We start from the raw sequence: 106998 nt of genomic DNA on the forward strand, positions 1-106998 counted from the left end.
TCGGACTAAGTATCTGTTGTAAAGAACATATAGTAGTAACAGATCCCAACTGTAAAGACTTTTTAGGACAAGACATAATCAACAAAACGCTGAGCTACTTTGCTGTTTATCCAGCTTATTACTTATGCGCTAGGCGGCATAACTCTAGATTGACACTGGATATATTATAAACTAACGTCGTTAGGTAGAAAGTCTTTTGGAGAAAGCCCAAAATGATCAGCCAGTTTTGCGATATGCACAAGGTTATACTTAGCGCGGTTTTTTGCGCTTTCTACGTTGGTCACAAATGTGCGCTTCACATTTAGAATTGTCGCAATATCTTCCTGTTTAAGCTGCTTTTCTTTCCTTAGCTTGATTACATAATCAATCACATATTGTTCTATTGGGGATATGTTTATCGGCTCATTCATCGTATTGTAAAGGGATAGAAAAATAATAAAAGAAAAGACACACATGTATGACATTTTTATTCTATATTTACTATACAATCAATTTATCAAAATATGAGATAAACTACAATAGTTCAATCATTTAACCCAACGAGCCTCGCGACCGAAAAACTGGTAATTTATCGTGCGAGTGTAAGTATGGCGCCAAATCCCTACATTCGTAGTCCTGTGCCGCTTAGGTGGGGCTGGCGCTTGCTTATATTTTTGTACGATAACCATTTTGAAAGAAATGGTAAAGCTGATGTTTCAATTTATTTTGAAGTTAAGGCGGGCTTACCAGTGCCTCGGTTGCAAATGTAGAATGCAGGTGTCCAGCCCCCTCTAGGGGGATATAGCTTCTACAAGGCTCATTAATTTCAAAATTATGAGTAATAGAAACAAACTCCGGTACAATCAGCTTACAGATAAGCAGATCCTAAACCCACACGTATTCATTTCAGATTTTTGCAGATATGAAATAGACATTGAAGCCTTTCGCGCTGAAATTCTACTACTGATCAAATCAGCATGTACCAACAAACAGTATGGAAAAAGTGAAGAATACTTCTACAATTACAGGTGCTTACTGAAATTACTGGAAGCGGGGCACATCTTCTTTTGCAGAGACGCGAAGTTCTCTTTGCATTGTGATCCATGCACCCTCACACCTTGCGAAATAGACCTTAACAGGTATTACAGCACGCTTATTACCACCCACTTTAAAACCCTTTCGGATAAGGAAATCAAAAACACCCAGTGCTTTTTTAAGGACTTTTTCAGCTTCATGAGCTTAAATGAATGGCGGTTGATATTTAGCCGGATTGTGGAATATGCTTACAGGCAGCCCACTATTGATGAGGTTTTAGAAGATGGAAGTGCAATGGTGGTTGTCAAGGAGTACATAGAAAAACTAATTGAAGTAATCTATCTGATTGACAGTAGCCAGACTGTTTTCTGCATCAATAATACCACCACAACTGTAAACTAAATCAAAAAATGATAACTGCACTTAACACATGACATCATGGAAAAGCAAATTAGAAAATACAAGATCGATGAGTATTTATTCAACCTCAATGTATGGCAATATCGTAAAGCGATGCAGATTCTGCCAGACCTGTTAAGCATTTCACTAAATACCTTCCATAATTATAGGCGGATACCCATCGAAAGCTCACAGGATATTCCTTACGAAAAAGTCATCCTGATGGAAAAGCTATTTGACTTTCAGCAGGGCACACTAGCAAACGAACATCCGGAAATGGAAAGTTTAAAAAGTATGCTGATCGATGATTGAACAATTGCCATTTATTGAAAACTATAGCCTTTTCCGTAAATAACCCCAAAAAACTGGGCGGTGGCCATGGTTAAGGTGTTTTTGCAAGCCGCGAATGCGGTGGGATACTCTTCTGCAAAAACACCTTTATATATTCCTGTTCTAAAAAAACATACCCACTCATAAGACAGGTCGGAACCCTATCCATTTTCGATGGTCTTCTATAGATCAAAAAGAGGGATTCTTATAGTGAATTTGCAGCATATATCCGGCTAGAATAGGAATACTCCCAAAATCCTATTTGCCACAGCAACCCATGTTATAAATTTCCTAATCTACAGTTACATAAGGAGTATAAACTAGATGAGTATAAGAGCAAAAAACCATAATCTTCATATACAAGCTATTTTCCAACGTCCCTCTCTCATAAGCATTAAGCATTTCAAGTACGTATTTTTAATAAAAAAAACAGAAAATAAGACAAATTTTATAAAACAAAAACATCTCAAAATGTGATATACTTTAGCAAAAAAAACTACCTTTAGCCATATAATTCTATTCATGAAATGAACCGTATCAAAGAGGTGCTAGAACAAAAAGGTATTAAGCAAATTTGGTTATCTGGAAAACTTTCTAAAAGTTATAATATGGTGAACTCATACGTTCAAAACCGAAGGCAGCCAAGCCTTGAATTGCTAAACGATATCGCTAACATACTGAATGTTGACATAAAAGATTTAATTGTATCCAATAAGAAAAATAAGTAACACATGTTAACCAATGAAATAAAAAGTAAAGTTCAAAGTCTTTGGGACAGATTATGGGCAGGCGGTTTATCCAATCCTATAACGGCAATTGAGCAAATTTCATATCTGCTTTTTATGAACCGACTAGAGAATTTTCATCCAAATACACCTAAAAATTTTAAATGGAGTAACTATCATGAATTTAAGGGCGAAAAATTAGTGTCGCACATAAAGGAAAATGTATTTGAATATATTAAAAATGATTTATCAAGAAAAGGCGAACCATTTGCAGATTCGATGGAAGATGCATCCTTCAGGATAAATAGCCCATCACTGTTAGAGAATGCCATTGAAATCATTGATAGTATATATTTAGATATACAAAAACAAGAAAAAGAGGATAATCAATATTTCCAAGATATTCAAGGTGATGTTTACGAACACCTTTTGAAACAAACTAGTGAGGCTGGAAAAAATGGCCAATTTAGAACACCAAGACATATCATTCAAATGATGACAGAATTGCTTGATCCTAACATTGATGGGAAAATATGCGATTTAGCTTGTGGTTCAGGCGGCTTCTTAGTAGGTGCTTACCAGCATATTATAACCAAATATTCTCAAAAAACAATCATTGATGACAATGGATTGTCTAAGGGAATAGATGGTAATAATCTAACTCCATCCCAAAAGGAGCTAATAAAAGAAAGTATCTTCTATGGCTTTGATATAGATCAAACTATGGTTCGTATTGGTATCATGAATTTAATGATGCATGGCATTACAAAGCCTAAAATAACACATTTAGATACTTTATCTTCAGATTATGAAAGTTATGAAGGCAAGCAATCCTCACAGAAATATAAATACATTTTAGCAAATCCGCCTTTTACTGGAAAAATCAATAGCGTTACTGTAAGTGAAAACTTGGATAGAGTCTATCCGCCTAAAAAAGATAAAGAAGGAAATAGAGAAGAACAAACTGTTCAATCTGAGTTATTATTTTTAGAGCGTATAATCTATATGCTTGAAGTAAATGGTAAGGCGGCAGTGATTATTCCTGAAGGAGTGTTATTTGGCAGCTCCAATGCTCAAAAACAAACAAGAGAAATTTTATTAAAAGATAATCGATTAGAAGCTGTTATTTCTTTACCTAGCGGAGTTTTCAAACCTTATACCGGTGTTAAAACAGCTATCTTATTTTTTACGAAAATAAAAGAAAAAAGTAAAACTTGGCATACTGAAAAGGTTTGGTTTTATGAATTGAAGAGTGATGGTTATTCCTTGGACGACAACCGCAGACGATTAAAAGATTTCCCACTACAGGAGCTTAAAGATTTATTCATTAAGAAAAACATAATTAAAGACCGTAAAACACATTTCTTCGTTCCGATTGCAGAAATACAAGAAAATGATTTGGACTTAAGCTATAATCGTTACAAAGAATATGAATATGTGGAACAAACTTACGATCCACCAAAACAGCTTTTAGCTAAGCTTATGAAATTAGAGCAAGAAATTTTAAAAGATATGGAAGAGCTAAATAGTTTGATCGGATGAGGACTGAAAAATTTAAATCATTATTCTATTTTGCGCCAAATTCAAAAATAAAGGCAGGTGATGGCTTGGATAATGGTAATTATCCATTGTACACCTCCAGTTTTGTCTTAAAAAAACGTTTTGATAGAGCACAGTATTATGATGATGCTTTAATATTTGGTACAGGAGGTAGTGCAAGCATTCATTTTACGAATGAACCATTTTCGACGTCAACGGATTGTCTTGTAGCCATAGCAAAACAAAAAGAACTGAATACAAAATTTGTATATTATTATTTATTTGGAAATTTGCATTTTCTTGAAAGAGGCTTTAAAGGTGCTGGATTAAAGCATATTTCTAAAAAATATATCGAAAATTTAGATATACCTATTTTATCAATAGAAATGCAAAACAAAATCGTTGCTGTCTTAGATAAGGCAGGTGTTTTGGTAATTAAGCGGAAAGAAATAGCACAATTAATGAATGATTTCTTGAGAGCTACTTTCTTAGATATGTTTGGTGATCCAGTATTAAATCCTAATAAATGGCCCACCGATTCATTAGATAAAATAGGAGAATTCAGAAGTGGAGGAACCCCAAGCAAGGAAAATTTCAATTACTGGATTGGAAAATTTCCCTGGATAAGTCCTAAAGACATGAAAAATAATTACATAACTGACTCAATTGATCAAATATCAGAACTTGTCTTCAAAGAAACATCGTTAAAGAAAATAGAACCTCGGAATATCTTGATAGTTGTAAGAGGGATGATTTTAGCTCATAGTTTTCCTGTTGCAATGAATACTATACCGGTGGCAATCAATCAAGATATGAAAGCTATCAAATTATATAACAAATATGAACCAGAATATGTATTACACTGCTTATTAATACTTAAAAATTGGATACTTCAGTATGTTTCAAGTGCTGCACATGGAACTAAAAAACTGACTACAGATAGTTTTCAAAAGATTATTATACCTTGCCCCCCTTTAAACATTCAGCAAAGATTTGTCGAAATATCCAATAAAATAGATAAAATAAAAAATGATATCTCAAATGAATCAGCGAACGAGATTGTGCTGTTCAAATCAATTTTACAAAAAGCATTTAACGGACAATTAAACTTCAACATAGATATTGAGCTGGATGCTCTAGTTAGAGAAATAGATTTGCAAAAAAAAGAGAATGACATTTCAAAGATTAGTGGCGACATTGCGTATCTCCAAAAATTGATTGATAAACTGAATACTCAAGAGTTTAAAGAAAAAGATTTATACGACAAGGCTAAACACGTTGCTTTTCAATTGATGGCAGTTAAAGAAGAGAAGAGAAAGGTGACACAAGAATATAATGATAGAACCCAAAGCTTAGAACTGGTTTTAAAATGAAATTACTTAAATTAGAAATAGGCGAAATCCCGAAGGAAAAACAATTCCGAAGCCTGCATTCAGGTTTTAAGATTGAGTTTCACACCTTAGATAATAGAGGCATGAAGGCTTTAGAAGTATTTAGTCCTTTTTGTTTTGCCGGCCTAAATGGTAGCGGGAAGTCCAATGTCCTTGAAGCTATATCTTCTATTTTTTTCCATATGGAATGCTGTGTGGCTAAGTTTAAGCCCAAAACATTCGAAAAACATTTCCGTCCTGATGAATGTAACCCAGATGCTTTCACTTTGGAATATATTATTGGTCAACATAACAATAGACCTTATTCATTAGCCTATTTCGATAAAGTGATCATCACAAAAAAAGTAGGTGAAGTGCCAATTATGACTAGGCAAGCATTTCCATTTTCGAAAGAAGAACAAATACTTCCTGTTTCCTTGGAACCAAGGTTTGACACTGCTTTTCCACAAGCGGCAGAGGGTAAGGATTATCTACCTCAAATTATTATAGGATATTCTTCAGGTGAAAATGAAATTTTAAGTTTACCATTTCGTAAAAGCAGACTAATCAATTTTGATAAATATCGAGAAGACTATTTGAAAAAATATCGTTTTGAGGAACCTGAAAATAGCCTAATTTATATAGATAACGAAATGAGTCAGGCGGTGCTATTAGCATGTATGCTTTACGAAGATGAAGAAACGCTTAAGCCATTAAAGAAAGAACTTGGTATTGTTGGATTAAGGAGTTTTAGGATGAACCTAAATGTTCAAAACTTAAACAATATAGATAACGAGCCATACCCTATACTAGGTCACATTTTTGAAATTATTGAGCAATTAAAGAAAATTGCTTCTTGTTGGCAAGAGTATAAGCAAGAAGTAAGTACTATTAAACCTGCATTATGGTCCCACATTACATTGGACTTTTTTGTTGACGATAAAATTAAAGTTGCTTTTAAATCGCTTTTTTCCACTTCTTTCGAGCTGTTTCGATTTTTTCAGGTGCTGTATGAATTAAATGCAAATATTATTTCAGAATCAGTCAAAGAAGAAGTGTACAAATCCAAAGGTTTTTATACCGATGGCAAATTACCTGAAGGTAGCCCTGAAGAAAATGTGTTTTTCTTTCTTGACTTTTTAATTCTAAAGGGAATTGAAGGGGAATCGGAACCAAGGGCCCTATTATTAAGAGAATTTTCAGATGGCGAACATCAGTTTTTGCATACGATGGGCATTTGTCTGATGCTGAAAGATCGTAAAAGCATACTCTTATTAGACGAACCTGAAACCCATTTTAATCCTAGTTGGCGCGCTAAATTTATTAAAATATTGGACGACAGTATTTTAGCGGGAAGCAGAGAGAAGTCTGTAAATGGCAATTTTAATGTTCACTATTTAAAAGATATATTGTTGACGTCCCATTCACCATTCATTATTTCAGACTGTATGCCTGATAATGTAATTTTCTTTAAAAAAGATGAGAAAACGAAAATATTAGAAACGAAGAAAGCTTCTCAAATGGATTTAAAAACATACGGATCAAGCGTTGATTATATTCTGAAAAACTTCTTTAAAACTGATTTAATTTCCAACAAATCTTTTGGAGAACTACAAAAAATTATTAATCACGGATCTATAGATGAATTGAGAAAAGCTGTTGAAGATTTTGGAGAGTCGAGTGAGAAACAGTTTCTCTTTAAGAAGATCTATGAAAAAATGAAAAATACCGATGATAATTAAGCTTCAAAAATTAACAACAGGCATAAGTATTATTCATGAAATCCCTGTAATGTTCTTTAAAGAGATTGAAAATTCTGCCACTTTCGGGCATCATCTTTTCCCTGCATGGGTAAATGGGGTTTTTGGTGCAACCTCTCTATTTAATAAATTTGAAGCAGTTTATAATAAATATAAGAGAATCAAAAAAAAATCTAAAAGGGATCAAATAATTGAAGCATTTAAACATAGTAATCAAATTGAAAACCTCTGCAAAAATCTAGCAGGATCATTAATTATCGAATTAAACGATTTGCCATCAAGTGTTAAATTAGAACTTGATGAATTATTCCTTTATTTATATAATTCTGCAATAAATTATCATCAATTTGAATCTCATGTTAATGATAATCTTAAAGAATCAATAAATAGATTCATTATAAATAACAACCTTGAAGTCTGTCCTTTTTGCGGCCTTGAAGGCTTTTTAAATATTGAAGGACAATCCCGAATAGCTCTTGATCACTGGCTTTGTAAGGATTTGTTTCCCATGGCTGCTGTCAATTTCGATAATTTATTTCCAATTGGCTCTAAATGTAATGAAAGGCCTGCTAAGGGTTCAAAAAACATATTAATTGATAACCCGGTTACAAAAAATCGCGTCCATGCTTTTTATCCTTATTTGACACATGAAGGAGTCGTTACCAAATTTAATTATATAAATGAACCATCTATCTCAGGAATTTTAGATTCTGATTGGAATTTTACAATATATCCGACAAATCCCATCGATAAAGACATATTTGACAGTTGGAACAACACTTTAAATATTTCAATTCGCTACATAGATTATTTCAGGAAAAATATACTGCCAATGTGGGAAGCAGACTATAAAAGGTTTATTGAAGAAGACCACGGTGTAGATCATGGGCAAAATATTGATGAATTAAAAGAAAATCTTAAACTTTGGAAAGCATCTTTCCCCATTAAAGGAAGACCCGGTTCAATTTTATACCGTTGTTTTATTGACTATTTAATAAAACATGCATCTGATGCTTATTTATATGGTCTTTGCGAAAATTTTAAACATAGCCAACGTAATGCATTAAGAAATTAACAATTGTGTCCATATTCAGCTATAAATTAAATTTCAATCATCTCATTAATCAGAATATATAATATGAGGAACACTTCCATAAATATATGAATCCGATGAATCATCGCATCTATAAACCTAATGAAAATCCAACACTCTCATTCTTGAAATATGTTTCTGTCATCTAAAATAGGCAATCCTAAAAATCCAATGTAATTAAGTAATTAAATTTCATGTAAAAAACAGGTTAAAATCAATATATTTAAACAGTATTTGCAGCTAAAACGTACAAATAAAAGGTGAGTGATTCGGTTAGTCCCAATTCCAAAACCTCCCAGATAACGAATAAACGTTGATTTTCACACTAGGTGTGAATCCCAGCGGGATCACGAAAGGCGCAAGAAATTGCGCCTTTTCTGTTTAAATACATGGTAAATTTGGGCAACAGTCAAAAAGATTCATTCGACTCCAGATTATTAAAGAGGAAGTTGTTGCCAACAAATGAAAATCACTTAAGCTCGGGTAATCTATAAAAGTTTATACTATTATTTTTATAGGATACTATCGCGAATTTCTGATCCTCTGAAAAAGTTGCACTGGTATATTCAACGGTATTAATTTCACCAAAAGTTCTTACCAGATGTCCATTTAATCGCCACAATTTTGCGGTACCATCTTCACTTCCTGTAAGGATATATTTACCATTTTTAGAAAATTGTGCTTGATTAATTTCATCGTTATGGGCTGTAAAAGATTTAAGTAATTTACCTTTTACACTCCATAATGCAACCCGCTTATCAAAACTGGCCGTCAATATCTGCCGTCCGTCTGGTGAAAAACTTGCTGAAGTAACACCGCTTGAATGGTGTTTTAAGGTCTTCAACTTTTTCCCTTTTAAATCCCAAATAGAAGCGAAGTTATCGCAACTTGCAATCACGATTTTTTTGTCATCAGGCGAAAAGCTTGCTTGATATATCGTACAAGCATGTCCTTTAAACGTTTTAATAAGTCTGCCGTCCGAAGTCCATAGTTTAGCTGTATTGTCTCCTCCTCCACTCAATATGTATCTGCCATTATTTGAATAGGTCACTGTCTTTACATAAATTTTATCGGCTTTAACTACCTTAATTTTTTCGCCATTAATACTCCATATCACATAAGTTTCATCGCTACCTGCAGTAATAAACCTTTTGTTATCTGGTGAAAATGCAACGTCATTCACACTTCTTAGGTGGCCAGTAATTTGTTTAACTATATCTCCATTTTCGTTCCACAATATGGCTGTGTCGTCAGAACTACCAGAAAGCAACCATTTTCCATCTGATGATTGCGCTGTACCATATATAGCCTCTTTATGCCCCTTGTAATTTTTTACTGGTAAGGGAGTTTGCGAAAATGTAAAAAGACTTAAGAACACTAAAAACGTAAATAAAAGCGATTTTATCATAATAGTAGGTTTCAGGTTTATGAAGATAAAGCATTTGAATTAGCGAAAATACGATGATACCTTTCCGGGTGGGTAATTTGGGTTGTAAATAAAAATGTAAACTTTGTAAATAAAAACTTTACATCTTGCTTTATGGCAAAATCGTCTGTCAGGGAAAGAGAAGTACCTTCTTGAAACCAAAGCGATGGTCTAACCAGTTTGGGAATAGCCCAATACTGAAGCTAAATTTCAGAGCAGAGAAACAATTGATACACCATAGCAATTTTCTGGAAGTGATTAGTGGCGGAGAGCTGCAGGCAGGAACAGGAATAAACGCTGCCGAATCAGCAAATCAATTTGAACACTATAAAAATAACAGCGCTTGTTGCAATTAAAAGATAAACCATTCCGATATAGAATTTTTTATCTTTCCTAAAAACGGCTTGCAAAATATTTATAATAAAAATGACAATAAATAACAATGAAGCAAGAATAAATCCATATCCCTGGCCATTTATACAACCATAGTCCTCTTGATGATTTTCCGACCAAATACGTAAATAATAAAACATTAAAATAACCTGATACCAACAAACAATCAGGAAAAAGTAGCTCAATATGGAAATTGGATGGTGGAGTGCTATTTGCCAAAAGCTATTCAATAATTTTCTCATTTTGATGTTAATACTAAAATTGCTTATTAGTAACCTACATACAGGGCTAATATGGAAATTAAACAACAGGCACAATACAAAACCAAGTCTGTAATCTCCCTACTCTACGTACCTGTTAAAGTTTTAATCAGTACCTGAGAAACAAGATCCTTTTAAACAATGGCAATTAACTTCCTATACATGTGCTTTAATATGATCTCGGATTATTTACAAAACTATTTTAGCAGACGTTGGTTATAAATTCAGTTTCGGCGCCATGGATTATGAAAAAGCTTTTGCATTTATTATTCCTTCTCTGGTTCAGTGCTGTCAACTCTTCCTTTGCACAGCAAGAAATTCCCAGGCATTTGGTACAGGCTTATTGGGATGATGATTATATAAGTTTTTATGGGCACGGTACAGACAGGGCATACACCAATGGTAACAAATTCAACCTGTTTTACATCAAAAACAAGTCTTCTAACTTTCTAATAGACCGTTTTATGCCAAAAGCCGGCGACAGTAGTTTGAACGTACTTGGTTTTGGACTGACACAATTGATTTTTACCCCAAATATTATTGCCAACCCTAACTTTCAGCCAGGCGATTACCCCTGGTCTGGATCCTTATACCTCACACATAGTCTCTATTCATATAATGAGCAGCAGAAATATAGTTTCCAATCAGAATTGGATCTCGGTGTCAACGGGCCCGCTTCCTTGGCTAGGGAGGCCCAAGAAATGGTGCATAGTCTTGTCAGTTATCAGGAACCAAAGGGATGGTCTAATCAGTTTGGGAATAGTCCAATACTGAACCTAAATTTCAGAGCAGAGAAACAATTGCTACACCATAGCAATTTCCTGGAAGTGATTGGTGGCGGAGAGCTGCAGATAGGAACAGGTATAAACGCTGCTGCAGCTTATTCTCTAATCCGGATAGGAAAAATGAATCCATATTTTCAGGGTTTAATATCACAATACAGTCGCTCAGGAGCAAGAAATAAAATACAGATTTATTTCATTTTCAAACCCAAAGTGCAATGGGTACTGAGTAATATACTGCTACAAGGAGGAATAAATACTTCACGACCAGCCCCAACCCTCGTTCCGGCGAAAACTGGGACTACCACCAGCCTGGAATATTATCACCCGATCAAAAATTTCATCGCCAGTTATTCTTATGGACCTGTTATAGTGATCAACCGGTTTAGCATATCCTCAACTATGACGAGCACAACCCCTTTGATGAGGGATTTGTATAATCTCACCTGGGGAAACTTCACCTTCAATTACGCTTTTTAAACCACACTACATACTATTTAACCGTTGATTTCATGACTAGGTTCCGATGCCAACGGGATCAAAAAAACGCCTTTAATCACAAGATTAAATGCGTTTTTTCTTTTACAGGTGTTACCATTACTTGCGCAAACACTATTGTATATGAGTGATCGGAGAGTAAATTAAGATGGCCTTTCAAATATTCAAATGCCCACAAGATCATTAAGATAAGTGACCTTCGTCACTAGCAAACATCCCGCTAATTCCTAGCTTTATTCAAACTTAGCGACATATTGTATATGAATAATTTTCAACAACGTACGCTCACGGGGATAATCCTGATCATAGTGGTGCTATTATTCACCAACTTGAGTCTTTACAGTTTTGCAGTTATGGTAGCGTTTCTGAACCTAGGAGGATTGGTAGAATTTTACCGTTTAGTCGCATTGAACAAGACAAGTCGGACAATGGGATTAATCTTAGGCAGTTTCTTAATAATAGCCACCACTTCGGTCCTTAGTGGCTTGTTCGTTTGGAAGATTCTATTTATCATTATACCAATAGCTTTTATGATCATTGCTAATGAATTGTACGCACACCATCCACGACCGTTTGAACATCTTGCTTATTCCTTCATGGGATTAATCTATATTACACTGCCAAGTTGCTTTTTTATCGCCTTAGCATTTCTACCCTTTGGAGGAGGTTATAATGCGCAACTGGTAACCAGTTACTTTTTTATTCTTTGGGCGAGTGACATCGGCGCCTATCTCGTTGGTAAATATTTGGGTAAGAAATTATTATTTAAACGGATATCTCCCCATAAAACGTGGGAAGGGTGCATTGGCGGCATTTTAAGTGCAATATTAGTCGCTGTTATTCTTTCAAATTGCTATTTAATATTTAATACACAAACCTGGCTCATATTTTCAATAATAATCACTGTGACTGGTATATATGGAGATTTATCTAAATCAATGCTAAAGAGAAGTCTGGGTGTCAAAGATACCGGAACGCTATTGCCTGGCCACGGGGGAATACTAGACCGGTTTGATTCCCTGCTGGGCTCAGCACCTTTCGCATTTAGTTACCTGCTGTTGTATGGACCATTTAAAAATTAGTACACTTGCTGTAAACACAATAACCTGTTACCGAATTCTTGCTGCGCCAATTCTTCTTCTATTAATATGGAAAAATGAATATGATGTATTCAAATGGTTATTTGTTGTTAGCTTTTTTACAGATGCTCTGGACGGCTACCTTGCCCGGAGTTATAAAGTGGTTAGCAAACTGGGGGCTCGCCTGGATTCAGCGGGTGACGATCTTACCGTCATTGTTGCAGTCATTGGTATTATTAAATGGAATCATGCTTTCCTTTACGATAAAAGGGCCATCATCATAATGCTCCTTGTTTTGCTAGTTATTGAGGTTTCATTGGCATTGATACGATATGGAAAAATGACTGCTTATCATACATACATTTCAAAAACTGCGGCAATCTTACAAGCGATATTTTTATGCACTTGTTTTTTTATTGATAAACCCTCATCAATGTTATTTTACATCACAGTAATCGTAACCGGTATCGGCCTGTTTGAAGAAATCCTAATGACCATTTTATTGAAAACTTACCGGGTAGACACCAAAGGTTTATACTGGCTGTTTAATAAGGAAAAATCATAAACGGAATGATCAATCATTTGGATACCAAAGCCTGCACAAATTTACCTATGTATTTCGGATCTCCTTACGCATAAATAGATAATAGGAAAGCGCGAAAAAAAGTGAAGTAGCTCCAATCAAGCCGCTTACCTGAGGCCATACGATCATCAAGCTCTCTTTGAAGGGCAAAGGAGCTGGTATTGCTCCGGCCATCTTTTCCATTGTCAACGGGCCAAGGCTCCGAACCGAAGGCATGAGCATTGTAGTACTTGCATCTGTATAAAGCTGATTGGGTGCGATACGTAACAGATCCAGGATGAATTCGTTATAGCGTTGGATTTGATCCTGACTCAGAAAACTTGGATCAGGTAATACGGACCGGATTACAAGGTTGAGAATAATCTGGTAAAATACGGTGAAAAATAGCCAGATGCCGATTGCGGTTAATGCTGAAGTAGCCGCTTGCCTGAATTTGATCGACAGTACAATAGACAAACTCAACCAGAAACCTACATAAATGATACTAATGAGAATGAAGCCCAGTATCCTCCACAGCTCCAATGGTTCCATCCTTACCCCTGTCAGCACCAACCCTCCTCCAATCATCAACAAAATTAGTGTGAGAAATAAGGTGCTTACCATGATCATGGCACTTAAAAACTTAGCCAGCAGCAGATTGTCCCTATAGATGGGTTGTGCCAGAACTCTTGTAAGCGTTCCATTGTTCTGCTCGGCATTGATGGCGTCAAATCCAAGACTAATGCCCAATAAAGGTCCAAGAAAGCTTAGAAAAACATGAAATGGAGGTATAGAATTATCCGTGGCAGTCAATAGTTTAAGGTATAGAAAATTATGATCAGGATCATTAGTGTTGCTGATCGTGGAGCGGATATTGCCCAAAGAAACATACATGGAGCCAATAAACGTTAGTGCGATCAAGACAATCAATACAATAAAGCGCCAGCTTCGGATATGATCCGCCATTTCCTTGTGAAGGACTATCCGAAAAGGATTGGATCCCCTGATTCTTTTCGAGACCTTACTTGTGTCTATTTTATTCTGAATAAAGTGGTTTAATGAAAGTGGTTGACTCTTCATGATGTTCAGTTAATGTCTTCAAAATATTTATGATAAATCTCATCCAGACCATAATCTTTTTGATGTACTCCCAGTATATCATGTCCTTTTTCTACGAGAAAACGAACCAGTGCCGGTGTGATGTTCTGCTTGCATTCAAAAACGATTGTTTTTTGATCTATTGTGATCTGCTTAAGGCTATCCCAATGCTCCAGTTCCTGTTGCAAGAGCCAGGGCTGAGGAATAACCGCTGTCAGTTCCATAGTAACAACATGCCCCATATTGCCAAACAAATTGGCAGATAAGGCTTCGATATTGCCCTGAGCTAACAATTTCCCCTTCACAAAGATTCCCACCCGATCGCATACTTGCTGAACGTGATGTAAATGATGTGAGGAAAGCAGTACAGTCAATCCCTGCTCTTTGCTTAAACGCTTTATTAACGTCAAAAATTCCTGAACACCACTTGGATCAATTCCCAGCGTTGGTTCATCAAGAATGATCAGGTCAGGCCGCTTAATTAATACTTCAGCCAAGCCAAGGCGTTGTTTCATGCCCCGGGAAAAAGTAGATGTTTTCTTGTTCATTGATGCGGAAATCCCAACAATCTCCATCAGCTCTGCTGTAAGTATCCTGATTTCATTCTCAGCAATCCCATTTAATCTGGCAATGTACATCAGGTTTTCCATTGCAGTCATCTGGTCATAAAAGCCTAAACTATCAGGCATATACCCTACTTTTCTCTTCACAGCAATGGGGTTATTTGTCGCGTTATGCCCGCAAACAAATGCAGTACCAGCTGTAGGCTCAGTAAGCCCCAGCATCATGAGTATAGTGGTCGTTTTACCTGCTCCATTTGGGCCCAGCAGTCCAAATATCTCCCCCTGATGAATATCAAGGTTTAGGTTATCTACGGCAGTTTGAAGGCCATAACATTTGGTCAGGCCCTGTAGTTGTATGATAGGATCCTTCATTTTTTCTATCTTCTACCATACTTACGAATAAGATAATATACCAGTGAAATGGCCAATAAGATGACCAGAATACCGATCCATCCAGAGAGCAATGAGGTGCCAACAACCATCCTGAATGTTGCAGGAGCATTGCCATTGCTATTTGTCGCAGTAAATGTAGCCGCGTAGTCCCCGGCGATGGTCTTATCCGGGACTTTAAGCTTTGCAGTTACAGTTGCGGTTTTTCCAGGTTCCAATTGTTTGATCCTGGCGGGTTCGAAAGTAGCTTCCCAATTAACAGGCAGTTGCGAGCTGAGTTCGATATCCTTCAACGGCAGCGAACCCGAGTTCTTTACTTCTAGTAAGATTTCCTTATGACTGCCAGAGGTAAGTTCTTCGCTCAGTTTCCCTGTTGGACTTGTTAAGATGATTCCATACGAGCCTCTTACCACTGCCTCCAGATTTAGGGAAAGCGTATCAGCGTTTGCTATTGCCTTTACAGGTATTTTGTACTTGCCAGGTTTAGTACTGGCTGTGGCATTGATCTCAATCGCGACCTCACGGGAGATTCCAGGATCAATATTTAAAGAAGCAACCTGATTACCCTCTACTTTGTAGCTGACCATCCAGCCTAAAGGCAGATCCGCTTTAAATTCGTACAGCGCTTGTTTAGCCGATCCATTATGGATGGTCGTATTATAACGAAATGCTTCGTTTGTTGCAGCCTCAATATTAATCAGTTTTGCTGTAAAGGCAGATGGGCCAGCACCAGCTGCAACCTGGCCCTGGGCAGACAATCCCAACTGTGATGCAACGAAAAGTAAGAAAAATAATGAAAATTTGGACCTTAGAGTAAGGTACTGGAGTGTAGGTTTTACTAACATGATCTAAACACTAAAATGTATAACAATAGCCTAAAAAAAATGCCGGTTTAATATTTATTTGTCCTAAGCACAAATCAAAAAAACAAAATAAAATTTTCAAACTGATTTAACATTTTTTAACAAAAAAAGATGAATTGTTCCGTTTCATTACAACTGGTAAACAGACTTTACGAACTGAGCATCAGCGCCAGAAGCGGCCAGCTTTGAGTTCCTGGCCAAAGTTTATTGATCGATCCAGTAAGCTACAACTCATTGTAAATCAAGACAATTGCAGTCACTCATTGACATGACAGCAGTCCCCTTCATTCTTGAAATTTCTAAGAACTTTACGAAGTATTTACCTAATTCAGAATCTGCAAAATATGGGACCAAAAAAAAATGCGGTAATTGTTGCTCATCCAGATGACGAAACACTTTGGGCAGTTGGAACATTGCTCGACCAGCCGGAATGGGAATTACTGATCTTATGTTTGTGTAGAAAATACGATCCTGACCGCGTAGCAGAATTTGTCCAAGATCACTCAAAATAATGATTGCCAACACCCCAATGTATAGTTGGTTGTGCTAATTTAGAGGTTGTAAATCATTGACAATTAGAGTTTAACTGCACTAAATAAATCATGAAAACTAAACTTAAAGAAAAAATGATGGATCAAAATTGCGCTATCTACGGATTAGCATTTATTGGAGCATTAGTGTATTATACTCAACAGGCCACTAGTTTTTGGATGGGTGTTCTTGGAGTCTTAAAGGCATTTGTATGGCCAGCACTATTAATCTATAAATTGTTCGAGTTTCTTAAAATCTAATTTCCATTTTTCTGTTCTATTATCTATTTATCGGCATTATGACCTGGGAAATGACCTCTTCGAAGCCATGCTGGGTAAACGAATGATCTACTCCTTTGCCTGCCTGACATCCGAAATAAATAATACTGACAATCAGTAAGCTCCACTATAGCTAACTAGGCTATGCGACTATCAATAAGCCCATTAAATGAGTTAAGAAGAATATAATCCTTAAAATCGAAAACAAGATCGATAAAACAAAATCCCTATAATAGTCCAAAAAATTTAGTCATAAAAATCCCATTAGCTTTAAATAAAACTAGTTTTTAAACCCAGACTCCGTCCGGAACTCAGGAAGATTTTTGCCGCAAGTGTGCCATTTTATTGATTAGTGCGAAGTACTCTGTCTCCAAATGCCTGAAAGCTTTACTCTCGGGGACACCCTCAGGAAAATCCAGTCTTTTTTTATGATAATCTATAGAAACCTGATCAAAACGAACTTTTGTCGTATGGTACAGCGTTTCTTTTGTTTTTTCTTCTTTAGATGCTGGAACACCATTCAAGTTGCCTACATAAGCACTATCGGAAATCAATTGGCCATTGGCCGATTTAAAACACACATAAATTTCCATCTGCTCCTCCAACATCCAATTCTTGGAAAGTGGCAGAAAACAGCCCCCTTCTCCCCTTCTGGCCGCATTCAAATAACCGCTCGCCCGTTTTCTACCCGGATGACTGACCATCACCATCAGTTGGTCATCAGCAGCCCCGTTTTCATTAATGCCAGAATTCCAGCTCAAATGAAGGCCATTTTCTCCTTTACTGATTTTTAATTCATTTGCCGATTCCAGCTGCCCCTTACTGAGGATCACTTTGGTATAATCAACGCAAATATTAGGATATTCACCCGTTAAAGCGTGTTTCTTATTATAGGAGGTGGCTAGGTTATGCGGGTTTTTCAAGCTGCCTTCGGCCTCCGATTTAAAACTGACATTGATAAAATCAGTCATCGGTTTCAAAAAATCCATCGTCGCTGACATGGCCTGACGATTGGCCAGTTGTTTTAAGCTCGGTTTCCCTGGCTTTCCAATCCCGCGCCCCACTAATTGTCCGTTTAATATATAAAAGACTACGTTTCCTATTTTCCCGGAAGGTCGCCCAAAAGGGCCTACTGTAAATATTGCCATGATACAAGGGTTTATTGGTTAGAATTATAAAACGCCAATATACTAATAAAAATAGAACAAATAAGATGCTATTGTATTTAAAGCTAAGTATATTAGTATTCAAAAGAAGTTTTAAATAGGCTCTTTAACACCGTTGGAAGGCGATTTTGACTGACGGGGCCCTACCAAGCCCCTGCTATGGTTTTGTGAGAAATTAAAAAACAGAAATGACTATCACTACACAGCCTAAAAAAAACAAAATTACTGCTGATGGGTTATAGGCAATAATTAATTAGGATGGTACCGCTGTTTAATATTTCAAAGTATTTTATATGAACCGAACCTCTAAAAAACACAGTTATTTTCACAGGAATGGCCTCAGCATTGTTTTCTTAAGCTTATTTATCGTTACCCTTGCTGCACAAGCCCTCACTGGCTGGAAACAGCATAACCAGGAACTTCAGGAAGACCAGCTTTCCCAAATCAGCCTCAGCACTTACCTGCGCAGCGGACACTTTATTTCGGCAACCTTCGAAAATTTCGAAAGCGAGTTTCTGCAAATGGCTTTATACGTGATGCTCACTATTTCCTTACGTCAGGTGGGCTCAGCGGAATCAAAAAAACTAGAAGGTCCTGAAGAAGTAGATCGGGAACCTCGTCCTGCTAAGGATGCACCCTGGGCGGTCCGGAAAGGCGGATGGATTTTGAAATTATACAGCAACTCCCTCTCCATTTGTTTCGCTCTCCTCTTCTTTTTTAGCTGGGCGATGCACCTCTATGGCAGCTGGCAAAACTTTAATGTCTCAAAAGCAGGAAAATATTTGAGTAAAATTTCGGTCATGACCTATCTTGAGCAGCCAGAATTCTGGTTTGAAACCTTTCAAAACTGGCAGAGCGAATTTCTTTCTGTTGCATCTATTGTGGTTTTAACAATATACCTGCGGCAAAAAGGATCTCCTGAATCCAAACCTGTTGATGCTGCACATTGGGAAACGGGAAAATAATCTATTCCTGCTGCTGCAATGGTATCACCGGATAATTCTGCCCGTTTGACCGTAAAAAATCATGAAAAAATGGTTCTTAAGAAAAGGCAATAGGAAGACTAATATGGCTTGATGAAACATAAAAGCGGTTCAGCTTGTTTTTTAAGTAATCTCTAATTCTCATTAAACCCTCAAATTATGGCAAAGCAAGAAAACATCGAAAGAAAAGATAACGCGCCTAAAAAAACTGTTTACAAAGAAACAGAAGAACGTATCAATGAAAATAAACCCGATAATGGAGAGACCTCTTCCGTAGCGGATTTGGGAAGAACAGACTTGATTTCCAGACCGGAACGCAAACATAAACCACTGGGGTCGAGTCATGAGCCCGGGACAGTACCAGGCAGCGACATCTAAGTCGGCAGCAGAGAGAAAGTGTAAATCATTAAAATAATAGACAGATGAAAAACAATAAAACATCAACACCTGGTTCCGCTGCATACAATGTCGAAAAAACCGAAGACTTAACCAGTCCTAAATACCATAGCAGTACCGATCGTAGAAATAGCGAAGAGTTACCGGCGACAGAAAATCTAAATGACCAGCCTCAAAACAATGCTGAAGAGAAAACAGAAGACAAAGATCTTCCAAAAACTAATCTAGGCAACAAAGAGAAAGGGAATGAAAAGCAACGCGAAAAAATCATTACACCCTGATAAAAGGCTTTTTATCTTTCCTAATCAATCTTTTGAGAAACCTTCAAAAGCGCCAAAAATATTACGTTGACGCTTTTGAAGGTTAAAGAAATTACTGGTTAAAGGATTTATTTAAGGACACATGCCGGATTAGGACTTTCTGATTCAAAAACCAGCCCTGTATCTGCGGTTTTATCTCTCCTTTCTAAATAACTCCGCCAGCCAATCATAAGAAAAGCAATAAGCCCAAATACCACAGTTGACCATGGGGTATCACTGACTCCGCTTGTGGCAATGATCCAGCCGCCAACGGTGGTTCCTAAGGTCACTCCCAAATTACCAAATGAGGTAGCCAGGCTATTGGCAAATTCCAAAGATTTTGGTGCGGAAGAAATCATATAGGTCGACGCATTCAGGAAACTTGGCGCATATAAAAATCCCCAGAGCAGGATCACTATAATGGTTGCAATCGTATTTCCTCCTGAAAAATGGAGCAGCACAGGAATGATAATAGTTCCAGAAAGGAAAAATGCCGTCGTTTTTGTGACGTTCTTATTGAGCATTTTTCCTGCTATCCAATTGGCAAAAACACCGATAAGGCCAAATAAAAATAACATATAGCTCACCATTACATTGTCCATATCTTTCGCTTTATTTAGATAATCTGCGAAATAACTATAGGTGGAAAACCAGGCAGAAATCATAAAGAAATTCATTGCCGTACTGATTAAAAATATAGGCTGCTTTAAGATTTTCAGCTGACTGCCATAAGTTTTTTTCTCCCTGACCGGCATAGAGGGCAACAAGAAATAGATTCCGGCCATCGCTATTGCACTCACCAGCGCCTGCACCATAAACGAGTATTCCCAGGAAAACTGACTGGCTAAATAAGTAGCAAACGGAACTGTGGTGACCATCGCAATCGCTACACCACTGAAAACAATACTCATCAGTTCATTTTTGTTCTTTTGATCGCCCTGTGCAACGGCAACAGATAAAGCCGTGGCAATATAAACAGGCTGTAGAAAAGCAGGCAACACCCGAACTAACATGAGCAGCCAAAAAGGCGGCGAAAATGAAGAGACAATTCCAGTAATTAGAAAAATTGAAATGGCGGCAAGCATGACTTTCTTACGGTCAAATCCTGAGGTAAGTAAGGTCATGAAAGGACCTGTTAAAGCAATAATTAGGGCGAAAGCACTCAATAAAACCCCGGCTCTATCAATGGTAATTTCATAATGTGAAGCGATCTGAGGCAGAATTCCGATGACGCCAAATTCTGTGGTAATCACCCCCACAAAACCAAGGCAACCGATGTAGGCAAACTTTTTAGTATTCATTATTTATTGAAATTTTGAGTTAATATTATGCCGCAAAGTTATTTTCTAGCTTTACTTTTGCACTGCATACAACGATTTGTATGGTACTAACAATTTTGTAAGTAATGGCCACAAGAAAAGAAGGTTCAACCAATATGTTGAACGAAAAATGTATCACAGAAGGCTGTGATTTAACTTATGCGGTGTGTAAAGTTGGCGGACGCTGGAAGTTGTTAATCTTATGCAAGCTGGAAGAAGGAAAGTTAAGGTTTGGGGAAATAAGAAAACTGATTCCAAGTGTGACGGAGCGTATGCTGACCCTGCAGCTGCGGGAATTGGAAAAGGATGGGTTGGTCAAGCGTACGGTTTATGCGGAGGTTCCGCCAAGGGTAGATTATGAACTGACTATTGTAGCACAGGAACTCATCCCAATTTGGTCGCAATTGAGCAAATGGGGCACAAAACATAGAGAAATGATGAAATAATAGCGGAAATAAACAATAGAAAAAGCCCCGGATGCGCTTATTTTTACAGCACATCCGGGGCTTTACATTTGATGATTATTGATCAATGCTGGCATTCCTTAAATAACTCCAGTATTCCTCAATAAAACCCTGGATATATTAATATAATCCCGATATCTTAATAAAATTTTGGTATTGGATTTAGGCTTAAATTCTGACGCTGGTGCCAGTAAGGATAAATGGTAGGTAATTCACTTGCCTGATCTAATTTTTTAATTTGTTCAGTGGTTAAATTCCAGCCTACAGCATCCAGATTCTGGATCAGCTGTGCTTCATTTCTTGCGCCTACAATGATGCTAGACACTGTTGGACGCTGTAAGAGCCAGTTTAAAGAAACCTGCGCAACAGATTTACCGGTTTCTTCTGCTACTTCATCCAACGCATCTAATGTGTTATAAAACACTTCCTCATTGACTACCGCTTCTGGTACCGGACTACCTCCTTCTGCGATGCGCCCGGTTTTAGGCAAGGGCTTATTTCTGCCATACTTACCCCCTAATCGGCCTGCAGCCAGTGGCGACCAGACCATTGCACCAACATTCTGATCCAACCCTAAAGGCATCAGCTCCCATTCGTACTCCCTATTGGCCAGCGAATAATAAACCTGATGTGCGATATAACGATTCCAGTGTGCCCTATCGGAAATTCCAAGGGATTTCATCAGGTGCCATCCAGAGAAATTAGAAGCAGCAATATAACGGATCTTACCACTCTGAATCAGGTCGTCCAGCGTACGTAAAGTTTCTTCTACCGGCGTATTCCCGTCAAAACCGTGCATGTGGTAAATATCGATATAGTCAGTTTTTAATCTTTTCAAACTTCCTTCAACTTGTTTCAACAAATGAAAACGAGAAGAACCCTGGTTATTGGGCGCTTCACCGAAAGGGAATGTCGCTTTAGTAGAGATCATCAACCGATCTCTTTTCCCCGCAATTGCCTCACCTAATACTTCTTCCGAAAGTCCATCAGAATAAATGTCCGCGGTATCAAATAAATTGACCCCTGCATCCAGACAAATGTCTACCAATCTGCTCGCTTCTGCACCTTGAGTACTGCCCCAGGCTTTAAAAAATTCACCACTCCCGCCAAAAGTGGCAGTACCAAAACTGAGCACAGGAACTTGTAATCCTGATGCGCCTAATTTTCTATATTCCATTTCTTTTCTGCTTAATATGATTAATGTGTATTGCACCTGCCAAAGGAAAACACTGTTTTCAGAATTTTGTTCATAAATTGGAATAAACGACATAAAATACTGTTCCGGCGATATAACAGTGTCATGGTTTTACTTGATTGATGGTGATGGTATTTACAAGACTGTTCAGGTATACTTCAATGTTATCATAGCCAGTGCTCAGATTTCTTCCGCTGGCATTTGCTACGAGCGGATCCAGGCCCTGAGCAATTTCCCAGCTATCGGGCATTCCATCGCCATCTGTATCCAGCAAAGGACTCAACGTCATTAAAGTTGGCCATCCACCTACATCATTGGCATTGTCAATGATCCCATTTTTACTTTGAGCGGCGCCGCTGGAGCCATTTGCAGTAAAGGTTCCATTTTTTACATTGTCTAAAACCCGCAGGTCTACCGCATCTCTTTTTAAAGAAGCCCCGCCATAATCCAATACTTTCAGATAAGCAGCTTCTGCGGTATGAGTGGTCACATTCTGAGCAATTGGCAAGGCTGCAGAAAGTTTCATTGCTGCTTTATCTGCTGCGGATACTGTGCCATAACCACTGCTGTACTGATTGTAGACTCCATAAGTCCAGTTGTCATTGGTTGGATTGCTGCGGCCAAAAACATAATTGCCTTCAATAAAAAATTTACCCCAGATGTCATATACCTCGGTCCCGGCAATCTTATTCTTATCAATTGAAAATATGCGGTCGCTGTTTTTTGTAGCTGGTCCGGGTTTGTAATAATTGTTGATGAGGTTGATGTTCATTGCTTCGCCACCATAAGCACTGTTGCTGCCCCAATTGTAGATCACATTATTTCTAAAATCTACGAGGTCTGTCAGCGCATAAGCACTCCCTGCACGTTCTCCAAATCTGGGATTTCTACTGTCATGATGCGCAAGTAAATTATGGTGGAAAGACGCATTTTTACCGCCCCATACTCCTCCATAGCCATGCGGACCTTTATCATGCGCAGATTCCCGCAGACTTTCAGAAATGATAGACCATTGTAAAGTTAAATTGTCATTGTTATAAAAGGAAACACATTCATCCGTAGACCAGCTCATCGAACAATGGTCTACAATGATATTCTTCCATTCGTAACCACCAATCGCATCCGCCTCCATTTTCGCCTCATCACCCATTCTAAAACGCATATAGCGGATAATGACATTGTTACTTTTTACATTTAAAGGGTATTTCCTAATGGTGATGCCATCGCCCGGTGCAGTCTGACCAGCGATGTACACATCGCCATTACTTAGGTTTAATGCCGAGTTCAAAGTAATTGTACCGGAAATTTCAAACACAATAATCCGGGCACCTTTAGTGTCTATCGCAGCTCGTAAACTACCCGCACCTGCATCGTTCAGATTGGTCACTTTAATGACCTTCCCGCCTCTGCCACCTGTAGTAATTTTTCCGAAACCTTCTGCCCCGGGAAAGGCAATTGCAATTTCTTCTTTCGGAAGGTTTAAGATCGGAATTGGAGCCGTTTCAATTGGCTGACCAGGAAGCTGCGACTTTTTACAGGCCGTCATGCCCATAAAAATGCTGGTCGCTGCTAATGTAGCATAGAGCGTCATTTTCATCGTGAATAGGTTTAGTTCATGCCAGGTTTTGTTTGCTTCAAGCGAAGCAATCGATTGCCTAATTAGGCTGTAAAAACTCCAGCGTTATACATTTGGTTAAAACAATGGTACATAGTTTTTTAACTAAAAAAAAGATGGTCTGCATAAAAAACTATGCAATCGTTGCCGGTCTCATTTCTTCTAGCACATTCAGGAATATGGGCTAAATTATTCGTTATCGATCCCAGAAATCCGCTACATTTATTTAATCTTTTAAATCAACAAGATGAAACACCTACTTTCCTTTATCCTGGTTGCAGCTCAGCTGATGAGCTATACCCCTGCGCAATCACAGCAATACCTGGGTTCAAAAACGCTTTACAAGCCGCTTCAGGAGAAATACACCAAGGTGCCGGTGGATTATCAACCTGTATTTTTGAATTATCTTGGCCGCCATGGCGCAAGGAATCTCACTAAGGATGTGGCAAAATCAACCGCCTGGATGATAATATTTAAAGCGGATAGTGCTAAAGCTTTAAATCAACGCGGACAGCAGTTAAAAGCTGCATTAGTGCATCTGCAGAAAGTAGAGCTCAAAAATCTGGAGTCTATTTCCGAAATCGGAAAGCAGGAACTCAGGGGGATTGCAGCCCGTGCCTATCGTATAGAGCCCGGTTTTTTTGCACCAAACCAGCACTTATTAGTCAATACCACAAGCAAAGAGCGCACAAAACAAAGTGCTATGGCCTTTTTAGAAGGAGCCTCAGCTGCGGCAAAAGGGAAAATAGCCAGCATCAAATGGAATGAACATGATGATGTGAACCTGAGGTTTTTTGATTTATCCAAGCCCTATTTATCCTTTAAAGCTTCAGGGCCATGGCATTCCAGTTATGATCAACTCGCAAAATTGCTGAAACAGGAAGCCTTATCTGCGCGGATTTTCAACACTTTCTTCCAGGCAGACTATGCAAAACGCATCAGTACAAAGGAAAAAATCCGTTTTGCAGATGACCTGTATGGTTTTTACAGCATCTTACCGGCCATCCATCAGGAGATCATCAAAGACGGCCTCAGCGCCAAAGACCTCAGTTTAAGCCAGTTTTTTACAGCAGCAGAACTCGCCGTTTTGTGTCAGCTGAATGATGCAGATAACTTTTTGAAAAAAGGTCCTGGTACTGATAATAACGGAATTCAGGTGCGCATTGCAGCCCCTTTACTGGCCGATTTTATCCGTACTACAGATGCTTTCATCCAATCAAAACCGCACAGTGCAGTGCTTCGTTTTGCCCATGCAGAAACCATTGCTCCTTTTGCAGCCATTCTGAATTTAGAGGGTGCTTCCACTGCCACAAAAAACATCCAGACTTTTGACCAGCTCTGGAAAGCAAAAAATATCATTCCTTTTAGTGCAAACATCCAAATGCTCCTCTACAAAAATCCCTGGAACAACAGCTACCTGGTCAAATTTTTACTCAATGAAAAGGAAACAAAGATTAAAGGCCTGGGTACAAAGATCGCTCCCTATTATCTCTACAAAGACGTTCGTGCATTTTATTTAAAAAAACTAAAGGATCTTGGCCTGGGCTTAAATAGCAATATGGAAGAATACCTCAACAATGCTAAATAAAACACAAACAGATTTCTATATTTGATTCCATATAACTAACAGTTTTAACAAAAAACATTATGAAAAGATACTTTTTTATACTCTTTTTATTTTTCTCCTTTTCAGGATATGCGCAGCAAAGCCTGAACAATTACAAATATGTAGTGGTTCCAGAAAAATTCAGCTTCTTAAAAACCAATAATCTTTATGGCTTAAATGACCTGGCTAAATTCCTTGTCGAGCAAAAGGGCTTTACGGCTTATCTGGATAATTCAGAGCTACCTTCAGAGATTGCAAACAACAAATGTACTGCACTAAACCTAGACATAATAGAGCGTAAAACGATGTTCACCACTAACTTAACCATCGTATTGAAAGATTGCCAGGGCAATATCCTCTTTAAAAGTAAGGAAGGAAAAAGCAGGGAGAAAGAATATAAAACCTCTTATAATTTTGCGCTTAGAGATGCTTTTAACTCCATGGACAGCTTAAACTATGTGGCTTCAGCTACGCCGATGACACCAATGCCAGTGGCAGCAGTTCCTCAGCAAAGCACTGTAGTCACCTATGCTCCAGCTACGGCCTCCGAAGTTGTTCCTGCTGCCGGTACTTTATACGCACAGCCAATTGCGAACGGTTTTCAACTGATCAACACTGCTCCAAAAGTGGTACTGACACTACTTATCACTACTGTACCTGATTACTTTATCGCTAATAATGCGAGTGCTCAAGGCATCGCCTTCAAAAGAAATGGCGAATGGTTCTTTGAATATTATCAGAACAATAAACTGGTAACTGAAAAATTATTGATCAAGTTTTAAAACATTCACACACCTGGATCCTTCCCGGGAATTCACCAGGTGTGCTGCTATTCCACTCCATTTAGCTGCAAATTATAGAATAAATACGCTATAATGACCCAATATAGAACGTTTACTCTATAATTTGCTTTTATAGAATAAACGCTCTATATTTATAGGTATTTTAAGCCTAAATCATGAAAAGTCAAGCGGTCATCACAGGAGACATCATCAATTTCACCAAGCTGTCTGCAGCAAACAGAAAGAAACTTATTGAGGATACAGGAAAACTTTTGAAAACCTGGATTCAAGCCAAAGAAAACGCAGAGATATTCAGAGGGGATAGTTATCAGGTCTTATTCGAAGATATTCAGGAGGCAATTACCAGAAGTATCCAGCTGATCTGCTGGTTCAAGAAACATTCTGATGAAGCCGCTAAAATCTTTTTGAGCACGCGCATTTCCATAGGGATCGGTAAAGTGGCCTATCTGGGTAAAAATGTGCTCAATTCCGACGGAGAAGCATTTCATCTTTCCGGCAGAAATTTTGACACCATGAAACCGGAAGAATACCTAAGCATTCATACCAACAATGAATTTAAGAACGATGGGATTAAAATTATACTTAACTTCATTAATAAATATATAGAAAAATGGACAAAGGGACAGTCTGAGGTAATATTTTTGCTTCTGGAAGGAAAAACCCAGCAAGAGATTGCGGTGCTCCTCTCCTTGTCTCAACCTTCAGTTAACAGCAGGTTAAAATCTGCAGGCTGGAAAGAATTTGAACCCAGCATCAAATATATTGCAGACTTAGTACAACAGGAATAATGGAGATGAATTTACTACTCAGATTGATTATCGCACATTTACTAACCGATTTTGTGTTTCAGCCTAAAAGCTGGGTAACCGATCGGGAGCAGAAACAGGGAAAGTCCACAAAACTCTACCTCCATGTACTGGTCACTACAATAGTAGCCTACCTGCTCTCTGGATTGTATACCAATTGGATCATTCCAGTAGTCATTTTTTCCTCACATCTGCTCATTGATTACTTTAAATCAAAGGTTGATAAAGATAGATTCCGTTATTTTATCATAGACCAGCTGGCGCACCTCCTGGTTATTGTCCTGCTGAGTTTATCTATTGAACACAAATGGGCCAGCAGTATCACCACTTTTGAACTGCTCACAGGGAGTTCAAAATTCTGGATCATTGCCGCAGGATACCTGTTTGTAACCTTCCCATTGGGCATTATCATCGGAAAAGCCACTCAGAAATGGAGAGATCAGATCAACCTGGAAAAAGAAAGGTCTTTAGCCGCAGAGGAAGCGGAAAACCTCGCCAATGAGGCAAAAATCATTGTAGTCAGCCAACCGATTCGCAGCAATGAAGAACAGGAATTAGGACTGGCAAGTGCAGGTAAATGGATCGGAATCTGTGAAAGGTTATTGATCCTTACTTTTGTGATCATGGGGCAATACACAGCCATTGGGTTCCTGATCACTGCAAAATCCATTTTAAGGTTCAGTGAAAAAGAAAACAATACGCAGCTGAAAACAGAATATGTACTGGTAGGAACACTGGTTAGTTTCGCTGCTTCCGTCATCATTGGCTTACTGATTCATTTTGCGATCAGCTAGGTTTTTCATGATTTCCTTTAGTCATCATTTCCTTTCAATTTTCGCTGCTTGTCGATTGAGGGAATTTAAACCATAGCGAACAGCGATTTTTGCTTACTTTTACACAAAAAATTGAGTAATTATGCCTTTTACAGCCTTAGGTTTGTCACCTGCTTTATTGAAAGCACTGGCAGACCAGAATTTCACAGTGCCCACTCCCATTCAACAAACCGCTATCCCAGCTATATTAAATAAAAAAGACGTTTTAGGTATTGCCAAAACCGGTTCCGGAAAAACAGCCAGTTACGTTTTACCCCTTTTAATGAATTTGCAGCAGACCATTGGTGTAAAAAATCGCCATGCAAATGTATTGGTGCTAGTGCCTACACGTGAATTGGCAGAACAAGTAAAAGAAGTATTCAAGACCTTTAGTCCGGCACTGGCTAAGCCCCTGAAAACATTAGCCGTATATGGCGGTGTTTCTATTAACCCACAAATGATGGGTATGCAAGGAGTAAATGTGTTGGTGGCTACACCCGGCAGGTTATTAGAATTGGTAGACAATAATGCGGTACACTTATCTGATATTGAAACTCTGGTATTGGATGAAGCTGATAAAATGCTCAACTTAGGTTTTAAAGAAGAACTGAACAAAATCCTTGCTTTATTACCTAAGAAGCGTCAGAATTTATTGTTTTCTGCTACGCTGAGTCCTGATATTGAAAACATCAACCAAATTGTGCTGCAGGATGCAGTGGTCATTAAACTGGAAGCAGAAGAAGATACACTGGACACGATCAATCAGCTGGCTTATATTGTTTCAGAAGAAAAGAAAGGACCGTTTTTACGCTACCTGATCCAGCACCACGACATGCAACAGGTATTGGTATTTACTTCCTCCACGCACCAGGCAGATGCTGTGGTCAACAAGCTTAAAAAGAATAATATTGATGCCAGAGCCATCCATAGCAAGAAAAGTCAGGGCTCCAGAACGGAATCTTTACTGCTCTTTAAATCCGGTAAGCTCAGGGTGTTAGTGGCCACAGATTTAATGGCCAGAGGGATTGATATTAACTTTCTTCCTTATGTGATCAATTATGAATTGCCAAGATCACCTAAAGATTATGTACACCGGATCGGTAGAACCGGCCGTGCAGCAGCTGCAGGAGATGCCATTTCCTTAGTCAGCAAGAATGATTTACATCATTTTGAAGTGATTCAGAAAAAGATGGGTAAGAAAGTAAACCTAATTGATGGCGAAAACATCATCTAGTTAAAAGCGAGAAAGCGCTGCCCTAAAAAATCAGACATAATTTTGGGCAGCGCTTTCTCGTTACCTTATTTTTTTAGCCAGGAAACCTGCTGCTTGCTCTCATGATCCGCACCGATAATATTTTTATAAAGCTCCGGTCTTCTGGCTTCCAGATAACGAAATCCTCCGGCCAGATGTAGGGGCTCAGGGCTCAGCTCCGCTACCACAAATTCATTATCCAATGACCTGCATTCGGTCATGACTTCTCCAAAAGGATCAATAATCATGGAACATCCATTTTTAAGCTGATCGTCATCCATACCAATTGGATTAGCAAACACCAGGTATATCGCATTGTCGTAAGCACGCGCAGGCAGCCATTTCATCAGCCATTGACGCCCTTTTAAACCGTCAAATTCTGCACGTAATATTTCCTGATTGGCAGTCTTGTCTGTCCAGAGTGCAGCATCCACAAACCCTGCACCGGGCCTGGTAGATGGGGTACACATGGTCACATGAGGCATAAATATGACCTGAGCACCTAATAAGGTGGTGGCCCTCACATTTTCAATGATGTTATTATCGTAACAAATCAGGATGCCACATTTCCAGCCATAAAGGTCAAAAACAGTATATTCATTTCCTGGCGTCAGATGAGGGTTGATAAATGGGTGCAATTTACGGTGCTTAGCCACCAGACCGTTTTGATCTACACAAACATAAGCCTTGAATAGGTTGTTCTCTTTGTCCTTTTCAAAAAGGCCTGCCAGGATTGCAATTTTATACTTTTTAGCCAGTTCTGTTAACTTAAGGATACTGGGCCCATCTGGGATGAACTCCGCGAGGTCCAGCATTTCTGCCTTAGAAAGCGGCCTCGCGAAGGTATAACCAGTGATGGAGCATTCATGGAAGGCAATTGCATCTGCACCTTCTGCTGCAGCATTTTTGGCCATTTCCGCGATCACAGCGAGGTTATAATCTTTATCACCACTTCTGTTTTCAAATTGTGCGGAAGCTATTTTAATGTTTTTCATATCTCAGTATTTAATTAAGGAAGAAGCCCAAAACTAAGTACACTTGCGGATGAAAATTTGTATAAAACCGACAAATTAGTATTTATACCGCCATGAGGTTGATGGCCAGGAGCTGCTGGCTATGCTTATACTGTATGGGGCTGAGGCCGGTCATTCTTTTGAAATTATGATTCAGGTGCGCCTGATCGTAATATCCGGAGGCATATATCAGTTCTGCAATTTTGCCTTTGTCGGGTTGCTTTTGCAGAAGTTTCAGGAAATGCTGAAACTTAATCGTATCTGCAAATCTTTTAGGGCTGATCCCAATATGCTCCCTGAATTTACGCTCCAATTGCTTTTCCGTTATTGGCAGGTTTTGCAAAAGCTGCGCAATGCTGATGATGCCCTGTTGCTGAGAAATGAGATTCATTGCTATTGCGATCTCTTTGCTTAATGCGCTGGACTCTATCGTTTTTTTCGATAAAAACTTTTCAATGCAATCAATCGCCCTGTGTACTGAAACAGCAGAAATGACCTGATCTTCCAGATCCCGTGCCTCGGAACCAAATAAATCTACCAGCGGTACCGTATAGTCTTTTAGCTCATCAGCCGGAATATGAAAATGCGTAAACAAAGCATGGGGCTGTAAAACCACGACAATCATACTCAGATCTCCCTTGGAAGCCATGGTGCTGTATTGACTGAGCTGCCCATAAACAAAGCTCCGGGGCTGTAATTGAGGGATCAGATTGCCTTCCTCCCATTGCAGCAGCTGATCTTTCAAATGAAAAACAATGCCAGGATTCCCGTCAGAAAACATCCGGTATAACTGCTGCGTAGAAGTCTGCCGACTTAATACCAGGTAGTGTTTTACCAAACCCTGAACAGAAATATGAGGAGGCAATTGCATATCGGGTGTAAAGATAAATAAAAACGGCCCGGAATGAATAAGCATTCCGGACCGTTCTTTTTAGGGGGTCAATTGCGATGACATTAATTCATCACTATTTCCAGCCTCCGCCTAAATCCCTGTAAAAGTGGACTACTGCATTCAGTTGTTCCTTTTTAGTTTCTATCAGTTCTAATTTAGATTCCAGGGCATCTCTTTGTGTCATTAAGACTTCAAAGTAGTTCACTCTGGCCGACTTAAACAGGTCATTTGAAACCAGGATCGACTTGTTCAAAGCACCTACCTGCTGTGATTTCAGCTCATAGCTTTTTTCCAGGTTGCCGATCTTGGAAAGCTGGTTAGAAACCTCCAGATAGGCATTTAAAATACTGCGTTCATAGTTATACATCGCCTGAAGCTGGCGCGCATTAGCCGTGTTGAACTCCGCTTTGATCGCATTTCTATTGATCAGCGGGCCAGCAACATCACCAGCAAGTGAATACAAAACCGACTCCGGGAATTTCAAGAAATAACTCGGCTTAAAGGCCTGTAATCCTACCGCTGCGGAAATGTCCAGGGAAGGATAAAATGCAGCCCTTGCTACTTTAACATCTAGTTTTGCAGCCGCAAGTTCCAGCTCTGCCTGCTTAATATCCGGGCGATTGGCCAGTAATTGCGAAGGCACACCAGCCTGAACAGCTGCAGGAAGTAAACCTAAAAAGTTACCGCGTTCTCTTTTGATCTCCTGAGGATATTGACCCAGCAGAAAATTAATCCTGTTCTCCGTTTCTTTAGTCCTTTGCAAGAGGTCAAATTCTAAATTTCTGGAAGCCAGTACTTCCGCCTCAAATTTTTGAACGCCCAATTCTGTGGCTCTCGCTGCTTCTTTCTGAACTTTTACAATCGATAATGCATTCTTTTGCAATTCGATGTTTTGTTTTACAATTTCCAGCTGACTGTCTAAGGCCAGCAACTCATAATAAGCGTCGGCTACTTCGGCAATCAGATTGGTTAAGGCAAAATTCTTACCTTCTACAGAAGACAAATACCTGCTCACAGCGGCTTTCTTAGCGCTTCTTAATTTCTTCCAGATGTCTACTTCCCAATGCGCATAAGCGGATAAATTGTAATCCATCAAAGCATCTGGAACGGCTTTACCCGGAGTGATTTCCGTGCCGGCATCACCTGCCCCCTGACTGGTATAACGGCCTACTTTTTCTACGCCAATGCCTCCTCCTAAACCCACTGTTGGCAGCAGCTCTCCTTTTTTGATCTTGATTTCGTTTCTGGCGATTTCAATTTCCTGCATGGTGATTTTCAGCTCCTGGTTGTTCTTCAAGGCCGTATCAATCAAATTGATCAGGTTTTGATCCTTAAAAAAACTACGCCATGGCATCGCTGCGATATTGGTGCTGTCCTTACTGGTACTGTATATTTCAGGAACAGCAGTATTTGGAGTTTGTACAGCAACCGAAGGCACTTTACATCCTGCTACTGCTATGGCAGCGCTCAGTGCCAGCATGGAGCCTTGTAACTTAAATTTATACATTGTGATCGATTTCTTCGGTTAATGGATTTTCTTCTTCGTTTTTAACTAGTTTATGTTTTTCAGCAATTCTGCCGAATACATAATACAAACCTGGGATAATCAATACCCCGCAAATGGTACCTACAAGCATCCCGCCAGCGGCTGCAGAACCAATCGTCCGGTTTCCGATTTTACCTGGCCCATTCGCCAATACCAATGGAATCAAACCTGCAATGAAGGCGAATGAAGTCATTAAGATCGGACGGAAACGGACTGCTGCCCCTTCCATTGCTGCCTGTAATACGGTGGCTCCTGCCCTGTGCTTCTGCACGGCAAACTCCACAATAAGTACCGCATTCTTACCCAGTAATCCAATTAGCATCACAAAGGCCACCTGTGCATAAATATTATTTTCTAATCCACAGATTTTCAATAGCAGGAATGCCCCGAAAATCCCGCATGGTAGAGAAAGAATCACCGTTAATGGCAAAATGAAACTTTCATATTGTGCGGCAAGAATCAGGTATACAAAGCCTAAACAGATCAGGAAAATGTAAATCGCCTCGTTTCCACGAGATACCTCATCTTTGGAAATACCCGCCCAATCAATGCTAAAACCTCTCGGTAAGGTCTTTTCAGCCACTTCATTGATGGCATTAATCGCCGCACCGCTACTGTAACCCGGTGCAGAAGCACCGCTGATCTCAGCAGCATTGTACATATTGTGTCGGGTAATTTCAGACAGACCATATACCTTTTCCATTCTCATAAAGGCCGAAAACGGCACCATTTCATCCCGGCTATTTTTAACGTATAACTTAAGGATATCCTCTGGCAATGCCCTATACTGTGGTAAAGCCTGCACCATCACCTTATACTGACGGTCGTATTTGATGAAATTGGTTTCATAATTACTACCCACCAAGGTGGAAAGTGTGTTCATGGCATTTTCAATCGTTACGCCTTTCTGCTGCGCAATGTCGTTGTCCACACGCAGCATATATTGAGGGAATGCCGCACTGTAAAAGGTAAATACCGACGATAATTCCGGACGTTTACTCAATTCCTTCACAAAATCCTTACTCACAGTTTCCATCTTTTTAAAGTCGCCAGACCCCGCCTTGTCTAATAAACGCAGTTCGAAACCACCAGCAGCACCATATCCTGGCACGGCAGGCGGTTGAAAGAATTCGATAGTAGCCCCGGAAATCCCTTTGGATTTTTCTTCCAGTTCCTTCATAATCTCTTCCACGCCGTTTTTCCGATCTTCCCAGCTTTTCAAATTCACCAAACAGGTACCTGAGTTGGCACTCGTTCCTTCTGTCAGGATTTCATAACCGGCCAAGGCAGAAACAGATTGAACTCCCTCTACACCTTCCGCGATTTTCTGCAGTCTTTCCGCAATTTCATTGGTTCTTTCTAAAGAAGAGCCCGGAGGAGTTTGAATAATCGCATAAAACATCCCCTGATCCTCATTCGGAATAAAACCTGAAGGCAGACTGTTGTTCAGGAAGAATGTTCCGGCACAAAATGCCAGCAGCAGGCCAAAAGTGATCACCTTACGGTTTACAATCAGCCCAAGCAACTTTTGATATTTACCGGAAAGTTTATCAAAACCTGTGTTAAAACCATCTAAAAACTTATCTAAAGCATTCTTTTTCTTTACTTTACCATGGTGATTTTTTAGTAAAATAGCACAAAGTGCCGGGGTTAGTGTAAGGGCAACGATACCAGAAAGGATAATCGCTGTAGCCATCGTAATAGAGAATTGCCTGTAGAAAATCCCCACTGGGCCAGACATAAAAGCAACCGGGATAAATACAGCGGCCATCAAAAAGGTAATCGCGATAATGGCTCCACTGATCTCATGCATCACTTTTTTTGTCGCTTTTCTTGCAGAGATATGGTGTTCCTGCATCTTGGCATGGACCGCTTCAATGACCACAATGGCATCATCCACGACGACCCCAATCGCCAGTACCAGGGCAAATAAGGTCACGAGGTTGATCGTAATCCCGAAAAACTGCATGAACATAAACGTTCCAATCAGCGATACAGGAACGGCAATTGCCGGAATCAAAGTAGAACGCCAGTCGCCCAGAAATAGGAATACCACCAATCCAACCAGGATAAATGCTTCTACGAGTGTGTGGATCACTTTTTCAATCGAAGCATCCAGGAATTTTGAAACGTCGTAACTGATCTCATAATCCACACCCTTAGGGAATGAAGATTTCTTGATCTCCTCCATTTTAGCCTTGATGTCTTTAATGACCTGACTCGCATTACTGCCATAAGATTGTTTCACCGTGATTGCTGCTGAAGGCCTTCCGTTCAGGTTCGAATAAATGTCATACATCGAACTTCCAAACTCAATATTGGCCACATCTTTCAATCTCAGAATCTCGCCTTGCGGTGTAGACCTTAAAATGATATCTCCGTAAGCTTCCTGAGTAGTGAAACGCCCTGGATATTTTAACACATATTCAAAGGATTGAGATCTTTTTCCTGAACTTTCACCAGTTTTTCCTGGCGATGCTTCTAAACTCTGCTGGTTCAACGCTTCCAAAACCTCGTCTGCAGAGATTTTATAGGCCAGCATACGGTCTGGTTTCAGCCAGATGCGCATCGCATATTCCCGGTTACCCAGGATATCTGCCACACCAACACCGTCTACCCGTTTCAGTTCTGAGAGCACGTTAATGTCCGCAAAGTTGAACAGGAACTTCTGATCCATCTTTGGATCCTTGCTGTACAAGTTGATGTACATCAGCATATTTGATTCTTCACGAGTGATCTTTACCCCTTCACGCACCACTAATGGCGGTAATTTGTTGATCACGGAAGCAACACGGTTTTGAATGTTAACGGAAGCCTGATTGGGATCCGTTCCCAGGTTAAACACCACCTGAATGGATGCTTCACCATCATTACCAGCATCAGAAGCCATATATTTCATTCCTGGAACACCATTAATGGCTCTTTCTAAAGGAATGATAACCGATTTAATCATCAGCTCGCCGTTAGCTCCAGGGTATTCGGCGGTGATATTCACCTTTGGCGGTGAGATTGAAGGGAATTGCGTAACCGGTAAGTGGCTCAATGCCAAAGCACCCAGAAACACAATAATGAGGGATATTACTATAGAAAGGACTGGCCTTTGTATAAACTTATTAAACATTTACTTAGTTTTAAATGATAGGATCAAACTGAAAAGACTCGTAATTATTCCGCTTTTAATCTCAAATGAGAGATGACTTCCTTAGGATCCTGGAATTTATACCTGATCTTTTCATCATCTTTAACTTTCTGAACACCTTCCAAAAGGATCTTATCGGTTTCAGAAAGACCGCTTCCTACCACGTATAGGTCAGGCATTTCACTGGAAATGGTGATGTTTCTGGAATGGATCACATCGTCCTTTCCTACCACAAACACATACATTTTATCCTGAATCTCGTAAGTTGCTTTCTGCGGAATAATCAGTGCCCCGCGTAATGGAACCACCATTTGTATTTTACCGGTTTCGCCATTTTTTAACAGCTTATTGGCATTCGGAAAACGAGCCCGGAAAGCAATGTTGCCCGTTTCTCCGTTAAACTCACTTTCAATCACCTCAACATTTCCCTTTTCTGATAAAACCTGGTTATTGGCCAATAGCAGACTCACTTTTTTGTCGCCACGGTCTTTTACATTCATCTGGTAAGACAAATATTCAGGTTCAGAAACATTGAAATAAGCGAATACCTGACTGTTGTCAGAAAGACTGGTCAGCAATGCGCCTTCATCAATCAGACTTCCTAATTTCATTGGAATCCGGTCAATAGTGCCATCAAAAGGCGCCTTGATCTCGGTAAATGACAAGTGGAGTTTCGCCAGGGAGACTTCTGCTTTGGCGGCATCCAGTTTAGCCTGGGCTACTGCCTGTTCATTTCTGGAAACTACATTTTTATCAGCCAGCAGTTTCACGTTCTGCAGCTCTATTTGCGCTTCTTTTACTTCAGCCTGAGCCTTTAACAGCTCTGCTTCATAAAGTTTCGGCATGATGCGAAACAACAGTTGTCCAGCCTTAACAGACTGTCCTTCATCAACGTAAATATTTTGTAAGTAGCCCTTTTCCTGGGCGCGGATCTCAATATTCCGGACTGAACGAATTTGAGATACGTATTCTTTAGTAAACGAAGTATCAGTTTTTAAAGGATTGGTAATGGAAAACTGACTTTCTTCTTTTTTCTCTTCTTTTTTTGTGGTACAGCTTGTAAGGTTGAAAAAGGCAACAGCGCCTGTCAACATGAGTATTTTCTTCATGAGTAATTAATGGAAATTAAGCGAATAAATTCTTGGAATTCATAGAATTCCAGCGTAAGGGTTCTAAACGAAGGTTACGTAATGCTCAAATCCTCAGTACTCTTTGTCTGATATAGATGGGTGAAGAATTGCCGGAAAAAGGCAGAAAAGGCTGATAATGCTGATGATCAGCATCAGCGATTATAAGGGAATAAAATGTAAGGTACCACCTATTCAGGAGATAATATTCCTGATGTAAGTTTTTAACTGGGAGCTCATCGCTGCTCAGGTGTTCCTCATCCAGGTCTAAATCAGCCTCTTCGATGACATTAAGATCCTGACCTGCGCCCCTTAATTTTGGCCCTTCACTTTTTGCAAGTCTCTGATTGGAAGGACAATGTTTGGCATGATGAGGTGTATCTGCATGAAGATAATGCCCTCCGCAAAGCAGGAAGGTAAACAAAGCCACGAAAAATACGACTACTCTCATTTTGGTCGCAAAAGTAATCAAAGAATTGAAAGAAAAAAATGAATATCCAGAAATTGAAAATTGCGTGATATTTAATCAAAACTGCTAAAATGAATACGAATTCATTTTAGCAGTCTTTCATCACACCATTTCTGGACTAATGTGATGAGGGGATAATCCCTGGCGCTGATAGGTTGATTTCCTGAAGCACATGAACTTGATCCAGAAAGTATTTGTCGTGTGAAATTACCAGCAGCGTCCCTTTGTATTCCTGAATCGCTTCAGTTAAAATCTCTATATTTTGAATATCCAGGTTATTGGTAGGTTCGTCCAACACAATTAAATCCGGACTTTGGTTGCCGATAGTTAAACCGCAAAGGATCAACCTCATTTGCTCCCCACCGCTTAGAACTGAACAAGGCTTATCCCAATGTTCCTTCGCGAACAAAAACCGGTTTAAGCGGAGCTTGATTTCGTGTTCCTGCAGTGCTCCTGAATTAAACTGCTGTGCTTGTTCATACACACTGAGTTTAGTATCAATGATGGAATATTCCTGATCTACGTATACAGAGGTAAAGTCGGTCTGTGTTATACTGCCCGATTGTGGTTTTAATCCACCTAAAATTAGCTGAACCAAGGTACTCTTTCCAGATCCGTTCTCGCCCTGGATTGCTAAACGATCCCCTGACCTGAGCTGAAAGTTCAAACTTTCCTTCCAAAGTAATTGCCCCTTATAACCAAAATTGAGGTCTTTTGCAGTCATCAATATTTTCCCGGTATGCAGCTCAGAAGAATCGAGATTCATTTTCATCCGATCTGCATGTGGCAAATCCTTTCGCAATAAACTCAGCTCCTGCGAGATGGCATCTAGCTTTTCGGCATGCACACCTTTCAAACGTGAAGTACTTTTCTCCGCATTATTTCTTAGTGTATTCATCATAATTGTTGGAATGCCTGCATTTTCCTGCTTCCGCTTCCCTCTGGAATCCAGCTTCTGCTGTCGTTCTAATGCGCTGCGTTCTACTTCTTTCGCTTTTCGGAAAGCCTTTTCTTTACTTCTTAATGTCTGATCAAAAGCTTCCATTTCTATGGCACGCTGTGCGGTATAAAACTCATAATTGCCCCCATATCTACTGATTCCATCAGGCTGCAGCAAAACCACCACCTGCAAAAGGTTCAGCAATTCGCGGTCATGGCTAACGACGACTAAAGTTTTTCTACTCAGCCTGATCTCTTCATAAAGCAGCATTCTGCTTTGCCTGTCCAGGTGGTTACTGGGTTCATCCATCAAAATGATCTCCGGCTGATGGATTCGAATTCCTGCAAGGAACACCTTTGACTTTTGTCCGCCGCTTAAAGTGTTCATTTTCTGATGGAGATCGAGGCCGTCCAGCTTCCAGTAGGCAAAGCTCTGCTGACAGCGCGATTCAAAATCCCAGTCGTCATTTAATACGCTGAGGTTTTCTTCCGTCATCTGCCCGGCTAAAATTTCCTGCATCGCTTTTAGCTTGCCCTCCAATTGCAGGACTTCCGCAATGCTCCAGTCATTATATTCCTCCAAAAGCTGGGGGACATAGTAAGGCTTGGATTCGGCTTTAACCGATCCACTAACTGGCAGTAATTTTCCGGCCATGATTTTTAACAAGGTGGACTTTCCAAGGCCATTATTGCCGATTAAAGCAATTTTTTCCTGTGGATTCACACTGAAATTTAAAGATGAAAACAGGCGATCCCGATTGGGATGCTGGTAAGTAATACTATGAAGATGAAGCATAAAATCCTTTCTTTTTATTAAAAAAATGAGGTAACCAGATTTCTGGCTGCCCTTTATTTTCGGAAAAGAAATGGATCCTACATGCTGTTTTTATCAATTAGTTTAGAACTGCAAATATAATAATTTTAATTTACTCCTTCAGGTTTCATAGGTTTGCAGGATCAATCGCCGTAATTATGGAAAACAAAATATCAGCAGCAGACTTAATTATCAATGAAGATGGCAGTATTTACCATCTGAATCTATTACCTGAAGACCTCGCCCAAACGGTGATCACCGTAGGAGATCCGGATCGCGTTTCAGAAATCTCTAAGCATTTTGACCGCATCGAACTTAAAAAGGGAAAGCGGGAGTTTATCACCCATACCGGTTATTTAGGTCAACGCAGGATTACCGTGATTTCAACTGGAATCGGAACAGACAACATTGACATTGTATTTAATGAATTAGATGCCCTGGTTAATATTGATTTCGAAAGCAGAATGGTCAAAAAAGAACTGACCTCACTCGATATTATCCGTATTGGTACTTCGGGAGCTATTCAACCAGATCTACCGATGGGAACCATTCTTGCTTCTTCTTTTGGCTTAGGCTTAGATGCCTTGATGCAATACTATATCCATGAACTTTCTGTAGATGAACGTCCGATTTTAGAAGCATTCCATACCCATTGTGCACATATTAAAGGGATTCATCCTTATTTAACCGCTGCCGATAATACCTTGCTGGCAACAATCGGGGCTGATATGGAGCAAGGGATCACGATTACCGCACCTGGTTTTTATGCCCCTCAAGGCCGACAAGTTCGCGCAAAAAATTCCATACCTAATTTCATTGCTTTACTGAATACCTTTCAGCATGGCAAATACCGGATTACAAATCTGGAAATGGAAACCGCAGGAATCTATGCTCTGGCTAGGGTACTAGGTCATAAAGCGCTTTCTGTAAATGCGATACTCGCCAGCAGAGTGAATTTTGAGTTTAGTAAAACCCCAAATAAAGTAGTAGATCAGGCGATCAGAATGGTATTGGATAAGCTAGGCTAACGCTGTTCATTTATCCTGATTTATGGCAAAAGGTTTTTAAAGATTTCCAAACAAAACAGGCGCTACTGTGTTCCATTGATAGATATAGAACGAATTATTATGTTTGAATTAATAAAAAATAAAGTCCGAATTATAGCTGCAACATCATTGTTAAGTGCCTACGATACAGAAGAATTAGATGCAGGGAAAAGATTTGTTGCCATCCTTGCTGGTGCATATATCTTTCAAAAAGGAATCAGAGCCATTTCGAAACATCCTATCATAGGGATTCAGGAAGCGGTGCTTGGTGGTATATTGTTATATAATGGTACGGTAGGTATCCATAAAAAGATCGTTAAAAAACCTAGAGAACTTTCTGACATCAGAAAAAACCAGATTCAGGGAAATGACCCAAGATCGGCAGTACCTGCCTTTGTTTAATTTATTTGATAGGCCGGAGACCCCGGCCGTATCACCTAAATTGTAGACGACATCAGCTTTCCAACCTGAACCGACGTAGGCTTATTGTCTTAGTCTAGTGTGAAGTTCAATATAATATTTTATATAAAAAAACAGATCTGCTAAATATTTTTAAATATTTAGCAGATCTATCAATATAATAACCTAGCACTCTGACAATCAACCATTAGAGGTAAATTACAACTAATTACACTGTTATATTTTTGATGTTTTTAATGGTTTTGAGCTCATATAGAAAGTTAATTTTCCACCTTTCAAAATATCTGAATGTTTGATCAAATTATTGCCAACAACAACACCGTTTAGCAAAACTTTTTGCACATAAACATTCTTATCACTCTGGTTGATCGCTTCTACAGTAAATGTATTTCCACCTTCCAAATTTAGCGTCGCAGATTTGACTGCCGGACTACCTAAAGAATATTCATCTGAGCCTGGTGCTACGGGATAAAATCCTAATGAGGAGAACATATACCAGGCACTCATCTGACCACAATCGTCATTACCGCCCAAACCATCCGGAGTTGGTTTATACTGCATTTTTAGGATGTTCCTCACCCTTGCCTGAGTTTTCCACGGCTGGCCTGCCCAGTTATACAAATAAGCAACATGATGCGCTGGTTCATTTCCATGTACATATCCGCCAATGATCCCTTCACGGGTGATGTCTTCTGTATCTGCAAAAAACTGATCAGGAAGGTGCATATTGAACAAACTGTCGATTCTTGCTCCAAATTTCTGCTTCCCTCCCATGATGTTCATTAAGGATTCCGGATCCTGAGGAACAAAAAAGCTATAATTCCAGGTATTGCCTTCAATAAAACCTTGTCCGTGGGTACTCAACACATCAAATTCCTTTTTGAAAGAACCATCAGCTAACTTTGGACGCATAAAACCAATGCTTTTGTCATATACATTTTTCCAGTTTCCAGAACGTTTCATAAATTCTTCATACACTGGCTGGTTATTTAGTTTCTTAGCGATTTGCGCGATGCACCAATCGTCATAAGCATATTCCAATGTGTTAGATACAGAGGTCCCACTATCTTCAGCCGGGATGTAACCCATATCAATATATTTTCCTATACCTTCATAACTGCGGTGATTAGCAGTCGTGATACAGGCCTCTAATGCCTTTTTAGCATCTCCATCGTAAACACCTTTGATGATTGCATCAGCCACTACAGAAACGCTGTGGTAACCACTCATACACCAGTTATCATTGGCGTAATGTGACCATACTGGCAGCATTTTTAAGGCACTCTGATCATAATGAGCCATCATAGATTTCACCATATCGTTGTTACGCGATGGTTGGATCAGGTTAAAAAACGGATGTAAAGCACGATAAGTATCCCACAAAGAGAAGGTGGTATAATTGGTGAAACCGTTTGCCTGATGGACGTTCTGGTCTAAACCTTTATATTGACCGTTTACATCACCATAAGTAGTAGGGTTGATAAAAGCATGATACATGGCGGTATAGAAATTCACCTTATCATCTTCAGAAGCGGCAATATTAATCTTGTTCAGCTCCTTATTCCAATCGGCTTGTGCTGCTGCTTTTACACGGTCAAAATCCCATCCTGGAACCTCAGCAATCATATTTTCCAGGGCATTAGCCTGACTCACCGGCGATAATGCAAACTTCACTTTTACCTGCTCCTGAGCGTCAGTATCGAAGTCGAAATGCATCCGGATTCTCTTTCCAGCAATCTCCGGGAAGTTATGATTCTGGTCGAACTTCCTCCAGAAACCCTGATAGACCTGTTTTTTATCAAAATTCTTCTGTCCGTAACTTTTGAAAGGTTTCGAGAAGGTCATGGCAAAATATACCGTTCTTGTTCTCGCCCATCCGTTGGTTTGGCGGTAACCGGTAACTAAGGTATCGTTCACAACACGAACATAAGTCCATACCGTTTTATCGTCATAATTATAAATACCCGACATTAAATCCAGAATTATGTGCGACTGGTCAGATTTCGGGAAGGTATAACGGTGCATACCTACTCTCTTGCTCGCAGTCAACTCTGCCTGAATCTGATGGTCATCCAGTTTCACTTTGTAGTATCCTGCTTCAGCAGTTTCATTGGCATGGGAATATCCGGAACGAAATCCACTGCCTGGCACATCGGCAGTACCAGGATTCATTTTTAAAACGCCTTGACTGGGCATTACCAGAAAATCACCTAAATCCGAATGGCCAGTACCGCTAAAGTGCGTATGACTAAACCCAACGATCGATTTGTCCTCATATTTATATCCTGCACAGTACTTATACACGTCGCCGTTGTACTTGCCATTGAGCTCATAAGAAAGGGTATCGGTATCCGGACTCAGCTGTACTGAACCAAAAGGAACAGTGGCTCCTGGATAGGTATGGCCCATTTTCTGGGTCCCAATAATCGGTTTTACATACTTTACCAATTCCTTTTGTGCCTGTGCAGAAAGGGCTGGAAGCAGTATACAAAACAATAATGCTTTTTTCATTTGTTTAAGTTGAGGTTTTTTTACAATACTCTAAGGTATAAATAATTGGCAAAAATCTACTTTAATTAAGTTGCTATAACGTTTAATCTAATGTTTACACATTTGTCCTTTTTACAAGGAACTGACGCCTTATATGAGAATGTATGGGTAAAAACCGCTATTTTTGCCCTCAGAATAAATTATAATGAGTAAACTCGGTAGAATATTGGTAGCCATGAGTGGCGGAGTAGATAGTTCAGTAGCAGCAGTGATGCTGCACGAACAAGGATATGAAGTAATCGGATTAACCATGAAGACATGGGATTATGCGACCTCAGGTACCAGCAGTAAGGAAACCGGATGTTGCAGTCTGGACAGCATCAACGATGCACGTACATTGGCGGTAAATTACGGATTCCCACACTATATATTAGACATCAGGGATGAGTTCGGTGATTATGTAATTGATAACTTCGTTGATGAATATCTTGCAGGCCGTACCCCTAACCCTTGTGTTTTATGTAACACCCACATCAAATGGGAAGCGCTATTGAAACGTGCAAACAAACTGGATTGCGAATTTATTGCAACTGGTCACTATGCTAACGTTAGACAGCACGACAATGGTCGTCATGTGATCTCTAAAGGTCTGGATGAAAATAAAGATCAATCTTATGTACTTTGGGGTGTTTCTCAGGAAAACCTGGCACGTACTAAATTCCCATTAGGATCCTTCGCAAAGGCGGACATCAGACAAATGGCTTTAGATATGGGACAGGAAGAACTGGCTAAAAAAAGCGAAAGCTATGAAATCTGCTTTGTACCGGATAATGATTACCGTGCTTTCTTAAGACATAAAGTGGGCGATTTAGAAGACCGCGTATCTGGTGGAAATTTCATTACCAGTGATGGTATGGTGGTTGGACAGCATAAAGGTTATCCTTTCTACACCATCGGACAGCGTAAAGGTTTAGGGATCGCTTTTGGTGAGCCGATGTTTGTGACGCAAATCCTTCCGGAAAGTAATACCGTAATGTTAGGCAGAGCCGATGAGCTGGAACGTCATGAAGCCCTGGTTAGAAATGTGAACCTGATTAAATATGAAAACATTTTAGCACCAATGACTGACGTGGTGACTAAAATCAGATATAAAGATGCAGGAACCCTAAGTACTATTGTACAGGAGAATGATAAAATGAAAGTTGTATTTGATCATGCTGTATCTGCAATAGCACCGGGCCAGTCCGCAGTATTTTATGAAGGAAACGACCTTCTTGGTGGCGGTTTCCTTTGTTAAGCTTAGCTATCTAATCGATCTGAAATGGTATAAGGTGCAGCAGTTTTAATACGCTTGCCCTTATATCTTTCAAAATAATAATCCAATCTTCCCAGATTAATCCCAGCAAATCCTACCTGATTAATGGTGGTGATTTTTCCATCCAGATTCAATACATCTTCCGGCTGGTCCATGAAAGTATGGGTATGCCCGCCGATAATTAAATCTATATTTCGGGTGTTTTTAGCCAATTTCTGATCTGAATCTCTATCACTGTCGTATTTATACCCTAAATGTGATAAACAGATCACCAGGTCACATTTCAAATCATTTTTCAGCAGACTGGCGGTTTGATTAGCCGTTTTAACCGGATCTAAAAACACCGTATCTCCGTAGTTGATGTCTCCTACCAAGCCTGCCAGTTTAATCCCGATTCCGAACACGCCAATCTTTATTCCCTGTTTTTTGAAAACCTGGTAAGGTAAAGTTGATTTGTTCAGTAAGGTATTAGAGAAATCGTAATTGCTGCATAAAATCGGAAAATTGGCATGCGGCAATTGCTTGTAGAAACCGGCTAAGCCATTGTCGAAATCGTGGTTCCCCATCGTTGCGGCATCATAATTCATTTCCGACATCAGTTTAATCTCCAGCTCTCCACCATATTTATTGAAATAAGGAGTACCCTGAAAAATATCACCTGCATCAAAAAGCAATACGTTATTTTCTTTTGCACGAATAGATTTGATCAGTGCCGAACGTCTGGCAGTTCCGCCTAATCCTTCATACTTTGACCCATCCATTGGGAAAGGTTCTATTCGGCTGTGTACATCATTGGTATGTAAAATGGTCAGTTTTACTATGTCTCCGGCAGCTATGGCATCAAAAGCATTTAAGTTTAATGCAGCAGCAGCCAGCAGCCCTCCTGTTTTCAGGAAGTTTCTGCGGTTAATTTTTTGTAATTCTTCCATCTAATTTTGGATTTATTGTTTTTCCAGCAGCCTGGTTTTCTTTAATATAAGTGATCAGTGCATCGCGCATCCGGACCCCTAAAATCTTTTTCTCAATTGGGTTTTTGAAGCTTTGAACGTTGTCGCCGCCATCCGCTACATAGTCGGAAGTTAAGACCCTGTAGTTTTTATTTGGATCCAGCGGTTTTCCATTGATCATGACCTCCGTTGGTTTGTCATTTACAATTTTCATTCTTAAGCCGGCAACGGGCTGTCCGCCTTTCTCTGCAATGTAATTCAGCAGGTTTTGGACAGCTGCTGGACTCAAGGTGAAAACCATCATTTCATTCTCAAAAGGCATGACTTCAAAAACGTTTGACAACTTGATGTCTCCTTTAGGAAGTGCCACCCGGATTCCTCCATTGGTAGAAGGCATAGCGAAATCTATAGTCGGGTCGTATTTGAGTGCTTCATGGAGCAAGGCATCTGAGAAGAAGTTTCTCAATAAATTTTCAGCAACAGGTTTATCGTCTTTTCTATCCAGCTTTTCCATCAGGACCTCGGAGTGCCCAATTACGGTATTCATCTCCTGATCCATCTTGATTTTATAAGGCAGATAGGTTTTGATCACCGCACTGTCTACTGGCTGATTGCTATTCATATGGTACCCGCTCCGGTTACTTTTAACCACCATATAATGTGAACTACAGGAAAGCAGCAATGGTATAGCACCTAAAAGCAGGTATTTTTTGATTGGATGAATGTGTTTCATATCGATTTGAAAGCACAAAGGTAAAAAAACCTTAGCCTGATATCGTTTTTTTTTGCTTCTTTGCCAAATATGAAACCGCTACTCAAATCAGTCAATATCCCGGCATTCTTTACCTTATTTCTTGTCATTTTTATTACTTCAGCTGCTTTCAGTCAGAAAAACCAAATTGACCGGATCAAATTAAACTGGAGCATGTACAAAAAGCTGAACAATTCTAACCTTCCATATATTGCTTATACTGCACACCGGACCTTACATCAATACCGTGCTACTCAGAAAGGAAGTCAGTTTTCATTAGTATTTAATGTAGCGGTCTCCTTAGATGGACAGCAATCTACTGTTGATCTGCGCAGATTGGCCACCCTGGGTGAAGAAGGTAAAAAGAATCTATTAAACCATGAACAAGGTCATTCAGACCTGGCGGTCATCTATGGTAGAATCCTGTATAAGTCTTTATCTAAAAAAACATATACCATAAAGAATTATCAGAATGAGGTGAAAAAAATTTATGATGATACCTTAAAAGAACTGGCGGAAATCAATGCCCGTTATGATATGGAAACTATGCATGGTGAAGAACAAGAGCCACAGGATAAATGGGATCTGTATTTTAAAAAAGAGCTAAAAGCTAGCTGATCCAGCTGCTGAGCACCATTAGTCGTCTCCAGCGCCCATGCTCCTTCCTATATATTGCTGTTTTTCCAATACCACATTTAAATCCGCAATATTGAGCATAATTAAAGAGACAAATTGTATTATTTCTCAGAAAAATAGGCCTTGAAAACATAAAATACTTGTAAATCTTGTTCTTATTTAAATTACTCCAGGCATCTAAATTCCCTTCAGCATATAATTTAAGGGAATCTGAAGTTAATAATTTTCCACCCTCAAAAAGCTGGTCTGGCAAGTTTTGGAATTTTAAGGCGATAATTTTTTTCTGAATCAACATGCGCTCTGATTTGGAAAAAACTAGTTTATCTTGTCCGAAGTGCTTGAAATCCTCCTCATCAGACAATCCCGAATAAAGTGTGTCTGGCTTCAAAGTAGACCTTAAGTATTTGATGCTCTCATCATCTAAAGTCCCCAGGTAAAACACCTTTCCATTCAATTTCTGATGCGCTCGAAAAAACCAGTTTAGAAATTCTTTTTCCTGGTTTTCATTTTTCGCGTGTACAGGTTTGAATAGGAAAAATATCAGGGATGAAAAAAGGAGAAGTTTAATTTTCATGGGGCAGGGCTTGAGGCATAATTCAGTTCAAGATATAAATTTTTATTGTCTGTAAGAAATCCAGCTTTATCTTTTCTGTTTCTTCTACACCTCTCGTTTATGCGCTTCAATAGAGTTGATATTTTAATAAAAAAAGAGGGAATTGCCTGTCCCTGTACTTCAAAACTTGATATCATCGCAATTAATCAGTAATCTTGATCCTACACAACAACACAAAGAAACCAAATCATTAATTCTAAAAGAACCAAAATTTGATGAACGCTAAAACGTTAAGTCCAGACATTTTAAAATCCAAAGAACATTTTCACATCCTCGATGGGTTACGCGGAGTAGCCGCAGTAGCCATTGTCATTTTCCATTTCATGGAGGTAGTCTTCATTCCTTCAAAAAATTTCATCGGTCATGGCTTTCTTGCCGTAGACTTTTTCTTTTGCCTGTCTGGATTTGTCATCGGTTATGCTTATGACGACAGGATCGGCAAAATGGGAATCTTCGCCTTTTTAAAAACAAGACTGATCAGATTACACCCTTTAGTCATCATGGGATCAGTATTGGGTATGCTCGCTTTTCTATTTGACCCCTTTAATCTGCATAATGAAGTATATAGTGCTGGTAGAATGGCACTCCTCTTTTTAAGTTCTGTTTTATTGATTCCTTTTCCTGTGGTATCAGAAAGGTATTTCAATTTATTCAGTCTTAATGCTCCTGCCTGGTCCCTGTTCTGGGAATATGTAGCTAATGTGGTTTATGCCATAGCTTTGTACAAAGCGACGCGTAATCTCTTGTTGATATTAGCAATTCTGGCTGCAGGTGCCCTTTGCTATATCGGCTATACCAGCGGAAACCTGCTTGGTGGCTGGAGTGGAGAAACCTTCTGGCATGGTGCTGCGCGTATCTCCTATTCGTTTTTGGCAGGATTACTGATCTTCCGTTCTAAATGGATCATCAAATCAAACCTGGGCTTTGTAGGACTAAGCATATTGCTTTTACTTGCTTTTCTTATGCCGGATAGTCAATGGAACTGGATCACAGAACCATTTGTAGTACTGATCTATTTTCCCCTATTGATCTCATTGGGTGCTGGAGCTAAACTACAGGAAGGGGTAAAAAAACTGTGTATTTTCTCGGGAAACATCTCCTATCCGCTATACATGACACACTATATGGTGCTTTGGCTTTTTGCTGACTATTATTCTACTTACAAACCAGATACTACCCAATTGTTTTTTATCATTTCAGGTGGAACCATTTTACTGGTTGGTTTCGCCTATCTGGTGATGGTCATTTATGATATCCCTGTTAGAAGATACTTAATAAATAAACTTAAAAAAGGACAAGCTCAGTTACCGATCAATAAGTAGTATAACTCCTCTATAAGCAAGATATGAAAAACGTCCTTTAGTCCTAATTCGGCGAAAGGACGTTTTTTTTATCGACCAGATTTATATCTTAGCATGAAATTCATCCTATGCCTGAACCTACTGAATCCATTTACTGGCAATCTTTTAAAGCTGGTAATGCAGACGCTTTCGAATATTTATACCGAAATTATGCTTCAGGGCTATATAATTATGGATCGAAGTTCAGTACTGATAAAGACCTGATCAAAGAGTGTATTCAGGATCTTTTTGTGGGCATCTGGACAAGAAGGGCTTCCCTAGGAAATCCGGAGCACCTTAAAAACTACCTTTATAAATCATTCCGTCGCTTAATTTTCAAAAAGGCCTTCCGGTTACAGAACTTTGAGACTTATGATGAGACCAACGACAACTATGCTTTCCAGGTCAGCCTAAATGTAGAAGAAGCGATGATTGACGGAGAACATAGAGTCAACGTATCCGCACAATTAAATCTGGCCATGGCCAAGCTGACTGCCAGACAAAGGGAGGCGGTATTTCTTAGATTTTATGAGCAGCTGAGTTATGAGGAAATTGCAGAAGTAATGGACATTTCAGTGAAAGCCAGCTATAAAATAATGGCCAGGGCCTTGGGTTTTATGAAAGAGAACTTGTCAAAAGAGGATTTAATGCTGCTTTATCTATTGTTACATCTAAAATTATTAAACTGATAATCAGCTTAATATCTATTATTTCTATTTTTTATTCCTTTTCATGGGGTAATCTGCTGCACAACCAGCTAATAGGATCAAAAGCAGCAATATGAAGAAACCAATTAGCGCGTATGCCTCCTATCACCTGGAAGAACTGATCAATGATGAAGACTTTTTATTATGGGTGCTCCACCCTGATGAAATGTCCAATCTCCATTGGCAAAATATCCAGGATACTTTTCCTCAACTGAGAGAGACTATCGCCCAGGCCAAGACTATCGTTCAATCTATGCGTTTCGAAAGAGCGCATTTCAACGACAATGAACAATCGGAATTGTGGCAGGCCATTCAGGCTAAAACTACCCTGTATAAAAAATCCGGCAAAATAGTGCCACTGTGGTATCGTTACGCAGCTGCCGCTATGCTGACAGGAATCTTATTGAGTGTGGGTATTTTTTACCAGATGACTCAGCCGATCTCCGTCAATACCCCTTACGGTCAGTTGAAAACCATCACCTTACCAGATGGCTCATTAGTGACCCTAAATGCCAATTCTACAATAAAATATGGTAGAAACTGGACTAAGAATGAGATCAGGGAAGTCTGGATTGAAGGGGAAGCTTTTTTAAAGGTTAAGCATTTAAATGCTTCGGGAAAGATAGTAAACCATGAACGTTTTGTAGTCCATACCGGCGAAGTGAATGTAGAAGTGCTGGGGACCTCTTTTAATGTTAATGACAGACGTGGCCGCACTGAAGTGGCACTATTGGAAGGGAAAATCAGTTTAGGCTTAAATGGAACTGCGGGTAAACCGCTGGTTCTGGCCCCCGGAGATATTGCAGAGTTTGAAAAAGGTAAGCTGATTAAAAAGCCGATCAATGTAGCGGAATACGCCTCCTGGAAAGATGGGAAGTTATATTTCAAAGATGTACCTGTAGCTAAAATCTTCAATTACTTCGAAGATATTTATGGGTATAAAGTAGTGGTCTCCGATCCGGAGATCCTGAAGAAAAGAGTGTCAGGGTCCTTAAATACGCAAAATGAACAGGTATTGTTTAAAGCGTTTGGGATGACGTTAAACCTCAATATCACACCGAATCAAAAGACCAGGGAATTAATAATCACTACTAAATAAGGCATGAAAATGAAAAATTTAAAAACATGCCTGATGAGTTTAACCTACATCCTGATCCTTCATCAGTTCGCATTCGCAAGACAAATCAAACCCATAGAAAAGCAAGCACTAAATAAAGTATTGACTGAATTAGCCGCTCAACACCACATCAACTTCCTGTATGAAGAGGTCAGTATTCAGCAAAAGGTGGTCGCCTATCATGCGGCTGCCCACAAAGGGAAATCTATTGATGAAGTGTTAAATGGGCTGCTATTGCCTTTAAACCTATCCTGGTTCAAAGTAGACGCTAAAAACTACTCTATATTTATCACCCCGAAAAAACAGAGCAGCCCTGGTACAGGCCTGGAGACGAAAGCCGGAATTCGTGATTCTGCGAAAGTAGAAAAGGTAAGCGGATCAGTTTTGGATGAAAACGGAAAACCTTTGGAGTATACCACCGTTACCCTATTGCAGGCCGTAGATTCCTCATTTGTGGTCCATTCATTAACGAATTTAGAGGGTATTTTCTCTTTTCCAGCTGTCAGAACTGGCACTTATATGCTCAAAATTTCTTCATTGGGTCATCAGGCTTATATAAGTAAGGCGTTTAAAGTGGCTGCGGGAACGACAACAATGGACATCCCTCCAATTGCCATGAAAGCTGCCAATAAAACCTTAAAAGAAGTGCAGGTGGTGGCCAGTAAACCACTCGTAGAAACTAAAAGCGACCGGTTTATTTTCAATGTGGAGAACAGTGCGATGGCAGTAGGTAATTCCCTGCAGCTCCTGAGGTCCGCACCATTTGTCAGGGTGTCTGCTGAAAACTCACTGAGTCTTCAAGGTAAAAAAACACTGGTACTCATCGATAACAAACCCGTACCGGAGGTCGCATTGGAAAATATCCTGCTGACCATGCCCGCTGGAAACATCGAAAAGATTGAACTGATTACACAGCCTTCTGCCAAATATGACGCTTCTTATGGGGCGGTGATCAATATCATCACCAAAAAAAGCCAGATTGAAGGCCTAACCGGTAATTTAAGAGCCGATGGCTCTGCGGGTAATTATGCAAACGGCAGTGTCAATGCCGGTGCCACCTATAAACATAAAAACTTCACCATTTATGCCAATGGTGGCTTAAATAAAGGTGATAATTATTTCAGCATTGAATCTGAAAGGTTTCAGGATCCTACAGATCCATCGTATTACTTAACGAACAACTGGACGAGGTTATCCCACAATAAAATCTATACTTTCCAGACCAATATGGAATTGCAATTGGGAAAAAACCAAACCCTCGGACTATTTGTGGACCTGAGTGATGTGAAGTTTAAAGGTCCCTGGACAACCACCAATGGTTTTGGCCGCAAAAATGGAAAGCTGGATTCTGTGTTGTACACTGATGCTTCTTTTAACCAAACGGGCAATTCTCAAACCTATAATATCAATTACCACCTCTTATCCGATTCAGGTAAAAATGAGCTGACTGTTCTCGGAACCTTCACGCCATGGCAGAGAGACCTACGACAATCCTTTCCATCTACCCTTTACGATGGCAATGGACAAGTGATCAAAACTCCGCCACTATACCAGATGCAAAATAAAGGAGATATTGATGTCTTTATTGCACAGGCTGATTATGCGCATCAGTTTAAAAAACAATGGGCATTTGAATCCGGTTTAAAATACCAGCATACCAATTCCAGGACCATCGTAAACTATGAGGACTATAAAACTGGTCAGTTGCAGCTGGATCCCACATTTTCAAATGACAACAGTTTAAAAGAATCCATAACAGGAGTCTATGGAACTTTAACTAAGGATTGGAAAAATGACAAACTCCAGCTGGGGTTTAGAGCAGAAGTATCAAATGTAGATTTTGAAGGAAATTTCAAACAGCGCAAATACAATTTTTTTCCAACATTACTGTATCAGCACACCCTAAATAAAGACTTAAACTTATCGACGTCTTATAAAAAAACCATCAGAAGACCCGCCTATACGGATCTGGTTCCTTACAGCGTGTTCTTAAATCAATATAGCATTGAGCAGGGAAATCCTGAAATGGCACCACAATTTGACCATACCTATACCTTAACCGCAAACATCCAGAAATTAAATGTCTCACTGAGCTATACAGCTATTGAAGGAATGATAGGTTTGTTTCCATCCCAGCAGGATTACCTCACAAAAGTGACCTACTACAAACGTCAGAATCTGAAAAAAGCATCCACCGTTGCCTTGTATTTGTTCTACCCATATCGAATCAACGACTGGTGGGAAACGATGAATAGTGGAACACCGATTGGCCGTAACAGCGCCGAAGGATTAGTTTTAGGCACAAACCATAAGCTTGCCGCTTTCTATTCTGATTTTAGGACGGCACAGATTTTCAAGATCACAAAGGATATAAAGCTGCAGATTGACGCTTATTTCTGGACAAAGTATACACAGGATCTTGGCAGTTATCAAGGGAATAAAAACATTGATGCCTCTTTTTTACTAAACCTATGGAATGGAAATGGGCAACTTAGAGTGGCGGGAAACGAATTGGTTTTCAGAAGAAATGATTATTTACTGAAACGTGATTACGGAACTTTCCGCTCCGCAGAGCGCATACACACAGATAGCAGACGCGTATTTGTTGGCTTTACTTATAAGTTCGGAAAATCCCGTATTGCCAAACCAGATTCGAAACTTGGGAATGAAGATGCGATGAAACGAATATAAGAAAATCAAAACCATCCGACCTGTATTTAAAGCCATCAGATCATTTCTGATGGCTTTTTGTTGCCGGTAAGCTTATACGGTTACCGATAGAGGGATCGTCGATCCTGAAGCTCCGTTTCACTGAGGTTTGCAAGCTCATCTACAAAAGTTTGTTCTGTTTATCTAAAATCTGTAGTGTTCATAGTAAGTTTTACATTGTTTATCTATCTCTGTGATCATTTACTGCATGATGATGGTTTAATATTCCAGCTTCGCTATTTAGGGAAAAGCAAGGAGTTGACAATAATTCCTTAATTTTCTCAGTAAGATAACCTAACCGTATATTTGCGGATATAAAAATATATTTAACAAATGAAACACATTTGCCTCATCCTATGAAATTCACACAAACGTTTGCGCAGAAAATTATTTCCCTAAAAATTTCACTTGATTTAGCACGTATTCACCTAGATCAGCCGAAGCTCTGTCGTAATTAGAGAGGATAATGACCATGTAACGGGTTTCTGGAAAGAGATACGCTACCGCACTTACTCCAGGAGCTCCTCCAGAATGTCCTACCACTTGTTCTTGTGAAGTATCCCATATTTGAAAACCATATCCGTAATGCATTCCCAGCTCGTCTTTAAACATTTTTTGCCTTGATGAATTGGTCAGCAGTTTGCCTGATAACAATGCAGTTCCAAATTTATGTAGGTCGGCGGTAGTAGAATATCCACCTCCTGCAGGTGATGGCCTCGTAAAAGCAGAATTCAAATTAGAATCATATCCGCCATCTGTTTTAGGAATATATCCCAATGCCTGATTTCCGCTCAATCCTTTTTCCAACTTAGGATTAGAATTGGTCATACCTGCCAGCGCATAGATGTTTTTATCTACATAATCGAAGTAATTCTGTCCGGATATTTTTTCAATGATGACACCCAGCAGCAGCATTCCGGTATTGCTGTAGGACCAGGAAGTTCCAGGTTCAAAATTAAGCTGAGGCTGCTTGAGGTATTTCTTATAGCTTTCTAGGGTCTGGAAATTGGCTGCTGTATCTTCCTTGAAGGCCTTGCTGAAGAAGTCGCCAAGGCCTGAACTGTGGTTTAATAAATGTCGGACTTGTATTTTATTGGCCAGGTCCATTGGCAGCCAGCTGCTATCTAAAAACTTGCCAATTGGATCATTTAAGCTAAGCTTGCCTGTCTCGATCAGCTGCATCACCCCTACTGCGGTAAACATCTTGTTCATAGAACCAATATTGAACCTTGTGGCCTTTGTATTCTTAAGATCAGGATCCTTTATTGCTGATCCACAGGTATATTGATATAGAACCTCATCTCCCTTAGCCAAAAGCACCGTACCGGAAAAAATATCTTTTTGAGCCAATCGCTTTAAAGTCTGGTCCAGGTCGGCAATGAACGCCTGTTCACTCTTGGGTTTTCGGATCAGTTCCGGATTGAAAAACATCCTGCCATTGTAAAGCTTTACTTTCTGCTGGTTATCTAGCTTGATACTAAACTCATACACATTATTCAAGTCTTCGCTGAGGTATTGGTACTCTCCAAAAAACGCGTCTGCATTAAAATAAAGGCTTTTGAGATATTTAAGCCCTCCAGTTGAACGATATATCCCCTGCATTCGTGCAGGCATTTCATTATTTGCGCTGGATTGGAGTGCCGATGAAAAGTTATCTTCCAGGTATTTTGTCCTGGCTGCAGGGGAATTAGTGTTGATGGCCCTGACGAATTTTTCAGCCTGCTCATCCAGAATTGCCCTGGCATGCTGCGACTGGAGACCCTTGATTTTCTCTGGCACATAAGCGGGTATTTTTTTCCATACCTCCTGTCCTATGGTCACTGCATCAACCACATTGTTATCATTTTTTGAAAAACTCAGCTTATAATTCCCTTCCGAATCAGAGAAATCGGACGCTGTCTGCTGATTTAACCATAATTCCCTACCATCCCATTCCCGTATCTGATGCAATTTGTGGCCAGATACCAGCATTTTAAGGTATAATTCCTTAATCTGCGGGTGCTGGTAATAGCCATCTGCGGATTTCAAGACCGGAATGGATGGCTGCGTTTGCGCATTTAACCTTGTGGAAAGGCAAAATATTGGAAAAAGAAACAGAGAAACAGAAAAGAGCGCTTTTTGAGGAATCATATCTTTAAGGGGGAGTCAAATAGATAACTCTCTTATTTAGATATGAATATACTAAATATTACTCGTTCAAATACCGATGTTTTTTCATGAGCTCCCTGCTTTCTGCCCTCCCAAAATTCATTGTCTTGTAAGCAGCAAGTAAATAGACTATATATAATACTAGAAATAAAGAAAGAATGGCGATAGTTAGGTATAGTCCAGAGAACGAATCAACAAATTCTATATACGGTTTAGATAATAACACGACAAATAAGAAAGCACCTTGTAAGGCAAAATAGCCGCCTGACAGCCTAAAAGATAAATATTGGCCCAACTTTTCACTGGAAAACTTTCTTATAAAAGTGATTACAATCTCCAGCAGCATGGTGACCGTGAATACTACTAACCACCATCCGTTGTCTATCAAAAGCAATTGGGCTTGATAAGCGAGTAATCCTCCCAGAACTAGTAAAAAGGCATACTTATAGCTGAAAAATGATCGGAAAGTTCTCCAGAAAAATCTATTATACTTTTTTTGGAGCCCGTTTGTTACCGCATCAGCTATCGTCGAAAAGCCCAATATGCCAAAATTACTATACGTTTCTTGTAGCGCCCTGCTGAAATCAAGCTTCGAATCAGCCTCCATTCGCTCTTCTATTGCAGAGGCAACATGGTCGATGATTTCCATTTGAACATCCAGATAGACAAAGCCTTTACGCAATACAAATTGCTTGATTTCTTCTAATTGTTGCTGACTTAGCTGCATATTTTAAACGTTATAAGTGATGAGGAAATATTCTTGATGAGGTACGGGATTTCATGAAGACTAATATTGATGAGGGAATAGTGGTAAAAAAAGGAGTTTAATATTTTTTTGGTGAGTATAAATCAGGATGAAAGCTTAAGATTGAGCAGCAGCTGTAAGTTCAGCATGAAATCTTTCGCTTCCTGCAATTTATTAACCACCGCTATTTCGCCATCCATTGATAAAGAATAGTACTTTCGAACCCTATTTTCTACTACCTCTGTAGTGGTTTCCAGCAAACCTTCCGCCTCTAGCTTGTGTAATGCAGGATATAAAGCGCCCTCTTTCAGCAATAGCTCGCCCTGCGTAATTGACTTTACTTTCTGCGTGATTTCATATCCATACATTCGTTGATTCTCCGCTAAAAGGTTGAGAATAATGGTTTGTAAGGTTCCTTTGAATAATTCATTATTGATTGCCATATTTCAAATATAATAGATTAATTATATACATAAAGATCTTATGTATATAATTTTTAATGCTTTCTAACAAATATGCTTCAAACTTAAGATCAATCGGACTTCTTGTTCAGCCCCACCCAATTCTAAGGCGTTAAATTTAAGATCATTAAAAACTATTATTAGCAATGATCGTTTACTATAAAAAGAAATAAATAATGATCACACGACCACAGATTGCCATATTAGATGATTATCAAAATGTAGCCTTAACCTACGGAGATTGGTCAGCTATAAATAAACTTGCCGAAATCACCGTCTTTAACGACCATTTGTCTTCAAAAGAAGAGATCATCCAGCGGCTAAAACCCTTCCAGGTCATCGCAGTGATGCGGGAACGCACACCTTTAACACGTGAAATTCTTTCGCAATTACCCAACCTAAAGCTCATTATTTCTACAGGTGAGCGAAATGCCTCCATAGATATAAAGGCTGCGGAAGAATTCGGAATTGCCATTTCTCCAACCAGATACCTATCCAATGGCGCACCAGAACTGACTTGGGCCTTAATGCTTGCGTTAGCAAAACATTTGATTCCAGAAAGCAGTCAGGTACGTAAAAGTGGCTGGCAAACAGAAGTTGGGGTAGATTTGAAGGGGAAAACTATAGGGATTGTTGGCCTTGGCCGCATTGGAAGCACCATTGCCCACTATGCAAAAGCATTTGAAATGGAGGTGATCGCCTGGAGTCAAAATCTTACCGAAGAAAGAGCGGCGGCTCAAGGGGCAAAACTCGTTAGCAAGGAAGAATTATTTATAAAAGCAGATTTTGTGACGGTACACCTGGTTTTAAGTTCAAGAAGCAGAGGGATTATCACTGAAAAAGAACTGAATCTCATGAAGCCAAGCGCTTTCTTTATCAATACTTCCAGAGGGCCATTGGTAGATGAAGCTGCTTTAATTAGCGTATTAACACAAAAAAAGATCGCTGCTGCGGCATTGGATGTATATGAAATTGAACCATTACCGCTTCAGCATCCATTTCGAACTTTAACAAATGTATTAGCAACGCCGCACATTGGCTATGTAACTGAAAATACCTACCGGATATTTTATGAGGATATTCAAAACAGGATTGCCGAATGGCTGAAAGAATAAGTCTTATCGACGTCTCTTCACTGGGATACAGATGGCGATTAAGGAAAGAATGAGCACAAAACTAAACTCCATTCCGTTTCTTCCAGGGCCTACTACAAACCAGCCATCAGGATAATGAACCAGTACAATTCCGGTAATTAAGATCAACAGAAAGCCAGGTACCACATATTTCAATAATTTTCCAAACAGAATTAATAGAGAACCGATGATTTCAAAAACTATTAAAGCCCAAGCCACATAAACCCCGAAAGGTGCAAATCCAACCTTATTCAAGTACAATTCACCAAAATCGTTTACCGTGTGGTTTAGTACGCCATGTAAACTATGAGATAAAAAAATAGTGGCAAGAGCTATACGAATTAGCAATAGTGGATTAATGCGGTTAATAGTTTTCATAAATAAATATATATGTTTACCAGCACAGTAACAAATTTACTGAAATAGCCACAGCTATAATTGCGTTTCCATATAAAGCACAAAGAGATTCGGACTGGCATAATAAGCATTTCGACGCACATGTTTAATGGCTAATTGCAATTCTTGCGGCGAATAAAGCTTTCGCATGATCACCATTAGCTGATTGAGAACGGGCGTTAGCTGCTTACCTGCCATTTGATCTTCAGGATGATCTCTTTTATGAATTAAGCGGGTAAAGAAAACAGTATGGTACTTCAATGACATTTTTTCTGCGAATCTGATGATCACTTCATAAGTCACAGTGCTATCCAGATAGTCCAGCATTTTTTCATAGCGACCTTCCTCATCTAGGAGCTGAAACCAAAACAACCTCGCTCCAGGTTGGTCAGCAGCCAATCTACGAGCTCTGCTCAACAGATTATTTCGCCATTTCTTCTTTTCTTCGCTTTCTACAATATGTTTACTCACAAATGAATAAGCATCAAAATCAAATGACCAGGCAAAAGTCTCTTTTAATACCATAGCTAATTTCTGATTATCTTCCAATCTGCTATAGATTTCAGCGAGGAATTTAAGATACGACTTGTTGTAATCTGAAACGCAATTATTGGCAATCTGCTCCAGGCAATACTTTTCGGCAAGCAGTAAATGTCCCTCTTTAATTAGCAAGCCAATCAGCAAATAATTATAATCATTTTTATAATGCATCGGCTTGAATAGCAGATAATGTAATTCAAACAACCCACAATCCACAACCATATTAAACACTACCGCTACATAATCTTCCTTATGCTGGAACTTCTGACCGCTTAGTCCAATGTATTGTGTCAACAGATTTAAAGCAAGTTTATGTTTCCGTTCCTCCTCACTCAAATTATATAATTGAACCAGGAAAGACAAATAGTAATTTCTGATATGAAGAAGGTCTACGTGAATTCGCGCTATGAAAAAATTAACCACTTTATCCCAATAGGCTTCCTCAGTAATTTGGTGAACCAAGGGAATAACCTTCGACAAAATACCTTTGTGGTAGGTTTCAATCCTATTGCTGTTAGTCTTCAAATTATATTTGATTTCATTCACCACATCCAGAATGGCATCAAATCTCAGGAAAGCATCTTCATCTCCCATCCTCTGGAGATAATCATCAATAATAGATTCATGCAGCGTTTCCCATAATCCAATGATCCTTTTTACCTCTGCAATTTCTACGACTTTACGATTGCTTACAACTGCTTTCACTGCATCAAAACTTAAATTCCTCAACTCTTCAACAGAATAAGCTTCGTGTTTAACTGAAAATTTCTGAGTAAAAGCAAGTGCGAGGTCTTTATTTTTGCTGAATAATTCTAGCAGCCAAACTTTTAGCTGATCAGGGTCGGCTTGCTGAACAAGGCTTTCCAGAGGATTTATTTTGGTGATTCTTATAGCAGAGGACTTTCTTTTCCCATTGATCAAGTACAGCAGTAACGCTGCTTTATGATTGCAAAATAAAGTTGCAGCTGGACAATCACAGCTATTACTAACCATATCCCCTGTGGTATCAAATACAATTTCGGTATCAAAAGTCTGGTCCCTTTCATCTACATAGGCCTGAAAACGATCTTTCCCTATTTCATCGCATTCCCTCACTACAGTTTTTGCTACTTTTGAGGTTAGTTCCTTGGAAAATAATTCCTGGTATTTCTTTAAAACAAATTTCATGGTCTAACCTATTATTTAAATACCCTCGCCACCAGCTCAGCAGCAATGAATTTTAAGATGAATGGTAAATGTAACATAACACCTAGTATAATTCTTATATACTTTTTCAATTATCCAATTATTTTTATTGGAACAGTAATTGCGCCTTATTTAACAAATCAAACATTAGCTTTGCTAATTCCTGGTAAGGAAGCCAGGAATACCTCAACAATTATATTTTAAATCAATTGAAAATTAAGCAATTCTCCAAAATAAGCATAGTTCTATTGGCCCTGGTCGTATCTGGAGAAGGATATAGCTATGGGCAATCTACAAACCCGAAAGATTCATTGAATAGAGATAGTGTAAAAAGCACTTACGATATCGCTGATTTAATCCACCAGATCTTTCGTCCGGGTAAACCACAAAAGCCTGCACAGAAAAAATCAGGCATCACTCCTATGCCTAGTATTGCCTACAATCCAAGTATCGGTGCGCAAATTGGATTAAAGGCGGTAGCAGGAAGAGTACTTGGCCATGAACCTAACACCTTGATGTCTATTGCCGCAACATCTGCTTCCATTACGACGAAAGGGATTATTTATTTTTACCTGGCCCACAACATCTATACTCCAGGAAACCGCTGGAATTTCCAGGGAAGCCTGGTGGCTGCAAAAACCGTGGTTCCTGATTTCGGATTCGGCATTGGTGCAAAAGGAACAGGCACACCTGAGGAAATCATCCTGGCCAATCCGGATCGGAAAGGTTATGTCATCCATGGCCAATATTACAATTTCCGGGAAAAAGTATACAAACAAGTGATGGATCACCTTTTTGTTGGCGCAGGAGTTTCCATTGACATCAGAAGGGCGTTAGAAGATAAAAGTAATCCCGACGGCCTTACCCCTTATCACATTTACAGCAGGGAAAAAGGATTTAAAACCGACCATTACCTTGCTAATGGCTTCCTGTTTAACCTCCAATATACCACCCGCGACAATCAGAATCGTGCACATAAAGGAATTTATGCAGATGCAGGCCTGCGGGTCAACCAAAGCTGGATCGGCAGTACCAAAAATGCAGTTCAGGTCACTACAGATTTCAGAAAATACTGGAGTCTTTCCAGTAAAAACCCAGAACACGTACTCGCTTTTTGGAATTGGGGTTCTTATTTAGTCAGCGGAACACTGCCTTACCTGGAACTTCCCGGTACTGGTAAAGATGCCAATTACAGAAGCGGAAGAGGATATACAGTTGGCTATTTTAAGGGAACAAATTATTTCTATTCGGAATTGGAATACCGCTTCCCTATTACTGCAAACAAGTTTTTAAGTGGAGTTACCTTCGTTAACGTGCAAACCGCCAATGACAATCTAGGAACCAAAATATTCCAGAAATGGCAGCCTGCTGGCGGCGCTGGCTTAAGGATATTGTTCAATAAAGCCACAAGAACTAATCTGTGCGTAGATTATGCTTTTGGTAACTATGGCGCAAAAGGCTTGTTTCTGGGATTAAATGAGGTATTTTAATCATCAGGCGATGCTCTTTACGCAAGCCCTGAATTCCCTTGAACGCCACACCCAAATCCTTTGGAAAACAATAAGTTAATAACGCTTGTTATAGGGGAAACAAAATCTTAAGTTATGAAAAAATTGATCTATTTATGTGCAATTTCTGCTACTGCATTTGCATTTCAAGGATGTAATAGTAGTACAAAAGATGCCCGACAAACTGCGGATAGTTTAAACATGGTGAAAGACACCACCTCAAATGAAAAGATGACTGGTGGAATCGCTGTGGAACCTTCTGATTCAGAGTTTGCAACCAAAGCTGCTGTTGGCGGCATGGCGGAAGTAGAATTTGCTAAACTTGCACTCACAAAAACCGCTGATGCCAAGCTTAAAGAGTTCGCAACAATGATGGTTACCGACCATGGTAAAGCCAACGAAGAATTAATTGCCATTGCTAAAATGAAAAACATTACGCTTCCTAATGGACTTGACGAAGCACATCAGAAAAAACTGACTGAGCTGACTCAGAAAACAGGCAAAGACTTCGATAAAGCCTATACAGATGCGATGGTGGAAGGTCATAAATCTACGCTTGATCTAATGAAAAAAGAAGCTAAAGATGGCACAGATAATGATCTGAAGTCTTTTGCAAGCAAAACTGAACCGGTGGTGAAAGCTCACTTGGACATGATCAAAGCCATCCAAGACAAGATGAAATAACCTGCGGATCAAGTATAAAAACCCAGCAAATAAACATTAAGGCCCTAAAGTTTTCATCAACTTTGGGGCCTTAATGCTAAAACATCTTTTTCTTATTTTACAAGGACCTCTATAAATCCGCTCTGTAATCCTGGGGAACTTGCCATCAACCGAACCTTTGAAGGTTCCTTTTTGGCTTTCAGAATCACCATGACCAGCCCGTTAAAGGCTTTGTGTGGATTTGCCTGAAATGACTCATGGCTGGTAGGACTCCCGTTATCGATTCCCGCAATGCTTGCCGGCCCTTCAATGCTAAACGCAACCTGATGAGTGGCATCAGGAATTAAGTTACCTTCCTGATCCAATATCTTGACGGTGATGTAAGACAAATCCTTTCCATCTGCATTAATTTGTGTACGATCGGCGGTAAGCACCAACTTTGCCGGCTGACCGGCTGTGGCGATGTTTCGCTCCAAAACTACCTTTCCCGATTTTCTGGAAACCGCTTTCAAGGTACCAGGTTCATACTTTACTTTCCAGGAAACCTTCATCTCCTGCCCTTCTTTTTTCCTGATGCCTAAAGACTGATCATTCAAAAAAAGCTCCACTTCATCCGCCTGACTGTAATACGCCCATACCTCTACCAGCTGCCCTACTTTCCAATTCCAATGCGGAAATACATGAAGCACAGGGGTGTTTGTCCAGGCACTCTGGTACAAATAATAAACATCCTTTGGGAAACCCGCCAGATCAATGATGCCGAAGTAAGAGCTCCTTGCCGGCCATTCATAAGGCGTTGGCTCACCGAGATAATCAAAACCTGTCCACACAAACATCCCGGAAACCATCGGATTGTTTTCAAATGCCTGCAAAGTTTCCTCATGCGTAGATCCCCATGGTGTCCTGCAATTGTCGTAGGCCGAACAGCTTAAATCAGCATTGCCAGTCAGCAATGGTTTATCCCAGGCTGTTGGCCAGATTCTGATGCTATCTGATGGTAAATCATAATGACCACGGGTTTGTAAAGCAGAAGTAGTTTCTGTGGCGATGAGTTTTTTCCCCGGATAGGTTTTATGAAAATCTTTCCACTTATCATGGTTGTAATTATAACCAATCAAATCCATTGCACCAGACTGGATCAGGTTGTTATAAGTATTTACGTCGTTATTGGCAGTGGTTACCGGTCTGGTTGGGTCCAGATTTTTGACCATCGCAGTTAAAGATCTGGCGATCACGCGGCCAGCAGTGTCGGCACCAGTTCCCCATTGTTCCTGAATCTCATTTCCTGTGCTCCAGATGAAAACGGAAGGATGGTTTCTATCTCTTAACACTAAATCTTCCAGGTCTCTTTTATGCCATTCTGCCCAATTCAGGTGCCCATCAAAATCTGTCTTTTTCTTTGCCCACATATCGAAAGCTTCATCCATCACGATAAAGCCCATGCGGTCACATAGATCCAATAATGCCGAAGCTGGAGCATTGTGCGAGGTTCTAATGCCATTACAACCCATTCTTTTCAGCATCTCCAATTGTCGCATAGCGGCGCGCTCATTAAAAGCAGCCCCCAAGGCGCCTAAATCATGGTGATTGCATACCCCTCTGATTTTCAATTCTTTTCCATTGAGTATAAATCCACGATCTGCATCAAAGCTGAAACTGCGAATTCCCAAAACACTTTCCTCCCGATCGGTTTCTTTTCCTGCCACCCAAACCTGAGTTTGAATGCGGTACAAGTAAGGATCGGTATCCGACCAAAGCCTGGGCTGTGACACCATTAATTCAGTGGTCATTTTCAGCTCATGCGGATCATTAAGCTCCTTTTTCTGCACTGCGAGGCTCGTTTGAGGATTGAATTTCTGCCGCTTACTGGCTACTAATCTGTCCTGCTGATCATAGATGAAAGTCCTCAATTCTCCTGCTGGAAACGCTTTCAAAGCATTAATGATCCTGCTTTCAACTTTTACCACCGCTTGGGCTGCATTTACAGATGGGGTCGTTATAAATCGCCCCCACTGGGCAATTCTTAAGGCCCCTGAACTGATCAATTTCACATCCCGATAAATACCTGAACCGCTGTACCAGCGGGAATTGGGCTGTTTACTATTGTCGGCGCGAACAGCGATGGTGTTTTTTGCCCCATAATTCAAATAAGGAGACAACTCATATTGAAAAGCAATGTAGCCATTCGGTCTTTTTCCAAGAAAATGCCCATTGATCCAAACTTCTGCATCACGGTAAACCCCATCAAAGTTGATGGCCAGGTATTTCCCTTTTGAACTTGCCGGGATCACAAAGGTTTTACGATACCATCCAATCCCACCCGGTAAAGCTCCTGCGCCAAATCCTGCCGGATGGGATTTACTAAAATTCCCTTCAATACTAAAATCATGGGGCAAGTTTAATTGACGCCAGGATTGATCTGGATAAACTTCTTGAGTTGCTTTAGGATCATCGCCAAGAAAAAACTTCCATCCCTCATTAAAATCAAGGATCTGCCTGGACAATGCTGCATTGGCTCGCTTTTTAAGTGTTCTAACTGGCAATCTGACCAATTCATTGGCCAGTAAAGTTTCTGCGGGAGCAAAACATAAAATGATCAAAAGGAGAGGAATTCGGAACATCATATTGAAATTATAGCTGATTATCGGATAAAAAAAGGAGCCTTTTCAAGATTGAAAAGGCTCCAACGGGACATTAAGAACGTTATAAAATATAGTGAAAGGCGAACCATTCGTCCTTTTCTGCATTATAATCGGTGCCAAACCAGATGCCCAGGCTTTCGACTTTTCCGGGGAAGGCTTTGACTACCTTAAAAGTATTTTTCAGAGGACTCATAAAACTGCCTGGATTTTGGATCAATAAATCGCCATTTAAGGTTACTTCATTTGTCGCCTCATTGATGGTAAAAGTACCTGAGCTGACCATGCCATTCTGACTCCTTGTGTATTTTAAACCACCAACGCGGTTAAATAAAATCCAGGAATCTTTGGCTACAGCATCCCAGGAGTCATTCCAACCCCAATCTCTGCTGTCTGCATGGGATTTCGTCCAGCCTTTTCCTTTGCCAATCCAGTCGATCGGGTTTCCAGTAGCGTCAATTTTCCATAACCTGCCGGAAGCCGTTCCTGTAAGCATCGTTAATAGCTCACCTGTCTTAAATGTCGGATCGAAACCTGCATCAGGGCCGGTTACAGGCGGCACATAATTATCGGAGAAAGACTTGGAAAGGAAGTTATAAACGATCATTGCGGGGCCTTCGCCATCCACATCTTTATCACGAATCACGCCTAACTGCATGGTATTGGCATCCAGGGAAAGAACCTTGTAATTGGTCCAGTTGCTGATACCAGTCATCCCATTTTTGGCAGGTTTATATCCTCTAAGAATGCTTGCATTATTAATGGTGAGCGTTTTAGAACCTATATTTAAGATGTAAGTTCCAGTCTGAGTTTTCCCTTCCTCCATTGGTTTTACAGCTTTGAATGTAGCTAAGCCTTTTAAGCTGAAAGTCATCGAGCCATAGTCGCCCTTGGTCATGATATTAGGGTAAACATCGCCTACACCCGCTTCCCAAACCCAGCAATCACCACCATAACAGCCGGTATTGAAGTTGCCAAACGGGTTTCCTTCTTTAAGCCAGCCATTGTTTACCCCATAGAAATATAAAGGGCTATTGAAGAATTTCCCTTCCGTATCTAAAACCCATTGTTTTTCTTGCCCTACACCACCTGAAATGGCGGTCCACAGCGGGTTATTTACATAATTCAGGTTGTCTTGTGTCACTTTAATCAGGACGGAATCCATCTTTACGATCCTTCCACCGGTAGCTACTGAAAATCGCACTACATAATCCCCGGCGAAGGCAAACTTCACCGTATCTATCATTTTAGTAGAAGTACCGATTCCGAAATCCCACATCGGCAGCGTCCCTGGGGTCATATTTTTAAGGATCACCGTATTCCCACCGGCATCGGCTTTCAAGTCCTGAACCACCTCAAATTTAATCGCCGATTTGTCCAGCACCTCTCCTATGCTGTGTTCGTTTTTTTTGCAGGCGAGCAGCAGCACAGGCAGCATGAACATCGCCAATAATTGTTTATATCGTTTCATTTTGTCTCTTTTATAATCGTTAAATGAAGCCCCTACCATCCTGGATTCTGTTTTAAAGTACCGTTAGAAAGGTTGATTTGTGTGTAAGGAATCTGCTGCAAGCCTTTTGTCGCTATGATATTGTTGGCCGAAATGACCTTCTGTGCGGTTTGACCGCCATTCAATATCGTTGTCGTTTCTGCGATCTCCTGTGCTGCTTTATTGATGCCCTGACGGAGTAAATCATAATAACGAATCCCTTCAAAAGCAAACTCCAGTCGGCGTTCTTTCATGATGTTTTCCTGACTGATCACTAATGGCGTAAAAGCCCCTTGCAGCGCACGTTGTCTGACCTGATTGAAATAAGTCTGTGCATTTGGGCTGCCCAATTCTGCCGCCATTAACAATACATCTGCGTAACGGATGGACACATAATCCTGAAACTGACCGATGCTAAAGTTTGGGTTCCCATTCGCATTTGGCAATGGTTTTCCATCCTCCCCGATCATCGGGCTGTATTTTTTAATATAATAACCCGTGTATTCCCTTTGTTTATTCTGACTTACAAAACCCAGTTTTTCATCTACGATGGAAATGATAGAGCCTGTTTTTCGGGTATCACCGGCAGTATAGGCGTTCCATAGTTTAGGGTTTACAGTTTCCGCGCCCCAGCCACTTCCATAAGGAAAGAGCGATTGATCACGGATCCCTCCAAAAACCATCCAGTGGTTTCCGTCGGTATTGCCATTATAATCACTGGTATACGTGTATTTTATGGCGAAAACCGTCTCTTTATTGTCTTCTCCGACATAAGCAGCTAAAGATGCAGCTGGCCATAAGTTCGCAAATTCGGCAACCAAACCATAACCACCATTGTTGATCACATCTTCCAGACCATTCAATGCTTTTGCTTTTGTAACCAGTCCAACCAGGTCTGTTTTTGTATAATAACCGGTGTAAAAAAGAAAAACCCTACCTAGCAATGCTTCTGCAGCATATTTAGTCACCCTGCCATGATCGGCAACCGCCTGAGCTGGATAAGCAACAGGCAGCATGTTTGTAGTAGCAAAAAGCAAATCTTCCGCAATCACTTTATACACTTCGTCCGGATTGGACTGAGGAATATTCTCTGCCGAAGGCTTCGTCAACAGTGGGATATTCCCCCATAAACGCACCATATCAAAAAGCAGATAAGCGCGCAGGTAACGTGCTTCCGACTCATAAGTCTTTCTCAATTGTGTATCATTTCCCCATTGGATCTGATCCATTTTATTGATGAGCATATTACAGCGGTACAATGCTTTGTAGTAAGAAGTCCAGTTCGGACCGAATAGATTCTGATCTGAAGGAGAGCGTGTTTTATCAAATTCATCTAACATCTGATAACTGAATCCATCTGCATTTCCGGTACCCCCAAAAGTATTGTCAGACAAGACTTCAGCCGCTACAGGCAAGGCCACCCCATCTGCCCAAACCACTTGCAATCCATCATAACAGCCCACCAATGCAGAAAACGCATCTTTTGGGGTTCTGTAGAAGTTTTCCTCCGTCACCGTAGTAATCGCTTCTGTATCCAGAAAACTCTTCTTGCAGGCCCCTAAAGTCAAAAAGAGCATTGCAGTTAGGCCTATTTTTATATTTATAGCTTTCATATTTTTAAGTTCAGGGAGGTTAAAATCTAAAGTTAGCACCGAACATAAACGTTCTTGGTCTTGGGTAATAGCCCAGATCGATGCCCGAGGCAAAACCTTCCGTACCGTAGCCAATCTCCGGGTCCATGCCATCATATTTGGTAAAAGTATAGAGGTTTAAAGCAGCCGCGTATAACCTAAGTTGTTTCAGGTAGCTCTTTTTAAGCACTTTACCGAAATCATAGCCGATGGTCACATTGCTGATTCTCAGGTAATCTCCTTTCTGAAGGTATAAATCTGAGAAATTGGTCCAGTTCCTGTTGTCTTCGGTTACTCTTGGCATCGTATTAGAGCTTCCTTCACCATGCCAGCGGTCTAAAATGCGGGTCGTATAATTCCCAAAAGGATTGGCCTGATTGCGGTAAGATTGTACAATTTCATTTCCTACTACTCCCGAAGCCAGAATAGAGAAGTCGAAACCTTTGTAATCGGCAGAAAGACTGATTCCAAAAGTATAGTCAGGATTAGGTTTACCGATCATTCCGCGATCCAGGTTGTCAATTATGCCATCACCATTTACATCTACATACCTGACATCACCAGGCGCTGCGGAAGGCTGAATCACCTTTCCTGCGGCAGACTGGTAAGCCAGCACCTCAGCTTCTGTCTGGAAAATCCCAGCTGTTTTTAAACCCCAGAAATAGCCAATCGGAAAGCCATTCTCTGCCCGGTAAAACTCCAGGGAATTGTCGTATAACTGATTGGTCAAACCATGCACAATTCCATCTGCTGTAGGAATCTTACCTACTTTATTTTTGTTGTAGGCGCCATTCAGGCCGATTGAGTAGTTGAAATCGCCTACATTACTTTTGTAGGTAAAGGCCAGTTCTATCCCGCTGTTGGTCACATTACCACCATTGATAAAGGGCGCATCTGCACCTGCAGTAGCCAAAATAGGCGCTGAAATCAACCAATCTTTGGTCAGCTTGTTGTACCAATCGAAATTCACAGATAGCTTTCCTTTCAATAAAGTCGCATCAAAACCTATATCCGTTTGCTCGGAAGTTTCCCATTTCACATTTGGGTTACTGAGTCTGCTTGGATAAGATCCAGGGGTTAATACACCTTCTTTATCGCCAAATGTATAATTGGTATTGTCTAATTTTATAGGAGTCAGGTATTGAAATGAGGCAATATTCTGATTGCCCACTTGTCCCCAGCTGGCTCTGATTTTCAAGAAATCCAGCCAGTTTTCCTGTCCTTTAAGGAAGCTTTCGTTGGTCACAATCCATCCTGCAGAGACAGAAGGGAAATATCCCCATCGGTTTTGTGCCGCAAACCTGGAAGAACCATCTGCTCTGAAAGTGGCATTGATCAGGTATTTCTCTTTGTAATTGTAGTTCAATCGGCCAAAATAAGACATGCGTCGATCTGCATCATCAGGTCTGCCGCCAATCGTGATCCCGTTGCTCTTTTTATTGAGCGCATTGCTCAGCCAGGCATGATCCAGGTCGTCAAAGATCAGGTTACTATTGGTGCCATAAATCCCGGAACCATCTGCCTGATAAGCCGAACTTCCTGCCATGACTTCAAAACCATGGTCTTTTTGAAGGTCGAACTTATAGCTCAATAGGTTGTCCCAGATCAAAGATTTCCCTTTATTCATCGACTGACTCACCTTCGTTTCGGTATTGTAAGCATAGATAGAAAGGTTGTAAAGCGGGCTGAAAGAACGACTTTCAGAAGCATTGTAATCCATTCCAAGACTTGTTCTGAATTTCAGATTCTTGATCGGTTCTACAATTAAATAGATATCTCCCAGCAAACGTTGATTATTTCTCTTGTTTTGGTTATTCAATACCATTAATGCGTAAGGATTTGCCTCCCCATTGTTCCAGGTTGAATTACTATTGTCAAAGAAATTGCCCTGATCATCGTATACTGGAACAAATGGACTGGTGTTAAAAGCGGCGCGCAAGGTATTGTTGTACTGATTGCCTACGCCAATTCCATTGTTTTTAAGGTCTGAATAAGTAAGGTGCTGTCCGATTTTAAGCAGGTCATTAAAGAAATTGTGTTCGGTATTGATTCTAAAGCCATAACGTTCGTAATTAGAAAGACTCTTGCCGCCTACTACGCCTTCCTGGCCGGTATAAGACAAGCCAAGGGAATAGACAGAATTGTCAGAAGCACCTGAAGCGCCAACCGAATAATTCTGGGTCAGTGCGTTTGAAACGAACATTTCATCCATCCAATCCGTGCCTTTTCCTAATGCATCCAGCTGTGCATTACTGAAAAGCGGTTGTTTGCCCCCATTAATTGCGGCCTCATTCATCATGGAAGCGTATTGAGAAGAATTGAGCATTTCTGCCTTTTTAGCTACATTTTGTACACCTGCATAGGCATCAAAGGTGATTTGAGCGGCTTGTCCGCGCTTTCCTTGTTTGGTCGTCACAAGAATCACTCCATTGGCCGCCTGTGAACCATAAATCGCTGCGGATGCCGCATCTTTTAACACATCTATAGATTCAATATCTGCAGGGTTCAGGTAGGAAATGTCGCCGGTCAGTACGCCATCTACGACGTAAAGCGGTCCGGAATTACCGATGGTACCGAGTCCGCGAATGGTGACGCGCATGCCTTCTCCAGGTTGCCCGGAAGTGGAAGCAATCTGAACACCAGGAGCCTGGCCTTGAAGTCCCTGCAAAGCATTTGTGGTGCTTTGTTTCTGGATCGCATCACCTTTTACCTGCACTGTTGCCCCGGTAACCAGCTTTTTCTGCTGCACACCGTAGCCCACTACCACTACTTCGGAAAGGTTTTGCTGGTCTTCGGCGAGGGTCACATTGACCACATTTGTAGCAGGTACTGTAATTTCCTTGCTGATAAAGCCAATAGAACTGATTTGTAAAACATCGCCAGTCTGCGCATTGATCACAAAAGCGCCGTCTTGATTGGTACTTAAGCCTCCAGTCTTTCCTTTTATTTTAACTACTGCGCCAGGAATCGGCAGCCCATTGGCTCCGGTAACTTTCCCGCTGAGCTTACGCTCCTGTGCCAGCACTTGCTGGCCAAAAATCAGCAGCGAGCACAACATCAGCAAAAAGATGTTCGTTCTTTTCGAATTGAATTTCTTTTCCATGCCGTTCATTACGATTTAGTAAATAATTGATTCATATTATATTTGGTTATGTTAGGTTTTGCTCGTTTATTTACAATTGAATTTTCATTTGTTTTCCGCTGTAGTTCAGACTGTAATCTGCTTTTTGGTTAAAGTCCAGCCCTTTTCCTTTCTTCGGACTGATCACAATGATTCTAAAATTGCGGTTCGGCAGCATCCCTGCGAAACTTCCTTTTCTGTCGGACAACAGCAGTTCTTTTGTACTTTCTTTATATTCGATATCAATGTTGGAAAAAGCGCCTTTTTCATAATTGTAATTGCGGCCTTCATCTTCATACAGCGAGAAAGAACCGTCTTTTCCAGTGTATACAAATAGCGTGATCGTGTCTGCTGGTTTTTCATCCGTATACTGCAATGCAGGCCCTGTAGGTAGTATTGAACCTTCTTTTACATAAACTGGCATCCTTTCATAGCTAGCTACCACTTTTAGGTTTTGTCCGCCTTTAAAGTATTTCCCAGTATAGAGATCATACCAGCCTTGTCCTTCCGGCAGGTACAATTCTTTTGTTTTTGCTTTGTATTCATAGATCGGATTGATCAGTAAAGCTGGCCCAAACAGGTAAGCATCGTTCAGGTTGGAGGCTTTTAAATCCTGCGGAAAGTCCATCATTAAACCACGCATGATCGTGTAATCACGTTGAAAACTTTGTCCGGCGAGAGAATAGATATAAGGCATGAGGCGATACCTCAGCTGGTTATAATACAGCATACTTTTATACGCAGGATGACTTTCCGGCGCGATGTTATAGATTTCACGGAATGGATATTGCCCATGTATACGGAATAAAGGCACAAATGCACCAAATTGGAACCAGCGTGTATTCAGTTCCCTCCATTCTTCCAGATCTGCCCCTTTAGCAGCTTCATAGCGTTTTTCTACAGAAAAACCTCCAATGTCCATGGTCCAGTATGGCATTCCCGACAAAGAGAAATTGACACCAGCACTGATCTGACTTTTCATATCTTCCCATCTGGAAGCGATATCACCACTCCATGCGGCGGCGGCATAACGCTGTAAACCTGCAAAAGCGGAGCGCGTCAGGATAAACACCCTATCGGTATTGTTCTGTTTACGCTGGCCTTCATAGATTCCTTTGGCGTTTACCAATGGAAAAGCGTTGAAATAAGTGGTCGAAGAGCCTGCAAAAGTAGGGTTCATGAGTTCTTTCCTGATCTCTACCGGCAGATTGGAGTGCATATCCGGTTCTGTCGCATCCATCCACCAGGCATCAATTCCTTTACTGTACAGCCTTTTATTCACCAGATTCCAAAATGCTGTTCTTGCTTCCGGATTAAAAGCATCGTAAAAGGTATTAGAATATCCTTTTCCGATCCAGTCTCTACGCCCATCCTCGATATTACGTTTGTATAGGAAACCATTTTTATCAAAATCATGGTAGATATCGAAGCCTTTATTGAACTTCGGCCATACCGAAATCATTAGGTTTACATGTTGATCGTGCAAAGATTTGATCATTTCCTCCGGACTGGCGAAACGTGCGGGATCAAATTGCTGACTGCCCCATTCTGGTTCTTTCCAATACGACCAGTCCAGTACGATGTTATCCAATGGGATTTTACGGTCGCGGAAGGCTTTTGCAGTCGAAAGGATGTCGTCCTGTGTTTTATAACGCTCCCTGCTTTGCCAAAAACCCATTGCCCATTTCGGCATTAACACTGCTTTACCGCTAACTTTGCGATAACCGGAGATCACTTGATCCGCGTTTTCACCGCCAATGAAGTAATAATCTAGTCCGGCACCTGATTCAGATTGCAAGGCGAAGGTATTTTTAAGTGCGTCCGGAACTGGTGGCAAGCAGGTTAACCCTAAGTAAGACTCCCCACCATCGGGAATCCATTCCATTTTGAACTTTACTTTCTTGTTTTTCTCTAGATCCAGATCCAGGATCGCAGCGCCTGGATTCCAGGCCTGGCGCCAATAATCAGCCACCAGCTTACCGTCGAGCCATACTTTTACATAACCCGCGTATTTTAACTGAAGCTGATACAAGCCCGCTAAGCCACTTTCTAAACTTCCTTCGTAACTGACTAGCGCATCTTGCATTTTTATGCTGTCAGGGAATTTATGTTGGTCTGTGAGCCAATTTATGGAAAGCTCTGACACAGGTTTGGTAAATAATATATTTTCCGGTGAAGATCTTTTAGCAAAACTAGCCGTAATCCAGCCTTCAGTTCCTTGTTTAGAAATCAGTTTCAATGCAGATAAAGGCTGATAATCACGGATGTCGCCGGCGCGGGTGATGGAATAATTATCCCAGAGCACTCCATATCCTTTGTTGGAGATTAAAAATGGAACCCCGATTTCAGTATTGTACTGAACCAGGTCTACCCGACGGCCCCTGTAATTCATCAATCCCTGTTGATGCTGCCCTAAGCCATAATACGCTTCCTGATCCTGGGCATCAAATACCTGAACCACCTGATAAGAAGGCGAGCCATTAAATACCTGGGGTACTAAAGCTTGCATGGCCAGCTCTGTTTGCTTCAACAAGCGCTTTCCAGCGGCATCACGGTAAGTAACCAAACCGTTTTGCTGTGCAATTTCGACGCGCAAAGCTTTTGTTTTTAATACAATAGCTCCGTTTTCTGTATCAACAGTAAAAGGTACTGCCGCGTTATTTGCCGTGCTAACCGCCATCAGGCTGTTCTGCGGTGCGAAATCTTCAGTTAACGTACCGGTTATATGGATCACCTGATCCGTTACTGGTGTTAGCCTGATTTTTCTAATGCCTGTTAAGGAGTTTGGAATGCTGACTTCAATTCCTGAAGTCGTTTGGATGTAGCTTGCCTTTTCTTGCCGGTTTACCCTTGGCTTTTCTTGTTGATGTACGGTTGATTTTTCCTGGCCCTTCACTTTTACCAGCAGCAATACACTGCCTATAAAAATTACGGCGATGACCCTAATTTTACGCATTGGTAAGATTTACAATTTATACTTGGTTGATTAGGATTAAATGTATCAGGAAAGAATTCAGCGGAGGGCATTCAAATGATAACAAATGGGTATCTAAATGTTAACAGAACACCTCTATAAGGGTTAAAAAGAGGTTTCCCCGATTTTTTGATTTGCGTATGCCGATGGAAGAATATCGAATTCCTGTTTAAAATAACGGCTAAAATGCTTGGGGTTACTGAAACCTACTTCATAAGCGATTTCGGCAATACTGAGCTGTGATTTTAACAATAAAGCTTTTGATTTATGCAATCGATACGAACGGATATATTCGATCGGGGATTTTCCGGTCAGCGGTAGAATTTTCTTGTACAAACCTACCCTGCTCATGTTCAGGTCGGAACTCAGCTGATCCACAGAATAGGCAGAATTTGATAAGTTCTTTTCCAAATGTAATCCCAGTTGTCTCATAAACTTATCATCCAGGGATTCCACTTCCGATTCCGCAGGTTTAAACTCTACCTGCTTCTGATAGGTTTTCTTCGCTAAGGCCTGCTGTTTCAGGATATTTCTGATTTTAGACAGGAGAATTTCAAAGTTAAAAGGTTTGGTCATGTAATCGTTGGCACCGGTTTCTAAGCCCAGCAGCTGCTGATCTTCATTGCTGACAGCCGTGAGTAGAATGACTGGCAGATGCGCGGTTCGTTTATCAGATTTGATTTTCTTACAAAGCTCAGTACCATTCATTTCCGGCATGGTCACATCGCTTACAATCAGGTCCGGGTGAGAGGACAAAATCTTTTGCCAGCCTTCTTTGCCATTTGAAGCCTCTACAATCTGGTAAAATTCGCTGAGGTTGTCTTTCAGGTAAAAGCGGAAATCCTCATTGTCTTCGACCAGCATCAGGATTTGCTTTTTACTTTTCCAGGTAAAGTTTTCTTTGGGATCCTCGGAGGTATTCATCAGAGCAGCGCCTTCATCAACCAGTTCCTGCTTTTCCACCCCAGCCTCTGTTTTACCAGCATCAGCTGCTGAATGGCTATTGGCTAGATCCAATGAAACACAAAACTCAGATCCTTCATTTAAAACACTGTTTACATGTATCTTACCGTCATGTAATTTTACAAATTCTTTAGTAATAGAAAGGCCAATTCCTGTGCCTTGATTGACAATAGAATCCGGCATGTCGTTCTGGAAGAAACGCTCAAATATGCGTGCTGTTTTATCGGCTTCCATGCCGATTCCTGTATCTGAAACCTTCAATAAAAGCGTGGTATGGCTTATTTGCTGCTGGACAATTTCCAGCGTTACCCAGATCTTTCCACCTTCCGGCGTAAACTTAAATGCGTTCGAAAGCAGGTTAAACACAATCCTTTCCACTTTATCATGATCAAAAGCGACCATTAAAGTCTGTGCTTCGGTATGAAAACTGAAATTGATGCGTCGCTGTTCAGCCAGGTCATTAAAGGAAAGGCAAAGCTCCCTGATAAAGGAAATCGCTTCTCCAGGTTTAGGGTGCAACCTCAATTCCCGCACCTCCATTTTACGGAAATCCAAAAGCTGGTTCACCAGGTTCAACAAGCGCTTTCCATTGCGGTGCATGAGCTGAAGTTCTTGCTTTTTCGGTATGACATTCTGTCCGATCAGTTTTTCTAAAGGCGTAATAATCAGAGACAATGGAGTCCTGAACTCATGACTTACATTAGTCAAAAACTTAATCTTCATTAAGTCCAGTTCATGCATCCTGCTGGCCTGCTGACGCTCTTGTTTCAGTAAGAATTCTTTATTCAAACGTGCTATTCCACGATGCCTGATCCATAGCAATCCACCTCCAATGGCCAGTGCATATAATAGGTACGCCATCCAGGTGCTCCAGAACGGAGGCTGTATGATGATCTTTAAATCCGCCTCGTTATTGACCCAATTTCCGGAGGCATCCGTAGACATCACTTTGAAGGTATAAGCACCCGGATCTATGTTTGTATACGTCGCGCGACGGCTGTTTGGCTGGGGCTCCTGCCAATGCTCATCAAAGCCTTCCAGCTTGTATCGATACCTGATTTTATGCGGATTAAAATAGTTCAGTGCTGCAAATTCAATTGCAAATCCATTTTGATTGTGTTTCAAGGTAATACCATCTGTAAAAGAGAGTGACTTCTCCAATAAAATACGGCCATTTACAGGCTCTCCGATGCCTACACTTTTGTTTTCCACCTGCAGGTCTGTAAAGACAATTACAGGCTTGGAAAGGTCGTTTTTAATCCTTTCAGGCTGAAATAGATTGAAGCCATTTGCTCCCCCAAAAGCCAGGTCGCCAGTACTGGTTTTATAGCCGGCATTGGCATTAAATGCACTTCCCTGTAAACCATCGTGTTCATCATATTTATGAAAAGTATAAGAGAAATCACGCTTGGCAAGAGGTTTTACGACTACATTAAACAGCCCGTTTGCGGTGCTTACCCATAGATTCCGTTGGTTATCTTCTACAATTTTCAAGGTTGCCTTTTCCCCGAGGCCGTCCTTGGTATCGAAGTTCCTGAACGCTTTTCTGGCTGGATCCAACCTGCTCAAACCGTCTCTGGTAGCCGCCCAAATAAAGCCATAACTGTCCTCCAACAGGTCGTATACAATGTTATTAATCAGGCTATTTACATGGTTATCTTCATGTTTATAATGAACAAAGCTGCCATCAGGTTTTAACTGGTCAATCCCATCGGAACTTCCGATCCAGAGGTTGCCTTTTTTGTCTTCAATCAGACAGGAAAGGAAATCAGAATGAATCCCATTCTTTGCCCCAGCACGAAAATGGCTGAACTTCCCGGTACTTCGATCCAGCAGGTTCAGACCACCACTCAAAGTGGCTACCCATAAGTTCCCGCTACGATCTTCCAGAATGTCCCATACCCGATCATCAGATAAGCTGGTAGGATTTCCAGGTTCATGTCGATAATGGTTAAAGGTTTTCCCATCAAAAGAATCCAGTCCGCCGAAATAGGTACCGATCCACAGGCGCTTGCCCTTATCTACAAACAAACTCACTATGATGTCGTTACTTAAACTATTCGGGTTGTTGTGCTGGTGCTGGTATCGCTTAAACTGTTTGGTTTTTCGGTTGAAGTAGAACAATCCACCGCCATTTGTGCCAATCCACAGATTTCCCTGATCATCCTCCGCAAAGCGGTTCACATCATCATAAACCAATCCATCCGGACTTGCACCCTGGTGTCTGAACAAGGGAAATTTAAGAATCTTCTCATGGTAAAAACTCAGCCCTTTCTTAAAGGTACCCACCCATATAATCCCTGAGATATCTTTATATAAACATGTAATGCTATTTTGACCTATGCTTTTAGGATCATCCTCTTCATGAAGCAGATAACTCAGTTTAAAGGTCTTTTTATTGAGCACATTCACCCCGCCATGATCGGTACCAATCCAAATCTGACCATGTGGATCCTGCAGTATTCCGCTAATCAAATTGCTGTTTAAAGCACCTGGAGCCTTATCAATCTGACGGTGCTGTCCAGTTTTAGGATTAAAATAAGTGATCCCCCGCTGGTTGTTCAAGGTATACATCCAGAGGTCGCCATCTTCATCCGCAAATAGCTTAAAATCCTGCATTTCTGAGGGATTAGAAGTTTTGAAAGTCAAAATGCGTTGTTTCAATTCTGCGGTTTTCCGATCCAGCCGCTCCATGGTCTTGTCGCGGTGAATGATCCAGATTGCTCCGGCAGGTTCGCTTTGAATCCCAGAGACCGGACTATCCGACAAAGACTTTTCGTTATTCTTTTTAAGCTTTAAATGTTTTGTTGAGGCACTGGAAACTTCGTATTTATAAATGCCCTGTTCCTGTGCATTAAACCAAAAATCACCGGCTTTATCTTTCAGTACTTCTCTAATGCCTTTGGAATCGATGCCAATGCTTTTAAACCAGGTTGTCGTATTGCGGATAAAGCTTTCTGTTTCAGGATCGTAAATATTAGGACCGCTGCGTGTTTCCAGATAGAGCTTATGCCCTGGAAGTTCATAGATATTAGTGATGAAATCATCTATAATAGAGCTGGTATCCCGTGGATTGTGTTTAAAAACCTTGATCACCTGTCCGTCGTAACGGTTGAGCCCTGAAAGTGTCGCAAACCAAATAAAGCCTTTAGAGTCTTTTAAAACAGCATTCACCTGGTTGTGAGACAGTCCGTCCGACAAATCCATTCTAGAGAACTGAATCTGTCCTGGCTGTGCGGAAACTTCGGAACAAATCAATAAAAAGAGTAATAAAACGAGTGTTCTTCCTGGAAACATGGATTTTACATTTACAGTTAAACCCGCTGACTAGACTTTCTAACAATCAGCTTTGGCCTGATATTGACCGTCTTTTTGATCACCATTCCTGAATTTACCAGCTCCTGAAAATGAAGATTTCCTATCGTTTTCCCCATTTCTATGCTAAACTGGTCGATAGTGGTAATTGATGGGCTGGTAATCTCTGTAAAAGGCTCATTGGAATACCCACAGATGCCCAGCTCTTCCGGAATGCGGATTCCCTTTCCTGTAGCTGCTTCTAGCACTCCTAAAGCGGCAAAATCGGAAGTAGATGCGAATATCGCATCTGGTGGACTGGCCATTTCGAGTAATTCAGCAGTAGCCTGAGCACCAAGCTCTTTTGTCCAGGCATTGGCATACATCAGTTCTTCCAGTATCGGGAAGCCACCGGCTTTCAATGCCGCGATATAGCCTTCCTTTCTTTCCCTGAAAATATGGAGCTCCTGCGGGCCTTCCAATAAGGCAATCCTGCGGTAGCCTTGCTCAATCAGGTGGGTTACCGCATCGTAAGAAGCCTTGTAATTGTCGTTCAGCACTTTAAATGTTTCCAGGTCTTCCACTACACGGTCAAACTGAATCAACTGAATGTTACGGTCTAAAACCTGCTGCAAATGGTCTGAACTGCCTGTCTCTGCAGCTATAGAAATCACAATCCCACTTACATTCTGATTGATCAGGGTGTTCACTACCTCTACTTCACGCTCATGAGATTCGTTAGACTGGCAAATGACAAGGTTATAACCTTTGTTAAAAGTGACTTCTTCTAAGCCAGCAATAATGTTGGAAAAGAAATATTGGTTGATGCGGGGAACCACCACGCCAATCGTGGGATTACTGCCTTTCCGCAGGTTGGAAGCCATCGCATTTTGCTGATAATTCATCTCAGCAGCGGTTTTAAGCACTAATGCTTTCGTCTCCGCATTAATTTTATCACTATTGCTCAGCGCTCTGGACACGGAAGAGGCCGCTAAATTGAGCTTTTCAGCAATATCGTATATCGTTGTTCTTTTCTGGCGCTTCATAATTAAAGTAAAAATACAAAAATATTTTAGGCAATCGATTGCAATTATAAAACTTTCTCCTAAATTCGTTTCCTGATAACCAAATATTCATCCTATAAAATCCATTAGAACAACACGATATGTTATTACTGGGAATAGACATTGGCACTTCTTCCATAAAGGTGGCCATCGTAGACGCGCAAACGCAAAAAACCATTGCAACCGCGCAATATCCGGAGGAAGAAGCAACCATCCATGCTCCCCATCCCGGATGGGCAGAACAGGATCCGCAGCTCTGGTGGGCGCATACCCAACAGGCTTTTGAGATTTGTAAAAAGAAAGCGAACTTCCAGCCAATGGACATTTCTGCAATAGGAATAGCCTATCAGATGCATGGTTTGGTGCTGGTAGACAAAAATCAGCAACTGCTTAGAAATAGTATTATCTGGTGTGACAGCAGAGCCGTAGCCCTTGGAAACGAGGCTTACGACGAGTTAGGGCATGATTACTGCCTAAGTCACCTGCTCAACTCCCCTGGCAATTTCACCGCTTCCAAACTAGCCTGGGTGAAACAAAACGAACCGGAATGTTATGCTAAAATCGACAAAGTGATGCTGCCGGGTGATTTTATTGCGATGAAACTCTGTTCCAGCATTACCACCAGTATCTCTGCGCTTTCTGAGGGCGTTTTCTGGGATTTCCAATCGGATACCCTATCTGAAGCCTTGATGGACCATTATGGATTTGATCGCAGCCTGATTCCTGAAATCAAGCCAGTATTCTCAGAACATGGACAGGTAAGTGCCTCATCCGCAAGTCTGCTGGGTATAAAAGCAGGGATTCCAGTGAGTTATAAATCAGGAGATCAACCCAATAATGCCCTTTCCTTGAATGTATTGGAACCCGGAGAAGTAGCCGCCACCGCAGGTACTTCAGGGGTGATCTATGGGGTCAGCGAGCAATTGGCCTACGATCCGCAATCCAGGGTAAACACCTTTGCCCATGTCAATTATACCGAAGAAAAGAAAAGACTGGGCATCCTGCTCTGCATCAACGGAACTGGAAGTATGAACCGCTGGGCAAAAAGCCTGCTCGCACCAGGAATCGCTTATCATGACCTCAATGCCGCAGCCCAAAAGATTGCCATTGGTGCCGATGGACTGCGCATATTGCCCTTTGGAAATGGCGCTGAAAGGATGCTCAACAACAGAATAGTAGGTGCTCATCTCCAGAATGTCGACTTTAACCTCCATACTACCCCTCATATTTTCAGGGCGGTACAGGAAGGAATTGCTTTTGCTTTCCGTTATGGACTCGACATTATGCGCAGTAATGGCCTTCAACCAAAGGTGATCAGGGCAGGAAAAGCCAACCTGTTTTTGAGCGAACTCTTCCTCGAAGCTTTCGTGAACAGCACGGGAGTTCCAATAGAACTTTATGAGAATGACGGCAGTGTAGGTGCCGCTTTAGGAGCAGGTATTGGGGCCGGAACCTACCCTGATGCTGCCGCAGCTTTCAGCAACATCAAACCATTGCAGCTGGTAGAACCAGATTCAAATCTACGTTATGAACCTGTGTATCAGGACTGGCTTCAAAACCTATCAGATAAGATTAAGTAAAATACATTAAACAACTATCTATCAATACCATATAAATATAATTTAAACCAAAATACATAACCACAATGACAACAGTAACGACAGGAGAAAAGGAATTTTTTAAAGGAATCGGACAAGTAAAATTCGAAGGATTAGACTCAGATAACCCCTTGGCATTTCGCTGGTATGACGAAAATAGAATCATTGCAGGTAAGACAATGAAAGATCATCTGCGCTTTGCCTGCGCCTACTGGCATTCCTTTGTAGCGACAGGTGGAGATCCCTTTGGCGAACCTACGATCATCCATCCATGGAATGAAAAGTCTGATGCCGTAGCACGTGCTAAAGATAAGATGGATGCCGCTTTTGAGTTCATTACCAAAATGAACCTGCCCTATTATTGCTTCCACGATGTGGACCTGGTAGACTATACCAACGACATCATTGAAAATGAAAGACGTTTACAAGCCGTTGTAGATTATGCAAAGCAAAAACAAGCTGCAAGCGGCGTTAAACTGCTTTGGGGAACAGCCAACCTTTTCTCTCACCGCAGGTATATGAATGGCGCTGCCACCAATCCTGATTTTCATGTACTGGCACATGGCGCAGCACAGGTGAAATCCGCTTTAGATGCGACGATAGCACTTGGTGGTGAGAATTATGTATTCTGGGGAGGTCGTGAAGGCTATATGAGTTTGCTGAACACGAATATGAAACGAGAACAGGAACACCTCGCTAAATTCCTGCATTCGGCAAAAGATTACGCCAGAACACAAGGCTTTAAAGGCACATTCTTCATTGAACCTAAACCTTGTGAACCCTCTAAACATCAGTATGATTATGATTCAGCCACGGTAAGTAATTTCCTTCGCCAATATGGTTTACTGGAAGACTTTAAACTGAATATTGAAGTGAATCATGCCACACTTGCTGGTCATACTTTTCAGCATGAGTTACAAGTGGCTGCAGATGCCGGATTATTGGGCTCTATGGATGCCAACAGAGGTGATTATCAGAATGGCTGGGATACCGACCAATTTCCAAACAACATTAATGAGCTGACGGAAGCGATGCTGATCGTACTGGAAGCCAATGGACTGCAAGGTGGAGGAATCAACTTTGATGCGAAGATCAGAAGAAATTCAACCGATCCTGCAGACTTGTTTTATGCTCATATTGGTGGCATGGATACTTTTGCCAGGGCATTAGTAACTGCGGATCAGGTGCTTCAGCATTCAGATTATAAAAAAATCAGAACCGAGCGCTATGCTTCATTTGATCAGGGTGCCGGAAAAGATTTTGAGGAAGGTAAACTGAACCTGGAAGCACTGCGCAATTACGCGGTAGAAAAAGGAGAACCGAAAGCGATTAGCGGTCAGCAGGAATTATTAGAAAACATCATTAACAGATTCATTTAAAAGTAAATAACCGCATTTATATGAACTCATTGAGTACGTACGACTATGTCGTTTTCCTCGTCTATTTTCTGATTGTCGCTATGTATGGATGGTCGGTTTATAAGAAAAAACAAGCCCATAAAGAGAACTCCAAAGATTTCTTTCTTGCGAAAGATTCGCTGACCTGGTGGGCAATTGGAGCCTCTCTCATCGCTTCAAATATCTCAGCCGAGCAATTTATCGGCATGAGCGGTTCAGGCTTCACTATGGGGCTTGCAATCGCCACCTACGAATGGATGGCTGCCGCAACCCTCATCATTGTTGCCATCTTTTTCATTCCGGTGTATCTGAAAAACAAAATTTACACCATGCCACAATTTCTTGGGCAACGGTACAACAGTACAGTAGCCATGATAATGGCGGTATTCTGGCTGTTATTGTACGTGGTCGTAAACCTGACCTCTATCCTTTATCTTGGTGCATTGGCCATCAACAGCATTTCAGGCATCAATACCACCGCCTGCATGTATGTGCTCGCTGTATTTGCCATCATCATCACCCTTGGTGGAATGAAGGTAATCGGCTACACGGATGTGATCCAGGTGTTCTTTTTAATTCTCGGCGGACTAGCGACTACCTATCTCGCCCTGGAATTAGTAGCCACCCATTTTGGCAGTTCTGGTGTATTAAACGGACTGGCGATGGTGAAAGAAAAGGCAAGCGATCATTTTCACATGATTTTCAAACAGGAGAACCCGCATTACATGGACCTTCCAGGTTTAACAGTACTGATTGGCGGAATGTGGATTGTCAACCTGAACTATTGGGGATGCAACCAGTATATCACGCAAAGGGCGCTGGGTGCTGATTTGAAAACTGCGAGATCTGGTTTGCTATTTGCCGCTTTCCTGAAACTGCTGATGCCGATTATTGTGGTATTGCCAGGGATAGCCGCTTATGTCTTATATAAAGAAGGCTATGGCGATTTCAAGACTGCAATGATGAAAAACGGTGAACTGAATGCAGATTCTGCTTATCCTGTCTTGCTAAACCTGCTTCCCGCCGGACTAAAAGGACTTTCATTTGCCGCTTTAACCGCAGCAATTGTAGCTTCTCTTGCTGGAAAAGCAAATAGTATTGCCACTATTTTTACTCTGGACATCTACAAAAAAGTGATCAGAAAAGATGCAAATGAGCATAAACAAGTGGTGGTTGGAAGAATCACTGTAATTGTGGCCATGTTATTGGCTATTGTGATCGCTCCGCAGCTTGGCATTGACAAAAAAGGAGGTTTCCAATTCATTCAGGAATACACCGGATTTGTTTCTCCAGGTATTTTTGCCATGTTCCTGCTTGGTTTCTTCTGGAAAAGAACGACTTCCAATGCGGCTTTATTCGCTACAATTGGCGGCTTCTTACTTTCTGTAGGTTTTAAAGCCCTGCCAAACTTTTGTAATCTGGAAGCATTGAGCAAATTCGGATTCTCTAAACTGGCTGTACAAAAAGATGGCAGTATGATCTATGAAGTTCCTTTCCTGGACAGAATGGGCTTTGTTTTCATCATTTGCGTAGCAGCGATGGTCATCATCAGTTTATTTGAAAACAGAAAAGGTGTCAATCCTAAAGGATTAGATGTGGATCGTGGAATGTTTAAGACCAATGCTGGTTTTGCCGCAGGTGCCTTAATCATTATTGGGATCATTATTGCGCTTTACAGTATTTTCTGGTAGCTATTCAAAATCCTTAAAGGGGGGTACTGCTATAGGGTTTTCTATAGCAGTACCCCCCTTTTTTAGGAAAGGATAAAAATTACCGGTTAGTGGTCGGGTAGTGTTCGGGAAGAGATCGGCCTTATTATAGAGTCCGGAAGGGATTCGGTTAGGGTCTGCGTAGGGTTATCTTAGTCTGTGCTACCCAAACCCTAACCGAACCCCTTCCTCCATCTAAGAAAAATCAGGTATCTTCCCGACCACAATTAAACGGCTTTCCTTCCTCAAAATTGGTTCGACGCTCGGCTTGGCATTTGTCCAAGTTACCATCCAAACTAGACAGAAAACAGATCTTAGCCTAAATCATTCTTTTCTTTTCCAAAATTATCCTTATTTTGAAATAAATCATCTGAATGAATACACGATCTACTTTGAAACCATTTTCAAGCTTACAACGCCTAAAATCTACTGTCTGTCCATTAAAACTAAGACCAGTTGCTGTGGTTTTAGTTTTCTTTTTATGCTGCAGCAGTTCAGCACTGTTTGCTCAGGATCAGCAATCCATCAAGGCTGGTGAAAAACCATTGGTTTCAAAGGAAGAGCAATCAGAAGGACTCGTGATTGAAAAAGGGTTGAAATTTTCTATACTCACCTTTTCATTGAGCAGTAGGAATGCGGTAAATGACAACAATTTTTTCGTCAATTATCTGAATCAAAAGAAAAGCAGCTGGACGGTACGTGCCGATGGAGGATATATTTTAAAAAAGAACCTGGGCGCTGGTTTGGGACTGTCCTACGGTCAATCAAAAGAAAACAACCTGATTAAAGCTGCTGATGGCGCTTTAACCAGCAACCGAAGCTTTTCTAATAATTACGGGGTCAGACCATTTATCAAAAACTTCATTCCACTGGATCGTAAGAACAGGTTTTACATTGTGAATCAGACAGAAATACAGCTGTTATTTGACCGTTCCATTAAGGAAAGCACGGTCAATGAAATTTTAACCAGAACTTATACCTCAAAAGATACTTATGGTGTTGGACTAAGGCCGGGATTAATGATCTTTATTGTGAAAAACTTCGCATTTGAGACTACGGTCGACATTTTTGGGATCAATACTTCAGTAGAGACAGGGCGTACCACTGGACAGCCGGATACGAGGGTAACTACGACTGACATGAACTTTAAAATCAACATTCTAAAAATCGGGTTTGGCTTTTCTACTTATTTCTAATTGTTAATTCCTGCTTTTTAAATTATTTACTTATTCAAACATGCTAAATTATAGATCTTTTCTTTTTGTATTTACCGGGGCCTTACTCTTTTCTTCAGGCTGCGTTAAAGAAACATATTTTGGAAAATCAGCGTTTAAGAAAATCCTTTATTTTACGGTTTCCAATGAAACAGGAAGCACTTCCATCAATCAGGACAGCTTAATCATCCGGTTAAATGTAGATGCGAACGCTGACCTGACGAAGTTATTTCCGGATTCAGTACAACTTTCCACCTATGCACAGCTGAGCCCTGGTGTTCGTGTTTCTCAAGATTTTAGCAAGCCAGTACCTTATACGGTAACTGCAGAAGACGGCAGTCAGGCAGTATATACTGTGATTGTAAACAAGCAGTCTGCAAATCCGCAGATCAGCAATTCCAATTTCAACGATTGGTATACACCATCTGGAAAAAACTATAAACAACCTGGTTTGGATTCCAGCACAGAATGGGCCACGGGAAACGATGGTGTAGCGAGTCTTTCTACTGCTAATACCACACCTATTGAAATTGCTTCAGGAGACCTTGCCGCTCAAATGGTGACTAAAGATCTGGGGATCCTTGCCCAGCTTACCGGTCAGCGAATGGGCGCAGGAACCTTATTTACCGGCACATTTAAGCTGGATATCGGCAACCCGCTAAATTCTGCAAAATTTGGGATCGCTTATACTTCCAGACCGAAAAGCTTTACTATAAGCTATAAATATCAGGCAGGAACGCCTTATAAAAACGGATCTGGTCAGACCCTGAATAAATTAGACAGCTGCGATATTTACCTGTTACTGGAAAACAGAAACGGAACATTGGTTAAAAGAGCCGCTACTGCCTGGTTCAGGTCTGGGGAAATGGTGAACGACTTTAAAAAGATCACCATTCCCTTGGTTTATGGCAGATTGCCGGCAGGCAGCCCATCTTATCAGCTTCCTCCAAATGGCTTGTTTGCGGCCGAAAATGATCCGATCACACACATCAGCATCGTGTTTTCTTCCAGTGCGGCTGGGGCGACTTATGAAGGAGGTGTAAATAGTACGCTGGTGGTCAATGATCTGGTGCTGAATTATTAATTACCAGCCAATTCCGTAATCTTCCCCATGGTTACTGGATCCTCCCCAAAGGCTGCCATGTTTCCAATCAAAATAAATGGCGTTGATCGGGCCACTGGTTCGGTCTCCGAAACTCATGATATACCCCATTTTCTGAAGGGCTTCTCTTGTTGCAGGTGTGGTATTGGTATTGAGTAAAATCTGTCCCGGTTTGGGCATGCGGTCTTCCGTTTTTGTCCCTCCTAAGGAAAGCCATAATTGATTGGTATTGAAATTCGCTGCTTCAGCGGCTTGCTGTACGTTCATTCCAAACTCCGCTACATTTAAGAAAAACTGCAGCAGGTTCTGATCTTGCGTATCTCCACCCTGTACCGCAGAAGCCAGAAATGGTTTTCCATCTTTTAGTGCCAATGATGGAGATAACGTGACTCTTGGTCTTTTACCGGGTGCTACAACATTAAATGGGTTCAGCCCGCTGTCTAACACAAAACTTTGCATCCGCTGGCTCATGCCAATCCCTGTTTCTCCTGCAATACAGGCTGGCAGCCATCCACCGCTTGGCGTAACTGAGACTACCCAGCCTTCTTTATCTGCGGCTTCAATAGAAGTAGTTCCTAAATGCAGTCTTTCCTGATATAGCTCATCCGAAGAAGTATTGCGCTTACCAAGGTCATGTTTCGGCGCAAAATTCCTTCGTGTGGTGTCCATTTCATACCCTCTTTTTTGCAAAAGGTCTAAGTAAGGATTGGTTTTACCTTCAAAAGGATATGGATTCCCAGGCCCGATGTTCGGGTTGTTTTTGTCGTATTGAATCAGTTTAGCCCTTGATTTTGCATAATCCTTATTGAGCAGGCCTTTAATTGGTCCTTTAGGTAAGGTCGCGGGATCTCCGTAATAAAAATCACGGTCGGCGAAAGAGAGGTTCATGGCCTGATACAGGGTGTGAATGTATTTGGGACTGTTATAGCCCATACTTTTCAGGTCAAAATTCTCTAAAATATTAAGCGCCTGCAGCATTACCGGTCCTTGCGTCCATTGCTGCAATTTGTACACATCTATGCCTTTATACTTTACCTGAAGTGGCTCTTCTTCCAATGGTTTCCAGTTTGCAAGGTCTTCCATGGTGATCAATCCACCTTGTTCCTGAGCGCCACGCACAAATTCTTTCGCGATATCCCCTTTATAGAAACGGTCGTAGGCAGCCATCAGGGCTTGTTTCCTGTTTTTTCCTTGTTTTAAGGCTTTACTTTCGGCTTCCACCATTTTCGTTAATGTGGCCAGCAAGTCTTTTTGCACGAAGATCTCCCCTGCTTCAGGAGCTTCTCTTTTCTCTCCTGGATGCGTTAGGAATACCTTTTTACTATATGGCCATTTGTTGATGTGTTCCTTTCCTCTTTCGATGCTATTTGCTGCCTGCGCTTCAATTGGGTAACCGGCAGCCATTTCCATGGCCGGCGCCAGCACTTCCTTTAAGCTGAGCTTGCCATAATTGACTAACATATAAATTAAGCCACCAGGGGTTCCTGGTGTTGTTGCCGCTAAGGGGCCATATTCAGGGGGGAAATTATACCCTTTACTCTTAAAAAACTCTACGGTGGCCCCTGTAGGAGCCACGCCCATCGCATTAATTGCCATTACTTTTTTCGTATTGGGATTGTAGATGAGGACTTGCGTTTCGCCTCCCCAGCTGAGCGTATCCCACATGGTGCAGGTGGCGGCCAGCATCGCGCAAGCTGCGTCAACTGCATTTCCTCCTTTTTGAAAAGTCATAGCGCCAGCTGTTGCCGCTAAAGGCTTACCTGTGATTGCCATCCAGTTACGGCCATGCAATACTGGTTTTTGAGTCTGCTGGGCAGCTACTGGTACAATAGCCGCTGCAGAAATGCAGAGTACAGAAAATAAGTGTTTCATATCCATGTGATCAGGTTTTAAAATTACCTATTTTAAAAAGCTACTCAAAGGAGAATATTGAGATAGGTGTCACAATGTAGCTACCAGCCTATACAGCGGCTGCGTTTGCATCACGAGCAATTTCTTGCTGGTCTTGTAGTTTTCTTTCTTTTGCCTTTCTCAGAAAGCGGAAAAGCAACAAGCCAATGCCAAAGGCGATAAAGCCTTGTATCATTACCGTATCGGGAGTTCCGATCATTTGAGAAAGATAACCGATCAGCAAGCCACCTAAAGGCTGCATGCCAAAGAATGCCATGGCATAAAAACTAATCACTCTACCTCGCATCGTCGGATCTACGGTGGTTTGAATGAGCGTATTGCTAATGGTGATCTGCGACATCATTCCAAAACCAGAGATGGCGGCAAACACCAGGGCAATTGGATAATAATTGGTATGGGAGAATAAAATCAGTCCGGCGCCAAAAACGAGTGTACTTGCGGCCAGGATTTTCCTTAAGTTTCTTCCGGGTTTTAAGGAAGCCAGGAAGATTGCTCCTGTAAATGCTCCCAGCCCAATCACACTGTCAATCACCCCAAATGTGGAGGCCGTTCCTTTAAAAATATCTTTTGCATAAACCGGAATCAATGTGCTAAAGGGCAGTACCAGTAGACTCATGAGCGCAAGCATGACCAGCACTAATGAAATGGAAGGCGTTCTTTTGATATATTGAAAACCTTCTTTTAGTTCTCCAAACACGTTTTTTGTGGAAGGTGTAACAACGAATTTCGGCAATTTCATCATCAATAGAGAACCGATCACGGCAATGAAACTGATGGCATTCAATCCAAAACAAATATCTTCCCCGAACTTCTCGAGCGCCAGTCCGGCGATACCGGGACCAATCAATCTGGAAAGGTTCACCATAGAGGAGTTTAAAGCCAGGGCATTGGGCAAATCTGCTTTATCGTCAACCATTTCATAGACTAATGACTGCCTGGCTGGTACATCAAAAGCATTGATTAAGCCCAGTAATGCACTCAAAGCAATGATCTCCCAAACAGAATAATCTTTAAAAAAGATGAGTAAAGTCAGGAGTACCGCCTGGATCATAGAGGCAAGCTGCGTGACGAGCAACAGCTTATACCTGTTGTAGCGATCGGCAGCGACGCCGCCAATAAAAGAAAAGATAAAAGAGGGAAACAGACTGGCGAAAAGCGTTAGTCCTAACATAAAATTAGAATGCGTTTTCTCGTAAATCACCCAGCTTACGGCTGTCTTCTGCATCCATGTTCCAATAAGAGATACGGACTGTCCAGTAAAATACAATCTATAATTACGGCTTTTAAAAGCGTTAAAGGTGCTAATATTCATAATCTAGGAGCAGCCGGCGGATCGGAAATGGTCTAATCGGACAAGGCTAAAATCTGTACAGAAATTGAGCCAAAAAAGAAAACCCTCTGATGGTTCAGAAGGTTTTCAAATTTTATCAGGAAAACGTTACATTGTTTTTCATTTACAATGCAGGCCATTATTAATTTTATTGTTTATCAAGATCAACAGGCTCATTGTCTAATCCGATCACTTTATAGCTGACATTGTTGCCATCTATCAGTTTTTCATAATAAACACCATCAGGACTTACATAGTAAGTTGCTCCCTTAATCAGTATTTCTCTGGAATCCTGAGGTAATTGTGTTACTATATCTCCAATCTGAGGCATAGGGTTTACATAAACCTCTTTTCCATCTGTATTCAATACACCATCTTTACCGGCAACCACAAATACCTGTTTTCCATCTGCATTTTGAGTAGATGAATAGTAAACACCTTTACTTTCGTAATAGGTTTGTCCATTAATCACCACTTCTTTTGCATCGTTTGGAAGTGTAGGGACTTCTGCACCTACCGGAGGAACTACCACCTTATACTCCTTGTCGTATTGTTTATAAAACAAGCCATCAGAGAAATAAAAGCGGTCAGAACCATAATAAAATGGGTAATAACCGAATGGTAAAATATTGATACTTAGACCAAGATAAGGCCTGTAATAGTTGTAATAACTGTAGTGAGGTCTGTAGTATGGTCTGTAATGAGGCCTGTAGTTCGGACGATAATTAGGGCGGTAATTCGGTCTGTATACACTTCCTGGACGGTAACCAGGTCTATACGGCCTGTCACCAATTGACGGTCTGTTACCAGCCGAAGGTCTATCCATAGATGGTCTGTTACTTCCTGAAGGCCTATCCATGGATGGTCTGTTACCTCCTGAAGGTCTATCCATAGATGGCCTGTTACCACCTGAAGGCCTGCTCATAGAAGGTCTGCTGCCACCATTCGAAGGACGGCTAACTGATGGTCTGGCTGCACCGCCTCCACCACCTGATGGCCTCTCGCCTCTTTGGGCAAGAACATCAGTTGTAGTGATTCCGCTTGTTAATAAAACGGTTCCTGCAATGACGAACGATTTAAACCATGAACTTTTCATATATTTTCAATTTTTAGTAGTATGACCAAATAATCATGAAAAGGATTATTCTATATGCAAAGATATTATAAAGCTGACCTAGAGATGATAAAACTGCATTATTTTTAGTATTTTGATGAAACCTGAATCTTTTACCTATGCCGATCCTCTGGAAATATTTTAAACAACAAAAATGGTGGGTGCTCCTGGCACTTTTCCTGGCAGCAATAGCGCAATTGCTTAGCCTGACTGACCCGATTATCTTCGGAAAAATCATAGATGAATATGCAACCAATCCTGGCAATAAAACTCAATCTGAGCTAGTCAATGGTGTATTGTACTGGCTAAGTATCGCGATCGCTGTAGCTATAGCGGCAAGAATCGCAAAGGCTTTTCAGGAATACTATACACGATTGGCGGTACAGCAGTTTGGCATGCAGATTTTCAACGATGGCATCCGCCAAACTTTGCGCCTCTCCTTTCAGGAATTTGAGGAAAGTCATAGTGGAGAAACGCTTTCCATCCTTCAGAAAGTAAAAACAGATACGGAGCGCTTTGTGAATTCCTTCATCAATATTCTCTTTTCGTCTGTGGTGGGAATGGGTTTTCTCGTATGGTATTCCATTACCAAGAACTGGATGCTGGTTCCCGTCTTCCTCATCGGAATACTGGTACTAGGTTCTCTTACCGGCTTGTTAAGTAAGAAAATCAAAATGGTACAGCGTTCTATCAATAGAGAAACCAATAAAATGGCCGGGGTGATTACCGAGTCTCTCCGGAATATAGAGCTGGTTAAAAGCCTTGGACTCACCTTCCCGGAAATCCGCAGGTTAAAAATCCAGACGCAGAAGATCTACGACCTGGAAATGACGAAGACCAGGCGGGTAAGGACCCTTTCTTTTTTACAAGGAACCACGCTGAATGTGCTCAAGCAATCTATTCTATTCATTTTGCTCTGGTTGATTTTCCGCAATAAACTGAGTACAGGCGAACTGATCACCATGCAATTTATCTCTACCTCTATCTTTGGCCCCTTACAAGATCTTGGAAACATCATCCTCAGCTATCGGGAGGTGGAAGCTTCGGTACATAGTTTTGATCAATTGATGCATAAGCCGGTGGAGCGCAAGCCGGATTCTCCAAAACAAACTGGCCCACTGCAGAACCTTTCTTTTGATCAGGTCGTATTTCGTCATAAAACAGCGCAGACCAATGCCATTGATGATATCTCTTTTCATGTCAATACTGGAGAAACGATCGCTTTTGTAGGGCCTTCTGGTTCCGGAAAATCAACCCTGGTGAAACTACTGGTTGGTTTATACAGACCGGTTTCAGGTTCGATCTTATTCAACGGCATCCCTTCCACGGAGATCCGGTATAATGAACTCCGCCGACAAATCGGCTTTGTAACTCAGGACACTCAGCTTTTCGCAGGCACCATAAAAGAAAACCTGTTATTTGTTAAAGGAGATGCCACAGAAGAAGAACTGCTGCTGGCGCTGGATAAAGCTTCCTGCACTAACCTACTCGCAAAATCTGAGAAAGGAATGGATACCTTATTAGGAGAAGGCGGACTAAAACTTTCCGGAGGTGAAAAACAAAGGATTTCCATTGCAAGAGCACTCCTGAGAAACCCGAGACTACTTATTTTTGATGAAGCAACATCCGCATTGGATTCCTTAACTGAAGAAGAAATTACCTCTACCATCCGCGACCTGTCTATGAGCCGGGAACGGATCACAGTAGTGATTGCCCACCGATTGTCGACCATTATGCATGCTGATGTGATCTACGTTTTAGAAAAAGGTAAGATCTCCGAAGCGGGTTCCCATGCAGAACTGCTGGAACAAAAAGGACTATATTATGCCATGTGGCGACAACAAGTTGGGGAAAGAAAGTGATATTTTTATATTTTTGTCCATGATACACGCCAATTTACTGCTGATCCTCGCCTTGTTTTTTGCAATGGCACTCCTTTATTTGTTGAGTCAACGCTGGAAAATCTCCTATCCTATTTTTCTTGTGATCGGCGGATTAGGCATCAGTTTTATTCCCGGTATACCTGCAATAAGCATCAATCCAGATATTGTTTTCCTTATCTTTTTACCACCATTACTATTTGAAGCGGCCTGGTATACCTCCTGGAACGACTTCTGGAAATGGAAAAGGTCCATCATGCTGTTGGGTTTTGGATTGGTATTGATCACTTCCCTGGCGATCGCCTACTTTTCCGTAAGTATCATTCCTGGCTTTACATTGGCTTTAGGCTTTTTACTGGGAGGCATCATCTCTCCACCGGATGCGGTAGCGGCGACCTCTGTATTAAAGGGCGTAGACATGCCAAGACGCGGTTTAACCATGTTAGAAGGTGAAAGTCTGGTGAACGACGCGGCCTCTTTAACCGTATTCAGGTTCGCATTGGCTTCTATCTTAACTGGTCAATTTGTTTTCCAAAAAGCAGCAACAGACTTTATAGTATTAGCCGTAATGGGCGTATTTGTTGGTCTGGTGATCGCACATATATTATATCTTGTACTGAGGTATTGGGCCAAATCATCTAGCATTACTACGCCAATTACTTTAATCGCTCCTTATCTGATGTATATTGTAGCAGAGGAATTCCATTGGTCGGGTGTTTTAGCTGTAGTTAGCGGTGGTCTATTTCTTTCTTTCCGCTCCAACGATTTCTTAAATTACCATACCAGAATACAGACAAAAGAAGTATGGGCAACCGTAGGTTTTCTTTTGAATGGTTTTGTTTTCATTCTGATCGGATTGGAATTACCCGTAATTGTAGCTGCTTTAGACGGTTATTCCATTAAAGAAGCGATTCATTACGGATTGATCATTAGCGCAATCGTGATCATTGCAAGAATTATTCTGGTTTATGTGGTTGCCTTCCTACCTAGGTTCCTGAGCCCAAAAATCCGTGCATCTGAATCAAGTCCTGGTTTAAAACTTCCGTTTATTATTGGCTGGGCAGGAATGCGCGGTGTGGTTTCACTGGCTTCTGCACTAGCTATACCATTAACTTTGGCCAATGGCGATGCTTTTCCCCATAGAAACCTGATCTTATTCATCACTTTTATTGTGATCCTGGTGACTTTGGTATTTCAAGGGCTAACCCTCCCTATTTTCTTACGTTTGCTTAAAGTAGAAGAAACTGAGGACCATGTTCCTTTTGAGCAGCAAAAAGAAGCCATCAGGTTGCAGCTGGCTAAAGAATCTGTGACTTTCCTAAACAGTAAATACCACCAGGAAATGAAGGAATTTGAAACCATTGCAAGAATCAAAGAGCAGCTGGAACGCAGTATCAAGGCGACGGAACAGACTTTAAGCGAGCAAAAAGAACAAGTGGCCTCTGTTAGAAAACTATACGGAAAGATCATGCTTGATTTGATTGCCATGAGAAGAATGGAACTGAATAAACTGCGCGCAACTAAGCAATATGATGATGAGGTGATCCGGGATCTGGAAAGCAGTCTGGATTTGGAAGAAGCGCGTTTATATAAGCAATAATGATCGACAGCGCCTAAAAACATCCGTAGGCAGTAACCTTTGGCTAGTAAGAAGTCGCCTGAATCCGAATTTTAAGAAAATAGACCTGTATTTAGGTCTATTGAAATATAACGGAAACATCAATGCTGTACAAATTGTTCAAAAATTTAGTGCTTTTTTAAATACCTGGTTTCAAGTTTGACAATCAACATTTTATAGTAAAAAGGCATAATAAAGCCAATATTTTTCAGTAACATTTAAGCTACTTTATGTTTATTCTCATGAAGTGATTAAAGAGTTTGGCATCATTTTTACAGGTTACCAGGTGTAAACAATATTCAAAATTATGAAAAAGATATTTTCAGTAGCGGCATTGGCGATTTTATTATCAGCGTGTTCAAATAATGCCAAGGAAGAAGCGATAATCAAACAACAAGCGATTGTTGCTGTAAAAGATAGTCTGAGATTGGATAGTTTCAAAAAAGCAGACGCTCTTGAAAAAGAGAAGCTAGCTAAATTAAAAGATGAAGAGATTCAAAAAGATCGCATAAGAGAAGAAAAAAGAACACTTCTTTTAGCAGAACGTAATGATGCTGCAGAAAGAAGATCTTCGTCATCATCATCATCATCAAACACAGTAGCTACCCCTGCTAAGAAAAAAGGCTGGAGTCAGGCTGCAAAAGGTGCTGCAATTGGTGCAGGTGCCGGAGCGCTTGGTGGTATTTTGGTAGATAAGAATAATGCCAGAGGTGCCATTATCGGTGGTGTTGTTGGTGCTGGAACAGGTTATGTGATCGGTAGAGGTCAGGATAGAAAATCTGGTAGAGTACAACCTAAAAACTAATATTTAAGCTATACATGTATAAGATTTATTAGTGTGATCCACTGATAAATTGTAAAAAGGAAGGGCGTTTAATAACGTCCTTCCTTTTTTGTATTAAACTTATAACTAAGTTTATTTTTTTGCGAGTGATTTGATTACTGCCATTACATCTTCTTCTCCCAGGCCTTCCTGCTGTGCCTGCTGGAAAGTATGAAATAAAGGATCGATTAAAGGGGCATCTAGTCCGGCAGCTTTAGCCAGGCCAAGATCCTTCACCAAATGTTTCAATGCAAAAGCAGCTGGGTACTCTTCCTTTAAAATCGAAGATGTTTTAAGCATTGTGATGCCGTTTCCGCAGGCTCCCTCATTGATAATCGTCAGCATATCAGCTTTACTAACGCCATTCTTTTCCGCAAAAAGCACAGTCTCTGCTAATCCCTGCAAGTTCAAACCCAATAGGTAATTGATCGCAAGTTTTGCAGAACTGCCTACTCCTGCTCCTCCAACATGGACAGAAAGTTTGCCTAAGGCTTCAAAGGCAGGCTTGGCTTTTTCATAAGCTGAGGTTTCTCCGCCCACCAGGATAATCAATGTGCCATCCTGAGCAGGTTTAACACTACCTGATACTGGTGCTTCGAGAAAATCGATATGGTTCTTTTTGCAAAGTTCCGATAAATACCTGGAGGTATCTGGGGAAACGGTACTCATATCAATGATCATTTTACCGGCAGCAGGATTTGTCAGCAGGCCATTTTCTCCTTCAAATACCGCTTTAACTGCTTCGTCATTTGACAGCATGGTAAATACAATGTCGCAAGTATCTAGCAGCGATTGCGGATCTGTGGCCGTACTGGCACCATTAGCGATCAATTCTGCTTCTTTTTGTTTCGTACGGTTGAAAACAACCACTTCAAACCCAGCCTTTAGTAAGTTCTTTACCATTGGGTTTCCCATATTTCCAAGACCTATCCAGCCTAATTTTAATCTACTCATGAGCTATGCTTGTTATCATTCAATTGCCTAAATTAAGAAATTCAATGGTTTGGTTTAACCTTGGAAGGTAAAAGTTAGATTTGAAATAAAATTAGCACCTTATATAAAACTAAAATGGGATTTGGTTGATCACCAAATCCCATTTCAAAAATCAATAACCTAGAATAGGATATTAAGTTCTTCCTCCAATTAATAATTCGAGGCTTACTTTTGATTATAGTCGAAATTTACCATCCACTGAATGCCAAATTGATCAGTCAGCATTCCGAAATATGCACCCCAGAACGCTTTTTCCAGTGGCATCACGATATTGGCACCTGGAGAAAGTGCATTAAATAATTGTTCAGCCTCTGCTTCGCTGTCCGCATTGATACTAATTGAAAAGTTATCACCAATATTTAGCTTCTGGCCCATTGATTCCAATACATCAGTCCCCATTAACGTATTGCCCTTTCCGATCGACAAAGAAACATGCATAATTTTCTCTTTGTCTTCCGCAGACATGTTATCACCATGTGGTGAGTCTTTAAAACGCTGCAGTACCGAAAACTCTCCGCCAAATACAGATTTATAAAAGTTAAAGGCCTCTTCAGTAGTGCCCAGGAAATTCAAATAAGGATTAATAGTTGCCATGGTTATGATTTTAGGGTTGCACTGATTTTAATCAGTACATAAATATATTCAGTTAATTGTACAATTCAAATCTAGCGGTTTTAATGCCGGCTAAAGATGGCTGGACAAGACAATAACAGGGGGTAAATACGACAAAACCCATGGCTAAGCATTCCGGACTAACTTAACTTCCAGTCCGGACGTTCAAAATGGCAAGTATAGCCATACGGAACCTTTTGTAAATAGTTCTGATGGTCCTCTTCAGCATTCCAGAAATCAGTTTCAGGCACAATTTCCGTCACAAATTTACCCGGCCATTTCCCTGAGGCTTCCAGTTCTGCGATTAACGATTTGGCAGTTTCATGCTGCTGTTCATCTACATAAAAGATCGCAGAGCGGTAAGAAGTCCCAATATCGTTTCCTTGTCTGTTTTTTGTAGTCGGATCATGGATCTGAAAGAAATACTCCAGAAGGCCGCGATAACTTAGTACCGCCGGATCAAATACAATCTCTATTCCTTCGGCATGTGTTCCATGGTTGCGGTAAGTTGCATTCGGAACATCTCCTCCGGTATAACCTACAACTGTCGAAATCACACCTGGATGGTGGCGAAATAATTCTTCTACTCCCCAAAAGCAACCGCCTGCTAGAATGGCTTTTTCAGTATTCATATCGTTTTTCTTTTAATAAGCTAAAGGTATCAAATTTTCAAATACCTGATTCAGTTGTAAAGGACTGAAATCTCTGGCTATTTATTGTTAATCTACTATCATTTTTGAGCGATTAGTTGTTAAGATAATTCTTTCTAAATACATTTATAAGCTTTCCTATTTTTTAACGCCCAGGCTTCGTTTAAAAAGCCCATTATTTAGACCTATGCTAAACATTTATACCGCCACAATTAATGATTTTCCGGTGATTCAAAAGATCGCCAATAAAACATGGCCAGCAACATTTGGGGCCATCTTATCTCCAGAACAAATCAGCTATATGCTGGAAATGATGTACAGCACAGCAGCTTTAACGGAGCAGGTGACCCAAAAAGGACATCATTTTTTATTGGTCAAAGACGAGACGAATGATTTAGGATATGCCTCTTATGAACTGAATTATAAAGGCTTATCAAAAACAAAGATCCACAAAATCTATTTACTTCCAGAAGCCCAGGGTAAAGGTGTTGGGAAATTGCTGATGAAAACCATCACAGCAATTGCAAAAGACAACCAGAATACTGCCTTATCGCTGAATGTAAACCGCGACAATTCCGCCTTCCAGTTTTACAAAAACGTGGGCTTTGAACAAGTCGGAGAAGAGAATATCGACATTGGCGATGGCTTCTTAATGGAAGATTATATCATGGAAAAACAATTAGCATAACCCCTATCCCTGTTGGAATATTTCAAAAAACTCCTTGAGTTATTAAAGATTGAACGCGAGGAAGACTTAAGGTCTTACCTCCAATTGACTGCATCTTCTTCTGTAGCTACCCGTAGAGCAAACGGATTGTCCTGGTATCCAATCGCCATCAGAGGCTCAGAAATGAGTCGCGGTGATTATTTAACGGTAGAAGTTGAACGTACCTCACATCAAGAGCTTGCGCACCAGCTTCGTTTTGGTGCTTCGGCGGTATTGTTTTCTAATCATGATCCTAAAGATCGTGTGGAGGGCACCATTACCCATCAAAGCGGCAACCGTTTAAAGATTACTTTAAAAACAGATGAACTGCCAGAATGGACGCGTGACGGCAAATTAGGCATCGATGTATTGTTCGATAATAACAGCTATGATGAGATGCAAAATGCGTTGAAACAAGCTTCTTCGGCATTAGAGAAAACTGAAGACAGCCGGCTGATCAAAATATTAACCGGTCAGGCCAGTCCGACTTTTTCTAATCAGACTGCGCATTACACCATCCCAAAATTAAACCAGGTACAGCAGCAGGCGTTGGATAAAATCCTTTCTGCTCAGGAATTGGCCATTGTTCACGGTCCTCCGGGAACAGGAAAAACAACTACTTTGGTTCAGGCTATAAAGGCATTGATCAAACAGGACCATCAGCAAATCCTTGTTGTTGCACCGAGTAATACTGCGGTAGACCTCCTCACAGAGAAATTGGATGAAGAAGGTTTAAACGTATTGCGCATTGGAAATCCGGCCAGGGTATCAGAAAGATTGCAGTCTTTAACACTCGATGGCAAGTTGTCGGAACACGACAGCATGAAACAAATCAGAGCATTAAAGAAACAGGCCAATGAGTATAAAAACATGGCCCATAAGTACAAGCGGAATTTCGGCCGTGCAGAAAAGGAACAGCGTAAGGCACTCTTTGATGAGGCACATAAGATCATGAAAGAAGTGGGCAATACTGAACAATACATGATTGATGATCTGCTCAATAAAGCGCAGGTGGTGACCGCTACGCTTGTTGGCGCCAACCATTATACGGTCCGCGGACTAAAATTCCATACGGTAGTGATTGACGAAGCCGGACAAGCTTTAGAACCTGCCTGCTGGATTCCGATCCTGAAAGCACAGAAAGTCATCTTCGCTGGCGACCATTGTCAGCTTTCTCCAACGATAAAATCCAATGAAGCGGCAAAAGCAGGTCTGAGTACTACTTTATTGGAGAAAACGACTGCACTGCACCCGGAAGCAGTCACGCTCTTAGAAGAGCAATACCGCATGAATGAAACCATCATGAGCTATTCCTCTCAGGTATTTTATGAAAACAAATTGAAGGCTCATGATACAGTAGCGAATCATGTGCTGTTTTCGGAAGAAGCGCCATTGGCTTTCGTAGATACGGCAGGCTGTGGTTTTGAAGAGAAATCTGAAGGTACAAGTACGACCAATCCGGAGGAAGCTGCGTTCCTGTTCAAACACCTGACACAGCTTGTGACCATGCTTGGCAGCCATTATAGCTCAGAAAATTTCCCTACCATCGCAGTGATCTCGCCATATAAACAGCAAATCTTACTAATGAAGGAATTGATGCTGCATTCGCCGGAATTGATGGTTTATGCCGATAAAATCACGGTGAATACCATTGACAGCTTCCAGGGTCAGGAACGTGACCTGGTTTATATCAGCATGACCAGGAGCAATAATGAAGGCAGTATAGGTTTCCTTTCTGACATCCGAAGGATGAATGTAGCCATGACCAGAGCCAGGAAAAAACTCGTGGTTATTGGCGACAGTGCTACCCTATCCCGCCTTCCGTTTTACTCAGATTTCATCAGCTATGCGGAATCCGTAAACGCTTATCAAAGCGCATGGGAGTTTGCAGATCTTTAATCTTTTTTCATGGTGCCATTTTCGCGCAGTTGGCCATACCAGGCAAACGCTTCTTCCAAAAGATGAGGCGTTTGTCCACCGCGCAGACAAGCCCTTTCAAAGTAATCCAATAGCTCTGCTTTATAATCTGGATGTGCACAGTTTTCAATCAGCACTTTAGCACGTTGTCTGGGCGCCAAACCTCGTAAATCTGCCAGTCCTTGTTCTGTGACAATGACATCCACGTCATGCTCCGTATGGTCAACATGGGAAACCATAGGAACAATCCGTGAGATGGTATCTGATTTTGCAGCGGATTGCGTGACAAAGACACTCAAATAAGCATTGCGGGCGAAGTCTCCGGAGCCTCCAATTCCATTCATCATATTGGTTCCGGCTACATGTGTGGAGTTCACATTGCCATAAATATCACATTCCAATGCGGTGTTGATCGTAATGATCCCCAGCCTGCGAATCACTTCGGCAGCATTACTGATTTCTTGTGGGCGCAGGACGATCTTGTCCTTATATCGTTCGAAATTATTGAATATCTTTTGATAGTATGCTTCTGAAACGGTGATCGATGATCCGGAAGCGAAAGTCATTTTTCCGGCGTCCAGCAGATCGAATGTACTGTCTTGTAAGACCTCTGAATACATGGTCAGGTTTTCAAAATCTCCTTCCATAAAACCTAGTAGTACTGCATTGGCTACCTTACCAATACCTGCTTGCAATGGAAGTAATTCGTTAGTCAGATTACCTTTCTTCACTTCTGCTGAAAAGAAGCTGACCAGGTGTTTTGCGATTGCTTTTGTGGCTTGATCTGGTGCTGCGATTTCTGCTGGACTATCCGTTTTATCCGTGATCACCACAGCAATAATCTTTCTAGGATCAATGTAAATCGATGGGCGCCCTACACGATCCGAGGCCGCTACAATTGGGATCTCACAGCGGTTAGGATAATCTCCCGCCGAAAAGATATCGTGTAAGCCACAAACAGAAAAGGGAACTGCGGTATTGACCTCTATGATTACCTGATCTGCTAATGCAGCAAAAGATGCCGAATTACCTACAGATGTAGTCGGTATGATGCTACCATCTGCTTCAATCCTACAGGCTTCCAGGACTGCAATATCAATTTTAGGGAAATGGTTTGATTTCAAAAGTGTAACGGTTTCTCCCAAATGCTGGTCGATAAACAGGACTTCACCTTTGTTAATTGCCTTTCGCAAGACAGGGTCTACCTGGAACGGCAGACGTAAGGACAGCGCATCGGCATCAGCCAAAGCACCATCTGTGCCATGGCCAAGAGAAGCACCCGTCATGAGTGTAATTTTAAGCGGCTCTTTCTTTGCGCGCTCCGCAACTGAGGCTAATACTGCTTTACTGTCGCCGGCCTTGGTAAATCCACTGGAAGCCACCACCATCTTGTCTTTAAAGAGCTGTGCGGCTTCTTCTGAGGTCATTATTTTGGAAATTAATTCCTCCCTCAGTATTCTATCTGCGTACATACATTTGGTTTAAAACACAAATCTATCCGCATTAATCAGGCAAAAGGTATCCTTTCCCGCCAATTACATATCTTATTATGCCAGCATAGTATCCAGACCTAATGCCCCTTTCATCTTCACATATTCTGAGGGTCTAACGCCCAGTGTTTTATAAAAAGTAGTACTGAAAGTAGGAATACTGTTATAGCCGACCATGGAAGCCACTTCTTTTACCGACATTTTATCCTCCAGCAGCAGCTGAACCGCCAGCATCATTCTTTGAATGCTCAGGTATTGAATAAATGACATGCCCACATCCCCTTGAAAAAGACGGGAAAGACTCCTTTCGCTCAATCCGAATTTGCTGGCTAATGCAGGGAATACTATGGCTTCAGACAGGTTATCTCCCATATAATGAATGACAGCGGCCAGGCGTTTATCTTTTGCATAAGGCAAAGCCAGAGGCAATTTATACAGACTCACCTCTGGTAATATCGCCTTTAAGGCCAATGCAAAGCGATAAGAACTCAGCGCTGACTCGTCAATATCTCCACTCCATCTGTTGCTGAAAATGATCATTTGAAGCAATAAATCATTGACTGGATAAATTCCTTTTTGCTGATAAAATGGGTTTTCATCAGGTTCCACAGGGAAATAAAGGTTTCTCATCGTCACATCTGCCGAACTGGGATGAATGCTATGGATCACACCGGGAGGAATCCACATGTAATGCCTTGCAGGCAGGAAGTACGTCTTTTGCTCCGTACTCACGTGAACCACTCCGCCCTCAGTATATAGAAACTGTCCTTTCTCATGTTGATGTGCAGAAATGTCCTGCTCTCCCATCAGGTCGTGCATACAATAGATCGTATGAGGGAGTTTATCTACTTCTGTTAGATAGTAATCTTTATGAATATTGGCCATGGCTGAAATGAATAAACATTTGACCAACAAAGATAATCAAGCCAACTGGAATGGTTGCAACTTTGTAATGAAAAATCTACACAATGAAAAAGCTCCCCCTTATCGCAAGGGAATCATTAAATACCTTGAGCAGTCTGCCTAAAAGACTGTTCGGTACACTATTGTTAACCGGGATCATGATCTTCCCTGTTCAAGCACAACAAATTTTAACACTGCCTCAAGCCCTCAATCTGGCAGCCGAACACAACAAAACCGTTCAGAAATCCAAGATCCAACAGCACATTGCGGAGGAAGAAACGAAAGAAAAGGAAGAAATGAGGATTCCAGAAGTGGATTTTCATGCTTCTTATGCCAGAATCACAGATTTAACTGAGTACAAAAGCGGATTAAGCGGCAAAATGGTGACTGCTACGATCCCAGAGATGGCTGATGTAACCTCCTCGGCCAGAATGCCTATTTATACTGGCGGACAAATTAAATATAGCATCAGGAAAGCCAGGCAAGAACAGGAAATTAGCAGGTTGAACGTTCAGAAAACGCTAAATGACGTGAAGATTGAGGTAGTAGCAACTTATCTGGGTATATTCAAACTGATGGAACTGCAGAAGCTGATTCAAGAAAACATCAAAGAGGAAGAAGATCGTTTAAAGGAAGTCAGGGCGTTCAAAGCACACGGAACAGTAACGGGCAACGAAGTATTGAGGGCAGAATTACAACTCTCAGATATGCAATTGCGCCTTTTGTCCAACCAAAAAAACATCGCCATTGGCCTCCATGATTTACAAACCCTGCTGGAATTACCTGAAGAAGGAAAGTTGTCATTAGACACTAATGGATTACTCGGCAATCAGTTAACGCTTTATAATTACCAGGATTATCTTGCTGCTGGTTTTCAAAAAGAGGAAATGGGGATTGCTAAACAGCAGGAAGCCATCCGTCAGACGGAACAGCACCTTGCGAAAAGTAATTATTATCCTAAACTCAATTTGTTTGGTTCTTATGGCTATAACTACCCCAATTATATGTTCTTTCCGCCAACAGACAACGGCTATACATTGGGAAAGATTGGAATAGAGCTCAATTTCAGCCTATCTAATTTATATAAAAACAAGACTAAAATGAAGCTGGCAGCGCAAAGGTTGGAAGAGGAAAAAGTAAATACGGACCTCCTTGGGAACCAAATCCGTAATGAGGTTTTTAAACAATACACCAAGTATCAGGAAATTATGGATCAGCTGCCGGTTACAGAGAAAGCAAAAAGACAAGCTACTGAAAACTACAGGATCATTAAATTGAAGTACTTGAATCAATTGGCATTGGTGACCGATATGCTGGATGCCGATAATGCCTTACTCCAGGCCAAATACAATGTCGTATCTACCAGGATCGATGCTTTAATGAAACATTACGAGCTGCGTTATGCAGCAGGACAATTATAAATCAGCCCGCTAAACTTACAATGAACACAGCAAAAGCGCCTGCTCAGCATGGCCCATTCCACACTTTTTTTACCATTATTGCCAGCGTAATAGCTGCAGGAGGCCTGATCATGGGCATCTGGTTTTTCATCTTTTACAATAATAATGAGGAGACAAATGATGCACAGATTGATCAGTATGTGACTCCCGTGGTGACGCGTATTACGGGTTATGTGCAGGAAGTCAAGTACGTAGAAAATCAATTTGTACATAAGGGTGATACTTTAATCGTCATCGACAACAGAGAATATCAATCCCATTTAGACCTGGCTTTGTCGGAAATTGAAAACGCGAAAGAGAGTATTGGCGTACTGCAAAGAAATGTAGCCACTACCAGAAGTACTACTGCGGTTCAGCAATCTCAGCTGGATGCGGCAAAATCGCAGGTATGGAAGGCGGAAGAAGAATACAAACGCTATAATGCACTTTTGAAAGAAGATGCGGCTACCCAGCAGCAGGTAGAAACCATGAAATCAAATTACGATTCCGCCAAAGCGCATTATGAAGAGATTTTACATGCGCTGCAATCTACCGCATTGAGTACTTCGGAAGCTTCTTCGAAGGTACCGGTAGCGAAAACTGTGATTGGCGGAAAAAAAGCAGCAGTAGATAACGCCGCCTTATACCTCTCCTATACCATTTTAACGGCTCCTTACGATGGATGGGTGGGCAAGAAAACCATTCAGCCCGGACAGCTGGTCAAAGAAGGACAAACGCTGGTTTCCGTAGTGAGTCAGGAGAAATGGATTACAGCAAATTATAAAGAAACACAGGTTGGAAGGATCACAATTGGCCAGAAGGTCACTTTTAAAGCGGATGCCAGCGGCGATCAGGTTTTTAATGGGATTGTGGAATCGTTCTCCCCAGCAAGTGGCGCAAGGTTTTCGATGCTTCCGCCAGACAATGCCACTGGAAACTTTGTGAAAATCGAACAGCGAATTCCAGTGCGCATAAAACTGATTGATCCTGTAAAGGAGACTGAATTTTTACGCGCCGGGATGAATGTGATTGTTGTTGCTAACCACCAGAAGTAACATGGCCAGTCAGACTGTATTTAAGCCCTGGATGCCCGATTGGGCGGTAAAGGGAGTATTGATCTTCTGTATGTTGCATTCCATGGTTTTGTTAGGATTGTATACCTCTAATACGACCTATTCCGCAAGTTTTCTGGATGTGGAAGTCGAGGATTTACAGTATGCAATGAGCCTCACCTATGGTACTTTTTTGGCGACCATATTGATTGAAAGCCGCTTGTTCAAGTATTTCCCAACACGCAATTATTTCATGGCCATCTATTTCCTGGCGGCAGTTAGTTTTATCATTTCGGCATATACACATGATTATGTATTGTTTATTATCTTAAGGATGGTAGAAGGTGTATTAATGGCCCTGCCATGGATTCCTTTGAGATTGCTGCTGCTCAGCAGGTTCAAATCTAAAAATGCCATCATCATTGTGTTCTCCCTGACGTATGGAACTTTGCTGATCGCCTCCCCTTTTATCATGAACATCGTAGTCTGGCTGCTCGAAAATTACGACTGGAAATACATGGCTTATGGGTCTGCATTTTTTCAGTTGATATGTGTGGCATTGGTGCTGATTACTTTCAACGGACATCGTTTCCATAAGAAAACACCACTTTATCAGGTAGATTGGGCAAGCTATGTGCTGGTACATACGGCAATTATTTGCGGCGCTTTTGTATTGATTTACGGGGAAAAAAAGTACTGGTTCCAATCTTCGCAAATCATCCTCTCGACAGCGATTACAGCAGTTAGCTCTGGTTTATTCCTGGTGAGACAACTATTAGTGAAGCGTCCCTGCTTCGATTTAAAGGTTTTTCGCTATACCAATCTGCGAACCGGACTGGTTTTATTTGTTCTCTTTTATATTTCGAGAGCGAGTTTGAACATTTGTCACACGACAATGAGCAAGGTCTGGAATTGGGAACCTGTACGCGTAGCCAATATTCAATACCTAAATGCTCTGGGAGATCTCATAGGGATTCTTATTGCCGCGGTATTGCTTTCCAAAACAGTGGCGACAAGGTATATTTTCATTCTTGGATTTAGCCTGATGGCAATTTATCATTTATGGTTTACTTTTCTATTTGTTCCGGATGTATCCTTGGGAGATATTGTCCTACCTTATATTCTTCAAGGCGTTGCTGTGGGAGTTTTGTTTGTTCCCCTGGTATTGTTTACAGTTTCTTCCGTTCCGGCATACCTTGCCCCTTTTTCTGGCACTGTAGGTGTGACCGGGAGGTTCTGGGGCAGCACGATCGGCTTTTGTGTGATGCAAAATGCACAGGTGTTTCTGGAGCAGAAACATTACAGCAAGTTTAGGGAAACCATTATTCCTGAACGTCCGGAAATTCAGGAACAGATCAGCAGGTACACCCAAAAGTTCCAAGGGAAAGGTTTTAGCCTGGATGAAGCCAGTACATTAGCAATGCAGCAGATTACTGCTGGCTTGAAAAAACAAGGTGTTTTACTCTCCAATATGGAGATCTTTACGGCAATTGGTTTTGGGTTGATTGTTTTAGTGGTCTTATTGATTTTCAATCGCCACCTCAGACAGACGTTCGATATCTTTAAAAACAGGATTTGGGGCAGTTAAAATATGTTTGTAAAGAATTTATTGCGAAATAGCTACCTGGCAGGATAATAAATCGTTGCTTTTGATGATGTATTCTTAAAAAAAAATACTGACTTCACAGAGACCAGAAACATTTGATTATTAAATAAATAAGTAGAATAAAGTGTCATTAAACAGGAATCAGCTCGGAATTAACACAATTATTTTTCAAATTAATTAGCAAATTAATATTATTTTTCTACCTTTGCACTCCCGAAACAAGGGAACATAAATGATTCCGTAGCTCAGCTGGTAGAGCATTACACTTTTAATGTAGTGGT

The 106998-nt window shown here is 40.9% G+C and carries 85 protein-coding genes; 45 read left to right on the forward strand and 40 right to left on the reverse strand.

Annotated elements, in window-relative coordinates; all coding sequences use genetic code 11:
- Positions 1 to 164 precede the first annotated feature (164 nt).
- Positions 165 to 464, reverse strand: coding sequence for a helix-turn-helix domain-containing protein (locus tag K7X70_RS23415; protein WP_222539343.1), 300 nt, complete (start codon positions 462 to 464; stop codon positions 165 to 167).
- A gap of 349 nt (positions 465 to 813) precedes the next feature.
- On the opposite strand from K7X70_RS23415, the gene K7X70_RS23420 reads away from it, so the two are divergent.
- The 7 genes from K7X70_RS23420 (at position 814) to K7X70_RS23450 (ending at position 8212) form a co-directional block, all read left to right on the forward strand.
- Positions 814 to 1416 (forward strand): hypothetical protein, encoded by a 603-nt coding sequence (locus tag K7X70_RS23420; protein WP_222539344.1) that lies wholly within the window; start codon positions 814 to 816, stop codon positions 1414 to 1416.
- Between the two features lie 36 nt (positions 1417 to 1452).
- Positions 1453 to 1725, forward strand: coding sequence for a hypothetical protein (locus K7X70_RS23425; protein ID WP_222539345.1), 273 nt, complete (start codon positions 1453 to 1455; stop codon positions 1723 to 1725).
- A gap of 545 nt (positions 1726 to 2270) precedes the next feature.
- Complete coding sequence (locus K7X70_RS23430; protein WP_222539346.1) at positions 2271 to 2471, forward strand: helix-turn-helix domain-containing protein; 201 nt, start codon at positions 2271 to 2273, stop codon at positions 2469 to 2471.
- Between the two features lie 3 nt (positions 2472 to 2474).
- The gene (locus K7X70_RS23435; protein WP_222539347.1) at positions 2475 to 4010 is read left to right on the forward strand and encodes a class I SAM-dependent DNA methyltransferase; all 1536 of its coding nucleotides are present in this window, start codon (positions 2475 to 2477) and stop codon (positions 4008 to 4010) included.
- Positions 4007 to 5380, forward strand: a complete 1374-nt coding sequence (locus tag K7X70_RS23440) for a restriction endonuclease subunit S (RefSeq protein WP_222539348.1) — start codon at positions 4007 to 4009, stop codon at positions 5378 to 5380. The genes K7X70_RS23435 and K7X70_RS23440 overlap by 4 nt, the downstream gene beginning before the upstream one ends.
- Positions 5377 to 7119 (forward strand): restriction system-associated AAA family ATPase, encoded by a 1743-nt coding sequence (locus K7X70_RS23445; RefSeq protein WP_222539349.1) that lies wholly within the window; start codon positions 5377 to 5379, stop codon positions 7117 to 7119. Before K7X70_RS23440 ends, K7X70_RS23445 begins: the two co-directional genes overlap by 4 nt.
- On the forward strand, positions 7109 to 8212 hold the full coding sequence (locus K7X70_RS23450; protein WP_222539350.1) for a hypothetical protein: 1104 nt from the start codon (positions 7109 to 7111) through the stop codon (positions 8210 to 8212). Before K7X70_RS23445 ends, K7X70_RS23450 begins: the two co-directional genes overlap by 11 nt.
- Positions 8213 to 8699: 487 nt before the next feature.
- Here the strand turns inward: K7X70_RS23450 and K7X70_RS23455 are convergent, their stop codons facing one another.
- Positions 8700 to 9638: a WD40 repeat domain-containing protein gene (locus K7X70_RS23455; RefSeq protein ID WP_222539351.1), complete on the reverse strand. Its 939-nt coding sequence runs from the start codon at positions 9636 to 9638 to the stop codon at positions 8700 to 8702.
- Positions 9639 to 9763: 125 nt separating this feature from the next.
- On the opposite strand from K7X70_RS23455, the gene K7X70_RS23460 reads away from it, so the two are divergent.
- The 4 genes from K7X70_RS23460 (at position 9764) to K7X70_RS23475 (ending at position 13233) form a co-directional block, all read left to right on the forward strand.
- On the forward strand, positions 9764 to 10012 hold the full coding sequence (locus tag K7X70_RS23460) for a hypothetical protein (RefSeq protein WP_222539352.1): 249 nt from the start codon (positions 9764 to 9766) through the stop codon (positions 10010 to 10012).
- Positions 10013 to 10554: 542 nt separating this feature from the next.
- A complete protein-coding gene (locus K7X70_RS23465) occupies positions 10555 to 11571 on the forward strand; it encodes a lipid A-modifier LpxR family protein (protein ID WP_222539353.1) in 1017 nt (338 codons plus the stop codon).
- Between the two features lie 278 nt (positions 11572 to 11849).
- Positions 11850 to 12671: a phosphatidate cytidylyltransferase gene (locus tag K7X70_RS23470; protein WP_222539354.1), complete on the forward strand. Its 822-nt coding sequence runs from the start codon at positions 11850 to 11852 to the stop codon at positions 12669 to 12671.
- Positions 12652 to 13233 carry a CDP-alcohol phosphatidyltransferase family protein gene (locus K7X70_RS23475; protein WP_222539355.1) on the forward strand — a complete coding sequence of 194 codons (582 nt, stop codon included), beginning with the start codon at positions 12652 to 12654 and terminating at the stop codon, positions 13231 to 13233. The genes K7X70_RS23470 and K7X70_RS23475 overlap by 20 nt, the downstream gene beginning before the upstream one ends.
- Positions 13234 to 13278: 45 nt before the next feature.
- Here the strand turns inward: K7X70_RS23475 and K7X70_RS23480 are convergent, their stop codons facing one another.
- Genes K7X70_RS23480 through K7X70_RS23490 form a run of 3 tightly spaced genes read right to left on the reverse strand, consistent with a single transcriptional unit; the run spans position 13279 to position 16126 of the window.
- Positions 13279 to 14310 (reverse strand): ABC transporter permease, encoded by a 1032-nt coding sequence (locus K7X70_RS23480; protein WP_222539356.1) that lies wholly within the window; start codon positions 14308 to 14310, stop codon positions 13279 to 13281.
- A 5-nt stretch (positions 14311 to 14315) separates the two neighbouring features.
- Complete coding sequence (locus K7X70_RS23485) at positions 14316 to 15263, reverse strand: ABC transporter ATP-binding protein (protein WP_222539357.1); 948 nt, start codon at positions 15261 to 15263, stop codon at positions 14316 to 14318.
- Positions 15264 to 15268: 5 nt separating this feature from the next.
- Positions 15269 to 16126: a COG1470 family protein gene (locus K7X70_RS23490; protein WP_222539358.1), complete on the reverse strand. Its 858-nt coding sequence runs from the start codon at positions 16124 to 16126 to the stop codon at positions 15269 to 15271.
- A 362-nt stretch (positions 16127 to 16488) separates the two neighbouring features.
- Here K7X70_RS23490 and K7X70_RS23495 point away from each other — a divergent pair, with 362 nt between their 5' ends.
- Entirely contained in the window at positions 16489 to 16656 is a 168-nt protein-coding gene (locus K7X70_RS23495; protein ID WP_222539359.1) for a PIG-L family deacetylase, read from the forward strand.
- Between the two features lie 608 nt (positions 16657 to 17264).
- Here K7X70_RS23495 and K7X70_RS23505 read toward each other — a convergent pair.
- Positions 17265 to 18101 (reverse strand): DUF6266 family protein, encoded by an 837-nt coding sequence (locus K7X70_RS23505; RefSeq protein ID WP_222539360.1) that lies wholly within the window; start codon positions 18099 to 18101, stop codon positions 17265 to 17267.
- 311 nt (positions 18102 to 18412) lie between these two features.
- Here K7X70_RS23505 and K7X70_RS23510 point away from each other — a divergent pair, with 311 nt between their 5' ends.
- The 3 genes from K7X70_RS23510 to K7X70_RS23520 all read left to right on the forward strand — a co-directional run bounded on the left by K7X70_RS23510 (position 18413) and on the right by K7X70_RS23520 (position 19779).
- A complete protein-coding gene (locus K7X70_RS23510) occupies positions 18413 to 19084 on the forward strand; it encodes a DUF6766 family protein (RefSeq protein ID WP_222539361.1) in 672 nt (223 codons plus the stop codon).
- A gap of 177 nt (positions 19085 to 19261) precedes the next feature.
- A complete protein-coding gene (locus tag K7X70_RS23515; protein ID WP_222539362.1) occupies positions 19262 to 19480 on the forward strand; it encodes a hypothetical protein in 219 nt (72 codons plus the stop codon).
- A 44-nt stretch (positions 19481 to 19524) separates the two neighbouring features.
- Complete coding sequence (locus K7X70_RS23520) at positions 19525 to 19779, forward strand: hypothetical protein (RefSeq protein ID WP_222539363.1); 255 nt, start codon at positions 19525 to 19527, stop codon at positions 19777 to 19779.
- A gap of 107 nt (positions 19780 to 19886) precedes the next feature.
- Here the strand turns inward: K7X70_RS23520 and K7X70_RS23525 are convergent, their stop codons facing one another.
- Complete coding sequence (locus K7X70_RS23525) at positions 19887 to 21098, reverse strand: MFS transporter (RefSeq protein ID WP_222539364.1); 1212 nt, start codon at positions 21096 to 21098, stop codon at positions 19887 to 19889.
- 104 nt (positions 21099 to 21202) lie between these two features.
- Between K7X70_RS23525 and K7X70_RS23530 the strand changes: the two genes are divergently transcribed.
- Positions 21203 to 21562, forward strand: coding sequence for a winged helix-turn-helix transcriptional regulator (locus K7X70_RS23530; RefSeq protein WP_222539365.1), 360 nt, complete (start codon positions 21203 to 21205; stop codon positions 21560 to 21562).
- 157 nt (positions 21563 to 21719) lie between these two features.
- Here K7X70_RS23530 and K7X70_RS23535 read toward each other — a convergent pair whose 3' ends face one another.
- Positions 21720 to 22757: an aldo/keto reductase gene (locus K7X70_RS23535; RefSeq protein WP_222539366.1), complete on the reverse strand. Its 1038-nt coding sequence runs from the start codon at positions 22755 to 22757 to the stop codon at positions 21720 to 21722.
- A 121-nt stretch (positions 22758 to 22878) separates the two neighbouring features.
- The gene (locus K7X70_RS23540) at positions 22879 to 24372 is read right to left on the reverse strand and encodes a pectate lyase (RefSeq protein ID WP_222539367.1); all 1494 of its coding nucleotides are present in this window, start codon (positions 24370 to 24372) and stop codon (positions 22879 to 22881) included.
- Between the two features lie 265 nt (positions 24373 to 24637).
- Between K7X70_RS23540 and K7X70_RS23545 the strand changes: the two genes are divergently transcribed.
- From K7X70_RS23545 to K7X70_RS23565, 5 genes are all read left to right on the forward strand, one after another.
- Entirely contained in the window at positions 24638 to 25978 is a 1341-nt protein-coding gene (locus tag K7X70_RS23545) for a histidine-type phosphatase (protein WP_222539368.1), read from the forward strand.
- Between the two features lie 59 nt (positions 25979 to 26037).
- Positions 26038 to 26778 (forward strand): hypothetical protein, encoded by a 741-nt coding sequence (locus K7X70_RS23550; RefSeq protein WP_222539369.1) that lies wholly within the window; start codon positions 26038 to 26040, stop codon positions 26776 to 26778.
- A gap of 176 nt (positions 26779 to 26954) precedes the next feature.
- The gene (locus K7X70_RS23555) at positions 26955 to 27587 is read left to right on the forward strand and encodes a SatD family protein (RefSeq protein ID WP_222539370.1); all 633 of its coding nucleotides are present in this window, start codon (positions 26955 to 26957) and stop codon (positions 27585 to 27587) included.
- 5 nt (positions 27588 to 27592) lie between these two features.
- Positions 27593 to 28399, forward strand: coding sequence for a DUF3307 domain-containing protein (locus K7X70_RS23560; RefSeq protein ID WP_222539371.1), 807 nt, complete (start codon positions 27593 to 27595; stop codon positions 28397 to 28399).
- A gap of 121 nt (positions 28400 to 28520) precedes the next feature.
- Positions 28521 to 29651, forward strand: a complete 1131-nt coding sequence (locus K7X70_RS23565; protein ID WP_222539372.1) for a DEAD/DEAH box helicase — start codon at positions 28521 to 28523, stop codon at positions 29649 to 29651.
- A 65-nt stretch (positions 29652 to 29716) separates the two neighbouring features.
- On the opposite strand, the gene K7X70_RS23570 is transcribed toward K7X70_RS23565, so the two are convergent.
- The 7 genes from K7X70_RS23570 to K7X70_RS23600 form a co-directional block, all read right to left on the reverse strand.
- Positions 29717 to 30664, reverse strand: coding sequence for a nitrilase family protein (locus K7X70_RS23570; protein ID WP_222539373.1), 948 nt, complete (start codon positions 30662 to 30664; stop codon positions 29717 to 29719).
- Between the two features lie 82 nt (positions 30665 to 30746).
- Positions 30747 to 31598 (reverse strand): AraC family transcriptional regulator, encoded by an 852-nt coding sequence (locus tag K7X70_RS23575; protein WP_222539374.1) that lies wholly within the window; start codon positions 31596 to 31598, stop codon positions 30747 to 30749.
- 49 nt (positions 31599 to 31647) lie between these two features.
- Positions 31648 to 33081 carry a TolC family protein gene (locus K7X70_RS23580; protein ID WP_222539375.1) on the reverse strand — a complete coding sequence of 478 codons (1434 nt, stop codon included), beginning with the start codon at positions 33079 to 33081 and terminating at the stop codon, positions 31648 to 31650.
- Positions 33074 to 36241 carry an efflux RND transporter permease subunit gene (locus tag K7X70_RS23585; RefSeq protein ID WP_222539376.1) on the reverse strand — a complete coding sequence of 1056 codons (3168 nt, stop codon included), beginning with the start codon at positions 36239 to 36241 and terminating at the stop codon, positions 33074 to 33076. Before K7X70_RS23585 ends, K7X70_RS23580 begins: the two co-directional genes overlap by 8 nt.
- Positions 36242 to 36285: 44 nt before the next feature.
- Complete coding sequence (locus K7X70_RS23590) at positions 36286 to 37368, reverse strand: efflux RND transporter periplasmic adaptor subunit (protein ID WP_222539377.1); 1083 nt, start codon at positions 37366 to 37368, stop codon at positions 36286 to 36288.
- Positions 37369 to 37453: 85 nt separating this feature from the next.
- Positions 37454 to 37837, reverse strand: a complete 384-nt coding sequence (locus K7X70_RS23595; RefSeq protein ID WP_222539378.1) for a hypothetical protein — start codon at positions 37835 to 37837, stop codon at positions 37454 to 37456.
- Positions 37838 to 37973: 136 nt separating this feature from the next.
- Positions 37974 to 39590: an ABC-F family ATP-binding cassette domain-containing protein gene (locus K7X70_RS23600; protein WP_222539379.1), complete on the reverse strand. Its 1617-nt coding sequence runs from the start codon at positions 39588 to 39590 to the stop codon at positions 37974 to 37976.
- 176 nt (positions 39591 to 39766) lie between these two features.
- Between K7X70_RS23600 and K7X70_RS23605 the strand changes: the two genes are divergently transcribed.
- Complete coding sequence (locus K7X70_RS23605) at positions 39767 to 40636, forward strand: nucleoside phosphorylase (protein WP_222539380.1); 870 nt, start codon at positions 39767 to 39769, stop codon at positions 40634 to 40636.
- Positions 40637 to 40735: 99 nt separating this feature from the next.
- Positions 40736 to 41056, forward strand: a complete 321-nt coding sequence (locus K7X70_RS23610) for a hypothetical protein (RefSeq protein WP_222539381.1) — start codon at positions 40736 to 40738, stop codon at positions 41054 to 41056.
- 234 nt (positions 41057 to 41290) lie between these two features.
- Here K7X70_RS23610 and K7X70_RS23615 read toward each other — a convergent pair whose 3' ends face one another.
- Positions 41291 to 43585, reverse strand: coding sequence for a GH92 family glycosyl hydrolase (locus K7X70_RS23615; protein WP_222539382.1), 2295 nt, complete (start codon positions 43583 to 43585; stop codon positions 41291 to 41293).
- Positions 43586 to 43769: 184 nt separating this feature from the next.
- Between K7X70_RS23615 and mnmA the strand changes: the two genes are divergently transcribed.
- Positions 43770 to 44861, forward strand: coding sequence for a tRNA 2-thiouridine(34) synthase MnmA (gene mnmA / locus K7X70_RS23620; RefSeq protein ID WP_222539383.1), 1092 nt, complete (start codon positions 43770 to 43772; stop codon positions 44859 to 44861).
- A gap of 2 nt (positions 44862 to 44863) precedes the next feature.
- Here the strand turns inward: mnmA and K7X70_RS23625 are convergent, their stop codons facing one another.
- Positions 44864 to 45808, reverse strand: a complete 945-nt coding sequence (locus K7X70_RS23625; RefSeq protein ID WP_222539384.1) for a bifunctional metallophosphatase/5'-nucleotidase — start codon at positions 45806 to 45808, stop codon at positions 44864 to 44866.
- Complete coding sequence (locus tag K7X70_RS23630) at positions 45786 to 46559, reverse strand: 5'-nucleotidase C-terminal domain-containing protein (RefSeq protein ID WP_222539385.1); 774 nt, start codon at positions 46557 to 46559, stop codon at positions 45786 to 45788. The genes K7X70_RS23625 and K7X70_RS23630 overlap by 23 nt, the downstream gene beginning before the upstream one ends.
- Positions 46560 to 46628: 69 nt before the next feature.
- On the opposite strand from K7X70_RS23630, the gene K7X70_RS23635 reads away from it, so the two are divergent.
- The gene (locus K7X70_RS23635; RefSeq protein WP_222539386.1) at positions 46629 to 47195 is read left to right on the forward strand and encodes a DUF922 domain-containing protein; all 567 of its coding nucleotides are present in this window, start codon (positions 46629 to 46631) and stop codon (positions 47193 to 47195) included.
- Here the strand turns inward: K7X70_RS23635 and K7X70_RS23640 are convergent.
- Positions 47188 to 47787 (reverse strand): hypothetical protein, encoded by a 600-nt coding sequence (locus K7X70_RS23640; RefSeq protein WP_222539387.1) that lies wholly within the window; start codon positions 47785 to 47787, stop codon positions 47188 to 47190. The two genes, K7X70_RS23635 and K7X70_RS23640, sit on opposite strands and share 8 nt — an antisense overlap.
- Before the next feature lie 254 nt (positions 47788 to 48041).
- On the opposite strand from K7X70_RS23640, the gene K7X70_RS23645 reads away from it, so the two are divergent.
- From K7X70_RS23645 to K7X70_RS23660, 4 genes are all read left to right on the forward strand, one after another.
- Complete coding sequence (locus K7X70_RS23645) at positions 48042 to 49148, forward strand: acyltransferase family protein (RefSeq protein ID WP_222539388.1); 1107 nt, start codon at positions 48042 to 48044, stop codon at positions 49146 to 49148.
- A 107-nt stretch (positions 49149 to 49255) separates the two neighbouring features.
- The gene (locus K7X70_RS23650) at positions 49256 to 49855 is read left to right on the forward strand and encodes an RNA polymerase sigma factor (RefSeq protein WP_222539389.1); all 600 of its coding nucleotides are present in this window, start codon (positions 49256 to 49258) and stop codon (positions 49853 to 49855) included.
- 91 nt (positions 49856 to 49946) lie between these two features.
- On the forward strand, positions 49947 to 50972 hold the full coding sequence (locus tag K7X70_RS23655) for a FecR family protein (protein WP_222539390.1): 1026 nt from the start codon (positions 49947 to 49949) through the stop codon (positions 50970 to 50972).
- 33 nt (positions 50973 to 51005) lie between these two features.
- Complete coding sequence (locus K7X70_RS23660; protein WP_222539391.1) at positions 51006 to 53681, forward strand: outer membrane beta-barrel family protein; 2676 nt, start codon at positions 51006 to 51008, stop codon at positions 53679 to 53681.
- 405 nt (positions 53682 to 54086) lie between these two features.
- Here the strand turns inward: K7X70_RS23660 and K7X70_RS23665 are convergent, their stop codons facing one another.
- From K7X70_RS23665 to K7X70_RS23675, 3 genes are all read right to left on the reverse strand, one after another.
- Complete coding sequence (locus K7X70_RS23665; RefSeq protein ID WP_222539392.1) at positions 54087 to 55829, reverse strand: serine hydrolase domain-containing protein; 1743 nt, start codon at positions 55827 to 55829, stop codon at positions 54087 to 54089.
- 58 nt (positions 55830 to 55887) lie between these two features.
- Positions 55888 to 56574 carry a hypothetical protein gene (locus K7X70_RS23670; protein ID WP_222539393.1) on the reverse strand — a complete coding sequence of 229 codons (687 nt, stop codon included), beginning with the start codon at positions 56572 to 56574 and terminating at the stop codon, positions 55888 to 55890.
- Between the two features lie 122 nt (positions 56575 to 56696).
- Positions 56697 to 57035, reverse strand: a complete 339-nt coding sequence (locus K7X70_RS23675; protein WP_255607615.1) for a PadR family transcriptional regulator — start codon at positions 57033 to 57035, stop codon at positions 56697 to 56699.
- A 194-nt stretch (positions 57036 to 57229) separates the two neighbouring features.
- On the opposite strand from K7X70_RS23675, the gene K7X70_RS23680 reads away from it, so the two are divergent.
- On the forward strand, positions 57230 to 58168 hold the full coding sequence (locus K7X70_RS23680; RefSeq protein ID WP_222539394.1) for a D-2-hydroxyacid dehydrogenase family protein: 939 nt from the start codon (positions 57230 to 57232) through the stop codon (positions 58166 to 58168).
- Positions 58169 to 58171: 3 nt separating this feature from the next.
- Here the strand turns inward: K7X70_RS23680 and K7X70_RS23685 are convergent, their stop codons facing one another.
- Both K7X70_RS23685 and K7X70_RS23690 read right to left on the reverse strand, forming a co-directional pair.
- Positions 58172 to 58564: a DoxX family protein gene (locus K7X70_RS23685; RefSeq protein ID WP_222539395.1), complete on the reverse strand. Its 393-nt coding sequence runs from the start codon at positions 58562 to 58564 to the stop codon at positions 58172 to 58174.
- A 54-nt stretch (positions 58565 to 58618) separates the two neighbouring features.
- On the reverse strand, positions 58619 to 60289 hold the full coding sequence (locus K7X70_RS23690) for a hypothetical protein (RefSeq protein ID WP_222539396.1): 1671 nt from the start codon (positions 60287 to 60289) through the stop codon (positions 58619 to 58621).
- Positions 60290 to 60516: 227 nt separating this feature from the next.
- On the opposite strand from K7X70_RS23690, the gene K7X70_RS23695 reads away from it, so the two are divergent.
- On the forward strand, positions 60517 to 61797 hold the full coding sequence (locus K7X70_RS23695; protein WP_255607616.1) for a BamA/TamA family outer membrane protein: 1281 nt from the start codon (positions 60517 to 60519) through the stop codon (positions 61795 to 61797).
- A gap of 114 nt (positions 61798 to 61911) precedes the next feature.
- Positions 61912 to 62499 (forward strand): DUF4142 domain-containing protein, encoded by a 588-nt coding sequence (locus K7X70_RS23700; RefSeq protein WP_222539397.1) that lies wholly within the window; start codon positions 61912 to 61914, stop codon positions 62497 to 62499.
- 92 nt (positions 62500 to 62591) lie between these two features.
- On the opposite strand, the gene galB is transcribed toward K7X70_RS23700, so the two are convergent.
- From galB to K7X70_RS23735, 7 genes are all read right to left on the reverse strand, one after another.
- Positions 62592 to 65102 carry a beta-galactosidase GalB gene (galB, locus tag K7X70_RS23705; RefSeq protein ID WP_255607617.1) on the reverse strand — a complete coding sequence of 837 codons (2511 nt, stop codon included), beginning with the start codon at positions 65100 to 65102 and terminating at the stop codon, positions 62592 to 62594.
- Positions 65103 to 65181: 79 nt separating this feature from the next.
- Positions 65182 to 66588, reverse strand: coding sequence for a hypothetical protein (locus K7X70_RS23710; RefSeq protein WP_222539398.1), 1407 nt, complete (start codon positions 66586 to 66588; stop codon positions 65182 to 65184).
- 32 nt (positions 66589 to 66620) lie between these two features.
- Positions 66621 to 68219 (reverse strand): RagB/SusD family nutrient uptake outer membrane protein, encoded by a 1599-nt coding sequence (locus K7X70_RS23715; protein WP_222539399.1) that lies wholly within the window; start codon positions 68217 to 68219, stop codon positions 66621 to 66623.
- Positions 68220 to 68238: 19 nt separating this feature from the next.
- A complete protein-coding gene (locus tag K7X70_RS23720; protein ID WP_255607619.1) occupies positions 68239 to 71340 on the reverse strand; it encodes a SusC/RagA family TonB-linked outer membrane protein in 3102 nt (1033 codons plus the stop codon).
- Positions 71341 to 71410: 70 nt separating this feature from the next.
- Positions 71411 to 74314, reverse strand: a complete 2904-nt coding sequence (locus tag K7X70_RS23725) for a glycoside hydrolase family 31 protein (protein WP_222539400.1) — start codon at positions 74312 to 74314, stop codon at positions 71411 to 71413.
- A 123-nt stretch (positions 74315 to 74437) separates the two neighbouring features.
- A complete protein-coding gene (locus K7X70_RS23730; RefSeq protein WP_222539401.1) occupies positions 74438 to 78592 on the reverse strand; it encodes a hybrid sensor histidine kinase/response regulator transcription factor in 4155 nt (1384 codons plus the stop codon).
- Between the two features lie 17 nt (positions 78593 to 78609).
- Positions 78610 to 79635, reverse strand: a complete 1026-nt coding sequence (locus tag K7X70_RS23735; protein WP_222539402.1) for a LacI family DNA-binding transcriptional regulator — start codon at positions 79633 to 79635, stop codon at positions 78610 to 78612.
- 119 nt (positions 79636 to 79754) lie between these two features.
- On the opposite strand from K7X70_RS23735, the gene K7X70_RS23740 reads away from it, so the two are divergent.
- The 5 genes from K7X70_RS23740 (at position 79755) to K7X70_RS23760 (ending at position 86655) form a co-directional block, all read left to right on the forward strand.
- Positions 79755 to 81233, forward strand: a complete 1479-nt coding sequence (locus K7X70_RS23740; protein WP_222539403.1) for a xylulokinase — start codon at positions 79755 to 79757, stop codon at positions 81231 to 81233.
- A gap of 65 nt (positions 81234 to 81298) precedes the next feature.
- Positions 81299 to 82630, forward strand: a complete 1332-nt coding sequence (gene xylA / locus K7X70_RS23745; protein ID WP_222539404.1) for a xylose isomerase — start codon at positions 81299 to 81301, stop codon at positions 82628 to 82630.
- A 20-nt stretch (positions 82631 to 82650) separates the two neighbouring features.
- Complete coding sequence (locus K7X70_RS23750; RefSeq protein WP_222539405.1) at positions 82651 to 84339, forward strand: sodium/sugar symporter; 1689 nt, start codon at positions 82651 to 82653, stop codon at positions 84337 to 84339.
- A gap of 392 nt (positions 84340 to 84731) precedes the next feature.
- The gene (locus tag K7X70_RS23755) at positions 84732 to 85553 is read left to right on the forward strand and encodes a hypothetical protein (RefSeq protein ID WP_222539406.1); all 822 of its coding nucleotides are present in this window, start codon (positions 84732 to 84734) and stop codon (positions 85551 to 85553) included.
- Positions 85554 to 85593: 40 nt separating this feature from the next.
- Positions 85594 to 86655, forward strand: coding sequence for a PCMD domain-containing protein (locus K7X70_RS23760; RefSeq protein ID WP_222539407.1), 1062 nt, complete (start codon positions 85594 to 85596; stop codon positions 86653 to 86655).
- Here K7X70_RS23760 and K7X70_RS23765 read toward each other — a convergent pair whose 3' ends face one another.
- From K7X70_RS23765 to K7X70_RS23775, 3 genes are all read right to left on the reverse strand, one after another.
- Positions 86656 to 88551, reverse strand: a complete 1896-nt coding sequence (locus K7X70_RS23765) for a gamma-glutamyltransferase family protein (RefSeq protein WP_255607621.1) — start codon at positions 88549 to 88551, stop codon at positions 86656 to 86658.
- Between the two features lie 82 nt (positions 88552 to 88633).
- Positions 88634 to 89896 carry an MFS transporter gene (locus K7X70_RS23770; protein ID WP_222539408.1) on the reverse strand — a complete coding sequence of 421 codons (1263 nt, stop codon included), beginning with the start codon at positions 89894 to 89896 and terminating at the stop codon, positions 88634 to 88636.
- A gap of 166 nt (positions 89897 to 90062) precedes the next feature.
- Complete coding sequence (locus tag K7X70_RS23775; protein WP_222539409.1) at positions 90063 to 91010, reverse strand: DUF6515 family protein; 948 nt, start codon at positions 91008 to 91010, stop codon at positions 90063 to 90065.
- A gap of 137 nt (positions 91011 to 91147) precedes the next feature.
- Between K7X70_RS23775 and K7X70_RS23780 the strand changes: the two genes are divergently transcribed.
- The 3 genes from K7X70_RS23780 to K7X70_RS23790 all read left to right on the forward strand — a co-directional run bounded on the left by K7X70_RS23780 (position 91148) and on the right by K7X70_RS23790 (position 95331).
- Complete coding sequence (locus K7X70_RS23780) at positions 91148 to 92890, forward strand: ABC transporter ATP-binding protein (RefSeq protein WP_222539410.1); 1743 nt, start codon at positions 91148 to 91150, stop codon at positions 92888 to 92890.
- Between the two features lie 19 nt (positions 92891 to 92909).
- Positions 92910 to 94508 (forward strand): Na+/H+ antiporter, encoded by a 1599-nt coding sequence (locus K7X70_RS23785; protein WP_222539411.1) that lies wholly within the window; start codon positions 92910 to 92912, stop codon positions 94506 to 94508.
- 325 nt (positions 94509 to 94833) lie between these two features.
- Positions 94834 to 95331, forward strand: coding sequence for a YMGG-like glycine zipper-containing protein (locus K7X70_RS23790; protein WP_222539412.1), 498 nt, complete (start codon positions 94834 to 94836; stop codon positions 95329 to 95331).
- A gap of 111 nt (positions 95332 to 95442) precedes the next feature.
- Here the strand turns inward: K7X70_RS23790 and K7X70_RS23795 are convergent, their stop codons facing one another.
- The 3 genes from K7X70_RS23795 to msrA all read right to left on the reverse strand — a co-directional run bounded on the left by K7X70_RS23795 (position 95443) and on the right by msrA (position 97586).
- On the reverse strand, positions 95443 to 96303 hold the full coding sequence (locus K7X70_RS23795) for an NAD(P)-dependent oxidoreductase (RefSeq protein WP_222539413.1): 861 nt from the start codon (positions 96301 to 96303) through the stop codon (positions 95443 to 95445).
- Positions 96304 to 96507: 204 nt separating this feature from the next.
- Positions 96508 to 96936, reverse strand: coding sequence for a VOC family protein (locus K7X70_RS23800; protein ID WP_222539414.1), 429 nt, complete (start codon positions 96934 to 96936; stop codon positions 96508 to 96510).
- Between the two features lie 158 nt (positions 96937 to 97094).
- Positions 97095 to 97586, reverse strand: coding sequence for a peptide-methionine (S)-S-oxide reductase MsrA (msrA, locus tag K7X70_RS23805; protein WP_222539415.1), 492 nt, complete (start codon positions 97584 to 97586; stop codon positions 97095 to 97097).
- A gap of 205 nt (positions 97587 to 97791) precedes the next feature.
- Here msrA and K7X70_RS23810 point away from each other — a divergent pair, with 205 nt between their 5' ends.
- On the forward strand, positions 97792 to 98292 hold the full coding sequence (locus K7X70_RS23810; protein ID WP_222539416.1) for a GNAT family N-acetyltransferase: 501 nt from the start codon (positions 97792 to 97794) through the stop codon (positions 98290 to 98292).
- Between the two features lie 12 nt (positions 98293 to 98304).
- Positions 98305 to 100209, forward strand: a complete 1905-nt coding sequence (locus tag K7X70_RS23815; RefSeq protein WP_222539417.1) for an AAA domain-containing protein — start codon at positions 98305 to 98307, stop codon at positions 100207 to 100209.
- On the opposite strand, the gene scpC is transcribed toward K7X70_RS23815, so the two are convergent.
- Together scpC and K7X70_RS23825 are read right to left on the reverse strand one after the other, a co-directional pair.
- Entirely contained in the window at positions 100206 to 101699 is a 1494-nt protein-coding gene (scpC, locus tag K7X70_RS23820; protein WP_222539418.1) for a succinyl-CoA:acetate CoA-transferase ScpC, read from the reverse strand. The two genes, K7X70_RS23815 and scpC, sit on opposite strands and share 4 nt — an antisense overlap.
- Positions 101700 to 101774: 75 nt before the next feature.
- A complete protein-coding gene (locus K7X70_RS23825; protein WP_222539419.1) occupies positions 101775 to 102602 on the reverse strand; it encodes an AraC family transcriptional regulator in 828 nt (275 codons plus the stop codon).
- An 83-nt stretch (positions 102603 to 102685) separates the two neighbouring features.
- Between K7X70_RS23825 and K7X70_RS23830 the strand changes: the two genes are divergently transcribed.
- The 3 genes from K7X70_RS23830 to K7X70_RS23840 are packed head-to-tail and all read left to right on the forward strand — an operon-like array spanning position 102686 to position 106699.
- The gene (locus K7X70_RS23830) at positions 102686 to 104041 is read left to right on the forward strand and encodes a TolC family protein (protein WP_222539420.1); all 1356 of its coding nucleotides are present in this window, start codon (positions 102686 to 102688) and stop codon (positions 104039 to 104041) included.
- A gap of 20 nt (positions 104042 to 104061) precedes the next feature.
- Positions 104062 to 105114: an HlyD family secretion protein gene (locus K7X70_RS23835; protein WP_222539421.1), complete on the forward strand. Its 1053-nt coding sequence runs from the start codon at positions 104062 to 104064 to the stop codon at positions 105112 to 105114.
- A gap of 1 nt (position 105115) precedes the next feature.
- Complete coding sequence (locus K7X70_RS23840; protein WP_222539422.1) at positions 105116 to 106699, forward strand: MFS transporter; 1584 nt, start codon at positions 105116 to 105118, stop codon at positions 106697 to 106699.
- Positions 106700 to 106998 lie beyond the last annotated feature (299 nt).

Origin of the sequence: Pedobacter polysacchareus (assembly GCF_019802255.1) — a bacterium.
GTDB classification, from domain to species: Bacteria; Bacteroidota; Bacteroidia; order Sphingobacteriales; family Sphingobacteriaceae; genus Pedobacter; species Pedobacter polysacchareus.

Excerpts from the sequence above, each read along its gene's own strand:
- K7X70_RS23415 (WP_222539343.1), bottom strand. The coding sequence starts at position 464 with ATGTCATACATGTGTGTCTTTTCTTTTATTATTTTTCTATCCCTTTAC.
- K7X70_RS23420 (WP_222539344.1), top strand. The coding sequence starts at position 814 with ATGAGTAATAGAAACAAACTCCGGTACAATCAGCTTACAGATAAGCAG.
- K7X70_RS23425 (WP_222539345.1), top strand. The coding sequence starts at position 1,453 with ATGGAAAAGCAAATTAGAAAATACAAGATCGATGAGTATTTATTCAAC.
- K7X70_RS23430 (WP_222539346.1), top strand. The coding sequence starts at position 2,271 with ATGAACCGTATCAAAGAGGTGCTAGAACAAAAAGGTATTAAGCAAATT.
- K7X70_RS23435 (WP_222539347.1), top strand. The coding sequence starts at position 2,475 with ATGTTAACCAATGAAATAAAAAGTAAAGTTCAAAGTCTTTGGGACAGA.
- K7X70_RS23440 (WP_222539348.1), top strand. The coding sequence starts at position 4,007 with ATGAGGACTGAAAAATTTAAATCATTATTCTATTTTGCGCCAAATTCA.
- K7X70_RS23445 (WP_222539349.1), top strand. The coding sequence starts at position 5,377 with ATGAAATTACTTAAATTAGAAATAGGCGAAATCCCGAAGGAAAAACAA.
- K7X70_RS23450 (WP_222539350.1), top strand. The coding sequence starts at position 7,109 with ATGATAATTAAGCTTCAAAAATTAACAACAGGCATAAGTATTATTCAT.
- K7X70_RS23455 (WP_222539351.1), bottom strand. The coding sequence starts at position 9,638 with ATGATAAAATCGCTTTTATTTACGTTTTTAGTGTTCTTAAGTCTTTTT.
- K7X70_RS23465 (WP_222539353.1), top strand. The coding sequence starts at position 10,555 with ATGAAAAAGCTTTTGCATTTATTATTCCTTCTCTGGTTCAGTGCTGTC.
- K7X70_RS23470 (WP_222539354.1), top strand. The coding sequence starts at position 11,850 with ATGAATAATTTTCAACAACGTACGCTCACGGGGATAATCCTGATCATA.
- K7X70_RS23475 (WP_222539355.1), top strand. The coding sequence starts at position 12,652 with ATGGACCATTTAAAAATTAGTACACTTGCTGTAAACACAATAACCTGT.
- K7X70_RS23480 (WP_222539356.1), bottom strand. The coding sequence starts at position 14,310 with ATGAAGAGTCAACCACTTTCATTAAACCACTTTATTCAGAATAAAATA.
- K7X70_RS23485 (WP_222539357.1), bottom strand. The coding sequence starts at position 15,263 with ATGAAGGATCCTATCATACAACTACAGGGCCTGACCAAATGTTATGGC.
- K7X70_RS23490 (WP_222539358.1), bottom strand. The coding sequence starts at position 16,126 with ATGTTAGTAAAACCTACACTCCAGTACCTTACTCTAAGGTCCAAATTT.
- K7X70_RS23495 (WP_222539359.1), top strand. The coding sequence starts at position 16,489 with ATGGGACCAAAAAAAAATGCGGTAATTGTTGCTCATCCAGATGACGAA.
- K7X70_RS23505 (WP_222539360.1), bottom strand. The coding sequence starts at position 18,101 with ATGGCAATATTTACAGTAGGCCCTTTTGGGCGACCTTCCGGGAAAATA.
- K7X70_RS23510 (WP_222539361.1), top strand. The coding sequence starts at position 18,413 with ATGAACCGAACCTCTAAAAAACACAGTTATTTTCACAGGAATGGCCTC.
- K7X70_RS23515 (WP_222539362.1), top strand. The coding sequence starts at position 19,262 with ATGGCAAAGCAAGAAAACATCGAAAGAAAAGATAACGCGCCTAAAAAA.
- K7X70_RS23520 (WP_222539363.1), top strand. The coding sequence starts at position 19,525 with ATGAAAAACAATAAAACATCAACACCTGGTTCCGCTGCATACAATGTC.
- K7X70_RS23525 (WP_222539364.1), bottom strand. The coding sequence starts at position 21,098 with ATGAATACTAAAAAGTTTGCCTACATCGGTTGCCTTGGTTTTGTGGGG.
- K7X70_RS23530 (WP_222539365.1), top strand. The coding sequence starts at position 21,203 with ATGGCCACAAGAAAAGAAGGTTCAACCAATATGTTGAACGAAAAATGT.
- K7X70_RS23535 (WP_222539366.1), bottom strand. The coding sequence starts at position 22,757 with ATGGAATATAGAAAATTAGGCGCATCAGGATTACAAGTTCCTGTGCTC.
- K7X70_RS23540 (WP_222539367.1), bottom strand. The coding sequence starts at position 24,372 with ATGAAAATGACGCTCTATGCTACATTAGCAGCGACCAGCATTTTTATG.
- K7X70_RS23545 (WP_222539368.1), top strand. The coding sequence starts at position 24,638 with ATGAAACACCTACTTTCCTTTATCCTGGTTGCAGCTCAGCTGATGAGC.
- K7X70_RS23550 (WP_222539369.1), top strand. The coding sequence starts at position 26,038 with ATGAAAAGATACTTTTTTATACTCTTTTTATTTTTCTCCTTTTCAGGA.
- K7X70_RS23555 (WP_222539370.1), top strand. The coding sequence starts at position 26,955 with ATGAAAAGTCAAGCGGTCATCACAGGAGACATCATCAATTTCACCAAG.
- K7X70_RS23560 (WP_222539371.1), top strand. The coding sequence starts at position 27,593 with ATGAATTTACTACTCAGATTGATTATCGCACATTTACTAACCGATTTT.
- K7X70_RS23565 (WP_222539372.1), top strand. The coding sequence starts at position 28,521 with ATGCCTTTTACAGCCTTAGGTTTGTCACCTGCTTTATTGAAAGCACTG.
- K7X70_RS23570 (WP_222539373.1), bottom strand. The coding sequence starts at position 30,664 with ATGAAAAACATTAAAATAGCTTCCGCACAATTTGAAAACAGAAGTGGT.
- K7X70_RS23575 (WP_222539374.1), bottom strand. The coding sequence starts at position 31,598 with ATGCTTATTCATTCCGGGCCGTTTTTATTTATCTTTACACCCGATATG.
- K7X70_RS23580 (WP_222539375.1), bottom strand. The coding sequence starts at position 33,081 with ATGTATAAATTTAAGTTACAAGGCTCCATGCTGGCACTGAGCGCTGCC.
- K7X70_RS23585 (WP_222539376.1), bottom strand. The coding sequence starts at position 36,241 with ATGTTTAATAAGTTTATACAAAGGCCAGTCCTTTCTATAGTAATATCC.
- K7X70_RS23590 (WP_222539377.1), bottom strand. The coding sequence starts at position 37,368 with ATGAAGAAAATACTCATGTTGACAGGCGCTGTTGCCTTTTTCAACCTT.
- K7X70_RS23595 (WP_222539378.1), bottom strand. The coding sequence starts at position 37,837 with ATGAGAGTAGTCGTATTTTTCGTGGCTTTGTTTACCTTCCTGCTTTGC.
- K7X70_RS23600 (WP_222539379.1), bottom strand. The coding sequence starts at position 39,590 with ATGCTTCATCTTCATAGTATTACTTACCAGCATCCCAATCGGGATCGC.
- K7X70_RS23605 (WP_222539380.1), top strand. The coding sequence starts at position 39,767 with ATGGAAAACAAAATATCAGCAGCAGACTTAATTATCAATGAAGATGGC.
- K7X70_RS23610 (WP_222539381.1), top strand. The coding sequence starts at position 40,736 with ATGTTTGAATTAATAAAAAATAAAGTCCGAATTATAGCTGCAACATCA.
- K7X70_RS23615 (WP_222539382.1), bottom strand. The coding sequence starts at position 43,585 with ATGAAAAAAGCATTATTGTTTTGTATACTGCTTCCAGCCCTTTCTGCA.
- mnmA (WP_222539383.1), top strand. The coding sequence starts at position 43,770 with ATGAGTAAACTCGGTAGAATATTGGTAGCCATGAGTGGCGGAGTAGAT.
- K7X70_RS23625 (WP_222539384.1), bottom strand. The coding sequence starts at position 45,808 with ATGGAAGAATTACAAAAAATTAACCGCAGAAACTTCCTGAAAACAGGA.
- K7X70_RS23630 (WP_222539385.1), bottom strand. The coding sequence starts at position 46,559 with ATGAAACACATTCATCCAATCAAAAAATACCTGCTTTTAGGTGCTATA.
- K7X70_RS23635 (WP_222539386.1), top strand. The coding sequence starts at position 46,629 with ATGAAACCGCTACTCAAATCAGTCAATATCCCGGCATTCTTTACCTTA.
- K7X70_RS23640 (WP_222539387.1), bottom strand. The coding sequence starts at position 47,787 with ATGAAAATTAAACTTCTCCTTTTTTCATCCCTGATATTTTTCCTATTC.
- K7X70_RS23645 (WP_222539388.1), top strand. The coding sequence starts at position 48,042 with ATGAACGCTAAAACGTTAAGTCCAGACATTTTAAAATCCAAAGAACAT.
- K7X70_RS23650 (WP_222539389.1), top strand. The coding sequence starts at position 49,256 with ATGCCTGAACCTACTGAATCCATTTACTGGCAATCTTTTAAAGCTGGT.
- K7X70_RS23655 (WP_222539390.1), top strand. The coding sequence starts at position 49,947 with ATGAAGAAACCAATTAGCGCGTATGCCTCCTATCACCTGGAAGAACTG.
- K7X70_RS23660 (WP_222539391.1), top strand. The coding sequence starts at position 51,006 with ATGAGTTTAACCTACATCCTGATCCTTCATCAGTTCGCATTCGCAAGA.
- K7X70_RS23665 (WP_222539392.1), bottom strand. The coding sequence starts at position 55,829 with ATGATTCCTCAAAAAGCGCTCTTTTCTGTTTCTCTGTTTCTTTTTCCA.
- K7X70_RS23670 (WP_222539393.1), bottom strand. The coding sequence starts at position 56,574 with ATGCAGCTAAGTCAGCAACAATTAGAAGAAATCAAGCAATTTGTATTG.
- K7X70_RS23675 (WP_255607615.1), bottom strand. The coding sequence starts at position 57,035 with ATGGCAATCAATAATGAATTATTCAAAGGAACCTTACAAACCATTATT.
- K7X70_RS23680 (WP_222539394.1), top strand. The coding sequence starts at position 57,230 with ATGATCACACGACCACAGATTGCCATATTAGATGATTATCAAAATGTA.
- K7X70_RS23685 (WP_222539395.1), bottom strand. The coding sequence starts at position 58,564 with ATGAAAACTATTAACCGCATTAATCCACTATTGCTAATTCGTATAGCT.
- K7X70_RS23690 (WP_222539396.1), bottom strand. The coding sequence starts at position 60,289 with ATGAAATTTGTTTTAAAGAAATACCAGGAATTATTTTCCAAGGAACTA.
- K7X70_RS23700 (WP_222539397.1), top strand. The coding sequence starts at position 61,912 with ATGAAAAAATTGATCTATTTATGTGCAATTTCTGCTACTGCATTTGCA.
- galB (WP_255607617.1), bottom strand. The coding sequence starts at position 65,102 with ATGATGTTCCGAATTCCTCTCCTTTTGATCATTTTATGTTTTGCTCCC.
- K7X70_RS23710 (WP_222539398.1), bottom strand. The coding sequence starts at position 66,588 with ATGAAACGATATAAACAATTATTGGCGATGTTCATGCTGCCTGTGCTG.
- K7X70_RS23715 (WP_222539399.1), bottom strand. The coding sequence starts at position 68,219 with ATGAAAGCTATAAATATAAAAATAGGCCTAACTGCAATGCTCTTTTTG.
- K7X70_RS23720 (WP_255607619.1), bottom strand. The coding sequence starts at position 71,340 with ATGGAAAAGAAATTCAATTCGAAAAGAACGAACATCTTTTTGCTGATG.
- K7X70_RS23725 (WP_222539400.1), bottom strand. The coding sequence starts at position 74,314 with ATGCGTAAAATTAGGGTCATCGCCGTAATTTTTATAGGCAGTGTATTG.
- K7X70_RS23730 (WP_222539401.1), bottom strand. The coding sequence starts at position 78,592 with ATGTTTCCAGGAAGAACACTCGTTTTATTACTCTTTTTATTGATTTGT.
- K7X70_RS23735 (WP_222539402.1), bottom strand. The coding sequence starts at position 79,635 with ATGAAGCGCCAGAAAAGAACAACGATATACGATATTGCTGAAAAGCTC.
- K7X70_RS23740 (WP_222539403.1), top strand. The coding sequence starts at position 79,755 with ATGTTATTACTGGGAATAGACATTGGCACTTCTTCCATAAAGGTGGCC.
- xylA (WP_222539404.1), top strand. The coding sequence starts at position 81,299 with ATGACAACAGTAACGACAGGAGAAAAGGAATTTTTTAAAGGAATCGGA.
- K7X70_RS23750 (WP_222539405.1), top strand. The coding sequence starts at position 82,651 with ATGAACTCATTGAGTACGTACGACTATGTCGTTTTCCTCGTCTATTTT.
- K7X70_RS23755 (WP_222539406.1), top strand. The coding sequence starts at position 84,732 with ATGAATACACGATCTACTTTGAAACCATTTTCAAGCTTACAACGCCTA.
- K7X70_RS23760 (WP_222539407.1), top strand. The coding sequence starts at position 85,594 with ATGCTAAATTATAGATCTTTTCTTTTTGTATTTACCGGGGCCTTACTC.
- K7X70_RS23765 (WP_255607621.1), bottom strand. The coding sequence starts at position 88,551 with ATGGATATGAAACACTTATTTTCTGTACTCTGCATTTCTGCAGCGGCT.
- K7X70_RS23770 (WP_222539408.1), bottom strand. The coding sequence starts at position 89,896 with ATGAATATTAGCACCTTTAACGCTTTTAAAAGCCGTAATTATAGATTG.
- K7X70_RS23775 (WP_222539409.1), bottom strand. The coding sequence starts at position 91,010 with ATGAAAAGTTCATGGTTTAAATCGTTCGTCATTGCAGGAACCGTTTTA.
- K7X70_RS23780 (WP_222539410.1), top strand. The coding sequence starts at position 91,148 with ATGCCGATCCTCTGGAAATATTTTAAACAACAAAAATGGTGGGTGCTC.
- K7X70_RS23785 (WP_222539411.1), top strand. The coding sequence starts at position 92,910 with ATGATACACGCCAATTTACTGCTGATCCTCGCCTTGTTTTTTGCAATG.
- K7X70_RS23790 (WP_222539412.1), top strand. The coding sequence starts at position 94,834 with ATGAAAAAGATATTTTCAGTAGCGGCATTGGCGATTTTATTATCAGCG.
- K7X70_RS23795 (WP_222539413.1), bottom strand. The coding sequence starts at position 96,303 with ATGAGTAGATTAAAATTAGGCTGGATAGGTCTTGGAAATATGGGAAAC.
- K7X70_RS23800 (WP_222539414.1), bottom strand. The coding sequence starts at position 96,936 with ATGGCAACTATTAATCCTTATTTGAATTTCCTGGGCACTACTGAAGAG.
- msrA (WP_222539415.1), bottom strand. The coding sequence starts at position 97,586 with ATGAATACTGAAAAAGCCATTCTAGCAGGCGGTTGCTTTTGGGGAGTA.
- K7X70_RS23810 (WP_222539416.1), top strand. The coding sequence starts at position 97,792 with ATGCTAAACATTTATACCGCCACAATTAATGATTTTCCGGTGATTCAA.
- scpC (WP_222539418.1), bottom strand. The coding sequence starts at position 101,699 with ATGTACGCAGATAGAATACTGAGGGAGGAATTAATTTCCAAAATAATG.
- K7X70_RS23825 (WP_222539419.1), bottom strand. The coding sequence starts at position 102,602 with ATGGCCAATATTCATAAAGATTACTATCTAACAGAAGTAGATAAACTC.
- K7X70_RS23830 (WP_222539420.1), top strand. The coding sequence starts at position 102,686 with ATGAAAAAGCTCCCCCTTATCGCAAGGGAATCATTAAATACCTTGAGC.
- K7X70_RS23835 (WP_222539421.1), top strand. The coding sequence starts at position 104,062 with ATGAACACAGCAAAAGCGCCTGCTCAGCATGGCCCATTCCACACTTTT.
- K7X70_RS23840 (WP_222539422.1), top strand. The coding sequence starts at position 105,116 with ATGGCCAGTCAGACTGTATTTAAGCCCTGGATGCCCGATTGGGCGGTA.